General features: G+C 52.2%; 104 protein-coding genes, 3 tRNA genes, 1 other RNA gene, 4 pseudogenes and 1 other annotated feature (1 of these 113 running past the window's edge). Of the genes and pseudogenes, 57 read left to right on the top strand and 55 right to left on the bottom strand.

The window, feature by feature from the left end; genetic code table 11:
• Together betB and betI are read right to left on the bottom strand one after the other, a co-directional pair.
• Positions 1–1,297, bottom strand: partial view of a betaine-aldehyde dehydrogenase gene (betB, locus tag EPIR_RS08820; RefSeq protein ID WP_048697235.1) — the 5' portion only. It extends 161 nt beyond the left edge of the window; 1,297 of the gene's 1,458 nt are visible here — the first part of the coding sequence; the start codon lies at positions 1,295–1,297; the stop codon falls past the left edge of the window.
• Positions 1,298–1,314: 17 nt separating this feature from the next.
• Positions 1,315–1,914 carry a transcriptional regulator BetI gene (gene betI, locus EPIR_RS08815; RefSeq protein ID WP_023655010.1) on the bottom strand — a complete coding sequence of 200 codons (600 nt, stop codon included), beginning with the start codon at positions 1,912–1,914 and terminating at the stop codon, positions 1,315–1,317.
• Between the two features lie 550 nt (positions 1,915–2,464).
• Here betI and dtpA point away from each other — a divergent pair.
• Both dtpA and gstA read left to right on the top strand, forming a co-directional pair.
• Positions 2,465–3,943, top strand: coding sequence for a dipeptide/tripeptide permease DtpA (gene dtpA / locus EPIR_RS08810; RefSeq protein WP_023655009.1), 1,479 nt, complete (start codon positions 2,465–2,467; stop codon positions 3,941–3,943).
• Positions 3,944–4,141: 198 nt separating this feature from the next.
• A complete protein-coding gene (gene gstA, locus EPIR_RS08805; RefSeq protein ID WP_023655008.1) occupies positions 4,142–4,747 on the top strand; it encodes a glutathione transferase GstA in 606 nt (201 codons plus the stop codon).
• Positions 4,748–4,794: 47 nt separating this feature from the next.
• Here gstA and pdxY read toward each other — a convergent pair whose 3' ends face one another.
• The 4 genes from pdxY to anmK all read right to left on the bottom strand — a co-directional run bounded on the left by pdxY (position 4,795) and on the right by anmK (position 9,040).
• Entirely contained in the window at positions 4,795–5,655 is an 861-nt protein-coding gene (gene pdxY, locus EPIR_RS08800; RefSeq protein WP_023655007.1) for a pyridoxal kinase PdxY, read from the bottom strand.
• Positions 5,656–5,724: 69 nt separating this feature from the next.
• Positions 5,725–7,002 carry a tyrosine--tRNA ligase gene (gene tyrS / locus EPIR_RS08795; protein WP_023655005.1) on the bottom strand — a complete coding sequence of 426 codons (1,278 nt, stop codon included), beginning with the start codon at positions 7,000–7,002 and terminating at the stop codon, positions 5,725–5,727.
• Between the two features lie 132 nt (positions 7,003–7,134).
• Entirely contained in the window at positions 7,135–7,791 is a 657-nt protein-coding gene (gene pdxH, locus EPIR_RS08790; protein ID WP_023655004.1) for a pyridoxamine 5'-phosphate oxidase, read from the bottom strand.
• Between the two features lie 127 nt (positions 7,792–7,918).
• The gene (gene anmK, locus EPIR_RS08785) at positions 7,919–9,040 is read right to left on the bottom strand and encodes an anhydro-N-acetylmuramic acid kinase (protein ID WP_048697232.1); all 1,122 of its coding nucleotides are present in this window, start codon (positions 9,038–9,040) and stop codon (positions 7,919–7,921) included.
• Between the two features lie 280 nt (positions 9,041–9,320).
• Here anmK and EPIR_RS08780 point away from each other — a divergent pair, with 280 nt between their 5' ends.
• Positions 9,321–9,788, top strand: a complete 468-nt coding sequence (locus tag EPIR_RS08780; RefSeq protein WP_023655002.1) for an outer membrane lipoprotein — start codon at positions 9,321–9,323, stop codon at positions 9,786–9,788.
• Between the two features lie 40 nt (positions 9,789–9,828).
• Here EPIR_RS08780 and slyA read toward each other — a convergent pair whose 3' ends face one another.
• Positions 9,829–10,266 (bottom strand): transcriptional regulator SlyA, encoded by a 438-nt coding sequence (gene slyA, locus EPIR_RS08775; RefSeq protein WP_048697230.1) that lies wholly within the window; start codon positions 10,264–10,266, stop codon positions 9,829–9,831.
• A gap of 182 nt (positions 10,267–10,448) precedes the next feature.
• Here slyA and EPIR_RS08770 point away from each other — a divergent pair, with 182 nt between their 5' ends.
• From EPIR_RS08770 to EPIR_RS08755, 4 genes are all read left to right on the top strand, one after another.
• Positions 10,449–10,652: a DUF1656 domain-containing protein gene (locus EPIR_RS08770; protein ID WP_420834758.1), complete on the top strand. Its 204-nt coding sequence runs from the start codon at positions 10,449–10,451 to the stop codon at positions 10,650–10,652.
• A gap of 4 nt (positions 10,653–10,656) precedes the next feature.
• Positions 10,657–11,514 (top strand): efflux RND transporter periplasmic adaptor subunit, encoded by an 858-nt coding sequence (locus EPIR_RS08765; protein WP_023654999.1) that lies wholly within the window; start codon positions 10,657–10,659, stop codon positions 11,512–11,514.
• A 7-nt stretch (positions 11,515–11,521) separates the two neighbouring features.
• Positions 11,522–13,513 carry an FUSC family protein gene (locus EPIR_RS08760; RefSeq protein ID WP_023654998.1) on the top strand — a complete coding sequence of 664 codons (1,992 nt, stop codon included), beginning with the start codon at positions 11,522–11,524 and terminating at the stop codon, positions 13,511–13,513.
• A gap of 208 nt (positions 13,514–13,721) precedes the next feature.
• Positions 13,722–14,228 carry a hypothetical protein gene (locus EPIR_RS08755; protein WP_240987356.1) on the top strand — a complete coding sequence of 169 codons (507 nt, stop codon included), beginning with the start codon at positions 13,722–13,724 and terminating at the stop codon, positions 14,226–14,228.
• A gap of 187 nt (positions 14,229–14,415) precedes the next feature.
• Here EPIR_RS08755 and EPIR_RS08750 read toward each other — a convergent pair whose 3' ends face one another.
• Both EPIR_RS08750 and EPIR_RS08745 read right to left on the bottom strand, forming a co-directional pair.
• Complete coding sequence (locus tag EPIR_RS08750) at positions 14,416–14,658, bottom strand: DUF1289 domain-containing protein (protein ID WP_240987360.1); 243 nt, start codon at positions 14,656–14,658, stop codon at positions 14,416–14,418.
• A gap of 38 nt (positions 14,659–14,696) precedes the next feature.
• Positions 14,697–15,611 carry a LysR substrate-binding domain-containing protein gene (locus EPIR_RS08745; RefSeq protein WP_048697227.1) on the bottom strand — a complete coding sequence of 305 codons (915 nt, stop codon included), beginning with the start codon at positions 15,609–15,611 and terminating at the stop codon, positions 14,697–14,699.
• A gap of 101 nt (positions 15,612–15,712) precedes the next feature.
• On the opposite strand from EPIR_RS08745, the gene EPIR_RS08740 reads away from it, so the two are divergent.
• The 6 genes from EPIR_RS08740 (at position 15,713) to rnt (ending at position 21,138) form a co-directional block, all read left to right on the top strand.
• A complete protein-coding gene (locus EPIR_RS08740) occupies positions 15,713–16,357 on the top strand; it encodes an NAD(P)-dependent oxidoreductase (protein WP_023654994.1) in 645 nt (214 codons plus the stop codon).
• Between the two features lie 107 nt (positions 16,358–16,464).
• The gene (eptA, locus tag EPIR_RS08735; RefSeq protein ID WP_023654993.1) at positions 16,465–18,105 is read left to right on the top strand and encodes a phosphoethanolamine transferase EptA; all 1,641 of its coding nucleotides are present in this window, start codon (positions 16,465–16,467) and stop codon (positions 18,103–18,105) included.
• Positions 18,106–18,143: 38 nt separating this feature from the next.
• The gene (locus EPIR_RS08730; RefSeq protein WP_048697457.1) at positions 18,144–18,734 is read left to right on the top strand and encodes a TetR/AcrR family transcriptional regulator; all 591 of its coding nucleotides are present in this window, start codon (positions 18,144–18,146) and stop codon (positions 18,732–18,734) included.
• A 40-nt stretch (positions 18,735–18,774) separates the two neighbouring features.
• Positions 18,775–19,884: an alkene reductase gene (nemA, locus tag EPIR_RS08725; protein WP_023654991.1), complete on the top strand. Its 1,110-nt coding sequence runs from the start codon at positions 18,775–18,777 to the stop codon at positions 19,882–19,884.
• A 76-nt stretch (positions 19,885–19,960) separates the two neighbouring features.
• Complete coding sequence (gene gloA / locus EPIR_RS08720; protein WP_023654990.1) at positions 19,961–20,368, top strand: lactoylglutathione lyase; 408 nt, start codon at positions 19,961–19,963, stop codon at positions 20,366–20,368.
• A gap of 95 nt (positions 20,369–20,463) precedes the next feature.
• The gene (gene rnt / locus EPIR_RS08715; protein ID WP_023654989.1) at positions 20,464–21,138 is read left to right on the top strand and encodes a ribonuclease T; all 675 of its coding nucleotides are present in this window, start codon (positions 20,464–20,466) and stop codon (positions 21,136–21,138) included.
• 99 nt (positions 21,139–21,237) lie between these two features.
• Here rnt and EPIR_RS08710 read toward each other — a convergent pair whose 3' ends face one another.
• Positions 21,238–21,576, bottom strand: coding sequence for a Grx4 family monothiol glutaredoxin (locus tag EPIR_RS08710; protein ID WP_023654988.1), 339 nt, complete (start codon positions 21,574–21,576; stop codon positions 21,238–21,240).
• Positions 21,577–21,958: 382 nt separating this feature from the next.
• On the opposite strand from EPIR_RS08710, the gene EPIR_RS08705 reads away from it, so the two are divergent.
• Positions 21,959–22,810 carry a C40 family peptidase gene (locus tag EPIR_RS08705; protein ID WP_048697223.1) on the top strand — a complete coding sequence of 284 codons (852 nt, stop codon included), beginning with the start codon at positions 21,959–21,961 and terminating at the stop codon, positions 22,808–22,810.
• A 402-nt stretch (positions 22,811–23,212) separates the two neighbouring features.
• Positions 23,213–24,238, top strand: a complete 1,026-nt coding sequence (gene purR / locus EPIR_RS08700) for an HTH-type transcriptional repressor PurR (protein ID WP_023654986.1) — start codon at positions 23,213–23,215, stop codon at positions 24,236–24,238.
• Between the two features lie 23 nt (positions 24,239–24,261).
• Here purR and punR read toward each other — a convergent pair whose 3' ends face one another.
• Entirely contained in the window at positions 24,262–25,167 is a 906-nt protein-coding gene (gene punR, locus EPIR_RS08695) for a DNA-binding transcriptional activator PunR (RefSeq protein WP_023654985.1), read from the bottom strand.
• Between the two features lie 113 nt (positions 25,168–25,280).
• Here punR and punC point away from each other — a divergent pair, with 113 nt between their 5' ends.
• Both punC and cfa read left to right on the top strand, forming a co-directional pair.
• Complete coding sequence (gene punC, locus EPIR_RS08690) at positions 25,281–26,480, top strand: purine nucleoside transporter PunC (protein WP_023654984.1); 1,200 nt, start codon at positions 25,281–25,283, stop codon at positions 26,478–26,480.
• Positions 26,481–26,808: 328 nt separating this feature from the next.
• Positions 26,809–27,957, top strand: a complete 1,149-nt coding sequence (gene cfa / locus EPIR_RS08685; protein ID WP_023654983.1) for a cyclopropane fatty acyl phospholipid synthase — start codon at positions 26,809–26,811, stop codon at positions 27,955–27,957.
• Between the two features lie 56 nt (positions 27,958–28,013).
• Here cfa and EPIR_RS08680 read toward each other — a convergent pair whose 3' ends face one another.
• Positions 28,014–28,673: a riboflavin synthase gene (locus tag EPIR_RS08680; protein WP_023654982.1), complete on the bottom strand. Its 660-nt coding sequence runs from the start codon at positions 28,671–28,673 to the stop codon at positions 28,014–28,016.
• 252 nt (positions 28,674–28,925) lie between these two features.
• Here EPIR_RS08680 and EPIR_RS08675 point away from each other — a divergent pair, with 252 nt between their 5' ends.
• From EPIR_RS08675 to EPIR_RS08650, 6 genes are all read left to right on the top strand, one after another.
• Positions 28,926–30,299, top strand: coding sequence for an MATE family efflux transporter (locus EPIR_RS08675; RefSeq protein ID WP_023654981.1), 1,374 nt, complete (start codon positions 28,926–28,928; stop codon positions 30,297–30,299).
• A gap of 147 nt (positions 30,300–30,446) precedes the next feature.
• Positions 30,447–30,523: transfer RNA gene (locus EPIR_RS08670), tRNA-Val, on the top strand.
• Between the two features lie 50 nt (positions 30,524–30,573).
• Positions 30,574–30,650, top strand: a tRNA-Val gene (locus EPIR_RS08665).
• 123 nt (positions 30,651–30,773) lie between these two features.
• Positions 30,774–30,850 (top strand) — tRNA-Val (locus EPIR_RS08660).
• 352 nt (positions 30,851–31,202) lie between these two features.
• Positions 31,203–32,615 (top strand): pyruvate kinase PykF, encoded by a 1,413-nt coding sequence (gene pykF, locus EPIR_RS08655; protein WP_023654978.1) that lies wholly within the window; start codon positions 31,203–31,205, stop codon positions 32,613–32,615.
• 301 nt (positions 32,616–32,916) lie between these two features.
• Positions 32,917–33,153 (top strand): major outer membrane lipoprotein, encoded by a 237-nt coding sequence (locus tag EPIR_RS08650; protein ID WP_004157411.1) that lies wholly within the window; start codon positions 32,917–32,919, stop codon positions 33,151–33,153.
• 283 nt (positions 33,154–33,436) lie between these two features.
• Here the strand turns inward: EPIR_RS08650 and sufE are convergent, their stop codons facing one another.
• The 6 genes from sufE to sufA form a co-directional block, all read right to left on the bottom strand.
• Positions 33,437–33,859: a cysteine desulfuration protein SufE gene (sufE, locus tag EPIR_RS08645; RefSeq protein ID WP_023654977.1), complete on the bottom strand. Its 423-nt coding sequence runs from the start codon at positions 33,857–33,859 to the stop codon at positions 33,437–33,439.
• Between the two features lie 106 nt (positions 33,860–33,965).
• On the bottom strand, positions 33,966–35,186 hold the full coding sequence (gene sufS, locus EPIR_RS08640) for a cysteine desulfurase SufS (RefSeq protein WP_023654976.1): 1,221 nt from the start codon (positions 35,184–35,186) through the stop codon (positions 33,966–33,968).
• Positions 35,183–36,463 (bottom strand): Fe-S cluster assembly protein SufD, encoded by a 1,281-nt coding sequence (gene sufD / locus EPIR_RS08635; RefSeq protein WP_023654975.1) that lies wholly within the window; start codon positions 36,461–36,463, stop codon positions 35,183–35,185. Before sufD ends, sufS begins: the two co-directional genes overlap by 4 nt.
• Entirely contained in the window at positions 36,438–37,184 is a 747-nt protein-coding gene (gene sufC, locus EPIR_RS08630) for a Fe-S cluster assembly ATPase SufC (RefSeq protein WP_023654974.1), read from the bottom strand. Before sufC ends, sufD begins: the two co-directional genes overlap by 26 nt.
• 55 nt (positions 37,185–37,239) lie before the next feature.
• On the bottom strand, positions 37,240–38,733 hold the full coding sequence (gene sufB / locus EPIR_RS08625; protein WP_023654973.1) for a Fe-S cluster assembly protein SufB: 1,494 nt from the start codon (positions 38,731–38,733) through the stop codon (positions 37,240–37,242).
• 5 nt (positions 38,734–38,738) lie between these two features.
• Positions 38,739–39,113 (bottom strand): Fe-S cluster assembly scaffold SufA, encoded by a 375-nt coding sequence (gene sufA, locus EPIR_RS08620; RefSeq protein ID WP_023654972.1) that lies wholly within the window; start codon positions 39,111–39,113, stop codon positions 38,739–38,741.
• A gap of 391 nt (positions 39,114–39,504) precedes the next feature.
• On the opposite strand from sufA, the gene EPIR_RS08615 reads away from it, so the two are divergent.
• A complete protein-coding gene (locus EPIR_RS08615) occupies positions 39,505–39,909 on the top strand; it encodes a hypothetical protein (protein ID WP_023654970.1) in 405 nt (134 codons plus the stop codon).
• A gap of 121 nt (positions 39,910–40,030) precedes the next feature.
• Here the strand turns inward: EPIR_RS08615 and ydiJ are convergent, their stop codons facing one another.
• The gene (ydiJ, locus tag EPIR_RS08610) at positions 40,031–43,084 is read right to left on the bottom strand and encodes a D-2-hydroxyglutarate dehydrogenase YdiJ (protein WP_023654969.1); all 3,054 of its coding nucleotides are present in this window, start codon (positions 43,082–43,084) and stop codon (positions 40,031–40,033) included.
• A 238-nt stretch (positions 43,085–43,322) separates the two neighbouring features.
• Between ydiJ and ydiK the strand changes: the two genes are divergently transcribed.
• Positions 43,323–44,447, top strand: a complete 1,125-nt coding sequence (ydiK, locus tag EPIR_RS08605) for an AI-2E family transporter YdiK (RefSeq protein ID WP_023654968.1) — start codon at positions 43,323–43,325, stop codon at positions 44,445–44,447.
• A 264-nt stretch (positions 44,448–44,711) separates the two neighbouring features.
• An RNA gene (rprA, locus tag EPIR_RS18200) (antisense sRNA RprA) lies at positions 44,712–44,820 on the top strand.
• A gap of 80 nt (positions 44,821–44,900) precedes the next feature.
• Here rprA and ppsA read toward each other — a convergent pair.
• A complete protein-coding gene (gene ppsA, locus EPIR_RS08600) occupies positions 44,901–47,276 on the bottom strand; it encodes a phosphoenolpyruvate synthase (RefSeq protein ID WP_023654967.1) in 2,376 nt (791 codons plus the stop codon).
• Positions 47,277–47,745: 469 nt separating this feature from the next.
• Here ppsA and ppsR point away from each other — a divergent pair, with 469 nt between their 5' ends.
• The 6 genes from ppsR (at position 47,746) to EPIR_RS08570 (ending at position 53,558) form a co-directional block, all read left to right on the top strand.
• Positions 47,746–48,579 (top strand): posphoenolpyruvate synthetase regulatory kinase/phosphorylase PpsR, encoded by an 834-nt coding sequence (ppsR, locus tag EPIR_RS08595; RefSeq protein WP_023654965.1) that lies wholly within the window; start codon positions 47,746–47,748, stop codon positions 48,577–48,579.
• A gap of 149 nt (positions 48,580–48,728) precedes the next feature.
• Positions 48,729–49,775, top strand: coding sequence for a 3-deoxy-7-phosphoheptulonate synthase (locus tag EPIR_RS08590; protein ID WP_023654964.1), 1,047 nt, complete (start codon positions 48,729–48,731; stop codon positions 49,773–49,775).
• Between the two features lie 157 nt (positions 49,776–49,932).
• A complete protein-coding gene (locus tag EPIR_RS08585) occupies positions 49,933–50,970 on the top strand; it encodes a hemin-degrading factor (protein ID WP_023654963.1) in 1,038 nt (345 codons plus the stop codon).
• Complete coding sequence (locus EPIR_RS08580) at positions 50,967–51,788, top strand: heme/hemin ABC transporter substrate-binding protein (RefSeq protein ID WP_023654962.1); 822 nt, start codon at positions 50,967–50,969, stop codon at positions 51,786–51,788. Before EPIR_RS08585 ends, EPIR_RS08580 begins: the two co-directional genes overlap by 4 nt.
• The gene (locus tag EPIR_RS08575; protein WP_023654961.1) at positions 51,785–52,786 is read left to right on the top strand and encodes a FecCD family ABC transporter permease; all 1,002 of its coding nucleotides are present in this window, start codon (positions 51,785–51,787) and stop codon (positions 52,784–52,786) included. Before EPIR_RS08580 ends, EPIR_RS08575 begins: the two co-directional genes overlap by 4 nt.
• A complete protein-coding gene (locus tag EPIR_RS08570) occupies positions 52,779–53,558 on the top strand; it encodes a heme ABC transporter ATP-binding protein (RefSeq protein WP_023654960.1) in 780 nt (259 codons plus the stop codon). The genes EPIR_RS08575 and EPIR_RS08570 overlap by 8 nt, the downstream gene beginning before the upstream one ends.
• Here the strand turns inward: EPIR_RS08570 and EPIR_RS08565 are convergent.
• The 13 genes and pseudogenes from EPIR_RS08565 to EPIR_RS08510 form a co-directional block, all read right to left on the bottom strand.
• Positions 53,555–54,994, bottom strand: a complete 1,440-nt coding sequence (locus EPIR_RS08565; RefSeq protein ID WP_023654959.1) for a protein adenylyltransferase SelO — start codon at positions 54,992–54,994, stop codon at positions 53,555–53,557. The two genes, EPIR_RS08570 and EPIR_RS08565, sit on opposite strands and share 4 nt — an antisense overlap.
• A gap of 111 nt (positions 54,995–55,105) precedes the next feature.
• Positions 55,106–55,846 (bottom strand): EAL domain-containing protein, encoded by a 741-nt coding sequence (locus EPIR_RS08560; protein WP_048697454.1) that lies wholly within the window; start codon positions 55,844–55,846, stop codon positions 55,106–55,108.
• A gap of 352 nt (positions 55,847–56,198) precedes the next feature.
• Positions 56,199–56,657 (bottom strand): C40 family peptidase, encoded by a 459-nt coding sequence (locus tag EPIR_RS08555; RefSeq protein WP_023654957.1) that lies wholly within the window; start codon positions 56,655–56,657, stop codon positions 56,199–56,201.
• A 223-nt stretch (positions 56,658–56,880) separates the two neighbouring features.
• A pseudogene (locus tag EPIR_RS08550) lies at positions 56,881–57,425 on the bottom strand (glutathione peroxidase).
• A 147-nt stretch (positions 57,426–57,572) separates the two neighbouring features.
• On the bottom strand, positions 57,573–57,872 hold the full coding sequence (gene ihfA / locus EPIR_RS08545) for an integration host factor subunit alpha (RefSeq protein WP_017802142.1): 300 nt from the start codon (positions 57,870–57,872) through the stop codon (positions 57,573–57,575).
• Positions 57,873–57,876: 4 nt separating this feature from the next.
• The gene (pheT, locus tag EPIR_RS08540) at positions 57,877–60,264 is read right to left on the bottom strand and encodes a phenylalanine--tRNA ligase subunit beta (RefSeq protein WP_023654954.1); all 2,388 of its coding nucleotides are present in this window, start codon (positions 60,262–60,264) and stop codon (positions 57,877–57,879) included.
• Positions 60,265–60,279: 15 nt separating this feature from the next.
• Positions 60,280–61,263 carry a phenylalanine--tRNA ligase subunit alpha gene (pheS, locus tag EPIR_RS08535; protein ID WP_023654953.1) on the bottom strand — a complete coding sequence of 328 codons (984 nt, stop codon included), beginning with the start codon at positions 61,261–61,263 and terminating at the stop codon, positions 60,280–60,282.
• Between the two features lie 89 nt (positions 61,264–61,352).
• Positions 61,353–61,477 (bottom strand) — a sequence feature (Phe leader region).
• Positions 61,428–61,472 carry a pheST operon leader peptide PheM gene (gene pheM / locus EPIR_RS18695; RefSeq protein WP_157037525.1) on the bottom strand — a complete coding sequence of 15 codons (45 nt, stop codon included), beginning with the start codon at positions 61,470–61,472 and terminating at the stop codon, positions 61,428–61,430. It overlaps the preceding feature by 45 nt.
• A 139-nt stretch (positions 61,478–61,616) precedes the next feature.
• Positions 61,617–61,973, bottom strand: coding sequence for a 50S ribosomal protein L20 (gene rplT / locus EPIR_RS08530; RefSeq protein ID WP_004157375.1), 357 nt, complete (start codon positions 61,971–61,973; stop codon positions 61,617–61,619).
• A gap of 75 nt (positions 61,974–62,048) precedes the next feature.
• Positions 62,049–62,246, bottom strand: coding sequence for a 50S ribosomal protein L35 (rpmI, locus tag EPIR_RS08525; protein ID WP_004157374.1), 198 nt, complete (start codon positions 62,244–62,246; stop codon positions 62,049–62,051).
• Positions 62,247–62,338: 92 nt separating this feature from the next.
• Positions 62,339–62,890 carry a translation initiation factor IF-3 gene (gene infC / locus EPIR_RS08520; protein ID WP_072066024.1) on the bottom strand — a complete coding sequence of 184 codons (552 nt, stop codon included), beginning with the start codon at positions 62,888–62,890 and terminating at the stop codon, positions 62,339–62,341.
• Between the two features lie 3 nt (positions 62,891–62,893).
• Positions 62,894–64,822, bottom strand: coding sequence for a threonine--tRNA ligase (gene thrS / locus EPIR_RS08515; protein ID WP_023654951.1), 1,929 nt, complete (start codon positions 64,820–64,822; stop codon positions 62,894–62,896).
• Between the two features lie 471 nt (positions 64,823–65,293).
• Positions 65,294–66,049 (bottom strand): DUF481 domain-containing protein, encoded by a 756-nt coding sequence (locus EPIR_RS08510; protein ID WP_023654949.1) that lies wholly within the window; start codon positions 66,047–66,049, stop codon positions 65,294–65,296.
• A gap of 413 nt (positions 66,050–66,462) precedes the next feature.
• Between EPIR_RS08510 and ghoS the strand changes: the two genes are divergently transcribed.
• Together ghoS and EPIR_RS08500 are read left to right on the top strand one after the other, a co-directional pair.
• Positions 66,463–66,744: a type V toxin-antitoxin system endoribonuclease antitoxin GhoS gene (gene ghoS, locus EPIR_RS08505; protein WP_023654948.1), complete on the top strand. Its 282-nt coding sequence runs from the start codon at positions 66,463–66,465 to the stop codon at positions 66,742–66,744.
• 106 nt (positions 66,745–66,850) lie between these two features.
• Positions 66,851–67,744: a fructosamine kinase family protein gene (locus tag EPIR_RS08500; RefSeq protein ID WP_023654947.1), complete on the top strand. Its 894-nt coding sequence runs from the start codon at positions 66,851–66,853 to the stop codon at positions 67,742–67,744.
• Positions 67,745–67,761: 17 nt separating this feature from the next.
• Here the strand turns inward: EPIR_RS08500 and EPIR_RS08495 are convergent, their stop codons facing one another.
• Complete coding sequence (locus EPIR_RS08495; protein ID WP_023654946.1) at positions 67,762–68,301, bottom strand: YniB family protein; 540 nt, start codon at positions 68,299–68,301, stop codon at positions 67,762–67,764.
• A gap of 166 nt (positions 68,302–68,467) precedes the next feature.
• Between EPIR_RS08495 and hxpB the strand changes: the two genes are divergently transcribed.
• The 4 genes from hxpB to EPIR_RS08475 all read left to right on the top strand — a co-directional run bounded on the left by hxpB (position 68,468) and on the right by EPIR_RS08475 (position 72,188).
• Entirely contained in the window at positions 68,468–69,139 is a 672-nt protein-coding gene (hxpB, locus tag EPIR_RS08490) for a hexitol phosphatase HxpB (protein WP_023654945.1), read from the top strand.
• A 260-nt stretch (positions 69,140–69,399) separates the two neighbouring features.
• The gene (locus EPIR_RS08485) at positions 69,400–69,981 is read left to right on the top strand and encodes a metal-dependent hydrolase (protein WP_023654944.1); all 582 of its coding nucleotides are present in this window, start codon (positions 69,400–69,402) and stop codon (positions 69,979–69,981) included.
• A gap of 167 nt (positions 69,982–70,148) precedes the next feature.
• Entirely contained in the window at positions 70,149–71,543 is a 1,395-nt protein-coding gene (locus EPIR_RS08480; protein WP_023654943.1) for an L-cystine transporter, read from the top strand.
• Positions 71,544–71,768: 225 nt separating this feature from the next.
• On the top strand, positions 71,769–72,188 hold the full coding sequence (locus tag EPIR_RS08475) for a DUF6515 family protein (RefSeq protein ID WP_023654942.1): 420 nt from the start codon (positions 71,769–71,771) through the stop codon (positions 72,186–72,188).
• 62 nt (positions 72,189–72,250) lie between these two features.
• Here the strand turns inward: EPIR_RS08475 and osmE are convergent, their stop codons facing one another.
• Positions 72,251–72,586 (bottom strand): osmotically-inducible lipoprotein OsmE, encoded by a 336-nt coding sequence (osmE, locus tag EPIR_RS08470; protein WP_023654941.1) that lies wholly within the window; start codon positions 72,584–72,586, stop codon positions 72,251–72,253.
• A gap of 247 nt (positions 72,587–72,833) precedes the next feature.
• Here osmE and EPIR_RS08465 point away from each other — a divergent pair, with 247 nt between their 5' ends.
• From EPIR_RS08465 to cho, 3 genes are all read left to right on the top strand, one after another.
• Positions 72,834–74,012 (top strand): multidrug effflux MFS transporter, encoded by a 1,179-nt coding sequence (locus EPIR_RS08465; protein WP_023654940.1) that lies wholly within the window; start codon positions 72,834–72,836, stop codon positions 74,010–74,012.
• A 136-nt stretch (positions 74,013–74,148) separates the two neighbouring features.
• Positions 74,149–74,976 carry an ammonia-dependent NAD(+) synthetase gene (gene nadE, locus EPIR_RS08460; RefSeq protein WP_023654939.1) on the top strand — a complete coding sequence of 276 codons (828 nt, stop codon included), beginning with the start codon at positions 74,149–74,151 and terminating at the stop codon, positions 74,974–74,976.
• An 89-nt stretch (positions 74,977–75,065) separates the two neighbouring features.
• The gene (gene cho, locus EPIR_RS08455) at positions 75,066–75,935 is read left to right on the top strand and encodes an excinuclease Cho (protein WP_023654938.1); all 870 of its coding nucleotides are present in this window, start codon (positions 75,066–75,068) and stop codon (positions 75,933–75,935) included.
• Between the two features lie 108 nt (positions 75,936–76,043).
• Here the strand turns inward: cho and spy are convergent, their stop codons facing one another.
• The 6 genes from spy to EPIR_RS08425 all read right to left on the bottom strand — a co-directional run bounded on the left by spy (position 76,044) and on the right by EPIR_RS08425 (position 82,974).
• Positions 76,044–76,532 (bottom strand): ATP-independent periplasmic protein-refolding chaperone Spy, encoded by a 489-nt coding sequence (gene spy, locus EPIR_RS08450; protein ID WP_023654937.1) that lies wholly within the window; start codon positions 76,530–76,532, stop codon positions 76,044–76,046.
• Between the two features lie 361 nt (positions 76,533–76,893).
• Positions 76,894–77,883: a succinylglutamate desuccinylase gene (gene astE / locus EPIR_RS08445; protein WP_023654936.1), complete on the bottom strand. Its 990-nt coding sequence runs from the start codon at positions 77,881–77,883 to the stop codon at positions 76,894–76,896.
• 51 nt (positions 77,884–77,934) lie between these two features.
• Positions 77,935–79,260: an N-succinylarginine dihydrolase gene (astB, locus tag EPIR_RS08440; RefSeq protein ID WP_023654935.1), complete on the bottom strand. Its 1,326-nt coding sequence runs from the start codon at positions 79,258–79,260 to the stop codon at positions 77,935–77,937.
• A complete protein-coding gene (astD, locus tag EPIR_RS08435) occupies positions 79,257–80,726 on the bottom strand; it encodes a succinylglutamate-semialdehyde dehydrogenase (protein ID WP_023654934.1) in 1,470 nt (489 codons plus the stop codon). The genes astB and astD overlap by 4 nt, the downstream gene beginning before the upstream one ends.
• Positions 80,723–81,757 (bottom strand): arginine N-succinyltransferase, encoded by a 1,035-nt coding sequence (gene astA / locus EPIR_RS08430; protein WP_023654933.1) that lies wholly within the window; start codon positions 81,755–81,757, stop codon positions 80,723–80,725. Before astA ends, astD begins: the two co-directional genes overlap by 4 nt.
• Positions 81,754–82,974: a bifunctional succinylornithine transaminase/acetylornithine transaminase gene (locus tag EPIR_RS08425; RefSeq protein WP_023654932.1), complete on the bottom strand. Its 1,221-nt coding sequence runs from the start codon at positions 82,972–82,974 to the stop codon at positions 81,754–81,756. Before EPIR_RS08425 ends, astA begins: the two co-directional genes overlap by 4 nt.
• 843 nt (positions 82,975–83,817) lie before the next feature.
• Here EPIR_RS08425 and EPIR_RS08420 point away from each other — a divergent pair.
• Positions 83,818–84,885, top strand: a complete 1,068-nt coding sequence (locus EPIR_RS08420; RefSeq protein WP_023654929.1) for a porin — start codon at positions 83,818–83,820, stop codon at positions 84,883–84,885.
• 123 nt (positions 84,886–85,008) lie between these two features.
• Here EPIR_RS08420 and EPIR_RS18570 read toward each other — a convergent pair whose 3' ends face one another.
• Both EPIR_RS18570 and EPIR_RS08410 read right to left on the bottom strand, forming a co-directional pair.
• Positions 85,009–85,194: a bestrophin family ion channel gene (locus tag EPIR_RS18570; protein ID WP_420834759.1), complete on the bottom strand. Its 186-nt coding sequence runs from the start codon at positions 85,192–85,194 to the stop codon at positions 85,009–85,011.
• Positions 85,195–85,287: 93 nt separating this feature from the next.
• On the bottom strand, positions 85,288–86,730 hold the full coding sequence (locus EPIR_RS08410; RefSeq protein ID WP_023654925.1) for a YchO/YchP family invasin: 1,443 nt from the start codon (positions 86,728–86,730) through the stop codon (positions 85,288–85,290).
• 502 nt (positions 86,731–87,232) lie between these two features.
• On the opposite strand from EPIR_RS08410, the gene icmH reads away from it, so the two are divergent.
• Genes icmH through tagF form a run of 3 tightly spaced genes read left to right on the top strand, consistent with a single transcriptional unit; the run spans position 87,233 to position 91,281 of the window.
• The gene (gene icmH / locus EPIR_RS08405) at positions 87,233–88,456 is read left to right on the top strand and encodes a type IVB secretion system protein IcmH/DotU (RefSeq protein WP_023654924.1); all 1,224 of its coding nucleotides are present in this window, start codon (positions 87,233–87,235) and stop codon (positions 88,454–88,456) included.
• Positions 88,456–90,570 (top strand): type VI secretion system membrane subunit TssM, encoded by a 2,115-nt coding sequence (gene tssM, locus EPIR_RS08400; RefSeq protein WP_023654923.1) that lies wholly within the window; start codon positions 88,456–88,458, stop codon positions 90,568–90,570. The genes icmH and tssM overlap by 1 nt, the downstream gene beginning before the upstream one ends.
• Positions 90,571–90,582: 12 nt before the next feature.
• Positions 90,583–91,281, top strand: a complete 699-nt coding sequence (tagF, locus tag EPIR_RS08395; RefSeq protein ID WP_023654922.1) for a type VI secretion system-associated protein TagF — start codon at positions 90,583–90,585, stop codon at positions 91,279–91,281.
• 114 nt (positions 91,282–91,395) lie between these two features.
• Here the strand turns inward: tagF and EPIR_RS08390 are convergent, their stop codons facing one another.
• A complete protein-coding gene (locus EPIR_RS08390) occupies positions 91,396–92,073 on the bottom strand; it encodes a gamma-glutamylcyclotransferase (protein ID WP_023654920.1) in 678 nt (225 codons plus the stop codon).
• 287 nt (positions 92,074–92,360) lie between these two features.
• On the opposite strand from EPIR_RS08390, the gene EPIR_RS08385 reads away from it, so the two are divergent.
• The 6 genes from EPIR_RS08385 (at position 92,361) to chaA (ending at position 100,424) form a co-directional block, all read left to right on the top strand.
• Positions 92,361–93,287, top strand: a complete 927-nt coding sequence (locus EPIR_RS08385; RefSeq protein WP_023654919.1) for an aminoimidazole riboside kinase — start codon at positions 92,361–92,363, stop codon at positions 93,285–93,287.
• 194 nt (positions 93,288–93,481) lie between these two features.
• The gene (locus tag EPIR_RS08380; protein WP_023654918.1) at positions 93,482–95,026 is read left to right on the top strand and encodes a carbohydrate porin; all 1,545 of its coding nucleotides are present in this window, start codon (positions 93,482–93,484) and stop codon (positions 95,024–95,026) included.
• Positions 95,027–95,061: 35 nt separating this feature from the next.
• Entirely contained in the window at positions 95,062–96,435 is a 1,374-nt protein-coding gene (locus EPIR_RS08375) for a sucrose-specific PTS transporter subunit IIBC (RefSeq protein ID WP_023654917.1), read from the top strand.
• Entirely contained in the window at positions 96,432–97,841 is a 1,410-nt protein-coding gene (locus EPIR_RS08370; protein WP_023654916.1) for a sucrose-6-phosphate hydrolase, read from the top strand. The genes EPIR_RS08375 and EPIR_RS08370 overlap by 4 nt, the downstream gene beginning before the upstream one ends.
• 28 nt (positions 97,842–97,869) lie before the next feature.
• On the top strand, positions 97,870–98,898 hold the full coding sequence (locus EPIR_RS08365; RefSeq protein WP_023654915.1) for a LacI family DNA-binding transcriptional regulator: 1,029 nt from the start codon (positions 97,870–97,872) through the stop codon (positions 98,896–98,898).
• 434 nt (positions 98,899–99,332) lie between these two features.
• Positions 99,333–100,424: a sodium-potassium/proton antiporter ChaA gene (gene chaA / locus EPIR_RS08360; RefSeq protein ID WP_023654913.1), complete on the top strand. Its 1,092-nt coding sequence runs from the start codon at positions 99,333–99,335 to the stop codon at positions 100,422–100,424.
• 68 nt (positions 100,425–100,492) lie between these two features.
• On the opposite strand, the gene EPIR_RS08355 is transcribed toward chaA, so the two are convergent.
• From EPIR_RS08355 to hemA, 7 genes and pseudogenes are all read right to left on the bottom strand, one after another.
• Complete coding sequence (locus EPIR_RS08355) at positions 100,493–100,912, bottom strand: META domain-containing protein (RefSeq protein ID WP_023654912.1); 420 nt, start codon at positions 100,910–100,912, stop codon at positions 100,493–100,495.
• A gap of 118 nt (positions 100,913–101,030) precedes the next feature.
• On the bottom strand, positions 101,031–101,885 hold the full coding sequence (kdsA, locus tag EPIR_RS08350) for a 3-deoxy-8-phosphooctulonate synthase (RefSeq protein ID WP_023654911.1): 855 nt from the start codon (positions 101,883–101,885) through the stop codon (positions 101,031–101,033).
• A 31-nt stretch (positions 101,886–101,916) separates the two neighbouring features.
• Complete coding sequence (gene sirB1, locus EPIR_RS08345; RefSeq protein WP_023654910.1) at positions 101,917–102,726, bottom strand: invasion regulator SirB1; 810 nt, start codon at positions 102,724–102,726, stop codon at positions 101,917–101,919.
• Positions 102,723–103,047: pseudogene (locus tag EPIR_RS08340) on the bottom strand (SirB2 family protein). Before EPIR_RS08340 ends, sirB1 begins: the two are co-directional and overlap by 4 nt.
• Positions 103,048–103,893 carry a peptide chain release factor N(5)-glutamine methyltransferase gene (prmC, locus tag EPIR_RS08335; RefSeq protein WP_023654908.1) on the bottom strand — a complete coding sequence of 282 codons (846 nt, stop codon included), beginning with the start codon at positions 103,891–103,893 and terminating at the stop codon, positions 103,048–103,050.
• Positions 103,893–104,975: a peptide chain release factor 1 gene (gene prfA, locus EPIR_RS08330; RefSeq protein WP_023654907.1), complete on the bottom strand. Its 1,083-nt coding sequence runs from the start codon at positions 104,973–104,975 to the stop codon at positions 103,893–103,895. Before prfA ends, prmC begins: the two co-directional genes overlap by 1 nt.
• A 39-nt stretch (positions 104,976–105,014) precedes the next feature.
• On the bottom strand, positions 105,015–106,271 hold the full coding sequence (gene hemA / locus EPIR_RS08325; protein WP_023654906.1) for a glutamyl-tRNA reductase: 1,257 nt from the start codon (positions 106,269–106,271) through the stop codon (positions 105,015–105,017).
• A gap of 225 nt (positions 106,272–106,496) precedes the next feature.
• Here hemA and lolB point away from each other — a divergent pair, with 225 nt between their 5' ends.
• From lolB to prs, 3 genes are all read left to right on the top strand, one after another.
• Complete coding sequence (gene lolB, locus EPIR_RS08320) at positions 106,497–107,123, top strand: lipoprotein insertase outer membrane protein LolB (RefSeq protein ID WP_023654905.1); 627 nt, start codon at positions 106,497–106,499, stop codon at positions 107,121–107,123.
• On the top strand, positions 107,120–107,989 hold the full coding sequence (gene ispE / locus EPIR_RS08315; protein ID WP_023654904.1) for a 4-(cytidine 5'-diphospho)-2-C-methyl-D-erythritol kinase: 870 nt from the start codon (positions 107,120–107,122) through the stop codon (positions 107,987–107,989). The genes lolB and ispE overlap by 4 nt, the downstream gene beginning before the upstream one ends.
• A 175-nt stretch (positions 107,990–108,164) precedes the next feature.
• Positions 108,165–109,112 (top strand): ribose-phosphate diphosphokinase, encoded by a 948-nt coding sequence (prs, locus tag EPIR_RS08310; protein ID WP_023654903.1) that lies wholly within the window; start codon positions 108,165–108,167, stop codon positions 109,110–109,112.
• A 284-nt stretch (positions 109,113–109,396) separates the two neighbouring features.
• Here prs and ychH read toward each other — a convergent pair whose 3' ends face one another.
• Positions 109,397–109,696, bottom strand: coding sequence for a stress-induced protein YchH (ychH, locus tag EPIR_RS08305; RefSeq protein ID WP_023654901.1), 300 nt, complete (start codon positions 109,694–109,696; stop codon positions 109,397–109,399).
• 262 nt (positions 109,697–109,958) lie between these two features.
• Between ychH and pth the strand changes: the two genes are divergently transcribed.
• Complete coding sequence (gene pth, locus EPIR_RS08300; RefSeq protein WP_023654900.1) at positions 109,959–110,546, top strand: aminoacyl-tRNA hydrolase; 588 nt, start codon at positions 109,959–109,961, stop codon at positions 110,544–110,546.
• 40 nt (positions 110,547–110,586) lie between these two features.
• Here the strand turns inward: pth and EPIR_RS08295 are convergent, their stop codons facing one another.
• Positions 110,587–111,267 (bottom strand): EAL domain-containing protein, encoded by a 681-nt coding sequence (locus tag EPIR_RS08295; RefSeq protein ID WP_023654899.1) that lies wholly within the window; start codon positions 111,265–111,267, stop codon positions 110,587–110,589.
• Between the two features lie 134 nt (positions 111,268–111,401).
• Entirely contained in the window at positions 111,402–112,883 is a 1,482-nt protein-coding gene (locus EPIR_RS08290; RefSeq protein WP_048697194.1) for a SulP family inorganic anion transporter, read from the bottom strand.
• Between the two features lie 359 nt (positions 112,884–113,242).
• Between EPIR_RS08290 and ychF the strand changes: the two genes are divergently transcribed.
• Both ychF and EPIR_RS19050 read left to right on the top strand, forming a co-directional pair.
• A complete protein-coding gene (gene ychF / locus EPIR_RS08285) occupies positions 113,243–114,334 on the top strand; it encodes a redox-regulated ATPase YchF (RefSeq protein WP_023654895.1) in 1,092 nt (363 codons plus the stop codon).
• A gap of 231 nt (positions 114,335–114,565) precedes the next feature.
• Positions 114,566–114,885, top strand: a pseudogene (locus EPIR_RS19050) (phage integrase central domain-containing protein); the annotation flags it as partial.
• 109 nt (positions 114,886–114,994) lie between these two features.
• On the opposite strand, the pseudogene EPIR_RS08280 reads toward EPIR_RS19050, so the two are convergent.
• Positions 114,995–115,343: pseudogene (locus EPIR_RS08280) on the bottom strand (transposase); the annotation flags it as partial.

Raw genomic sequence — 115,343 nt, 5'->3', positions numbered from 1 at the left:
TTCCCGCTTCCAGCTGATGGATAACGCGGTGCGCTCGGTTCAGGGAGTTGGTAAACACCCCGGCCGCTAGCCCAAAGTGCGTATCATTAGCGCGCTTGATCACTTCTTCTTCGTCATCGAATACCAGGATGCTCATTACCGGACCGAAGATCTCTTCCTGCACGATACGCATATCATCACGGCAGTCGGTGAAGACCGTTGGCTCTACGTAGCAGCCTTTCGCCAGCGCCCCGTGGGTCATACGAGAACCACCGGTTAACAGACGAGCGCCTTCCTGCTGACCCAGTTCCAGGTAAGAGACCACTTTCTTACAGTGACCTTCACTCACCAGCGGACCAAAATTGACGGCCGGATCGGTAGGATCGCCACAGTGAATATTAGCCATCTTCTCCTGCAAACGCTTTTCAAACGCCGGAAGCAGTGAGCGTTGCACAAATACCCGGGTGCCATTAGTACACACCTGGCCGCTGCTAAAGAAGTTTGCTGCCATTGCGCCATCTACGGCGCGTTCGAGATCGGCATCGTCAAACACCACCAGCGGCGACTTACCGCCCAGTTCCATCGTCACTGACTTCAGATTAGCCAGCGCCGCATCGGCGGTCACGCGCTTACCGGTGTTCACTTCCCCGGTAAAGGAGACTTTAGCGATGTCGGGATGCTGACTCAGGCCCTGACCTACGCTGCCTGCGCCCTGAACAACGTTGAACACGCCATCCGGCAGTCCGGCTTCGCTAAAGATTTTTGCCAGTTCCAGCGCACTAAGCGGAGTGACTTCACTCGGCTTAAAGATCATCGCATTACCAGTGGCCAGCGCCGGAGCGCTTTTCCACAGTGCAATCTGAATGGGGTAGTTCCAGGCACCAATACCGGCACAGACGCCCAGCGGTTCACGACGGGTATAAACCAGCGCGCTGTCACGCAGTGGGATCGATTCGCCTTCTACCGCTACCGCCAGGCCAGCATAATACTCAAGCACATCGGCACCGGTAACGATATCCACCACCGAGGTTTCCGCAATGGGCTTCCCGGTATCGGCTGTTTCCAGCTCTGCCAGCGGCTGATTACGTTCACGCAGTAGCGCAACGGCTTTAAGCAATACGCGGCTACGCTCTACCGGCGTATAGCCGCGCCAGATACGCTGACCAGCATGTGCCGAAGCGACGGCGGCATCGATATCCTGCTGGCTGGCGGCGGTGATTTCAGCCAGTACTTCGCCATTGGCAGGATTGATAGTGGTGAATATGTCTCCATTCCCGGATACTTCGCGCCCGTTAATATATAGACCACGACGTTGCATAATACCTTCTCCTCCTGTCAGGGGGTGGGAGCGCTGTTTAACCACAGCGCCAAATTTTTATAACAAAGCATGCGGGCCTGCTCCAGCCCCTGCTCCATCGGTTGCGGTGCCAGCGTCAAACGCAGCCACAGCCCGTCAAGTAATGCTGCCATGCTGGAAGCGGCTTCACGCGCATGGCGAACCGGTAAAACACGGCGGAATTGTGCCGCCAGGTTTGAATACAACCGGCGATCGTTGATCCGCTGAAGGCGATTGAGATTGGGTTGATACAGGCTCTCGGCCCAGAACACCAACCATGTTTTCAGCACGGGTGCGGCAACCTGGCTGACATCAAAGTTACCGTCGATGATGGCTCTGACTTGGGCTTCAGCATCCTGTCCAGCCTTCAGACGCTGGTGCCGCAATGCGCTGTAGAGATCAGACAGGATCTGCATCATACATGCTTCGAGCAGCCTGTTTTTGTCGCCAAAATAATGACTGACAATGCCGGTTGATACCCCAGCCTCTTTCGCAATCAGTGCCAGACTGGCATTAGCCAGCCCCACACGGTCAATGACCGTTAGCGTAGCGTTGATAAGCTGCGCCTGTCGAATCACCTTCATTCCAATCTTTGGCATCACTTAATCGGTTTTGACTATTGAATGATAGTAATTGTAGTCTTTTTATATTGAACGTTCAATCAATATAAAAACATCGTCAACACGATTTGTTATTAACGCCCATCAGCAGCGAAGAGCGTTCTGGTCATCCCCCCCTCCATTCATTCCAGCGGAGATGACTTCAACACAAAAAAATATGATCAATACCCTGCACATAAAATAAACCCTGCAGCAGTAAATATCACAAATCACAAAATGATAAGAATAATTAATCGCAAACAGCATAAGCAGCGATTGATTCCACTAACGCAAGCATTAACACACTAAAAATGGAATATAATGCTTTATAATCGATAAAATTAGAATAAAATTTCAAATCAAGCGATTAACGCAATCACATCCCCCTGTTCAACGCTGTTTTTAACATTGAAAAAAATGCTTGCCTCATTGTAGACGATCGGCGAGATTGTTGGCGTTTTTCCTATCTTATAACGATACAGCGGGCGTATTCCCCACGTTACGCTGACTCAATTCCTGCCAAAATCAGGATCTTAACCGAGAGGTATGAGTGTCTACTGCAAACAAACACACCGAGGCAGCCAGCCTTAATGCTTTTAAGCAACCGCGATCGTTTTATCTAATCTTTTCTATCGAATTATGGGAGCGCTTCGGCTATTACGGCCTGCAGGGCATCATGGCGGTTTACCTGGTCAAAATGCTGGGTATGTCCGAAGCACAATCTATTACGCTGTTTGCTTCCTTCAGCGCACTGGTTTATGGTCTGATTGCCGTAGGTGGCTGGCTGGGGGATAAAGTTCTCGGCACTAAGCGCGTTATCGTGCTGGGTACACTGGTGCTGGCAGTCGGCTATGCGATAGTGGCATGGTCCGGACATGATGTTTCGATGGTATATATGGGTATGGCCACCATTGCCGTGGGTAATGGTCTGTTTAAAGCGAACCCGTCAGCACTCCTTTCTACCTGTTATGAGAAAGACGATCCGCGTCTCGACGGCGCGTTCACCATGTATTACATGTCGATCAATATCGGATCATTTTTCTCCATGCTTGCTACTCCGTGGCTGGCGGCTAAGTTCGGCTGGAGCATCGCTTTCGGTCTCTCTTTCGTCGGCATGCTGATCACCCTTGTCAACTTTATGTTCTTCCGCAAATGGGTGAAAAATCACGGATCTAAAGCCGATTTCGCGCCGTTGAATTTGCGCAAGCTGGCGGCAACCCTCGTGGGCGTGGTCGTGATGATTGCTGTGGCATCATGGCTGCTCCACAATCAAGGAATTGCGCGGATGGTGCTGGCGGTAGTTGCTGCCGCTATAGTGGTGATCTTCGCTAAAGAAACACTGATACTGAAAGGGGCAGCACGTCGTAAAATGGTTGTGGCTTTCCTGCTGATGGTTGAAGCCATTGTTTTCTTCGTACTCTATATGCAGATGCCTACCTCACTGAATTTCTTCGCTATTCGCAACGTCGAACACAGTATCTTAGGTATTGCTTTTGAGCCGGAGCAGTTCCAGGCGCTCAATCCCTTCTGGATCATGGTCTTCAGCCCACTGCTGGCTGCCCTGTATAACAAGCTCGGCGACCGGATGCCTATGCCACACAAGTTCGCACTGGGTATGTTGCTGTGCTCTGCCGCATTTCTGGTGTTGCCGCTGGGCGCGTCACTCGCTAACCAAATGGGGATCGTTTCTGTTGGCTGGCTGGTGCTTAGCTATGCGCTACAAAGCGTGGGAGAGCTAATGATTTCAGGCCTGGGCCTGGCGATGGTTGCTCAACTGGTGCCTCAGCGTCTGATGGGCTTTATTATGGGCTCGTGGTTCCTGACAACTGCCGGAGCCGCCATGGTGGCAGGCAAAGTCGCCAACCTGATGGCAGTACCGGAAAATATCACCAACCCGCTACAATCGCTGAATGTTTACGGTGACGTGTTCCTGAAGATTGGTATCACTACTGGCATCATCGCCATACTGATGGTACTGGCCGCCCCGATGCTGAACCGTATGACCCAGGATGAACAACCCGGTGCATAGCCTCTGACAATCATTTTGCCGGGGTATTTCTCCCCGGCTTCAGTCGAAGAACGTCCCCCTACAGCGCACCTCTCTGCATTGAAAAACGCCCCTCTCCCCACTTATCTGGCCAGCCCTCCTTAACACGTGATCATGACCACTGACAATTTTTGTCTGCCGCAGTAAGATTAACTTCCCGTTGCCCCTAAGGAGAATGCCATGAAGCTGTTCTATAAAGCCGGTGCCTGTTCGCTGTCACCTCATATCGTGCTGCGAGAAACCGGCCTTGATTTTACGCTCGTCACCGTTGATACACACACAAAGCTAACCGAACAGGGAGAAGATTACCTGAGCATCAACCCCAAAGGACAGGTGCCAGCATTGCAACTGAACGGCGGTACGGTACTTACCGAAGGTGTGGCAATAGTGCAGTACCTGGCCGATCTGAAGGCGGATCGCCAGTTACTGGCACCGACTGGCACCCTGGCCCGCTATCACACGCTGGAGTGGCTAAATTTTATTGCCACCGAGCTACATAAAGGGTTCAGCCCGCTTTTTCGCCCGAATACCCCGGAGGAGTACAAGCCCCTGGTTCGCCAGCAGCTGGAGCAAAAATTCAGCTATGTTGATAGCGAACTGAAGGAGAATCAGTGGCTGATGGGATCGCGCTTCACCGTTGCCGACGCCTACCTGTTTACCGTGACGCGCTGGGCACATGCGCTCAAGTTAAATCTGAACGGTCTTGACGCGCTGAACGGCTGGTTTGAACGCGTTGCTGCCCGGCCTGCGGTGATAGCAGCCCTGAAGGCAGAAGGGTTGAACTGACAAGAGTGACCGTGGGCAGGTCTCTTTAGACAGCCCACGGTATGTGATTAAAGTTTTACCGCAGCGAAGTCTTGACGGGGATGAGCGATTGCCTGCTGTGCGGCGACCAACTGCAGTTCATACTCCCCCATTTGATGGGTTTTGAGCATTACCTCATAGACCGCCGCCGTGATATGCTCCAGCGCCTGCTTGAGCGATAAGCCGTGTAGCAGATCGACCAGCAACAGCCCGCTGGTGAGGTCGCCCACACCTACCGGCTGGCGTACGCCAAAATCGATCAGCGGCCGGGCAATATGCCAGGCCTCGTCTGCGGTGACCAACAACATCTCAAAGCGGTCGCTACGGTATCCGGCGCGCGCCAGATGTTTAACCAGCACGATTTTCGGCCCCTTAACAATCAATGCTCGCGCCGCAGCCACCGCATCATCGATGCTGGTCACCGGCTGCCCGCTGAGCATTTCCAGCTCCAGCAAATTAGGAGCGATGAGGTCACTGGCCGGAAGCGAAGCATTAGCGTGAAACTCTGCGACGCCAGGCGCAACAATACAGCCCTTTTCAGGGTGGCCCATCACCGGATCACAAAAATACCAGGCGTCCGGGTTGGCTGCTTTAACCATAGTGACAATTTCAAGTATCGCTTCTCCCTGTTCAGCGGAGCCGAGATATCCGCTCAGCACCGCATCACAGGTTTTCAGACGATCGATACCACCAATACCACGGGCAATATCGGTCAAATGCGTCGCGGGCATCACCGTTCCGGTCCAGTGCCCATACTGGGTATGGTTCGAGAACTGGACGGTATTAAGTGGCCAAACGTTTGCGCCGAGGCGGCGCATGGGAAATTCTGCCGCACCATTGCCAGCATGGCCAAACACTGTATGGGACTGAATTGAGAGAATATTTTTCATGGTACTGACCTTTCTTGCCAATAAAAAAGCCGGCATAACCGGCTTCAGAGTGGGCTCAACCCAGGGCGCTTATGATTTCCAGCTGATTAAGCTATAGTTCTTTTTGCCCCGGCGTAGCAGAGTGTACTTCCCAAACAGGCGGTCGTCTTCGACAAAAGCATACTCGGCATCGGTTTGCAGGCTACCGTTTATACTGACGGATTTTGCATCGATCAGTTTACGTGCCTGGCCACGAGATGGCGCAAGTTCACTGCTCACCAAAGCCTGCTGAAGGTCCTGCCCGATTTCCAGTTCAATACCCGGCATACCATCCTGCGCCAGCTGCGACAGGTCATGGTCAGTCAGTTCAGTGACGCTGCCAGCAAAAAGGCTACGGGTAATTCGCTGAGCAGCAATAAGACCGTCTTCACCGTGTACCAGTCTGGTCACCAGCTCTGCCAGTATTCCCTGAGCGCGCGGCGCTTTGCCGCTGCTTTTGTCTTCCTCTTCCAGCTGGTTAATCTCTTCAAGACTCATAAAGGTGAAGAATTTCAGGAAGCGATAAACGTCCGCATCGGCGGTATTAATCCAGAACTGGTAAAACTTATACGGGCTGGTTTTGGTCGCATCCAGCCAGACTGCCCCACCTTCGGTTTTGCCGAATTTAGTGCCGTCAGATTTGGTAATAAGAGGAACCGTCAGGCCAAACACCTGGTTCTGATGCAGACGGCGGGTCAGATCGATACCCGAGGTAATGTTACCCCACTGATCCGAACCACCAATTTGCAACGCCACGCCGTGACGCTCGTTCAAACAGGCGAAGTCATAACCCTGTAGCAGGTTATAAGAGAATTCGGTAAAAGAGATGCCCTGATCGTCACGATTTAAACGCTGCTTAACCGCTTCTTTATTAATCATCTGGTTAACAGAGAAGTGTTTACCAATGTCACGCAGGAAGGTCAGCACGTTCATGCTGCCGAACCAGTCATAGTTATTGGCCGCGATGGCGCTGTTATCGCCACAGTTGAAGTTAAGGAATGGCGCAACCTGCTGGCGAATCTTTTCAACCCACTGGTTAACCGTGTCGCTGGTGTTCAGCTTACGTTCTGCCGCTTTAAAACTCGGGTCGCCGATCAGCCCCGTCGCACCACCCACTAGCGCGACTGGCTTATGGCCAGCGTCCTGAAAACGCTTCAGGCAGAGTAATGGCACCAGATGACCTAAATGCAAGCTGTCGGCAGTCGGATCGAAACCACAATAGAGAGCGATTGGTCCCTGCGCCAAACGTTCTGCTAACGCGTTTTCATCCGTTACTTGGGCGACAAGGCCCCGCTCTTGCAATTGTTTAATCAGGTTACTGCTGGCCATCTAAGACTCCATGTAAAAAAGTCTGCACCTACACTGGTACACAGCTTACCGCTGAAGCGCGGAAAAAATAAGGAATACAGGATAAGGCGCTGAACGGCTCCGATCCAGCGCTTAGCGGCATTATTTCATGTTTCAGGGTGCTAAACGGTCAATTTTCCACGCATCGCCTTCACGCTGGTAGAAAAAACGGTCGTGCAGACGGTGAGCACCGCCCTGCCAGAACTCCATTGATTCAATGTTGACACGATAGCCGCCCCAGAAGCTGGGCAGCGGGATCTCGCCCTGACTGAATTTTTGCTTCAGCTCAAGAAACTTGCTTTCCAGCACGCCACGCGCAGAAATACGACTCGACTGCTTTGATACCCAGGCACCCAGCTGGCTGTCACGTGGTCGGGAGTGGAAGTACTTGAGCACTTCCAGCGTCGACAAACGCTCAACGCTGCCCAGCACCATCACCTGACGGTCAAGCATATGCCAGGGAAACAGCAGGCTGATACGCGGATTTTTCTCCAGCTGCTGCGCCTTACGGCTGCCGAGATTGGTATAAAACACCATGCCGCGCCGATCGAAGTGCTTGAGCAATACGATACGCTGATAGGGCTGTCCGTGCTGATCAACCGTCGCGACACTCATTGCCGTAGGATCAGGCAACCGGGCCGCTACGGCCTGATCCAGCCACTGCTCAAACAGATTTAGCGGGTCTTCAGGAAGATCCTTGCGGCGCAAGCCACCACGGGTATATTCGCGCCGCAGATGGGCGATTTGTTGCAGGTGATCGCTGTCGGTCATCGTTCAGGCTCTGACTAAGGGAAAGTGAAGGTTATTGTGCTCCGCACCTCGGAATTTTTCAATGTGTTACAGGTCGTGCAGGATCTCCTTCAGTACGCCTTTATGCAGGCGTCTCGCCTTGCCAATCCTACAAGGATACCGGACGGTTGGCCGGATATATTGCCCCGATAACGCTGGCCTCGCGCGCTCCGGTAACGGAAGGTAAATTGCCCGACAGGCCACTTAGCGTACGCCAGGCTAGCCATGCGAAGGCCAACGCCTCCATGTCATCGCCACTGATACCGGCTTTATCGGTGCTCATGACTTCAGTTCCGGCTAACTGGGCGGCAAGACGCGCCATTAGCAGCTGATTATTCGCACCACCTCCGCAAACCAACAGACGATCGCACCCTCCGCTTAGCATGACCTGTTGCGCAATCGTGGTTGCTGTCAGTTCGGTTAAGGTCGCTTGTACATCCTGCGCCGGCAAGGCGGGAAAAGAGCAAAGTTGTTGTTCAAGCCAGCTCAGGTTGAAATATTCCCGACCGGTACTTTTTGGCGCGCTGAGGGCAAAGTAAGGATCAGCCAACATTTGTTTGAGCAGTGGCCAGACGATATTTCCCCCGGCTCCCCAAGCACCCTCTTTATCATAGGCTTTCCCCTGCTGACGCCAAATCCAGGCATCAAGCAACATGTTACCTGGGCCCGTATCGAATCCGCGCAGCCCTCGTCCTGGCAGCAGCAGCGAAAGATTAGCAATACCGCCTATATTTAGTACCATGCGACGTTCCGCCGGGTGCATTAACACCGCATGATGAAATGCAGGAACCAAGGGCGCGCCCTGCCCACCCAGCGCCATGTCGCGCCGCCGAAAATCACCCACGACGGTGATACCGGTCATGGCCGCTATCTGATTGTTATCGCCGATTTGTAAAGTGTTAGGTGCCTCACCCTGCGGCTCGTGCCACACGGTTTGACCGTGGCAACCGATAGCCGTTATCTCTTCGCCTGACAGTCCCTGCTGTCTGAGCAAAGCCAGAATCGCTTCGGCAAAAAGTTTGCCCAGACGAGTATCCAGCTGCCCCAACTGCGACAATGTAAGCGATTGCCCCTGACACACAGCAAGAATTTGCTGGCGTAGCGCCTGCGGCATCGGATGATGGTAGCTGGCCTGCTGCGCGACCATATTTTCATCAATCACCGCCAAGACAACGTCGACCCCGTCGAGGCTGGTTCCGGACATCACACCGATATATCGTCCTGATTTCATCCTATCTTCCGCCTTTGCCCGTAAGCCGGGTATGAGATTCATTGCGCCAGCTTGGCAAAATTAGCTGATGATTTCTATCGCTCGTTGGTTTTTTAATTTTTTTACTATCCCAATAGGAATTTTATAGTGATTGATTCGGCGTTCAGGTAGCGCGGGATAGCTTATTGCTGGAGTCGCGACACACTTAAGTGAGAAAAATCGCGATAATTGCCTTATAATAGAGCGATTATACGCTGCCCGCCAAATGCTCGCAGCACCTGCAACAAATAGGAGTTTTAACATGATGATGCGTTTGTTAATCGTGGCACTTACAGGGGTTACGCTGGCTGGGTGTGTTAATGATAATTCACTATCTGGTGATGTTTACTCGGCTTCCGAAGCGAAACAGATTCACAGCGTAACTTACGGTACGCTGGTATCAGTTCGTCCGGTGCAGATTCAGGGCGATGATAATACTAACGTTATTGGAGCGATTGGCGGTGCTGTATTAGGCGGCTTCCTTGGTAATACTATTGGCGGCGGTACAGGCCGTAGCCTGGCTACGGCAGCAGGTGCTGTGGCGGGTGGTGTAGCTGGTCAGGGCGTTCAAGGCTCTATGAATAAGAGCCAGGGCGTTGAACTTGAAATTCGTCGTGATGACGGCAGCACCATTGCCGTCGTTCAGAAACAGGCTGCAAGCCGTTACGCTGTGGGTCAACGCGTAGCAATGACCTCTAATGGCAGCGAAGTAACCGTTTCTCCGCGTTAAATTTAGCGCCTGAAAAAAACCGGCTCACATGCCGGTTTTTTTATTCATCCCTTCCCTGTAAATCGAGAATATTCCTTTCTAATTTCGCGATCAGCGTAACCATTTTATCGATCTCAGTCGGCGAAATACCGATTAAAATATCATCACGAGTGCCAGAGATAACCTGCTCGACCTGCGTGATAATCGGCTCCGCCTGGCAGGTCAGGCTGATCCGTTTTGCCCGGCGATCGTTCGCACAGGTACTTCGCGAAATCAAACCTTTTTCTTCCAGTTGGTCCAGAGTGCGCACCAGTGACGGCTGCTCAATGCCAATCGCCTTTGCCAGCTGAATCTGAGATTGCTCAGGAGGTAACTGATGGATGTTATGCAGTGTTACCCAGTGAGTTTGTGTCAACTCCAGCGGTTTTAGCCTCTGGTCAATGAGTGCTCGCCAGATGCGTACTAACCTGGCCATATCAGTTCCCAATGGTGTATCCAATTCTCACTCCTTATAATTAGCTTGCTAACTATCAAGCCACATTTTAGACTATTTTGCGATTTTACAGGACAAAATACAAATCCATCATTATTTGAATGGCGTATTCCGTGTTGAGATGCATGGCGCATACTGACGATAAGGATTTATCTGGTGATAACCTCTTTTTACCTATGGAAATCCCGATGGCAGAACTGGTTTTAGGCGCTTCGCTCTATTTTCCACCGTTTTTTAAAGCCTTGCTGCTGGGTTTTTTCTTCTGGCTTTTACTTCATGCCCTGGTACGTGACTGGATCTATTCTGGCGATATCTGGCATCCCACTCTGCTGGATCTTTCGCTGTTTATCCTTTGCGTAACGGCTTCACAGTGGCTTTTAATCATCGGATAACTTCATGAAACTGAGTTCATTTAAATATCTTTCCACCCTGTTCTTTTTTGCTGCTGCACTCTGTGCCGGTTGGTTGCTGTGGAACTTTTATATGCAGTCACCCTGGACGCGTGATGGAAAAGTACGCGCAGAACTGGTCAATATTACGCCGCAGGTCTCCGGTCGAATTGTTAAACTGGAAGCACGAGATAATCAGTTTGTTCATAGAGGCACCGCATTACTCACGATTGATAATGAACCTTTCCGCATCGCGGTGTTAAATAGTGAAGCTCAGCTTGCCAAAGCGCAGTCAGACTTAGTGAAAGCTCAACATGAGGCACATCGCCGTCAGAGCCTGTCGCGTAACATGATCTCTGCGGAAGATCTCGATTTTGCCACTCTGGCGGTTAAAGCCGCGGCTGCCGTTGTTCGGGCGGCGCAGGCAACTCTCGACCAGGCCAAATGGAATTTGTCACAAACGGTGCTCTACGCACCGACAGATGGATGGGTCAGTAATCTGGTCACCCGTGAGGGAAATTACGCCACCAGCGGCACCCCGCTGTTTGCGCTGGTGGATAGCCATTCTTTTTACGTGATGGGGTATTTTGAAGAAACCAAGCTACGCCATATTCACGCGGGTGCCCGGGCCGAAGTCAGACTCTACAGTGACAACCAGCCTTTGACTGGCGTGGTTGACAGTATTGGCCGCGCTATTTATGACCAAAGTGTGGAAAACAACAGTGGTCTGACCCCTGATATAAAACCTAATGTCCCTTGGGTGAGGTTGGCACAACGCATCCCCGTGCGTATACGTCTTAATGCGGTTCCTGCTGGTTTAACCCTCGTCGCTGGGACCACCTGCACGATCTCCATCCAGCACTGAGGAGATCATGAATCTGAGCGGGTTGGAATGGCAACAACTTCCGTGGATTAAAGCAACCGCCGGTCAGTGGCGCTATGCGCTGCGTAATGCGATAGCGATGTGTCTGGCGCTGAGTGTTGCTTATGGACTTCAGCTGGATGAGCCGTATTGGGCAATGACCTCGGCTGCCGTTGTCAGCTTTCCGACTGTCGGTGGCGTTATCAGCAAAAGCCTCGGGCGCATTGCCGGCAGTATGTTGGGCGCGGCAGCCGCCCTGATCATTGCCGGTCATACCCTCAATGACCCTTGGCTATTTGCTTTATCCATTTCCAGCTGGCTGGGGGTTTGCACATGGGTATCTAATCATTATCAAAACAATGTTGCCTACGCTTTCTCACTTGCCGGATATACGGCTGCCATTATTGCTTTCAACAGTGTAAATGTCGTTGAGATTGAGAGTATCTGGACCATTACCCAAGCTCGGGTTTGCGAGGTTATTTCCGGTATTCTCTGCAGTGCGCTGATGATGATGGTGCTACCCAGCACCTCTGATGGCGATGCGCTGATTAAATCGCTCAAAGAGATGCACGTAAAGTTGCTTGATCACACCCATCTGCTGTTACAGATAGGCAGTCATGACGATATGCGTCACGCCCATGAAAGCATGATTGATCAAATACTGACGATGAACCTACTACGGATTCAGGCTTTCTGGAGCCATTACCGTTTTCGCCGTCAAAACAACGTGTTGAACTATGTGCTACATCAACAGTTGCGCTTGACCAGCGTGATTTCCAGCTTACGCCGTATGTTGCTGAACTGGGATAATGCTCCCGACTCTTTGCTTACCGCCATTCACCTTCTGCTGGCAGAGTTGGCCAATCCTGATACGAACAAATATCGCCTCGCCCAAATCCTGCTGAGCGCAGCACCTCGGGAAAAGTCAGATTACCGTCACAAAGCATTTTGGGATCGTCTGCGCTATCTCTGCTGGCTTTATCTTGATACTTCACGCTGGCTACGGCAGTTTGAGCGCTCAGATGGAAAAACTCATCTCTCTCCTCCGCGTGTACCAGCGTTAGCCCGCAAAGCAGATGGCGTAGAAGCGGGCTGGAATGCGCTGCGAACGTTCAGTGTTATCTTACTGGGGTGCGGCTTCTGGATCACAACCCAGTGGAGCTCCGGTGCATCAGCCCTTACTCTGGCTGCCATAAGCTGCGTTCTTTATTCCTCGGCACCATCACCCACTGGCAGCGCCTCACTATTGCTTAAAACTCTTGGTCTGCTGGCAATATTTAGTTTTGTGATGAAATTTGGTTTCATGGTGCAGGTGACAGCGTTATGGCAATTTATTGTCATACTGTTCCCGCTCTTGCTAACACTACAATTGTTTAAATTGCAGCAGAGGAAACGCGCGTCGCTATGGGGTCAACTTATTGTATTTATGGGTTCATTCCTCGCCGTCACTAACCCGCCTACGTATGATTATCTGAGCTTTATTAATGACAATCTGGCAAAGATTTGTGGTGTCATTCTGGTATGGCTTGCCTTTCACCTGCTGCGTCCAAGCTCCGATCAACGCCGTAGCCAACGCCATACACGTGCGATAAAACGGGAATTTGCCGACAGGTTGCTAAGACGCCCCCACTTTAGCCAGGAAAGCTTTGAATCGCTGATTTATTACCGTATTAACCAGCTTAATTCCAGTGGTGACGATCGGGCGCGTCTGTGGCTTGCGCGCTGGGGAGTGGTATTACTCAACTGTTCGCATATCGCTTGGCAGCTACGAGCATGGCAGCACTGCTCATCTGAACTTACTCAAATACGCGATGCTGTTCTGTGCGACTTGCAGAGTATTGTTGGCGACCACGGAGTCAGACACGTTCCACTGGTTCAAACACTGGAACGGCTTCAACAGCGAATAGATCTGCTTACTGCCAGCAAGGAGGAAAACGCAGCTGAGTTGACAGGTATTATTTGGCGCCTGGCATGTTCGCTGACACCGTTGAAATCGGTATAAGTGTGATTGCGTTAACACTATTTGATGTTTCCCTAGACAACATACATCAAATAATGGAAGAGCGCCCCAGACCTGTAAAACTGACTATTTTCATTTTCACTGTGGTGATTTATCGTACAACCTCATAAATTGACATAAACGTAACGTCGGTAAGGACTTTAGGGAGGAAAATATGCAAGGAGTAAGGATTACACCCGCGTGTGACGATATGACAGCAATTAAATTATCACAACGGGAGATGCAACGGGATATTAGAGAACTCCGTCAGGAGGTTAAACATGACTCTTGTGCTCTACGCCAGGAGATTAAACTGGACATTGATACCTTGCGCCAAGAGGTGAAGCAGGACATTGACACTCTGCGTCAGGAAATCAAGCAGGACTCCGCTGCTTTACGTCAGGAAATCAAGCAGGAATCCGCTACTTTACGTCAGGAAATTAAGCAGGAATCCGCTACTTTACACCAGGAAATTAAGCAGGAATCCGCTACTTTACGCCAGGAAATTAAGCAGGAATCTAGTGCTATACGCCAGGAAGTTAAACAGGGCATCAGCACTCTGCATCAGTACATTACTAATGATATGAGTCATTTACGCCATGATTTGCACAGGCTTCAGCAGAATGCCAGAGCCGACTTCAGACTGCTATTCGGCGCGCTAATTTCTATCGCAATGGGTATGTCGGGCCTTGTGGCAAAAGCATTTCACTGGATTTGAATACGTTTTGCAGGCCTTCGAGGTACGGGAATACCTGCCGAATCCAGTGGTAAACTTCGTCAACGGCTTTGATATCTTCTGACTGCACTCAAACCGCCATCAAAAACGGGCGGTAAACCGTAGCGGTTGTGGTGGCTTCAACTCTGGAGACACACAAGGGGATTTTGCTACCCAACTTGGGCACTGGCTAAAATAAGGTTGGCTGTTGCGGTTCATCCGGCGCAGCATAAACTGACGTGCGCTGGTGGCGCAACAAACGCTGACGACAAAGACGCAGGATATCTCTTTTCTGTGAATCACTGAAGGTCACCCAGCTAAAACGCTCTTCACGGCTACGCCAACAACCGCGACAATAGCCGCGATCGTTTACCTGACAAACTCCCTTACAGGGGTTGGGTACCGGAAATAACTCAAGCTGTTCAGCCACGATGACTCCTGATCAATCCGCCAGCTTTAATTGAAGTCGGCTCAGCGTTTGTCTGCAAGCTTTGGCTGATGATTGTGACTGAAATATTCACGCAGCGCACGTATGGCCTGGCGGCTTTTCTCCGGCAGCACCCGTTCCAGCGTTAACGCCGTCAGCTTGAGCGGAGTAGCACGCCACTCGGGTAATAACAACATCAGTTGCCCGGAATTCAACTCTTCCTGCACCTCATGTAGCGGCTGCAAGGAAATCCCCATCCCCGCCACGGTAAATGCCCGTATGACATGCATACTGTCACTCACCACCTGACCTTCTGCCATACGCAGTGTGATCGCGCCTTCACGTGGATGATGGAGAGTAACGTGCTGATGAGAGCGATGTCCGTGAACCCAACGATGAGAAATAAGCGCCTGGGCAGTTTCCGGCACGCCGTATCGCGTGAGGTAAACCGGGGCTGCGCAGACTACCATCGGCCACTCTGCCAGCGGATGTGCGATGATATTAGCGTCACTCAACTGCCGACTGAATCGCAAAGCAATATCAATACGGTGTTCAATCATGTCCAGCACATTATCAGTGGCTAAAATGCGTAATTTGAGTCCAGGATGTTGTTGTAAAAGGGGTGATAAGGCGCTGCACAATGGCTGACCGCCAATGCCCGGAGTCGAACTGATGCGTAACTCACCGCTCAGCGTATCGCGCATTTCAGCCAGCTGCCTCTCGGCCTCGTGAGCCTGATCCAACATCGCCTTGCAACCCGGAAAAAATGCCGCCCCCGCTTCGGAAAGTGCCAGCTTACGCGTGGAACGGTGCAACAACGGCACACCCACCGACTGTTCAAGCGATCTCAGATGCTGGCTCACCGCCGAAGGTGACATTCCCAGCCGACGGGCCGCACCAGCTAACGATCCTTCAGTCACGACAATAGCAAAAATCGCCATACGGTTGAGTTTTTCCATGATTCGTAAGCTCTGCTTCATTATAAAAGTGAAATATGCCACTTATCGTGGCCGCTGTTAAGCAGTAAGCTTCAATACACACTTTAAAGAGGAACAAAATAATGAAAATTACCGTTATTGGTGCTACAGGCTTTGTCGGACCGGATGTGGTGAAAGAAGCACTGGCGCGCGGACATCAGGTCACTGCCGTTTCACGTTCAGCCAAGAATCTGCCTGTGGCAGACAATTTGAGCCTGGCTCAGGGTGATATTCACAATAGCAGCTGGCTAAGCGGCGTGCTGAAAGGCCAGGATGCGGTCATTAGCGCTTACAATCCGGGATGGTCTGAGACCGATCTGTTTGAGAAATATACCAAAGGCAGCGAGCAAATCCTCAAAGCTGTTCGTGAGAGCGAAGTCAAACGCCTGCTGGTGGTCGGCGGAGCTGGCAGCCTGGAAGTTGCACCCGGTGTTGAACTGGTGGATACCGAAGCCTTTCCCGCCGATATAAAACCCGCTTCGCTGGCCGTCCGTGCGCTAAGAAATCATCTCCAGGCCAATGAACAAGCTCTCGACTGGACCTATCTTTCTCCAGCAGCCTCTCTCGAACCCGGGCCACGTACCGCCCAATTCAGAATAGGGAAAACGACCTTACTGATGAATGGTGATAAACCTGCATCAATCAGCGTTGCCGACCTTGCAGTGGCCATACTCGACGAAATTGAAAATTCGCAACATATTCACCAGCAATTTACCGTTGGTTACTAATCTTTCGGCCCGCATCGGGTGGGCCGTTGCTTCCTTTTGAAATAATTAAGGTTTCCCTAAGATTTTATGGTTAATCTGAGCAGATATTTTCTTTTATCTGGACGACCATGAAAGCCTTGCTAAACAGGTTACGTTGTAACGAAATCATTTTTAATTGTAGTGCTGCGGCATTTTTCACATTTTTCCTGAATGGCCTTTTTTTGCTGCGCGCCTGGCAAACGATACCCGTTTATGGTCTGCGCGATTATCTGTTCGCTGCCACAATTCCGCTCGTGCTTTTCTGTGCGTTCCTTGTCATCTTCAACCTCATTGCTCTCCCGTGGTTAAGAAAGCCCCTACTCTCTGCTTTAGTGGTCGCCAGTGCTGCCGCTAATTATTTTATGTTCAACTTCGGCACGGTTATCGATACTAATATGATCCAGAATGTATTCGAGACCGATTTGCAGGAAGCCTCCGCGCTTTTCAGCCTGCGCTACCTGATATGGTTACTCCTGCTAGGTGCACTCCCGGCGGTCATTCTTTGCCTGTGCCGAATTGAAAATAGCCGTCCATGGTGGATGTCGATAGCATGGCGTGCGCTGACTTCCGTGGCTGCCCTGCTGTTGATCGTGCTTGTTGCGGCTCTTTTTTATAAAGATTACGCATCAATGGTCCGCAATAATAAAGGGCTGGTGAAAGTGATCACCCCAGTTAATGTGGTAAGCGGCATCGGTCATTATGCTCACGATCGATGGTTCTCCGGTAATAAGGCGTTAACCGCGATTGGTCAGGACGCAAAAAAAGGCGAACTGATTACAGGCAGCAAAAAGAAGACGCTAGTGGTGTTCGTTTTGGGCGAAACGGCACGAGCGGAGAATTTCTCTCTGGGTGGCTACACGAGGGATACTAATCCGAAATTACAGCGCGATAATGTCATTTACTATCAACATGCGACCTCTTGCGGTACGGAAACCGCCATTTCTGTTCCTTGCATGTTTTCCAATATGCCACGTAAGGGCTATGACGCCAGCCTGGCAGTCCATGAGGAAGGTTTACTTGATGTGATGGCTCACGCCGGTATCAATATCTTGTGGCGTGAAAATGACGGCGGCTGTAAAGGCGTCTGCAACCGGGTGCCGCATAGCGATATGACCCAATGGAAGGTGAGTGAGTTGTGCAGGAGCGATTATTGCCTGGATGATGTACTACTACACCGGTTGAACAATTACATCGACAGTATCAAAGATGATTCTGTGATCGTACTTCATCAAATGGGAAGTCATGGCCCGGCTTATTTTCTGCGCTATCCGCGGGAAGCGCGTCAGTTTACGCCAACCTGTGACAGCAACCAGATTCAGGACTGCGATCGCCAGGCACTGATGAATACGTATGACAACACGATTTTGTACACCGATACGATGCTGGACAACACCATTAACCTACTGAAATCTTATAACGACCGGTTTAATGTGGCGATGATCTACCTCTCCGATCATGGTGAATCATTGGGAGAACATGGAATGTATCTTCACGGCACACCTTATCTGTTTGCACCGACTCAACAGACACATATTCCTATGTTACTTTGGATGTCTCCTGATTACGCCACAACATTTGGTATCGACAGTCAGTGTCTGCAACAGCGGGCTAAATTTGAAGAGGTCTCTCAGGATAATGTGTTCCATACTCTGTTGGGAATGATGAATATACAAACCCAGCAGTATCAGCCAGCACTCGATATGATCCGAACGTGCCGTAAGGCAGGCTGAATGTTGAAAGACGCCGTCAGTGCAGTTAGGCTGTCATGATGAATAAAACGACCCTGTTTGATACTCGTGAGCATTTGCTGAATACCGGCGAGCAGCTTTGTCTGCAACGCGGTTTCAATGGCATGGGCCTGATTGAGCTACTTAAACAAGCAGAAGTGCCTAAAGGGTCTTTTTACCATTATTTTCCTTCAAAGGAAGCATTTGGCGTGGCAATGCTTAAGCGTTATTTTGCCGGTTACCACCTACGGCTGAGTGACTTTCTCAACCATCACCAAGGCAGCTATCGACAGCGGGTGCTTGAGTACTATCGTCAGTCTGTCCAGAACTCTCAGAAAAACAGCTTTGCGGGATGTCTCTCCGTGAAGCTTTCCGCTGAAGTTTGCGATCTTTCTGAAGCAATGCGCAGTGCGCTGGAAGCGGGTTCAACAGCATTGATCAACACACTGGCCGCCGCGCTGACAAAGGCGCAGCTGCAAGGCACACTTTCTGATGAGCTAAACTGTGCTTCGTGCGCACAAACACTTTATACATTTTGGCTGGGAGCCAGCCTGCAAAGCAAAATTTGCCGCGATAAGGCTCCCCTGCTTAATGCCTTACATGAGATGAATCTCATCCTGCGCGTTAAATAAAAAAAATCTTACTAGTCGACCGGTCTATCAGGAGCGAGTAATGAAGCTGAACAAACTCTTTACACCATTAACACTGGGTGCTATCACCGTACCAAATCGTATTTTTATGGCTCCTTTAACGCGCCTACGCAGCATTGAGCCAGGCGATATTCCGACACCTCTGATGGGTGAATATTATCGGCAGCGCGCCAGCGCCGGGCTGGTTATCACCGAGGCCACGCAAATCAGCGCTCAGGCTAAGGGCTATGCAGGCGCGCCTGGGCTGCACTCTTCCCAGCAGATTGCCGCCTGGAAAACCATCAACGAAGGCATCCATCAGGAAGGCGGCCATAGTTCGGTACAACTGTGGCATACCGGACGCATTTCACACACCAGCCTGCAACCGGGTGGCACTGCGCCGGTATCAGCCTCAGCAATTAACGCCGACACCCGAACCACGCTTCGTGATGCCGGGGGCCATGCGATACGTGAAGCGACCTCAACCCCACGCGCACTGAGCACTGATGAAGTGTCTGGTATTGTCGATGACTTCCGCCAGGCGGTGATCAACGCTCGTGAAGCCGATTTTGACCTGGCAGAGCTGCATGCGGCACACGGATATCTTATCCATCAGTTCCTGTCACCGGCTTCAAATCAGCGTGAGGACAAGTATGGCGGCACCATCGAGAATCGTACCCGTTTCGCTCTGGAAGTGGTGGATGCGGCAATAGACGGTTGGTGTGCCGACCGCATTGGCATTCGTATCTCTCCGCTTGGCCCATTTAATGGCCTGGATAATGGTGAGGATCAGGAAGCCGCCGCCCTGTATTTCATTGGCGAACTGGCCAAGCGTAACCTGGCCTATCTGCATATTTCTGAACCTGACTGGGCTGGGGGTAAACCGTTTACCTCCGAATTCCGGCAGGCAATTCGTGCCAAATACCCTGGGGTGATCGTTGCTGCCGGAGGTTACGATGCAGAGAAAGCTGAAACACTTATCACAGAGGGCCTGATTGATGCCGCTGCTTTCGGCCGGAGTTATATTGCCAATCCCGACCTGGTCGATCGTCTGAACAGTCATGCAGGTCTTAACAAACCCCAGCCAGAAACTTTCTACGGCGGTAACGCTAAGGGCTACACCGATTATCCAAGGCTCGGCGAACAGCTCTAAGGTTCGCGCCTGATGGTATTATCACTATAATGAGTTATACGTCATCGGAATGGTGACGCTAATAAAAGAGGATGTTATGCGTTTACTTCATACCATGCTGCGCGTTGGCGATCTGCAACGCTCCGTCGATTTTTACACGAAAGTATTGGGCATGCGCCTGCTGCGCACCAGTGAAAATAGCGAGTACAAATACACGCTCGCCTTTGTTGGCTATAGCGAAGAAAGCGAAGGTGCAGTTATCGAACTCACCTACAATTGGGGCGTGGATACCTATAACCTCGGTGACGCATATGGCCATGTTGCTCTGGGCGTGGACGATGTTGCTGCGACCTGCGATCGTATTCGGAATGATGGTGGCAATGTGACCCGCGAAGCCGGCCCGGTTAAAGGCGGCACCACGATTATTGCGTTCGTAGAAGATCCAGACGGCTATAAGATCGAACTTATTGAAAATAAACATGCCGGTCACGGTATCGGCAACTAAGTTTGGGGGTGCTTTTCAGGCACCCCAATCCCCCTCCCTGCTGCATCAATCAGCAAAATTTGCCATAATGCGCGCTGCCTTTTTTTGCCAATGAGATGCCGATGTCTGAATCTAATGAACTTAATACTTTAAGCAGCCGTTTTCGCGGGTTTTATCCAGTGGTGATCGACGTCGAAACCGCAGGTTTCGATGCTAAAACCAATGCCTTGCTGGAGATCGCGGCGGTAACGCTGAAAATGGATAACGATGGCTGGCTGGTAAAAGACGAAACGCTTCATTTCCACGTCGAGCCCTTCCCCGGTTCGGTTCTCCTTCCTGAAGCGCTGGCATTCAACGGAATTGATCCATCAAATCCCTTACGCGGTGCGGTCAGTGAATATGAATCTTTGCATGCCATTTTCAAACTGGTGCGTAAGGGGATTAAAGATAGTGGCTGCAATCGGGCGGTGATGGTGGCACACAATGCCACTTTCGATCTCAACTTTATGAACGCTGCCGCGGAACGTGCCACTCTAAAACGCAACCCATTCCATCCCTTCGTCACTTTTGACACCGCAGCCCTTAGCGGACTGGTACTAGGGCAGACCGTGCTGGCAAAAGCGTGTCATGCAGCCGGCATGCCTTTTGACAGTGCGCAGGCTCATTCAGCACTCTACGACACCCTGCAAACGGCCGATCTCTTCTGTGAACTGGTTAACCGCTGGAAGCGGCTGGGCGGGTGGCCCCTGCCTTTCGCCGCGAAAAGCGATGCAGGCCACTCACCAGATTAGCCCGGGCGTTGCGGAAATTTGATGTGGTCATGCCAGTCAGCTGATTCACTGACTGGCTTAAAAGCTACAATGCCGAATTTATCACGCCGGTCATCGCTGTTATTCTGCGGTGTTATCGGGGTATTTTTGGGCTGTCTCTTTAATCAACTGTTGCAGTTCACCACGCTGATACATTTCAATAATGATATCGCAACCCCCTACCAGTTCACCGTCTACCCACAGCTGCGGAAACGTTGGCCAGTTGGCAAATTTTGGCATTTCAGCACGAATGTCAGGGTTTTGCAGGATATCCACATAAGCGAAACGTTCGCCACAGGCAGAAAGTGCCTGTACCGCCTGAGCGGAAAAGCCGCAGCTTGGCAGCTTCGGTGAACCTTTCATGTACAGCAGAATTGGATTTTCTGCGATCTGGCGCTGAATTTTTTCAACAGTACTCATAAATGCCTTCCTCAATACGGTATTTCGTGTATAGGCTGTAGCCAGCCATGATTGTCGCTATTCTGGCCTGGCGATGAAATTGACACTTTCAGTTGTTGGCAGGCCATAATCCGTCAGGTGATCGGATGATGATAACAAAATAACATTTTCTTATGGCCTGTGCTGCATCAGTTGACATTTTAACGCCAGAACATGCCAGGTTAAACAACTGATTGTGTTTAATATTAAACCCTATAACCGCTCTGTATTATTGTAACAAAAAAGACCTTACCTTTTGCTATTCAGTTAGTTTAGAATCTTGACAACCTTCTGCCAGTGCGCAGAAATCACTTTTTATGATTGCGTTGCTCTTTTCGCAGCGCACTGACTGTTGATGGAAACGATGCGTTTATTCATTACGCTTTTCTTGTTGGCCTTTGCTCAGCTATTTTTTAATATGGCGCACGCATCGCCCCACACGCCTGTCAATGCAAATCAGCTCAAAGCCGATCGTAATAGCGCGCGAGAAGATGAACGGCGCAAGCGACGCGCGGTCAAATCTTCCTCGACCAAAAAAGTCAAAGCGTCGCCGATTAAAAAAACTAAGCAACCCGCAAAAGTAGCACACCTCGCCCCGGCGCATAAACAGAAGTTAGCCAAGACAGCGGCTACCAGACAGCCAGCGCAGAAAACCAGCAAACTTCGCCATCCGTTAAGCCGCACGGCTAGCGCTAAAAAGACAACGAGAAAACATTACGGCAGGCAGCGTGCGGATCGTAGTTTAGCAACGGTTGGCAGGAAAGAGGCGGCAGGCCCACTGACACTCAGTACGGCGCATCGCATCCGTTATCAGAAAGCCCGTGAGACCGCAGTCACTAAATTGATGGGGCAACTGGGTAAGCCCTATCTGTGGGGCGGCAGCTCGCCTAAAACCGGCTTCGACTGCAGCGGCCTTGTCTGGTATGCCTATAAAGACCTCGTCAAATTCAAAATTCCTCGCACCGCGAATGAAATGTATCACCTGCGCGACGCGGCTCCGATCAAACGCGACCGCCTTGAGAAAGGCGATTTGGTGTTTTTCCGTATCAACGGAAGAGGCACCGCCGATCATGTGGGTGTTTATCTCGGCGGAGATAAGTTTATCCAGTCGCCGAGGACAGGCAAAGATATCCAGGTCAGTGCGCTAAGTAACGATTACTGGCAAGAACATTATGTTGGCGCACGTCGAGTCATGACGCCGAAAACGGTTCGTTAATGGAATATTCCCCCGACGGGCCGCGAGAATAATCTCCTGGCCTGTGACTTGATTATCATCTCACTCTGCAACAGCTCAAATCCTCAATCTGCATACGGCTTTCAGTTTTCATCCTGATGAGCCGTTTGTTAAGGTTTATGCCCGCAAATTTTCCTATCCTTGATGGTAAAATTCTCGTTTTCTTTGCGCAGCCTTGTTAGAATTCCCCCCTTAATTTGCGCAACAGCCCCTAAACCAGACGTGATCGGTTCCGTGCGTCCTTCTGCGTACAGATTTATCCCTTCCCGACCGCTTTAAACTTCCCTTAATAATTCTGGCTCGTCGGGAAAAGCCTGGGCTAAGGCAAACGTTTAACAAACCAGTTATCAGTAGGTTACTGATAACACCAGGAGTACGATTTTCATGGCAACAATTAAGGATGTGGCAAAGCGCGCCGGTGTTTCCACCACCACCGTGTCTCACGTCATCAATAAAACACGCTTTGTCGCCGACCAGACACGCGAAGCGGTGTGGGTAGCAATCAAAGAATTGCATTACTCGCCCAGCGCCGTAGCTCGCAGCCTCAAGGTCAACCACACCAAGACGATTGGCCTGCTGGCAACCTCAAGCGAAGCACCCTACTTTGCTGAAATCATTGAGGCGGTAGAGAATAGCTGCTTTGCCAAAGGCTACACCCTGATTCTGGGTAATGCCCATAACAACATAGAAAAGCAGCAGGCTTATCTGTCAATGATGGCGCAAAAACGTGTAGATGGGCTGCTGGTAATGTGCTCTGAATACCCGGATGCGCTGATTTCGATGCTTGAGGATCACCGTAATATTCCAATGGTCGTCATGGACTGGGGCAAGTCGCGTGGTGATTTTACCGATACGGTACTGGATAACGCGTTTGAGGGTGGCTATCTTGCGGGACGTTATTTAATTGAACGCGGACACCGCGATATTGCCGCCATCCCAGGCCAGCTGGAGCGCAACACCGGGGGCGGACGCCATGCGGGATTTTTGAAGGCTTTGACCGAAGCGGGTATCGCACTTCGTGATGAATGGCTGGTGCAGGGAGATTTTGAACCAGAATCCGGTTACCGCGCTATGCAACAAATTTTGGCGCAAAAACAACGCCCAACCGCCGTTTTCTGCGGTGGGGATATTATGGCGATGGGTGCAATCTGCGCAGCAGATGAAATGGGCCTGCGAGTCCCACAGGATATCTCTGTGATTGGCTATGACAACGTGCGCAACGCCCGCTATTTCACTCCAGCATTGACTACTGTACACCAACCGAAAGAGCGTCTTGGCGAAACAGCGTTCAATATGTTACTTGATCGTATCACCAGTAAGCGTGAAGAATCGCAAACTATTGAAGTCTATCCCACTTTGATTGAACGACGCTCAGTGGCGGACGGCCCTTACCGCGACTACCGCCGTTAATCTTGTCTCACCGCCGCATCGGATTACTCACTCAGCCATTCGGCATTAAGCGTTTCTGTACTACCAAGATACTCCAGCAGCCAGCTCAGCGCCGGTGAGGCGCTTTGCTCTGACCAGCTCAGACAGCATGGGCTGTCAGGGAAGGGTGAGCTAAGAGTCAGTTCACATAATGTGTTTTGCTGTAATAACGGTTGCGCAAAATGCCCCGGAACCATGCCAACGCACAATCCCGCGTGCAGGCAGTCAAAGGCACTTTCCCAGTCAGGTACCACCAGGCGACGCTGATTATCAAGCGTCCAGGTTGTGCGCTTGGGTAGCGCGCGCGAGGTATCTTCCAGTACCAGCGAAGGCCACTCGCGCACTAACTCATCTGTCAGCAGTCCGGGCCGCCCGGCTAGCAGATGTTGTGCATTAACCACGCAGCGCCAGTTCAGACTGCCCATATCCCGAAATGCAAAACGCCCCCCTACGGGAATCGCCTGCGTGGCACCTATCGCGACATCCACCCGACCATCCGCCAGTGCATCCCAAACGCCGTTAAAGACTTCTGGCATGATATGCAGCTCCATGTCCGGGAAATGGCGGTAAAAATCCACTACCAGCTGTCGAGTCCGTGAAGGACGTACTATGCAATCAACGGCGATATTGAGCTGCCCTCGCCAGCCGTTTGCCACCTGTTGACAACGGCGGCGCGTGGTAAGCATTTTTTTGATAACAGAACGGGCTTCTTCGCTAAATACTCGACCGGCATCGGTCAGTACGACGTCACGATGACGCCTTTCGAACAGACTAACGGCCAGCCACTCTTCCAGCTGACGCACCGTATAGCTTACCGCAGAGGGCACGCGGTGCAACTCGGCGGCGGCGGCGGTGAAACTCCCGGTTCGAGCTACGGCATCAATGACTTCAAGTGAATGTTCGGACCACATATTCAGCCTTCAAAAATTTTCACATCACTTAACGAATATTAGCGTTTCACAGACTGTCCCGCACGCGATTACACTGCGCAAGCAAAAAAAACGCATAACAAGAGTAAATTTTTATGAATTCGAAAGGTTTTATGATTTACCTGGCGCTGCTGAGCATGCTGGGCTTCCTCGCCACGGATATGTACCTGCCAGCATTTGGCATGATGCAGCAGGATCTTAATACACAGGCCGGAGCTATCAGCGCCAGCCTAAGTATTTTCCTGGCTGGCTTTGCCTGTGCCCAGCTGGTCTGGGGCCCCCTTTCCGATCGCATCGGCCGCAAGCCAGTACTGTTAATGGGATTAAGTCTGTTTGCTATCGGCTGTGCCGCCATGCTTTGGGTGGATTCAGCGACGTCGCTGCTGGCATGGCGTTTTGTGCAGGCTGTCGGGGTATGCGCTGCAGCGGTAAGCTGGCAGGCACTGGTCGTTGACCGCTACAGTGGCGCGCAGGCTAACAGGGTCTTCGCCACCATCATGCCGCTGGTCGCACTTTCACCAGCGCTGGCCCCGCTGCTGGGTGCATGGCTGTTAGGTCATTTTTCATGGCAGGCGATATTCGTCGCACTTTTACTTATTACTCTGCTCCTGCTGGTTCCGACTTTTCTTCTGCCATCACAGCCGGGGTCGGATAAAAGCACATCGGCATCTGATATAGCTGCTCCGGGCTTTATCACCCTGCTTAAATCACCCGTTTACTGTGGCAATGTGGCTATCTATGCCGCCTGCTCAGCCAGCTTCTTTGCCTGGCTTACCGGCTCACCGTTTATCCTGGGAAATTTAGGATTGACGCCTGGTGATATTGGCCTGAGCTACGTACCACAAACTGCGGCTTTTCTTATCGGCGGCTTTAGCTGTCGTGCGTTGTTAAATCGATTTGCCGGACGCAAGATCCTCCCCTGGCTACTGGCGTTCTATAGTCTGAGTATTGTTTCGCTCTACTTAATTGCGCAACTCCCTCAACCCACGTTATGGACGCTATTACTCCCCTTCTGTGGTATGGCAATGGCGAATGGGGCTATCTATCCTGTTGTTGTGTCTAATGCCCTGCTGCCGTTCCCTCAGGCCACCGGTAAAGCGGCTGCCCTGCAAAACATGCTACAGCTCAGCCTGTGCTTTCTCGCCAGCATGGCAGTATCGACATGGATTGGCGCGGCGCTGCAAACCACGGTGTTCGTGATGCTGATAACCATTTTATTAGCAACATTAGGTTATTTCGTTCAGCGCAAGGGCGAGAAAAATCTCATGTTGCAAACAGAGGCGCAGCACCTATAAATCAACCTGGTCAACTGGTTAGCAAGCTAACGATAAGCCATTGAACAATACTGCCTGCAGGCATATACTTCCTAATGTCATGTAAAATAATAAGCTCATATTATTCTTCTGGCCGGAATAGATGCTGTGCAGGCTTTCTGCGATCGGCTTTAGGTCTGATTGCCTAGATTTTCTAACTGAACGCATCCATTTCAGCCTTTTTACGCATCAATCAGTCCTCTTTTACGTTGTCATCAGGCTGCGGTTTTTGCCGCATATTCTCTTACCGTTCTCTGAGAATTGACTACTCTTTTCTCAGGTATCAATCACACAGGGTGATGGAGAAGCTATGAGTTCATCGTGTTTAGAAGAAGAAAGCCTGACCGATAACCAGTGGTACCGAATCGTTCAGGAAATATTGAGTAAGGCTGATATTGAAATAAACGGAACTCGTCCCTGGGATATCCAGGTGACTAATACCAACTTTTTTAAGCGAGTACTCCAGGAAGGCTCTTTAGGTCTGGGTGAAAGTTATATGGACGGCTGGTGGGAATGTGAACGTTTGGATATTTTTTTTCAGCGTGTGCTCAACGCGCACCTTGAGCAACAGCTTCCCCATCATTTCAAAGATACCCTGCGTATCGCCGCTTCTCGTTTAACGAATTTGCAGTCTCGTAAACGGGCCTGGATAGTGGGTAAAGAACATTATGACTTGGGTAATGACCTCTTTACTGAAATGCTCGATCCCTACATGCAATATTCCTGTGGTTACTGGAAACAAGCAGCAACGCTAGAGCTGGCACAGGAAGCCAAACTGGAGCTGATCTGCGCAAAACTTCAGCTTAAACCAGGCATGACGCTGCTTGATATTGGCTGCGGCTGGGGAGGACTGGCTGAATATGCAGCCCGTCATTATGGAGTCAGTGTGGTTGGAGTGACGATATCCGCCGAACAGCAAAAGCTGGCCCAGCAACGCTGCAACGGACTCAGCGTGACAATCCTTCTGCAGGACTATCGTGATCTTCAGCAGCAGTTTGACCGCATCGTATCCGTTGGCATGTTTGAACACGTCGGCCCGAAAAATTACGCCACCTATTTTGACGTAGTGGATCGTAATTTAAAACCCGATGGCGTTTTCCTGCTGCACACGATTGGTGCCAGCAATACCAACGACCACGTTGATCCCTGGATAAACAAATACATCTTCCCCAATGGCTGCCTCCCTTCCGTGCGCCATATCGCTGAAGCCAGCGAGCCGCATTTTGTGATGGAGGATTGGCATAATTTTGGTGCTGATTATGACGTCACGCTGATGAACTGGTATCAGCGCTTTTTGGCAGCCTGGCCGCTGCTGTCAGAGAAATATGGCGTGCGTTTCAAACGTATGTTTTCTTACTATCTGAATGCCTGTGCGGGTGCTTTTCGCGCCAGGGATATTCAACTCTGGCAAGTGGTATTCACTCGTGGGACAGAAGGCGGGATCAGCGTGGCGCGTTAAGAATGCTTAAAAAAACGGGCGACGCTGAAGGGACGCCCGTTCTTTATTAATCCGATTTAAGAAGCATTATCCTGCTCTTCTGCCACGGCGGCAGCTAAAAGTTCCGCTTCACGGCGTGCCAGTACCCGCTCAACCGTTTCGACTATAGCCTGAGTATGCGGATCGATTTCAATGTTCACCCGCTGTCCAAGACGTTTGCTGCCCAGAGTGGTACGCGCCAGCGTTTCCGGGATCAGGTGTACACAGAATTTCGACCGGGTCACTTCTCCAACGGTCAGGCTAATACCGTCAATGCCAACAAAACCTTTATGCAATATGTATTTCATCTGGCTGACATCCTGTGGCTTAAACCAGATTTCACGGTTATTTTCCGCCGTCAGGATCCTGGTGATTTCGGCGGTGGTCATAATATGACCGGACATCAAATGCCCACCGATTTCATCGCTGAACTTCGCTGCACGCTCAACGTTAACCGTATCCCCAACGTTAAGCGAACCGAGGTTGGTGATACGCAGCGTCTCTTTGACCAGATCAAAGCTAACGCGATCGCCTTCCACGCTGGTTACCGTCAGACAGCAACCATTATGAGAAACCGATGCGCCCAACTCCAAACCATGCAGCAACTCCGGCGGCATCTTAACTATGTGAGTACGAAAATTAGCTTTCTCTTCAATCGCCAGCACCTCTGCGATGCCCTGCACAATACCTGTAAACATGTTTTGCCTCAAAATAACATTTTCCTGTTACGTAGTTTGCCCTGGCAACGAGGTAAAGCCAAATGGAGCACGGCAACATTCCGTGACACAACGTGCGATTCCCGCATCAGTTCATTGGCTATTTAACCCACGAGCATTAGAATGAAGTCCCCACGGAACTGGCATGAAAAATGCCTTTCTCTTACCAGCGTCATACTTGTCTATCATAACCCCAATATTTCTTAATAAGGGGTAAACAATTAAGGTGTTTGTGTGCAGAAGTACCTCTCAGAGGCGCGTCAGTTATTAGCCCTGGCTATCCCAGTTATCCTTGCGCAGGTTGCGCAAACATCGATGGGATTTGTTGATACTGTAATGGCCGGTGCCGTCAGCGCCACGGATATGGCCGCCGTTGCCGTAGGCACCTCAATCTGGTTGCCTGTTATTCTTTTTGGCCACGGTTTGCTGCTGGCCTTAACACCGGTGGTCGCACAGCTTAACGGCTCTGGTCGCCGCGCTCTTATTGCCCACCAGGTACGCCAGGCATACTGGCTGGCAGGGATTGTTGCCGTACTGGTTATGGTTGTGCTGTATAACGCTGGCCATTTGCTCTCTGCGATGCATAACGTCGATCCATTACTGTCGCAAAAAGCCATCGGCTATCTGCATGCCCTGCTCTGGGGAGCCCCGGGTTATCTGTTCTTCCAGGTAGCACGCGATCAGTGCGAAGGCTTGTCAAAAACCAAACCGGGTATGGTGATGGGTTTTATTGGGCTGCTGGTGAACATTCCGGTTAATTATGTCTTTATCCATGGTCATTTGGGTATGCCTGCTCTTGGTGGCGTTGGCTGTGGAGTCGCCACCGCTTCGGTATACTGGGTGATGTTTATTGCCATGAAGGTCTGGGTGAGCCGGGCAAAATCGATGCGTGATATTCGCCTGCCACAGCGATTTAGCGGTCCGGACTGGAAAGCAATACGCCGTCTAATCGGCCTTGGCCTCCCTGTCGCACTGGCTCTGTTTTTTGAAGTTACCCTGTTCGCCGTGGTGGCTTTATTGGTGTCTCCATTGGGGATCATCAAAGTAGCCGGGCACCAAATTGCCTTAAACTTCAGCTCGCTGATGTTTGTCGTGCCGTTATCGATCGGCGTTGCAACCACCATTCGTGTAGGCTTTCGTCTGGGTCAGGGTTCAGCAGAGCAGGCAAAAGTGGCGGCCTGGACGGCTCAGGGCGTAGGAATAGGTATGGCCTGCGTGACCGCGCTGTTTACCATCAGCTTTCGTGAGCAGATCGCCCAGCTGTACACTGACGATCCGGAAGTTGTCACCATGGCCGCTCAGCTGATGCTACTGGCGGCGATATATCAATTCTCAGACTCTATTCAGGTCATCGGTAGCGGCATTTTAAGGGGTTATAAAGACACTCGTTCAATCTTCTTTATCACCTTCATCGCCTACTGGCTACTCGGATTACCGTTCGGCTATCTGCTGGGGATGACCGACCTGGTGCTGCCCGCTATGGGGCCTGCAGGATTTTGGATCGGCTTTATTATCGGTCTGACATCTGCTGCGATTATGATGATTTGGCGAATACGCCGACTGCAACGTGAACCGGAAACAATGATCCTGGCGCGCTCTGCACGTTAATTTGGCGGATAATTTCGTCACGATATGGTTAAAAATGCTGCGCTTCGCACAGTTGCGCAGCAATCAGGCTGGAAAAGAATTTTTCTCCTTGCCAGGCGTGCCGGCTATCGTTAATATTCGTCCCCGCTGTCGCCATGACAGCTATGTGCGTCCGTAGCTCAGTTGGTTAGAGCACCACCTTGACATGGTGGGGGTCGGTGGTTCGAGTCCACTCGGACGCACCACTTTCAGATAGCAGCTGATAGGCTGTTAAGTGAAAGCTGAAACAGTTTATGCGTCCGTAGCTCAGTTGGTTAGAGCACCACCTTGACATGGTGGGGGTCGGTGGTTCGAGTCCACTCGGACGCACCAAATTGTTTTTAAATGCTTTAAAGCATCATATCCCCTTTAAATCGCAGTACTCTTGCCCCTTTCATGGCGCTTTAAAGCCTGTTATTGGACCTTCAGCAAGGTAATACGTCTGCGGTGCGATTTGCGTTCTTAGCTCAGTTGGTTAGAGCACCACCTTGACATGGTGGGGGTCGGAGGTTCGAGTCCTCTAGAACGCACCAGCTTCCTCTGGCATGACATCAACGTTCCGTTGCCCCATCAGCTGATTTTTTTATTCATTGGCCTGGTACCCCACGCTTTTAATTGGTTTTCGAACACTTAGCGACTATAATATTGAACGTTGTTTCACTTGAATGGTTTCAGCGTATGGTTGCCCCTCAATCTATAATAACTCCCAGTCGCGCAATGTCTTGCCACAACGACGATGAAATCGCGTTTCAAGTTACCCTACAGGCTTTAATTCAGTCACCTGTCTTTAAGTTCAACCTCCCTGGTGGCGCAAAATTCTCTTCCGGTGGTTTCACCGCCGGGATACAGCTTTCTCATCCATCACAACTTAGTAGATAAATCGTCATGAAAAAAACTAAGATCGTTTGTACTATCGGTCCAAAAACCGAATCTGAAGAGATGCTGACCAACCTGCTGGATGCCGGCATGAACGTTATGCGTTTGAACTTTTCCCACGGGGATTACCAGGAACACGGCCAGCGCATTACCAATCTGCGTAATGTTATGAGCAAAAGCGGCCATCAGGCTGCGATCCTTCTGGACACCAAAGGTCCGGAAATCCGCACCATGAAACTGGAAGGTGGACAGGATGCGGCGCTAAAAGCAGGCCAAACCTTTACCTTCACCACAGACCAGAGCGTCGTTGGAAATGCACAAACCGTTGCCGTGACCTATCCTGGCTTCGCGGCGGATCTGCAAATCGGTAATACCGTGCTGGTTGACGATGGCCTGATCGGCATGGAAGTGATCGAAGTGACGGCAAACACCGTTGTCTGTAAAGTACTGAACAATGGTGACCTGGGCGAGAACAAAGGCGTTAACTTGCCGGGTGTGTCGATCCAGCTTCCCGCCTTAGCAGAGAAAGACAAGCACGACCTTATCTTCGGCTGCGAACAGGGTGTTGATTTTGTAGCCGCTTCCTTCATTCGCAAGCGTTCTGACGTAATTGAGATCCGTGAGCATCTGAAAGCACACGGTGGTGAACGCATTCAGATTATCTCTAAGATCGAAAACCAGGAAGGCCTGAACAACTTCGATGAAATCCTTGATGCTTCTGACGGTATCATGGTCGCTCGTGGCGATCTCGGCGTTGAAATCCCGGTTGAAGAAGTGATCTTCGCGCAGAAGATGATGATCAAAAAGTGTAACCATGCACGTAAAGTGGTGATCACCGCCACCCAGATGCTTGATTCAATGATCAAGAACCCGCGCCCTACCCGTGCAGAAGCGGGAGACGTTGCCAATGCCATTCTCGACGGTACGGATGCAGTCATGCTGTCAGGTGAGAGTGCGAAAGGTAAATATCCGCTGGAATCCGTCACCATCATGGCGACCATTTGTGAACGTACCGACCGCGTGATGAAGAGCCGCATTGATGTGCAGCATGACAATCGTAAAATGCGTATTACTGAAGCCGTATGTCGTGGCGCCGTTGATACGGCCGAGAAGCTGGAAGCACCACTGATTGTCGTGGCGACAGAAGGCGGCAAGTCGGCGAAATCAATTCGTAAGTACTTCCCACATGCCACAATTCTTGCGCTAACGACCAATGAACAAACTTCCCGCCAGCTGCTGCTGAGCAAGGGGATCATCACCTCTGTCGTGGAAAAAATCGCTTCCACCGATGATTTTTACCGTCTTGGTAAAGCCGCCGCAGAAGCGAGCGGATATGCTCATAAAGGCGAGGTGGTTGTGATGGTTTCAGGTGCTTTAGTCCCTAGCGGCACCACCAATACTGCATCGGTACATGTGCTCTGATTGAAAGCCTGGTTTGATGTTAAAAGCGCCCTGAGTGGCGCTTTTTTTCTGTCGTGAAACGTATTCCCCCAACTCTCTGGCGATGTAACAGCCTCTAAATTCGTCGCCAAATATCAGAGCGCTCTGATTAAAATCGCCTGTTTTCTCTTCGCTTTAGGTAAAAAGCCGGAAAGAAGATGCTTCTTTGAGCGAACGAGCAAATTTAACACCTTCCCAGCAAAAATTTATTCTCTTTAGAAAAAACTTTGTGTAATACTTGTAACGCTACATGGAGATTAACTTAATCTAGAGGGTATTAATAATGAATCGTACTAAACTGGTGCTGGGCGCGGTAATCCTTGGTTCAACTCTGCTGGCTGGTTGCTCAAGCAACGCTAAAATCGACCAGCTGTCTACCGACGTTCAGACTCTGAACGCGAAAGTTGACCAGCTGAGCAACGACGTGACTGCAATCCGTTCTGACGTTCAGGCTGCTAAAGATGACGCAGCACGCGCTAACCAGCGTCTGGACAACCAGGCTCACTCTTACCGTAAGTAAGAGTTCTGGTTTTAAAAATGGCGCACATCGTGCGCCATTTTTTTTAGCCGAAATCCGCCGTTTCCCACTGGCCCCCCTTCAAAAACAACACTGACGCTTCCATAGGGCTTTAAGAACTTTAAGCTCCCGGAATGTAGCATAATGAAGTTTAAGCTCCCTGAAGAGCGCTGCTGGACGCTGTTAAGGTATTACCGTGTAATTCGGGCGCGCTCTACCACTTACTGAAGAGATAAATACCCAGCCAATCACTTTTTGGGTATTTACCGGGAAGTGCAGACGCGTGTTAGCGTTGACTTAAAAGCAGTGATTTCTGACGGATGGCGCGGATCATGGCCTCAAGCCCCTGTGAACGCGATGGGGTCAGCTGCTGGGTCAGAGAAAGGTCAGCAAACCACGGACGTACGTCAAACTCGACGATTTCTTGCGGTGTCATTGATTGATAGAGGGTAAAGACGACAGCAATCAGTCCTTTAACCAGCGCAGCGTCACTCTCTCCCTGGAGTACGACACGACCGTTTTGGTCAACATCCACTACAATCCAAACCTGGCTCTGGCAACCCGGAATAATATTTTCAGGCTGCTGCAGCGAATCGGGGCTTGCGGGCAGTCTCGCTCCCAACTCAATGATGTAAAGATACTTCTCTTCCTGGTTAGCGCAGCGTTTAAAATTGCGCACCAGCTTTTCTTTATCTGGCAAAGTTGCCATTGCTTCCTCACTTTGGATCTGATTCTGAAATTTTTTGGCTTAACTTGTCATAAGGGCGAGGCATGCCTCGCCCTCAAGGCTGAAATGGTGAGTACCCGGCAAGCACTTAGCCCAGCAAACGGTGAATACGGGTTAAACCAGCGACCAGCCGATCAACTTCTTCTTCACTGTTGTACAGCACAAAAGAGGCCCGGCACATTGCCGGAACCTGATAATACTGCATCAGCGGCATCGCGCAATGATGTCCGGTGCGGATAGCGATACCGTACTGGTCAAGGAAGCTGCCGACATCAAATGCATGATGCTTACCGAGGTTAAAAGCGATGACGCCGCTACGCTGCGCAGGGCCATAGATGATTATGTCAGGTACTGCCGCCAGCTTATCCAGCGCATAACGCATCAGCTGCTGTTCACGCTGACAAATAACATCCAGCCCCAGTTCACTAATCCATTTCAGCGCAGCGCCTAAACCCATAATGGCAGCGGTATTCGGCGAACCCGCCTCAAAACGCCACGGTGCGGCAGCATAAGTGGTTCCGTTGGTCAGGCTAACGGTGGCGATCATAGCCCCCCCACCTTCCCACGGCGGCATCTGGTCAAGAAGCGCCTTGCGGCCATACAGGATACCGATACCGGTCGGGCCATAAATTTTATGCCCGGAAAAAACATAAAAATCACAGTCCAGATCCTGGACGTCCACGGAGTAATGCATCACCGCCTGGGCGCCGTCAATAAGCGTCACCACTCCGGCGGCTTTCGCCTGAGCAATCAGCGTTTTGACAGGATTTTCCGTGCCTAATACATTAGAAACTTGGGTAACTGCCAGCAGGCGGGTGCGGCTATCCATTAATACGGGCAGCTGTGCGATATCTAGCTCACCTTCTGCGGTGAGAGGAATAAAACGCACCTCAGCGCCGGTACGCTGCGCGACCATTTGCCAGGGAACAATATTGGCGTGGTGCTCCATCTCCGTAATGATGATGTTGTCACCGGGCTGCAACTGACTGCCGCCCCAGCTGTTGGCGACCAGGTTGATCGCTTCCGTTGTCCCTTTGACAAACACGATCTCTTCAGCGCTGGCTGCATTCAGAAAAGCGGCAGCCTGAACACGAACGTTTTCCATCGCGCTGGTCGCTTCAGCGCTCAGGGTATGGATGCCGCGATGCACGGCCGCATAGCCGTGCTGGTAGAATTGGCTTTCGGCATCAATCACTACCTGCGGCTTTTGCGCACTGGCAGCGCTGTCAAGATAGGCCAGCGGTTGTCCGTTGACCTCGCGCGTCAGCAGCGGAAACTGCGCCCGAACGCGGGCCAAGTCAAAACTCATTGCAGGCCTCCGGGAAAACGCTGCGCAATGCGCTGCATCACGGCTTCTTTTAGCGTTTCATCGGTGATAGCTTCGGTGAGTTCAGCGGCAAACGCATAAATAATCATGCGTTGTGCAGCGACTTCGTTAATACCACGCGAACGCAAATAAAACATCTGCTCTTCGTCGATACGTCCGATAGTCGCACCGTGACCACACTTCACGTCATCCGCATAAATTTCAAGCTGAGGTTTGGTATCGACCTCGGCTAAACGCCCCAACAACAGGTTGTTATTGCTCATCTGTCCGTCGGTTTTGAGAGCGTGTTTGGCCACCTTGATGATGCCGTTAAACACCGCACGAGCTCGATCTCGCACGATAGTTTTATGCAGCTGGCGACTCTGGCAATAACCTTTGTTATGTTCCAGCCAGGTACGGCTGTCGCATACTTCTTTGTCGATTGGCAGCATCAGGCTGTTAATCGCCAGATTAGAACCTTCGCCGTTCAACTGAGTACTGGTATGGTGACGAGTCAAACCGGCACCCAGCAGGAAGCTGTGGCTCTGTACGCGTGTATCACGCCCCAGCGTCAGATCGTTATGAGAGAAGTGATAGCTGCTGCGATCTTCAAAAGCCAGATTGTAATGAGTCAGTGAAGCGTTATTGCCTACTTCGGCAGTAAAACGCGCGCCGGTGAAGTGGGGAGCCGCATTCAGGCTGATATAATGCTCAATCACCGTGGCTTCAGCCGCTTCATCCAGCTGCAAATGGTGGCGGTAATGAGAGGTGTTCAGCTCGCCGGTGCTGCTGCTGCTACTGATATGCAACAGATACAAAGGACGGGCTGCCGCTTTACCGCGAGCCAGCTGGATTAAGGTAACCTGTTCTGCCAGACTCTCGGTCAAATGCAGGAACACCTCCGGCTGCACGGGTGCGCTCAGTTCACGCCGCTCCGCAGCCTGGGCTACCTGAATGGTAAACAGGTCGTGCTCACTGTCGCTAAGTTCAGGCGAGAAACGTCCATCGACAAAGACCAGACGTACCGCATCGATGGGCAAAGCCAGTGAATGTATTGCGTCACCATCAAGTTTTGCTGGCTCTGGCTGAACGAACTGGTTATCCAGCAGCTGATCCAGCGGAGTATACTTCCAGTTTTCCTGTTTACGCGTCGGCAAGCCTAAGCGCAGCAGTTGCTGCCAGTGCTGTTGTGCCTGCATAGAGCGGCTTTCACCGTGTGTTTCAAACAGGTGATGCCACTGTTGCAGGGCATTATCACTCCTGGTCGGTAAGCCAGCCATAGCCTTGCTCCTCCAACTGTTTCACCAGTGAGAAATCACCCGATTTCACGATTTTCCCCTGATAAAGGACGTGGACAAAATCCGGTTTGATGTAGTCAAGAATACGCTGATAGTGAGTCACAATAATAAATGACCGTTTGCCGTCGCGCAGGCTGTTGACACCGTTAGATACAATCTTCAGCGCATCGATATCCAGCCCGGAGTCGGTCTCATCCAGAATGCACAGATCCGGCTCCAGGGCGGCCATCTGCAAAATATCATTGCGCTTTTTTTCACCGCCGGAGAAGCCGACATTGACTGAACGTGTCAGTAAATCTTCAGGCATCTTGAGCAGATGAATTTTCTCTTCAATGAAATCCTGGAAGTCAAAGCGATCCAGCGCTTCCAGCTCACGGTATTTACGCACGGCGTTCACCGACGTTTGCAGGAAAAACTGATTACTGACGCCGGGGATCTCTACCGGATACTGGAAAGCCATAAAGATGCCTTCCCCTGCGCGCTCTTCCGGGTCCAGTTCAAGCAGATTTTTGCCTTTGAATTCGACAGATCCGCCGGTGACTTCATAGTCCTCGCGCCCTGCCAGCGTGGCGGAAAGCGTACTTTTTCCCGAGCCGTTCGGGCCCATAATGGCGTGTACTTCACCCGGTTTGATTTCAAGATCCAAACCACGCAGGATAGCTTTATCTTCAACGCTGACCTGTAAATCCTTGATGCTTAACATAGATTATCCTTCGCAGTGCCTTACGGCACTGTAAACTGTTCTTGTGCGCGCGGGCTTAGCCCACGCTATGTTCCAGACTGATTGCCAGAAGTTTCTGCGCTTCAACGGCGAATTCCAGCGGCAGTTCCGAGAAAACATCCTTACAGAAACCGTTGACGATCATCGAAATAGCATCGTCTTCACTGATCCCGCGTTGCAGGCAGTAAAACAGCTGATCCTCACCGATACGCGATGTCGTCGCCTCGTGTTCCAGCTGGGCGGTGTTATTGCGCACTTCAACATAGGGGAAAGTGTGCGCGCCGCATTCAGTACCAATCAGCATCGAGTCACACTGGGTGAAGTTACGCGCATTAGTCGCGGTTGGCATCATCTTAACCAATCCACGATAGGTATTCTGGCTTTTACCCGCTGAAATGCCCTTCGAGATAATGGTTGATTTGGTATTTTTACCAATATGGATCATCTTGGTGCCGGTATCGGCCTGCTGGCGACCACTGGTCAACGCCACGGAGAAGAACTCGCCGATGGAGTTATCACCGCGCAGAATGACGCTTGGATACTTCCAGGTAATGGCTGAACCCGTTTCTGACTGCGTCCAGGACATTTTGCTGTTTTCACCTTCACACAGCGCACGTTTAGTCACGAAGTTGAGAATGCCGCCTTCAGAGTCACCGCCGGAGAACCAGTTTTGCACCGTAGAATATTTCACTTCGGCATCTTTGTGGATGATGACTTCGACTACCGCGGCATGGAGCTGGTAGGTATCACGCACCGGGGCGGAGCAGCCTTCAATGTAGCTGACGTAACTGCCTTCATCGGCAATCAGGATGGTGCGCTCGAACTGACCCGTTTTTGCCGCATTGATGCGGAAATAGGTGGACAGCTCCATCGGGCAACGGACGCCTTTCGGGATATAAACAAAAGTGCCGTCAGAGGCCACGGCCGAGTTTAGCGCAGCAAAGAAGTTGTCATTGGCGGGTACTACGCTGCCAAGATACTGTTGGACCAGCTCTGGGTGATCGTGAATGGCTTCGCCGAAGGAGCAGAAGATGATCCCCTCTTTTGCCAACTTATCGCGGTAGGTGGTCGACACGGATACAGAGTCAAAAATGGCGTCAACCGCCACCTCCTGCCCTTCGCGTACCGGCACGCCCAGCTGTTTGAACGCTTCTTCCACTTCCGAAGTCAGATAATCAGGCGCATTGCCGCCCGAGGTCTGCTTCGCGCCAGGCTCAGATGCGCAGCTGTCATCACAACTCCCGCAGGATGGCGCTGAGTAATAGCTGTAATCCTGATAATCCAACTTTTTATAGTTGGCTTTTAGCCAGTGTGGCTCTTCCATTTCCAACCAGGCGGCAAACGCTTTTAAGCGAAACTCCAGCATCCACTCAGGTTCATTACGTTTAGCCGAGATTGCGCGCACCACATCTTCGTTGATGCCGTGTTCGAATTCTTCGGTTTGCAGTTGGGTAAAGAAGCCCTCTTTGTACTTCTGATGGCCGCCTTCCCAAACCTGTACATCTTCAGATGCGTCAGTATTACGAGACATAGGTTTCACTCAACGCCAAAGCTCTCACCACAGCCACAGGCGTGTTGAGCTTTAGGATTATTAAATTTGAAAATCTGGTTCAGGCCTTCGCGCACGTAATCCACTTCCGTGCCGTCGATATAGGGCATCGCCTGCAGGGGCACGAATAAGTTCGCTCCGTTATGGCTGAACACCAAATCATCTGCCGCTGACTCTTTCACCATATCCATGGTGTAGCCGAAGCCGGCGCAGCCTGAAGTCTTCACGCCCAGCTTCAGGCCCTTGATGTCAAGATCTCCGGCGGCAAGGTTGATGATTTGTTTGGCTGCGCTGTCGGTTAGCGTCAGTCCTTTCCAGATATAATCGTCTGGAGAAAAAGTGGCAGGATTTGCTGATTGCATCGTTGACCTCACTATCGATAGCCCTTCGGGCTAGTGCCCCTATGTTAGTGATAACCTGTATCACTTCAACCTCTTGTTTTGCAGGGGTTAACAACAAAGCTGCTTTTGTCAGGCTTTTTTTTAAGCTCTGACCGGATAAAACAGATTGCGCTTTGCCTGCTGGGACAGCCTTCTTAAAAGATAAGCGGTTGAAAACAAGATGTTTCTATTTTGTTACTCTGAATTCTGTCGTGTTTAATAAATATTCTACTCTTTTCTGTCACCCTGATTATCATTCTCACCGATTTTTACAACAGGTGACATGAATCGATAAATATTATCGTGTCGGTGATTGAATAATGTCACATTTGTAATATGATAATGATTATCATTAACATACCCGAGACCCGCAATGAATGTGTCGATGAGCGCGTGGCTGCAACATAAGATTGACGAATACACCAGTTCCGTTCGGGATCTCACCGTCGATTTTTACATGGCGCAGGCGAAATTAAACCGCCCCGAGTGCACCATTGAACAACTACGCAAGTTCAATGATACCTGCCTGGATATGGCCGAACTTTGCCAGTTAAACGGTGACGATCGGAGCTATCTGCACGCGATGGCTAAACTTCATCAACGGCTGGTCAATGAGCTAAGCAACACATCACGAGAGCGCCTGTTCCGTGTGCAGGCATGGCAGCTGGCACGCCACTCATTAAGCCGTGTATGTCATCAGTTGATGCTGAGCGGCGAGTGGAATAAAGCCACCGAGCTGCAAAACGAATTTGTTAAGCACGCATCACGGATTATGTGATCATAATCCATTATACCTTGTGGCCTTGCCGGGAAAAACCCCGAAATAAACGGGGTTATGATTGGCTTTTGCGCAATGACTCTATCTGAAGCACGGTTGTCGCAATCTACCCGATAAAACGTCAGATTAATTCCAGTAATGCCTGGAGGGGATGACGTATAGCGCTGCCTTCAACGCGTTTGACCTGGCTGCGGCAGGAGTACCCCGTCGCCAGACAGCGCTCAAGCGGTAATTTTTGTAGAACCTGTTGCCAGGAAAGTGCGTAAATTCCCAGCGAGTTTTCCAGGTTGCTGGTTTCATGTCCGTAGGTCCCCGCCATTCCACAGCAGCCAACGCTGACATTCTCCAGCTTAGCCCCAAAGCAGGCAAAGATTGTTTCCCACTGCTGCACTGCGCCCGGCAGCGCGGTGGATTCCGTGCAGTGACCAAACAGATACCATGCTTCTCCACGCTGCGGCAAAGTCTCCTTTGCCTTCAGTGCATTTGGCAGCCATTCATGAACTAGCTGAACGTGGAAATCACCGCGCTTTTTGCCCAAAATTTGCTTATATTCATCGCGGTAACACAGTACCAGTGCAGGATCGACGCCCACCAGCGGCATCCCCAGTTGCGCCACACGATTCAGAAAATCGGCGGTTTTTTGCGCGGTACGCGCGAACTTCTGCAAAAACCCTTTGATATGTTCGGCTTTACCGTTAGGGGAAAACGGCAGCACGACGGCGGTATAGCCGAGTTTGTCTATCAGGCGCACAAAATCGCCCACCAACCGCGCTTCGTAATAGCTGGTAAACGGGTCCTGTACCACCAACACGCAGTTTACGCGCTGTTCGCTGCTCATTCGTTCAAGATCTTCGAGCGTGATATTCGCTGACCGATGACCGGCCAGCTGCTGCTTCAGCGTCGGCGATGAGAGCAGTGGCAAATCGACCATGCCGATATGACGCTGACTGAGCGATTTAACCCACGGCTGGCGCAGGAAAAAGTTAAATAGCTTAGGAGCCCTTGCCATCTGTGGCGCATAGCTTTCTACCGTAGCGACCAGATAATCGCTAACGGGCCGCAGATAGCGCGTGTGGTAAAGCTGTAAAAAGCGCGAACGAAAGCCCGGCACGTCAATTTTAATCGGGCACTGCGTGGAGCAGGCTTTACAGGCCAGGCAGCCGGACATCGCCTCTTTCACTTCATGCGAAAAATCATACTGCCCGCGCTTTGCCTGCCAGCTATTGCGGGTGCGCAAAATCATACCGCGCAGGCTGACGCCTTTGGCGGGCAGCTGTTTTTCCAGCATCAGTGGATCGACACCCTGCTCCGCCAGCAAACGTAGCCATTCACGCGTCAACGTGGCGCGTCCTTTAGGCGAATGAATACGGTTGCGGGTTATTTTCATCGAGGGACACATCGGGCTTTTCACATCAAAATTAAAACACAATCCGTTGCCGTTACACTCCATCGCACCGCGCCAGTCGCTACGCACATTAACCGGTATCTGGCGATCGAAAGTACCGCGTTTGATCGCGTCGACTTTTAGCATCGGATCGTCAACGCCGAGCGGCGCACAGATTTTTCCCGGATTCAGCCGATTTTGCGGATCGAAAGCCGTTTTAATGCGCCGCAGCTCGGTGTACAGCTCCTCGCCAAAAAAGGAGGGGCTGTATTCGGCGCGAAAACCTTTACCATGTTCTCCCCACAGCAGGCCACCGTAGCGCGAAGTCAGCGCGACCACCTCATCGGAGATCTGCTTCATCAGCATCTCCTGCTGTGGGTCGCACATATCCAGCGCCGGACGGACGTGCAGTACCCCGGCATCAACATGACCAAACATTCCGTAACTCAGATTGTGGCCATCAAGCAGGGCGCGAAACTCAACAATATAATCGGCAAGATGCTGTGGCGGGACGCAGGTATCTTCCACAAAGGGGATCGGCTTGGCGCTGCCTTTGGTGTTGCCCAGCAGCCCAACGGCCTTCTTGCGCATGCCGTAGATACGCTCGATTCCGGCGACATCATCACACAGCTGGTAGCCAATCACTCCACCCTGTCGTTGCGCCATCAGTGCGTCCAGACGCAGGCACAGTGCGTCCACCTGGCTGTCGATCAACGACCGATCGTTGCCGGCAAATTCAACCATATTCAGGCCCAGCATCTCTTTATCCGGCACGTCGGTAATCAGTTCACTCACTGAATGCCAGACGATATCCTCACGTGCCAGATTGAGCACCTTTGAATCAACGGTTTCTACTGACAGTGCCTGGGCCTCGACCATAAAGGGCGCGTTGCGCAGCGCCGAGTCAAACGAATCATACTTAATATTAACCAGCCGCCGCGCTTTCGGGATCGCGGTGATATCCAGCTTGGCTTCGGTAATAAATGCCAGCGTTCCTTCGGCACCGCAAAGGATGCGCGTCAGATCGACAGAGGAGAGATCGTCACTGAGCACATGACGCAGGTCATAGCCCGTCAGGAAGCGGTTCAGTTGTGGAAATTTTTCCAGGATCGGCTGGCGTTTCTGACGGCAACGCTCCAGCACCACACGATAGATCTCACCTTCCTTACCCGCTGTTTGCGCCTTTTCTTCAGCCTGGCTGACCGGCATCGCCTGGGTGTCCAGAATATCGCCTCCCAGCAGTACCGCCTTTAGCCCCAGCACATGGTCGGAGGTCTTACCGTAAACCAGCGATCCTTGCCCGGAAGCATCGGTATTGATCATGCCCCCCAGCGTTGCGCGATTACTGGTCGACAGTTCGGGAGAGAAGAAGTAGCCATACGGTTTAAGCCAGGCGTTAAGCTGATCTTTGATCACCCCCGCTTCAACTTTCACCCAGCCTTCAGCAACATTGATTTCCAGAATGCGCGTCATATAACGTGACATATCTACCACAATGCCCTGGTTAAGGGACTGGCCGTTGGTGCCCGTGCCGCCGCCACGCGGTGTAAACACCAGCGTAGAGAAACGGCTTTCAGCCGCCAAACGGGACAGGATCGCCACATCATCAGTTGAGCGTGGAAAAATAACCGCATCGGGCAACAACTGGTAAATACTGTTGTCCGTGGACATCAGCAGACGGTCGGCGTAATGGGTGGCTGTGTCGCCGCTGAAACCTTGCTGTTTTAACGCATCCAAAAAATTCAGTACCAGAGGTACGAGGCCCGGTGCCTGGGAAATCTGTGGGATCATTATTGAAAGACCAAAGTTGAGTGAATCGTTTGCGTTGCTCACATTGCGCAGTGATTCGTTTTATCACATTTTTTTATCACCTGTCGTTATTTCAAAAAATGAACTAAAAGCATAATCTGTCGCTTCTGACGCAAATTTGTATCTCGCATAAAGATTTAAAGGTCAGGTTCAGCGTATCCGATGCTCCGTCGCTGATTTTATAGATAAATCGCATCTTACTTGAGGTCATTGTTAATTGATGAAGAACGCGCAAAAGGGTTGGGACTTAGCACAAATCGTGTTTTCACTGCTGTTTATCAGCCTCACGATCGTCGCGTGTTTCTGGATAGTTCAGCCATTTATACTGGGATTTGCCTGGGCCAGCATGGTTGTTATTGCCACCTGGCCGCTGATGATCAAAATTCAGCGCCTGCTATGGGGAAAGCGTGCGCTGGCAGTGATAACCATGACGCTGCTGCTGATTTTAGTTTTCATCATTCCTGTTGCTCTGCTGGTCAACAGTCTGATCGAAAACAGTGGGCCGCTGATCGCCTGGCTTGGCTCCGGGCATCTGCAAATGCCCGAACTGCACTGGCTCAGAAGCATTCCACTGGTGGGCAGAAAACTCTACTCGGCTTACCATAATCTGGTCGCTGGCGGCGGTTCGGCCCTGCTCGCCCAGGTACAGCCCTATATAGGTCGTACCACCGGCTTCTTCTTTGCCCAAGCCGGGCACTTTGGTCGTTTTATGATGCATTTAGGCCTGATGCTGCTGTTCAGCGTGCTGCTATACTGGCGTGGTGAGCAGGTAGGCCTGGGGATTCGCCATTTCGCGTTCCGCCTGGCGTCCCGCCGTGGCGATGCTGCGGTATTGCTGGCGGCGCAAGCCATTCGGGCCGTTGCGCTCGGGGTTGTCGTCACCGCATTGGTGCAAGCGGTGCTCGGCGGCATTGGGCTGGCCATTTCCGGCATACCCTTTGCCACCATCCTCACCGTTCTGATGATCCTGTCATGCCTGGTTCAGCTAGGGCCGCTGGTTGTACTGGTTCCGGCAATTATCTGGCTTTACTGGAGCGGTGATACCACCTGGGGTACGGTTCTGCTGGTGTGGAGCTGCGTGGTCGGCACGTTGGATAACGTGCTGCGTCCAATGCTGATCCGCATGGGCGCAGACCTGCCAATGATTTTGATCCTTTCCGGGGTTATCGGTGGGCTGATCGCCTTTGGCATGATTGGCCTGTTTATCGGCCCGGTGGTGCTGGCCATATCTTATCGACTGGTTTCCGTGTGGGTGCATGAAGCCCCAGCTCCCCATGAAGACCCGCTGGATGTGGTTGAGGAGCTGGCAGAAGTCGATGCCGAATCGCACCAGTTGAAAGTATAAAATATCGCCTTTTCCGGCCAGCTTGCCTGGCCGGAATCATTAGAGTTCAGCATGTTTACTTAACTAAAATCGTGATGCCCGACAGCCTAAACGGCTCCATGCATTGCCTGATTTCATCTATTACCTCTCCCCGCCCGTATATTTGGTTCTTTTTTACTCATAAAAACCGATCGAAATAAGTTATCAGGCGATAAAACATTATCGTTAATAACTAATAAGATGATTCTTAAAGACGCCAGAAAACCTCTTCCCTACTATTACCACAAGATTTGAATTCACCTAACTGTTTTTGAATAAACGTATTTCTCCTGAGTGAACTAAAGAATTGCTGTGTGTAGTCTTTGCCCATCCCCTGTGATGGGCTTTTTTTTGCAATGAAAAAGGACAATGGGTTAATCCATTGCCCTCTGGATCTGGAGCTACCCATAACCGGGCAGCCGCCATGGCAGCAAATTATTTCAGTTCAGCGAGGCCAAGCCAGGTTTGTACCACGGTGTCCGGATTCAGCGACAGGCTATCAATCCCCTCTTCCATCAGCCACGCGGCGAAATCCTGATGATCCGATGGCCCTTGTCCGCAAATACCCACATATTTACCCTGCTTTTTAGCGGCGCGAATGGCCATTGACAGCAGCGCCTTAACCGCATCATTGCGCTCGTCAAACAGTTCCGAGACCACGCCGGAATCGCGGTCCAGCCCCAACGTCAGCTGCGTCATATCATTGGAGCCGATAGAGAATCCATCAAAGAATTGCAGGAACTCATCCGCCAGCAGCGCGTTTGAGGGGATCTCACACATCATAATAATTTTCAGCCCGTTTTCACCACGCTTCAGCCCCTGGCGTTCCAGTTCTTCGACCACTGCCTGAGCCTGGGCCACGGTACGTACAAACGGCACCATGATTTCGACGTTGGTCAGCCCCATCTCATTACGCACACGTTTCACCGCCGCGCATTCCAGAGCAAAGCACTCACGGAAGCTGTCGGCAACATAACGCCCTGCACCACGGAAGCCCAACATCGGGTTCTCTTCTTCCGGTTCATAGCGTTCGCCACCTACCAGGTTGGCATACTCGTTAGTTTTGAAGTCCGACAAACGAACAATGACCCGTTTGGGCGCAAATGCGGCGCCGAGTGTGGCGATCCCTTCGGTCAGGCGACCTATGTAAAATTCCAGCGGATCGTCAAAGCCTTTCATCATGCCGCGGATCTGCTGCTGTAACTCGGGAGTTTGCTTGTCAAACTCCAGCAGCGCTCTTGGGTGGACGCCGATCATGCGGTTAATAATGAACTCCAGACGTGCCAACCCGACACCTTCATTCGGCAGGCAGGCAAAATCAAAAGCACGGTCCGGGTTTCCCACATTCATCATGATTTTGAGTGGCAAAGCCGGCATTTCATCCACCTGCGAACTTTTAACCTCAAAATTGAGCAGATCGTGATAAACGTAGCCGGTGTCGCCCTCCGCACAGGAGACGGTGACGTTATGCCCGTCGCGCAGAATGTCCGTCGCATGACCACAGCCCACAACGGCGGGGATACCCAGCTCACGAGCAATGATCGCAGCATGACAGGTACGCCCTCCGCGATTAGTGACAATCGCCGAGGCCTTTTTCATGATCGGCTCCCAGTCGGGGTCGGTCATATCGGTGACCAGCACATCTCCTTTTTCAATGCGGTTCATTTCACTAATATCGTGGATGACCTTCACCTCACCGGCACCAATACGGTGTCCAATAGCACGTCCTTCCACCACTACCTGGCCTTTAGACTGTAGCGTATAGCGTTCCATCACCTGGCCATTGGAGCGAACCGTTTCCGGGCGCGCCTGAACAATAAACAGTTTGCCGGTATGGCCATCTTTTGCCCATTCAATATCCATCGGTCGCTGATAATGCTTTTCAATCAATACCGCTTGCAAAGCGAGCGCCTCAACCTCTTTATCACTCAGGCAAAAGCGGTCACGGTCGGCCTGCGGGACATCCTCAATTCTTACCTGCTCGCCATGCTCTTGCGAATCGGCGTAGACCATACGGATCTTTTTCGAGCCCATCGTACGGCGCACGATCGACGGTCGACCGGCAGCCAGCGTGGGTTTGTGCACATAGAATTCATCCGGGTTAACCGCCCCCTGCACCACCATTTCTCCAAGTCCGTGCGCGGCGGTGATAAACACCACCTGATCAAATCCCGATTCGGTATCAATGGTAAACATGACGCCAGAGGCAGCGAGGTCAGAACGAACCATGCGCTGGATGCCCGCAGAAAGCGCCACGCCCCGGTGATCGTAGCCCTGATGCACGCGGTAAGAAATTGCCCGATCGTTAAACAGCGAAGCAAAAACATGCTTTACTGCCACCAGCACCGCATCGTAGCCCTGCACATTAAGAAAGGTTTCCTGCTGGCCCGCAAATGACGCATCCGGCATATCTTCTGCGGTGGCCGATGAGCGCACGGCAAATGACGCTTCAGCATCATCGGCAGACAGCTGGCTGTAGGCAGAATGAATAGCCTGCTCCAGTTCGGGCTGAAACGGCGTTTCAATCACCCATTGACGTATCTTTTTACCCGCCTTTGCCAGTTCATCAACATCATCAATATTGGTTTTATCCAGCAGGTCATAAATGCGCTGATTGACGCCGCTTTGATCGAGAAACAGGTTGAACGCTGCTGATGTTGTCGCAAATCCATTGGGTACGGAAACGCCCAATGATGACAAGTTAGTAATCATTTCACCCAGAGAGGCATTTTTACCTCCCACCCGATCGACATCGTGCATGCCTAACTGGTTATACCAGAGCACGAGCGGCACTTCGCCTTTATTGGACATTGATTCAATCCTTGTAAGAAGTAATGATGAATGTAACGGTACGGTGTGACTTTATGAGACTGGCACAGATGAAAGGGAGAGATAAAGTGTTGAATCGTTCAAGCTGGGGAAATTAATCACTTTAAGAATCCTCCGCACCACAAGTATCAGGCGCGCCGGACAACCATTAATAAAAAAACCTTTATAAACAGTTAATTATGAATTTCCTGGTTTAATGAAAATACCATGCCTTTACGCTGGATAATGATTCCTTATCAGAATGGCTTTTAAAATAACCGCGATAAAAAGGCATAATCACCGGAAACTTCTTTGTGAAGCCAATTAATATTTATTGGCATAGACATTTTCAAAACATAAATTTCATAATTAATGACAATGAATTTTCCATTTTTCATAACAGGCTAATCTGGATTTGCCTCAGACAGCTCAATTCACTTAATCTGCACAGACAACGACAGTCGGAGATAAGATGGACATGAACGCCGAACGCAGTGTTTTTTATATTTCTGACGGCACGGCCATCACCGCCGAAGTGCTGGGCCATGCGGTGATGTCGCAATTTCCTGTCGCCACTCAAAGCGTTACCTTGCCATTTGTCGAAACGGTACAGCGCGCTCAGGCGGTAAAAGCACAAATTAATGCGCTTTATCAGCAAAGTGGCCTGCGCCCGCTGGTGTTTATCTCCATCGTGACGCCGGTGATACGCGATATTATTTTGCAAAGCGACGGCTTCTGTCAGGATATCGTGCAGTCTCTGGTGGGCCCTTTACAAGAAGAACTGGGTTTGCTTCCGGCACCGGTGGCTAACCGCACGCATGGCCTGACCGCAGGTAATCTCGGCAAATATGATGCGCGTATCGCTGCTATTGATTATACCCTCGCGCACGATGACGGTATTTCATTACGTGGTCTGGAGGATGCTCAGGTTATTCTGTTAGGCGTGTCACGCTGTGGCAAAACCCCTACCAGCCTTTATCTGGCGATGCAGTTTGGTATACGTGCGGCCAATTACCCGTTCATTGCCGATGATATGGATAACCTAAAACTGCCCGTGGCGCTAAAGCCGTTCCAGCATAAACTTTTTGGCCTGACGATTGAGCCGGAACGCCTGGCTGCCATTCGCCAGGAACGCGCGGAGAACACCCGCTACGCTTCTCTGCGTCAGTGTCGGCTGGAAGTCGGTGAAGTTGAAGCCCTGTTCCGCACCCATCAGATTCGCTATCTCAACAGTACCAACTACTCTGTGGAAGAAATTGCCACTAAAATTCTTGATATCATGAGTCTGACACGACGCATGTACTGAACGTCAATTCATGCCCTGTAACGTCACCAAAAATGCAGCGGCGCTGCGCCCGCTGATTTACGGTTGAAATCATCACGCTTTGCTTTAAGGTAAACATCATTACTTCCCGGCATTCCTGCCGTTGTGAAGACAAAATTTTAGAGAAAGCGATGAACAAAACCGATGAACTGCGGACTGCGCGCATTGAGAGTCTGGTAGCGCCAGCAGAATTGCAGAAGAGGTTTCCGATCAGCGAAGCCATTGCCAATAACGTGACAACGTCACGAAAATCGATTACCCGTATTCTTAATGGCGAAGATCCGCGCCTACTGGTCGTCATTGGCCCCTGCTCTTTGCACGACCCTGCGGCAGCCCTGGAATACGCTGAGCGGCTCTGCGCACTGCGCGAAAAGTACCATTCTCGCCTGGAAATCGTCATGCGTACCTATTTTGAAAAACCGCGCACGGTCATTGGCTGGAAGGGAATGATTTCAGACCCGGATCTTAACGGCAGCTTCCGCCTGAATCATGGTCTGGCCGTAGCGCGTAAACTCCTGCTGGACATCAATGCGCTCGGTATGCCAACGGCCACTGAGTTTCTCGATATGGTGACCGGGCAGTTCATCGCTGACCTGATCAGCTGGGGGGCAATTGGTGCCCGCACCACGGAAAGCCAGATCCATCGCGAAATGGCCTCGGCATTGTCCTGCCCGGTGGGCTTTAAAAATGGCACCGATGGGAATATTCGCATTGCGGTGGATGCTATTCGCGCCGCTCGTGTCAGTCATATATTTCTGTCACCGGATAAACGCGGCCAGATGACCATTTATCAAACCAGCGGTAATCCTGCTGGTCATATCATCATGCGCGGTGGCAAGACGCCAAATTATCACGCGGCAGATATTGCCGCAGCTGCAGCCAGCCTGTGTGAATTTCATTTGCCTCCCCAGCTGGTTATCGACTTCAGTCACGGCAACTGCCTGAAACAACATCGTCGACAGAAAGAGGTCGCAGCCGATGTGGCACAGCAAATCCGTGATGGCTCCCGGGCGATTGCTGGCGTGATGATCGAAAGCTTCCTACAGGAAGGTACACAGAAGGTTCAGCCCGGTGTCCCGCTGGTTTACGGTCAGTCAATCACCGATCCCTGCCTGGGTTGGCAAGACAGCGCCGAGGTCTTGCAGCTGCTCGCCGACGCTGTTGACAGCCGCTTTTAACCGATCTGGCTGGCTCCTGACGGGCCAGCCTGTTTTCTTTATCTCCGTATCCCTCTCCGCACCCGCTATTTCTACTTGCACGCCGCACTATTTTATTGATAATGATTATCATTATGAATACGGATAAGTCCGCCATCCCCCTGTAAGGATCACACAAATGACAACACGTTATCAGCGTTATAATGAACTCAAAACGCAAAACCCGAAGAAATACGCCCGTGATCTGGCGGCATTGATGGGCATCAGCGAGGCGGAGTTGACGGCGATCCGCGCAGGACACGAAGCACAGCCATTACGTCCTGATATGGGTGAACTGCTACACGCCCTGGAGGCCGTGGGTGAAACGAAATGTATTACCCGCAATGAGTATGCGGTGCATGAACATCTCGGCGTCTTCAGTCATGTTCATATCAATGCGCATGCCGGTCTCGTCCTTAACCCGCGCGCGCTCGATCTGCGTGTGTTTGTTAATCAGTGGGCCAGCGTATTCCATTTACAAGAAGTGACCGCTCACGGTGAGCGCCAGAGCATCCAGTTTTTTGACCAGCATGGCGATGCAGTGCTGAAAGTCTACGCCACAGAGAACACCAACACTGAGGCCTGGCAACAGCTGATTGCCCACTACCGTGCAGAAGCCCCGACGGCTTTCAGCGTTACCCCGGCGGCTGCGACCCGTTATGCTGAAGAATTTGATGCCGCCCTGCTGGAAAAAGAGTGGCGTGCGATGACTGACGTACATCAATTCTTCCGCCTGCTTAAAAAGCACGGCGTTTCACGTCAACAGGCATTTCATGTGGTCGGCAACGATCTGGCACAACGTGTCGATAATGGCTCCCTGTCTGCCCTGCTGACAACCGTGCAGCAGCAGGAAAATGAAATCATGATCTTTGTCGGTAATCGTGCCTGCACGCAGATCTTTACCGGAAAAATAGAAAAGCTGATGCCAATGGATAATTGGCTTAACATTTTCAATCCGGCCTTTACGCTGCACCTACAGGAGCAGCAAATCGCTGAAAGCTGGATAACGCGTAAACCTACCGTTGATGGCATCGTCACCAGCCTTGAGCTGTTTGCCGCCGACGGAACACAAATCGCCCAGCTATTTGGTCAGCGTAGTGAAGGCCAGCCGGAGCAATCCGCATGGCGTCAACAGCTTAGCAACCTGACTCTGACGACTGACGGTGCCACGGCATGAAATTGGGTTTAGCCGCGCTGTTCACTTTATTTCTGACATTCTGCGTTAGCGCAGCAGAACGTATCGTCAGTATTGGTGGCGATGTCACCCAAATTATCTACGCTCTCAACGCACAACAGGAGCTGGTGGCACGCGACAGCACCAGCCTGCATCCTGCGGTAGTGCAAAAGCTGCCTGACGTGGGCTATATGCGCCAGCTGAATGCAGAAGGTATCCTTGCCTTGAAGCCCACCCTGGTGATTGCCAGCGAACTGGCGAAGCCAACGCTGGCCCTTGAGCAGGTTGAGCGCAACGGAGTCAAGGTGATCACCATCACCGGACAACCCGGTATCGCCGTGATTGGAGAGAAAATCCACACTGTCGCCGCTGCCCTGCATCGAGAAGAGAACGGGCAGGCGTTACAGGAAAAAGTCAAAAAGCAGCTCAGCAGCATATCGACCCAGCCTTTGCCGGTAAAAGTGCTGTTTATTCTGGCACATCAGGGAATGGGCACGATGGGTGCCGGCAGTGGCACCGCTGCCGATGCGGCAATCCATGCAGCCGGATTGCAGAACGCCATGGCTGGGATAGCGCGCTATCAGCCATTATCTCAGGAAGGCGTAATAGCCAGCGCACCGCAGTTGATTGTCGCCACCACTGACGGCATACGCACTTTGGGCGGTTCAGAGAACCTGTGGAAACTGCCCGGCATTGCACTGACACCCGCAGGCAAAGCACAACGGCTGTTGATAGTCGATGATATGGCGTTGACCGGTTTTGGTATCGATACCCCGGCGGCTATCCGTGCATTACGCCGGGCTGCGGAAGCTGTGCTGTGAAATCAACACATCCCCGACGCTGGCTGTGCCTGTTATTCCTTTTGTTGCTTACGCTGGCCATCAGCGCCGCCAACATCGGGGCGATGAAGCTGTCACTGCCGATGTTATGGCAGGCGGGGAGCAACAGCACTCTTTGGCAAATCTGGTTTACCATCCGCCTGCCGCGCGTGCTATTGGCGATGTTGGTCGGCGGTGCACTGGCCTTATCCGGCTGCGTCATGCAGGGTTTGTTCCGTAACCCTCTGGCCGACCCTGGCCTGTTGGGCATCAGCAGCGGTGCCGCGCTGGCAGTAGCCATTTCGATTGTGCTCTCACTCGCTCTTCCAGGCGTATTGATGTTGTATCTGCCGCTACTGGCTGCGTTCTTCGGCAGTCTGGCCGTGACGCTGGTCATCTTCCTGCTCAGCCGTAAGGGGACCAGTGGACTTAGCCGATTACTGCTGGTAGGTATCGCGATAAATGCCCTTTGCGGGGCGGCAGTCGGCGTGCTGTCATGGTTAAGTAATGATCAGCAGCTTCGCCAGCTTTCGCTCTGGGGAATGGGCAGTCTCGGCCAGGCGCAATGGCCAACGGTGCTGCTATGTGCCTCAGTGGTGCTGCCCTGTATGGTGCTGGTACAACGCCTGGCAAAACGTCTGAATATCCTGCAACTGGGAGACGAGGAGGCTCATTACCTCGGCGTTGACGTCCCGCGCACACAGCGTTATCTGCTGGTGTTCAGCGCATTGCTGGTGGCGGCTGCCGTGGCGGTAAGCGGAGTGATTGGCTTTATTGGCCTGGTCGTACCACATCTGATGCGCTTCTGCCTCGGTGGCGACCATCGCTGGCTGTTGCCCTCTTCACTGCTCAGTGGCGCAATCCTGCTACTGCTGGCCGATACCCTTGCGCGCACGCTGGTCGCACCGGCAGAGATGCCGGTGGGATTGCTGACCAGCCTCATCGGTGGTCCCTGGTTCCTGTGGCTGATCATGCGTCGACAGGGAGGCCTGCGTGGATGATTTACTGACAGCAAATGGATTGAGTTATCGCCGGGGCCAGCGCTGGTTGATAGAGGATATTTCGCTGAACCTGCGTTTGGGAGAAATGGTATCGCTGATCGGCCCGAATGGAGCGGGTAAGTCGACGCTGCTACGCCTGTTAAGCGGATTTATCACCCCTCAGCACGGCCAATGTCTGCTGAATAACCAACCGATGGCACACTGGTCCGCCGGACAACTGGCACAGCAGCGTGCGGTGATGCGCCAGCAGAGCAGCATGGCTTTCCCCCTACGCGTTGCCGATGTGGTCGCGATGGGGCGTGCGCCCTGGCCGCAGCTGGCAATTAAACCGGTGGTGGAACAGGTGATGGCCCTGACGGGCTGTGACGAATTGGCCAACCGCGATTATTTGCAGCTTTCCGGTGGGGAACAACAGCGGGTACAGCTTGCCAGAGCGCTGGCGCAGCTGTGGCGGCACGATGGGCCACGCGGCTGGTTGTTCCTTGACGAACCGACTTCCGCACTGGATCTCTACCATCAGCAGCATCTACTGCGCTTACTCTTCCGGCTGACGCGCCAACACCCGCTCAGCGTCTGCTGCGTGCTGCACGACCTGAACCTTGCCGCCTTATGGTCAGATCGCGTCATGCTCTTGGCTGACGGGCGGCTGGTCGCGCAGGGAGTGCCAGAAGAAGTGGTAAACGAACCTATGCTGACCCGTTGGTATCACGCCGATGTGATGGTACACCCGCATCGCTGCGAAGGGGTGCCCCAGGTGACGTTACGGCGTTAGCTTGAGCAGCTGACTTCCAGTTTTTTTCCCCAGTCAGGTGGGCGACGCGCCAGGTCAGCAAACTCTGGCGCATCGTCAAACGGTCGCGACAGAGCCTGATGAAGACGCGCGAACACGCTGATATCATCCTGCTCAGCCCGCTCTATTGCCTGCTGTGCCAGATAATTACGCAATACCAACGCCGGATTGGCCTGTTTCATCGTTCGCTGGCGCTCCTCGTCGCTGCGTTCCTCCTGCAACACCCGTTGACGCCAGACGTTATACCAGCTGTCAAAGGCGTCACGGTCAATGAACTCATCACGCATTGGCGAACGCAACTGTCGCTGCTCACTCTGGCTGAGCTGACGGAATGTGCGCGTGTAATCACTGCCTTCTCTGGTCATTAGCGACAGCAATCCGGTAAGAATATTATTGTCGTCTTTACCTGGGGTAAGCAGCCCAAGTTTGGCACGCATCTTCTCTCCCCAGCAGCGCATCAGTTCGGGTTCATAGCCTGCCAGCGCCTGTTTAAGCTGCTGCGGGCTCATTAGCCCTGAAAGCGCATGCGCGAGGCGATTCAAATTCCACAGGCCGATCATAGGTTGATTTTCGAAACTATAGCGGCCCTGATGGTCAGAGTGATTACAGATGAAATCTGGCTGGTAGTCGTCGAGGAAACCGTAGGGGCCATAATCCAGCGTCAGTCCGAGAATCGACATATTGTCCGTATTCATCACGCCGTGCGCAAAACCGATGCTTTGCCAACCGGCGATCGTCCGCGCGGTGCGTTGCACCACATCACTAAACCACAGCAAATATCTGTCGCTCTCCTGCACTAGCTCCGGCCAGTGGTGACGGATCACATAGTCAGCAAGTTGAGTCACTTTCTCCGTCTGTCCCAGATAATAAAAGTGCTCAAAGTGACCAAAACGGACGTGGCTTTCCGCCACGCGCAGCAACATGGCGCCAGCCTCGGTGGTTTCCCGATAGACCGGTTCATCGCTGGTCACCACCGTCAACGCCCGCGAGGTTGCGATGCCAAGATGATGCATCGCTTCACCGGCAAGAAATTCGCGCAGGGTCGAACGCAATACCGCCCGACCATCGCCCATGCGGGAATACGGCGTAAGTCCGGCTCCTTTCAAATGCCAGTCAAATTTTCGCCCATCAGGCAACTGCTGCTCACCGAGCAGCAGTCCACGTCCGTCACCCAGCTGCCCTGCCCAGACGCCAAACTGGTGACCGCTGTAAACCTGTGCCAACGGCTGCATACCTTCGGCTAAATGCTCGCCACTCCACAGCCCTACGTTTTGCGCATCAAACAAGCGTTCATCCAGCCCCAGATCCTGCGCCAGCTCGGCACTGTGATACAGCAGACGCGCATTTTTCAGCGGTGTGGGTTGCAGCGCAGTGTAAAAACCATCCAGCTCATTATGCCAGGTATTATTAAATTGCATCACGCCTCTCCCTGCGCCACCGGGAACCGCCCCGGCGGCGATCTATTCGGGTTAGTGTAAAGCGCCCGGCGGCGGCTAAACACCGATTAATAACAGGGGTATTACGGGGTATTACATGGCAGAATCGGGTAAAAGATAGGGCGTTTCCAGCAGGCGCATCAACGTTTCTTCATACTCGGTGACAAACAGCGCCCCCTGAATACCGTCGAAATCAAACTGACGGACGGTTTGCAGGTCGGCAAAGTTATCGATCCCCTGTACCACCACTTCCTGACAATGCGGTTTAATGTGATCGAGAATAGCGCCAATAAATGGCTGGAAGGACAAGCGCTTGATGCTGCGATGAATAAATCCCTTATCCAGCTTAATACGATAAAAAAGATTGTCGAAAATGGCTTTCGACGTTGCCTGTCCCGCGCCGTAATTATTCAGGCTTAAACTAAAACTTTCACCCAAACTCATCAGATGATCATAATCATCGCCGTCTTTCAGACCCGGAAAACTTTCACTTATCTCCAATTCAACACAGTCAAGCAGGCGCATCTTCTTGAGTAACAGGTCGCTTTCGAGGATGGTCTTCGCCAGGGCCATATCAATATTAATGGCAACATTGACATTATGTTGAATAAAGAAGCCATGATGTCTTGAGATGATATTAATTTTATCCTGCATCAACCGGAGGCGCTGCTGGTCATTAAGCTGAGGGGTAAGAATTTCCTGCGGTATCGACACGTTGGCCGCCGCATGAGTAAAGTGAGTCAACATTTCAACAGCCGTTAACTGCCCGTCTGGGGCATAAATCGGACAGAAACCGTTATGAGTTTTATAATCCGCTTGCAGATGGATTTTCATTTCATTCGCCATTTTAAGCGGTGATCTCCGCCAACCTGTATTCAACAACAGGACAAGTGCGTCGTCATCCCGTCGTCATTCTACTATTTTTTTCTCATACTTGCATTCCGGGACGCTAAACTACCACAAAAATGACACAAACAGTCTTTACCTGTGTCATCTTAATGAAAAGGGAGAGTTCGTTACGCTTGTTTAGTTCATCACTTCTTAACTAAAAAAGAGACTGGTGTAGCAAAAAATAACACTTAAGGGGAATTAATCTCATATCGTAATGGTTAACTTCGCTAACGCTAACACTGTGGATATAAATCAAATGGTGTTAAAAGCGGCATTAAGATGTGTGGAGGAAAGATTAAATTCGCCGTGCCTGCCAAAAAACTTTACGCCAGTAAACATTATCCAATGACGAGCGCGTCACTCCCCGACTGGTTGAGGCATGAATAAAATAATTATCCGTGTCGTAAATGCCAACATGCAGTCCGTTTTCACCACTGCCCGTTTTAAAGAAAACCAGATCGCCCGGCAATAGCTGTGACTTATCAATACGTGTCCCGATACCGGTCTGCGCTGATGTGGTACGGGGTAATTGCAAATTAAATCGTTCGCGGAAAGTTAGATAAACAAATCCAGAACAGTCAACGCCGCCGCGATCCATGCCGCCATAGTGATACGGCGCACCACGCCATTGTCCAAGCTGGTCGTTGAGTTGCGCAATAACGCTAATTGAATCTGCAAGCCTTGAATTGGGTGCGGGTGCACGGCTGCTACAACCAGCCAGAATCATCACAGTCAACACCAGGAAAAAACGCATTATGTACGTCCCTTTATCACTCATGGATCTAATTTAGCGGTCAACCCGTGAACTGGCAACATCCGCCATTTGTTAAACCGGGAATTAACAGCGCGTGCTGCCCATCGTTGGCTGCGTCCCGCCCTGAACTTTACTTGGCTCAGTTGAGGGCAGGAGAAGAGATGAACAACCCGGTTTTAACTTGTGCTATAGGGATCGCATCGCACGTCATGTCCATCGAGGTCTATTTACCCAGCGCCTTGCCGATACACGCCAACAGACACGGATCGTTGGGCTCCATGTCAGGTGAGAAACGCCCCACAACCTGACCATCACGATCGATAATAAACTTCTCGAAGTTCCACAGGACATCACCATACTCTTTTGCAGCACGGCCTTTGCTGGCCATTCTTTCAGCAAAAACGCTGTTTTCAGGGGCGATGGTTTCCGGCCGAGCTGCAATAAGCTGTGCATAGAGCGGATGACGCTGCGGACCGTTAACCTCAATTTTGCTGAACATAGGGAAACTCACGCCGTAGGTGGTGCTGCAAAACGTTTTGATTTCGGCTTCACTACCTGGCTCCTGCTCCAGAAAGGCATTGCAAGGAAATCCCAGTACCGTCAGCCGCTGCTTATGCCACGTTTTCTGTAAATCTTCAGGGCTTCATATTGCGGCGTCAGGCCACATTTTGATGCCACATTGACCACCAGCAGAACATCTCCTTGCCACTGGGCCAGAGTTGTTTTTTCGCCGTCCAGTGTAACCAGCTCGGTATCAAATAAGCTCATCGTTTTTCCTGTTTAGCTGTGGAAAATAACAGCCGCCGGGCCCCATGTGGGACACCCTGACTGCTGGTTTTAAAGCACCTTTACGCTTCAGGCCATTATCGAACGCAATGAAAAAGGCCGCTTGCGCGGCCTTTTGAACAACGGTAATTAATCTTCTTTCGGCGAGGCGTTCTCAACCCGGCTTTTTAATTTCTGACCAGGTCGAAACGTGACAACCCGGCGAGCCGTAATGGGAATATCTTCACCCGTTTTAGGATTTCTTCCCGGACGTTGATTTTTGTCGCGAAGGTCGAAGTTGCCAAATCCTGACAGTTTGACCTGTTCACCGTTTTCCAAAGCACGACGCACCTCTTCAAAAAACAGTTCTACCAGCTCTTTGGCATCACGTTTGCTAAGCCCAAGCTTTTCAAACAGGTATTCAGACATTTCAGCTTTTGTAAGCGCCATAGGTTCAATCCCTCAAGGATGCTTGGAATCGCTCTTTCAGTGCCTCTACGCATCTTGCAACGGTAGCGGCAATCTCCTCTTCTTCGAGTGTCCGGCTGGTATCTTGTAAAGTCAGGCTGATAGCGAGGCTCTTAAAACCTTCATTTACGCCCTTACCACGGTACACGTCAAACAAGTTTACGCCAACTAACTGATTTGCGCCAACTTTCTTACACTCTGTGATGACATCGCCTGCGGGTACGTTTTCAGCCACAACTACAGCAATATCACGACGGTTTGCCGGGAAGCGAGAAACCGTGCTGGCATCAGGCAGGACGCGGTCTGCGAGCTTGTCCCACTGCAATTCGAAAACAACCGTACGCCCATTAAGATCAAGCTTGCGTTCCAGTTCGGGGTGAACAACTCCAATAAATCCAATGTGTTCATCACGCAAATATACGCCAGCGCTTTGGCCAGGATGAAGTGCAGGATTGGCTGCGGCGACAAACCGGATATCGTCCAGCTTATTGGTTAGCTCCAGAACAGATTCTACATCACCTTTCAGATCATAGAAATCTACCGCATCGCGTGCCAGATCCCAATGTTCCTCATTACGGTGACCAGAAATCACACCTGCCAACATCACTTCCTGGCGGATGCCGAGGTTTGCCTGCGTATCCGGTACAAAGCGCAGGCCGCTTTCGAACAGGCGTACGCGTGACTGTTGACGATTCTGATTATAAGCCACTGCGCCCAGCAGACCACTCCACAGCGATAATCGCATCGCTGACATCTCAACTGAGATGGGGCTTGGAAGAACCAGATTATCTTCTCCCGGATGCAGCAGCGCCTGAATTTTAGGATCAACGAAGCTGTAAGTAATCGCTTCCTGGTAACCTTTGTCCACCAGTAACGCTTTAACACGTTTCAGCGACAGATCGGCCTCGCGGTGTTTGGTCATCACCAGACCGGCCTGCACCGGCACGTCAGGAATATTGTCGTAACCATAGATGCGAGCGACCTCTTCCACCAAATCTTCCTCAATAGAAAGATCGAAGCGCCAGCTCGGGGCGATTGCATGCCATTTGCCCTGTTCTTCTGTGACTTCACAGCCCAGACGACGCAGAATATCACTCACCTCTGCATCAGCAATGACATGACCGATAAGACGATCCAGTTTTTCACGACGCAGAATGATGGTGCCGCGCTGAGGTAATGCGGCTTCATCCGTCACATCAATCACCGGGCCGGCTGCGCCACCGCAGATATCCAATAACAGGCGCGTTGCGCGTTCAATGGCTCTATATTGCAGTGCCGAATCAACACCACGTTCATAGCGATGAGAGGCATCAGTATGCAGGCCATAACGACGTGCACGTCCGGTAATCGATAGCGGACTGAAGAAAGCACATTCTAACAACACGTTCTGCGTCTGCGAGTTTACGCCGGAATGTTCGCCGCCAAAAATACCCGCCATTGCCAGCGCTTTCTTGTCATCGGCAATCACCAACATATCGCTGCTCATTTTGGCTTCGTTGCCATCGAGCAGTTTCAGCATCTCACCCTCTTCCGCCTGACGAACCACGATACCGCCATCAATGCGGTCGAGGTCAAATGCATGCATCGGCTGACCAAGTTCAAGTAAAACGTAGTTTGTCACGTCAACGACCGGATCGATGGAACGTATTCCGCAACGGCGCAATTTTTCCTGCATCCATAACGGCGTAGCGGCCTTCACGTTGACACCTTTCACCACCCGCCCCAGGTAACGCGGGCAGGCTTCAGGTGCATCAACACGGATCGGGAAAGTGTCCGGCAACGTTGCGGAAACTGGCTGGATATCCACCTCATTCAACGGCAACCTGTTTAGTACCGCGACATCACGAGCCACGCCGATAATGCCCAGGCAATCCGCACGGTTTGGTGTGACGCTGATTTCAATGGTGTGGTCATTCAGCTGAAGATAGTCACGAATATCTGTTCCTACTGAAGCATCCTGCGGCAGTTCAATAATCCCGTCCTGTTCGACGGAAATACCCAGCTCGGAGAATGAGCACAGCATGCCTTCTGACGGCTCACCGCGTAATTTAGCGGCTTTAATTTTGAAATCGCCTGGCAGAACTGCCCCGACTGTTGCCACGGCCACCTTCAGCCCCTGACGGCAGTTTGGCGCACCACAGACGATATCCAGCAGGCGATCGCCACCCACATTAATCTTAGTCACGCGAAGCTTGTCGGCATTAGGATGTTGAGTGCATTCGACCACTTCACCCACTACCACACCATGAAAAGCACCGGCAACGGCATCCACGCCATCCACTTCAAGACCGGCCATGGTGATCTGATTGGAAAGAGCGGTACTGTCAATGGACGGGTTGACCCATTCACGTAACCAGAGTTCACTGAATTTCATTGGTTTTACCCGCCCTTATTTAAACTGTTTGAGGAAACGTAAATCGTTTTCGAAGAAAGCACGCAGATCGGTGACGCCATAGCGCAGCATGGTCAGACGCTCCATTCCCATACCGAACGCAAAACCAGAGTAAACTTCCGGGTCAATGCCCGCGTTACGAAGTACGTTCGGATGAACCATTCCGCAGCCAAGTACTTCCAGCCATTTGCCATTTTTACCCATCACATCCACTTCGGCAGAGGGTTCGGTAAACGGGAAATAGGATGGACGGAAGCGCACCTGCAAATCTTCTTCAAAGAAGTTGTTCAGGAAATCATGCAGCGTTCCTTTAAGGTTGGTAAAGCTGATGTCTTTATCAACAATCAGGCCTTCCATCTGATGGAACATCGGCGTGTGAGTTTGATCGTAATCGTTACGGTAAACGCGGCCGGGTGCGATGACTCGAATCGGCGGTTGCTGATTTTTCATTGTGCGGATCTGTACGCCAGAGGTCTGAGTACGCAGCAGACGGGTGGCATCAAACCAGAAGGTATCGTGATCGGCTCGAGCCGGGTGATGCGCTGGAATATTGAGCGCATCGAAATTGTGATAATCATCTTCAATTTCGGGGCCGGTTTCTACCGAAAATCCAAGCTCGCCGAAAAAGGTTTCGATGCGATCGATGGTGCGGGTAACCGGATGCAGCCCACCATTTTCAATACGACGTCCCGGCAGCGAAACATCGATGGTCTCCTGCGCCAGACGCGCATTCATTACCGCAGACTCCAGCGCATTTTTCTGCGCATTGAGCGCTTCCTGTACCTGCTGCTTAGCTTCGTTGATCACCGCACCAGCTGCTGGACGTTCTTCCGCAGGCAGTTCACGCAAGGTGGTCATCTGGAGCGTAAGATGTCCTTTTTTGCCCAGATATTCGACGCGAACGTTATCTAACGCGGCGACATCCTGAGCATCGTTGATGGCGGCTAGCGCGCTCGCCACCAGGTCTGCGAGATGTGACATGCTTTCCTCTTCTTCCAGCCATACGGCCGATCTGTTTTATGTCAGGACGTATAGTCGCCCGGTAATCACTGTGTTTTATTGGCGCTAAAACGAAAAAAGCCTCCACGAGGGAGGCTTTCTGCGCGATTTTTCGTTTCTTTTCTATGCGCAAAGCCCCCGGAAAATCAGGTGCTAAAGTAAAAAAAGAAACGAAAAAGAACAGCGTTCATGCTTACATTACCTGGTAGGAGTTTCGTTATCGGCACGGCCTATTGGAAAGCCAGCGGATAAAAATGTCAATTATTTGCTCAAGTTGCATGAATAAAAGCAAAAAATATAAAAAAGAGGGAGCCAGGCCCCCTCTTCAATCTGACTTACGCCAGTGCTGATTTCGCTTTTTCTACCAGAGCAGCAAATACTGCTTTGTCGAATACCGCGATGTCAGCCAGAATCTTACGGTCGATTTCGATCGAAGCCTTTTTCAGACCATTGATGAAACGGCTGTAAGAGATACCATTAGTGCGGGCTGCAGCGTTAATACGCGCAATCCACAGCTGACGGAACTGACGCTTACGTTGACGACGGTCACGGTAAGCATACTGACCAGCTTTGATAACAGCCTGGAAGGCAACGCGGTAAACGCGTGAACGCGCACCGTAATAGCCTTTAGCTTGTTTTAAGATTTTCTTGTGACGTGCGCGAGCAACTACACCACGTTTTACACGAGCCATTTAGCTCTCCTGTTTAATATTCTGTTTGCCCTTCATCATTCATAACGAATTTTGTCGGGACTAAAAAAGGGTTACTTATGCGTACGGCAGGCAGGCAATGACCAGACCCAGATCGCCTTTAGACACCATACCTTTAGGACGCAGGTGGCGTTTACGCTTAGTAGATTTTTTAGTCAGAATATGACGCAGGTTAGCGTGCTTACGCTTGAAGCCGCCAGAAGCGGTCTTCTTGAAGCGCTTGGCCGCGCCACGTACAGTTTTAATCTTTGGCATTTAAAAAATATCCACTTCGCATTGTTAATAAAATGAACCAGAAAGGCGCATTGCACCGCGCACCGAAGTGCGCGGAGCGATGACTTTAGGGCCTACTGCCTCTTCTTGGGAGCGAGCACCATAATCATCTGACGGCCTTCGATCCTCGTAGGGAAGGATTCGACAACTGCCAGATCGATATCTTCACACAGATCTTTACGGACGCGGTTAAGCACTTCCATACCGATCTGCTGGTGCGCCATCTCACGACCACGGAAACGCAGCGTGATTTTGGCTTTATCGCCTTCTTCCAGAAAGCGAATCAGGTTGCGTAGTTTTACCTGATAGTCGCCATCATCGGTACCAGGGCGGAATTTAATTTCCTTAACCTGGATAACTTTTTGCTTTTTCTTCTGTTCTTTAGAAGATTTGCTTTTTTCGTAAAGGAACTTGCCGTAGTCCATAATACGACAAACGGGCGGTTCGGCGTTAGGGCTGATCTCCACAAGATCAACACCTGCTTCTTCAGCTTTTTCCAAAGCTTCATTCAGACTGACAATACCAATCTGTTCGCCATCGACGCCAGTCAGACGAACCTCAGTAGCGCGAATTTCTCTATTTATGCGATTAGGACGCGCCGGTTGAACTCGTTTTCCGCCTTTAATACTTTATTCCTCCAATTGGTGAAGATTGCGACTGCGGATTTCATCCTGCAGCTTCGCGATCACTTCATTTACGTCAATGCTGCCCAGGTCTTTACCGCGGCGGGTGCGAACGGCCACTTTGCCAGCTTCCACCTCTTTGTCACCACAGACCAACATATAAGGCACACGACGTAAGGTATGCTCACGGATTTTAAAGCCAATCTTCTCGTTTCTCAAGTCCGCTTTTGCGCGAATGCCCGCATTTTGCAGTTTTCGGGTCAATTCTGCAACATATTCGGACTGACCATCGGTGATATTCATCACCACAACTTGTACCGGAGCCAGCCAGGTTGGGAAGAAACCCGCATACTCTTCGGTTAATATTCCGATAAAGCGCTCCATGGACCCCAGAATGGCTCGGTGAATCATCACCGGCACCTGGCGCTCATTACTTTCACCTATGTAGGACGCGCTCAGGCGGCCCGGTAGTGAAAAGTCCAGCTGTACAGTACCACACTGCCACGCACGATCGAGACAGTCGTGTAAGGTAAACTCAATTTTCGGGCCGTAAAACGCGCCTTCACCAGGCTGATATTCGAATGGAATGTCATTCTCTTTTAGCGCAGCGGCCAAGTCGGCTTCTGAACGATCCCACAGGTCATCACTACCAATGCGCTTTTCAGGGCGTGTTGAAAGTTTCACCACGATCTTTTCAAAGCCAAAGGTGCTGTACATGTCGTACACCATCTTAATGCAGCTGTTGACCTCATCGCGCACCTGCTCTTCAGTACAGAAGATATGAGCATCATCTTGGGTGAAGCCACGTACACGCATCAGGCCATGTAGCGCACCTGATGGTTCGTTACGATGACAGCTACCAAATTCAGCCATACGTAACGGCAGGTCGCGGTATGATTTTAAACCCTGATTAAAAATCTGCACGTGTCCCGGGCAGTTCATCGGTTTGATGCAATATTCGCGGTTCTCAGAGGAGGTAGTAAACATCGCCTCTTTGTAGTTTTCCCAGTGGCCGGTTTTTTCCCACAGCACGCGGTCCATCATAAATGGCCCTTTCACTTCCTGGTACTCGTACTCTTTCAGCTTGGTGCGTACAAAGACTTCCAGTTCACGGAAAATGGTCCAACCATCATTGTGCCAGAACACCATGCCCGGCGCCTCTTCCTGCATATGATACAGGTCAAGCTGCTTGCCAATTTTACGGTGATCGCGCTTCGCCGCTTCTTCTAAACGCAACAGATACGCAGCCAGCTGCTTTTTGTCGGCCCATGCAGTGCCATAGATACGTTGCAGCATCTTGTTATTGCTGTCGCCACGCCAATATGCACCAGAAATTTTTTGCAGTTTGAAATGATGACAGAAGCGCATGTTCGGTACGTGCGGACCACGGCACATATCGACATATTCCTGATGATGATACAGGCCCGGACGATCGTCATGACTGATGTTTTCATCAAGAATCGTCATTTTGTAGTTTTCACCACGAGCGGCAAAAGCATCGCGTGCTTCCTGCCAGCTGACATTTTTCTTAATCACGTCATAATTTGTCTCTGCCAGCTGGTGCATCCGTTTTTCCAGCAGTTCGATATCTTCCTGGGTCAGCGTGCGATCGAGATCAACATCATAGTAGAAACCGTTGTCAATCACCGGGCCAATGGCCATTTTCGTATCTGGCCACAGCTGCTTGATCGCGTGCCCCAGCAGGTGGGCACAGGAGTGACGGATAATTTCCAGTCCGGCTTCATTTTTAGCGGTGATGATTTCCACACTGGCATCGGCCGTGATCGGATCAACCGCATCAACCAGTTCACCATTGACGCGCCCGGCGATACAGGCTTTTGCCAGTCCCGGACCGATGTCCATAGCGATATCCATCACACTGACGGCATGGTCAAATGAGCGCTGGCTTCCATCAGGAAGAGTAATTACAGGCATGAAACATCCTTAGTTGCAGTGGTAACCCACACGTAAGGCTACATACAAAAATTAGTTTTTGTTTATACATCAAACAGTTTTACTTGAAACTGGCCCACATTTGCCCGTTTGGTAATCTGTTTGGTACACATAGTCCGAAAGTGAGCGTGCGCTTAACACTTTCGCAGGACATTCATCTTACACTTCATAGACATCAATTGCACGGGCGGGTCTTTAAAGCGCAAATATGCAGCCATCATGCCTAAGCATTGGCACCACGCCAGATAAAGAGAAATCCCCCCTATTGAAAAAAAGGATATTCCCGGGGCTGCGGCGCACGGCAGCCGCATTCATTCTCACTTAGTGGGATTGCACATACGTAACGGAGATGTCGACAGCAAATGAAAGCGACTAAGCCAGCTTAAAAGTGACCGTAGCCGGATGAGATGAGATAGATAAAAAACGGGCCGGAGCAAACGGCCCGTGATTAAATTACAGCGCGTAAGAGAGCGTAATAGTGGTTTTTGTGTCGGTACGGTCGGGTGCTGACGCCGGAGGATTTTGGTTCCAGGTCACGTTGTAAGCCATTTTCAACGCAAAGTGGTCGTTAATGCCTACCTGTAGCCCGGTTTCAGAGTTCAGCGTAGTATCGTCACTTCCCAATACGGAGATGCCCTGAATGAACTTAGTATTGTCCGTCAGCTGCCACTGATAGCTCAATGCGCCATAGGCAAGAGCCTGTGTCTCATGACCGCCTTGATGGTATTCGTCATAACGGACGCCGGGACCAGCTTCCAGTCGCAGTGAATGCACCGGGCCATTCAATATCTGGCGACCGTAACCGGCAGCAAGGATAGAACGTCCATCATATCCATTAAAACGATCACTCAGCCAGCTCGCCTGACCGAACAGGTAATCAGCGCTGTTCATGTTATAACGAGTACGCCCACCCACCTGATACGTTTCTGATGAACGCTCATCGTTTGATGAAGTGTTGCTGGCGTTACCCCACAGGCTGTAGGCAAAGCTCGGAGTATACCAGGTCAGATTGGTATTTGCCGTGGCTGAAGAACTGGTGGTATTACCAGACTGAGCCATATAGCCCGCTGCTGCGTTGCCTTCGAAATCTTTTTTTGCTGTGGAGGGATCATCCATAACCGTGAAGACATTGGTATCTGCCAAAGCTTGTTGACACAATGCTCCACCGGAGAGCAGCAATACTACAGAGAGTTTATTAAGCGCTTTCATTTGAATGTGACCTGTACGACAAATTTAGAAGAAGTGAGTGTGAAGCGTTTTGAAGGACGATCAATGCCCTTTATGCTAAGAATCGCAACAAATTGTTATTTCGCTCTGATACCTTAGCATTTAACCTGACAGCCCGTTTTGTAAGGACTCTTTCATTAACGGCGCGCATTATAAGGGTTATAAAGCAAGAAAACACCAGGACAGGAGTAAGAATTATCCCTTTCGGGTTGATTAAATATTATCCACGCCCAACATCCAGTGACAAAATGTAACGGTGTCACGGGCTTAACCGCAGTATGAATGGCGTGAGCAGTACGACCTTACGAAATTTTTACGCCAGCCAGCAGCCTCTTTATCCCCTTGCCGTCCTTCTCAACTACGCTTATCACCATGTTCCTATGAGGAGTTTCGTTATGAGCAATGATGACATCAAAAAGTACATGGTCACATTTCATTATGTGGAAAAAGGGTTATCAGACCTGCTGGAACTCGCCAGCACCCTGACAAACGGTGGCTTCTCGACCACCCTGAATGACGCAGAGGGCCAGCCGCACGAGTTGGGAAGCAACCGTTTTGGTTTTGTCAGTGCGTTGCCTGCAGAACAAGTTCGCCAGCTGGCACAGGGATTAGGAGATAAGGCACTGGGAAGTTTGCCCGAAGTAGATGTGGAAATCTGGCAGCTATCTCACGATTAATACCGTTAAATGTTGACTGAAGTAACCCCCATATGTGCGCTGTCGCTGATTTTGATTATGCTTTAATCGATACCATAGTTAATCACAGCGCAAAAAGGAGTGTCCTATGTGGTCAGCCGTCGGTCGTCTGTTGAGTGAGCAGTTAGGTATGGGCGTCATCACCGAATGCCACAAGCTGGAGAACGGTGAGGTTCATCCTACGTGGTATGTGCGTTATGGCGAGCATGACGTGTTTGTGAAGTCCGATCGACGCGACATGCTGGATATGTTCGCCTGGGAGGCCGATCAGCTCAAGCTGCTCGCCCGTAGCCGTACGGTACGTGTGCCCACGGTATATGGCGTTGGCAGCACACGTCATAACAGCTTTTTACTGCTGGAGTATATTCCGTTACGGCCGCTGAATGAGCACGGTGCTTTCCAACTGGGGCAGCAGCTGGCAAGCCTACACCAGTGGAGCGAACAACCGCAATTCGGCCTCGATTTTGACAACAATATTACCACATCCCTACAGCCCAACAGCTGGCTGCGGCGTTGGTCAGCCTTTTTTGCTGAACAGCGCATCGGCTGGCAGTTGCAGCTTGCCGCTGAAAAAGGCATTCAGTACGGCGATATGGAGCTAATCGTCCATTGTTCCCAGACCGCATTGAGTTCGCACCATCCTCAGCCTTCTTTGCTGCACGGCGATTTGTGGCCCGCTAACTGCGGCGGGAGTGACAGCGGCCCGTGGGTTTTCGATCCAGCCTGTTACTGGGGAGATCGTGAATGCGATCTGGCGATGCTGTCCTGGTTACCGCACTTATCTGAACAGGTATACCATGGCTACCAGTCAGTATGGCCCTTGCCTGACGATTTCCACCAACGCCAGCCGGTTTATCAACTTTACTACTTGTTGAATCGAGCCAATGTCTTTGGCGGTACGTGGCTGGCTGAAGCACAGCGTGCGGTGGGTGTATTACTGGACAATGAGGATGAGATAACAGGCTCCACGCGCCCGGCATGAGGGCGCGTCGCCTTTTTTTAGCCGATAAATCCGGCCAGTTTAAGGATGAAGTATCCGGCTGCCGCCACTATCACCGGAAGGATGTATAACGGGAAGATTTGCAGAAACAGTGTGTGACGCGGCACAACAATCTTTTCTTCCAGCTGCGCACGGCTTTGGCCTTCCGCACCTCGTGCATTTTCCAGAATCATTTGGTTCTCAATCCCTTCGCGCAGATAACGCGCCTGACGCGACATCCTCGCACCTGAGGCTTGCATAGCGAGCCCGATAAATATCAGGATGTAGATCCCCCAGAACAGAAGATTACTTTCGTTGTTAAAGTCAGGTACTGGCGAATGATGCCAGAACCCGGAAAGAAAACCGGTATTGAAGCGGATCATGTCAATCATCACATGAGCAAAATCCTGCATGACGGCATTGATCCCGCTGCGCTGTTCACGACTTTTTTCCAGAAAACCCATCAGCGAAACCAGCGTAGATATCAGGGCCGGAATGAAAATAATCCATCCCATGATACGTTTCACTATTGCCATCCTGCCAGCCTGTTGATAAGTCATGCATTCTCCTGTCCATCAGATAGATGTTTCAGTTTACAGTGAGTTTCACAAATGCGCCCGAAAAATGGCATCAGCTGGCAGTATTAGTCGCAGACAGTGCCGAAACAATATTTTTTCATCGTAACTTCATGTTAAGGTGGCATAAACTGTCAAATGGAGTCGCTGAATGTCTTATCACCGTCCCGTAACCGCCGCCATATTTGATATGGATGGCCTGTTAATTGATTCCGAGCCCCTGTGGTGCCAGGCCGAACTTGAGGTGTTTACCACTCTTGATGTTGATCTCAGTCAGCGTGGAGCAATGCCCGACACATTAGGCTTACGCATCGATCAGGTCGTACGTATGTGGTTTGAAACTTTCCCCTGGGACGGCCCTTCGCAGGCCGAAGTCACGCAGCGTATCATCAATCGCGTTCTCCAACTGATTGAGGAAACCCGCCCGCTGTTGCCCGGCGTAGAGCACGCGTTGCAGACGTGTAAGGATGAAGGGTTGAAGATAGGTCTCGCTTCGGCTTCGCCACTTCATATGCTGGAGCGCGTGATGGAAATGTTCAACCTGCGCAATAATTTCGACGTGTTGGTTTCCGCTGAGTCTCTTCCTTACAGCAAGCCGCATCCGCAGGTTTACCATAATGCAGCAATGGGCCTGGGCGTTGATCCACTTAACTGCGTCACGCTTGAGGACTCATTTAATGGTATGATTGCCACTAAGTCCGCCAGAATGCGCTCTATTGTCGTGCCGGATAGCGCACACGCTAGCGATGCCCGCTGGTCGTTGGCTGACGTCAAACTGGCTACCCTTGAACACATCACGCCTCAACATCTGCTCAACCGCTAAGTGGATCAGTAGCAGCCCGTTCACTTGATACATCTTATCCAAAACATCAGCAGCGTGACGTTTGACGCAGAAAATAGTGAGTAAAACCCTGTCAACTGCGGGGGGAGGAAGCCGCCCGTAGATTTGACTTAACGACCATTTCCCCGAGTAACGCCACGCTTTTAACCGCTATTTATCTTTGGTTACAGCGTCACATATTTATTCTACTGTATATATTCCCTATACTGGATACATTGACAGTTATGTAACCAGGTATTCCCATGACGGCAGAAGGCCACCTCATTTTTGCCATAGCCAGCGCAATTTTTGCCAAACGTGCTGAACTGACCCCGATACTGGCCAGTGCTGACTGGTGGCATATTGTTCCAGCCACGCTCCTCACCTGCCTGCTGCCGGATATTGATCACCCAAGATCATTTCTCGGCCAGCGGCTCAAATGGCTTTCTTACCCTATTGCGCGGGTTTTCGGCCACAGGGGCTTTACCCACAGCCTGTTGGCCGTAGGTGGTGGTGTTGCCCTGCTACAGATGAAATTACCTTCTGACTGGCTTTTGCCCGCCGACGTCTTCCAGGGCATGGTGCTGGGCTATCTTAGCCATATTGCCGCAGATATGCTCACCCCTGCCGGGGTCCCTTTGTTGTGGCCCTGCCGCTGGCGATTTGGTCTGCCGCTGTTAAGAAGCCAAAAAGGCAACCAGCTTGAACGCGCCCTGTGTCTGGCGCTGGTCGGTTATGCCATCTGGTTTCCAACCGCTATGCCGCCGTTTGGTGCATCAGGATGGACCACCCAAGCTATTGGTCATATACAAAACGGCTTTACTGAGCTGATCCACCGTCAATAAGCCCGCTGAAAGCGTTAAGCACCAAAAGTTATAAGTCATTCTGTTTGGATATAATGTGGTAATAGCAGCAGCTGCTACCATTTCGCAACTGATCGACTTACCGTGAGACAGAAATTAACTGTCTTCTAAAGGCCCTGCGGGGCCTGTTTCATTGGGAGAAAATGGAAATGAATTTTCCGCTAATCATCAATCTTGTCGCATTTGTTGCGCTGCTGCTACTGGTGGCGAAGACAGGATCAGGCTGGAGCCTTTCTAAGAAAGTCCTCTTCGGTCTAACGATCGGCGTGCTGTTTGGTCTGGCCCTGCACACTATTTACGGCGAAAACAACCCGGTCATTAAACAGTCCGTCAGCTGGTTTAACCTGGTCGGTAACGGTTATGTTCAACTTTTGCAGATGATTGTGATGCCGCTGGTATTTGCCTCAATCCTCAGCGCCGTTGCTCGTCTGCATAATGCCTCTTCACTGGGAAAAATCAGTTTCCTGACGATTGGTGTGCTGCTCTTTACCACCGCCATTGCCGCCGTGGTGGGGGTTTTTGTCACCTGGCTGTTCGGTCTGAATGCCGGAGGCCTGATCCAGGGCGCACAGGAAAGCGCGCGCCTGGCAGCGATCCAGAGTTCCTACGCAGGCAAAGTCGCCGACCTCAGTGCGCCACAGCTACTGCTCTCATTTGTGCCTAAGAATCCGTTTGCCGACTTGACCGGCGCTAACCCAACGTCGATCATTAGCGTGGTTATTTTTGCCGCGTTCCTCGGCGTTGCCGCACTGCAACTGCTGAAAGATGATGCGGAAAAAGGCCAGCGCGTCCTGAAAGCGATCGATACGCTGCAATCCTGGGTGATGAAGCTGGTGCGTTTAATTATGAAGCTGACGCCGTATGGCGTGCTGGCACTAATGACTAAAGTGGTCGCCACCTCTAATGTTAGCGATATCATTAAGCTTGGCAGCTTTGTGTTGGCATCCTACCTGGGCATGGCCATCATGTTTGCCGTACATGCCCTGCTGCTTTCAGCCAATGGTGTAAACCCGCTGCGCTTCTTCCGTAAAGTTTGGCCGGTGATCACATTTGCCTTCACCAGTCGCTCCAGCGCCGCCACTATCCCACTGAGTGTCGAAGCGCAAACGCGTCGTCTGGGAATTCCCGAATCCATCGCCAGCTTTGCCGCCTCATTCGGAGCCACAATAGGACAGAACGGCTGTGCCGGTCTCTATCCGACCATGCTGGCAGTAATGGTCGCGCCCACAGTGGGGATCAACCCGTTTGACCCAATGTGGATCGCAACATTAGTGGCCATCGTCACGTTGAGTTCAGCAGGTGTTGCTGGCGTTGGCGGCGGCGCAACCTTTGCCGCACTGATTGTACTGCCGACGATGGGTCTGCCGGTGACGCTGGTGGCCTTACTGATCTCCATTGAGCCGCTGATTGATATGGGCCGTACCGCACTTAACGTAAACGGTTCCATCACTGCGGGAACCCTGACCAGCCAATGGTTAAAGCAGACTGATACACAAATTATGGATACCGACGCCGATAACGAGGCTACACTGGCCCAGCGTTAATCCTGCTATGCGGGTCAGCGCCCTGCTGACCCGCTTATTAAAACCGCCATGAACACGACTTCTCCCTACTCCGTTGTTGCCCATTGCTCTGATAAAAAAGCCACGTTATTGATAACGTACAGGAAACATTAAGTGCAGTAAGAGATAGCAAATAGCTGTTGGTTACCGCTTGTTTTTCCGCGAACTCAGGCAGATGCTGAAGAGGGAAATGAGAGGAGAAATCCTATGAAAAAGGTAATGATTAGCTTTCTTGCCTTAACGCTATTGGCCCCGGCCCTGTCATCGGCACGCCACGATGATTGGAAGCCGCCCCACGGCTGGCACCACGGTGATGACGAAAGGCCGCCGCCCGGCTGGCGCCACGGTGATGGCTGGAGACCCGACGGCCCGCGTCGCCTGTTTATTCTGCCTGCCGCCGCAGCCGCCGTAATCATAGGCGGGCTAACTTATTATATCCTTGACGGTAGCTATTATCAGCGGCAATACGACAACACTTACCTTGTGGTTGACCCACCGGTGGATCGCGTGGGTACTATGCGACGACTGGATTACAATGGTGAGCGGTTTTATGTCCAGGGCGGGCACTTCTATCGCCGAGATATTCACGGCCAGTATTATGAAGTACCACGACCTGCCGGATTGTGATAGTCAGAATCAAGACAAAAAAAATGGTCACCGTCGTGACCATTTTTCTTATTAACTCGTGATTACTGATTCACTTGCGGATCTGTATCGTACTCTTTGCAACTCTGGAAACCGTAATTCATCACGCGGCCTGTGTCAGAGTAGCTGACGAAATAGGTCTGCAGCTTGCCATCACGTTCACCCAATACGTAAGTCTGACAAGTACCACGCGCATGGACCATGGTGATTTCGGTAGAAGCTGGCCCGGCGATTTCACGAACCTGCTGACGAGTCATTCCTTTCTTCACGTCCTGTACCACCGGTTTCGTGGCATAGCTTTGCGCACGATCGTAAACTGTACAGCCAGACAACATGGCAAGCGTTACCGCAGCACCCATTAATCCCGTTAACTTACGCATTTGTTCAACCTCTGTCATGATCAGTGTGGTAGTAAGCCTGGAATATAAAGTCAGATTAATCAACTTTATGGCAGCAAAATATTATCAGTTTATTGGCGTCTTACCTATAATACAGCGGGTAAAATGCGCTGTCGTCGCCAGTCCAGAAATGGAATCGCTAATACGTATCGCCGCTGCATACATCAGCGGGATTTTTTACGCTGCCCGCTGACTGACCAGATCTGCCACCTTTTATCAATGAGGAACCATGACACCTGCACACAGCAAACGCCTGGGCTATGCCGTTACACTGGGTTTACTGGCGGCTTTAGGCCCGCTTTGCATCGACCTGTATCTTCCCGCGCTGCCAGAGCTGGCAAGCGACCTGAAAACGACGACGGCAACAGCACAACTTAGCCTCACCGCCGGGCTGCTCGGACTGGGGTTCGGCCAGCTGTTTTTCGGCCCACTTAGCGACAAATATGGCCGCATACGTCCCCTGCTACTGTCGCTGCTGTTGCTGCTATTGGCCTCTGTTGGCTGTGCGCTGGCACAGGATATCCATCAGCTGCTGCTGGCACGCCTGTTTGAGGGATTATCCGCTGCCGGTGGCGCGGTGTTATCGCGGGCTATCGCCCGGGATATGTACAGCGGCCATGAGCTAACCCGCTTCTTCGCCCTGCTGATGCTGGTCAATGGGCTGGCCCCGATCGCAGCGCCGGTGGTAGGCGGTGCGCTGATGGCATTTCTCAACTGGCGTGGGCTGTTTATGGTCATTGCCCTGTTCGCGCTGCTGCTGTTGATCCTCGCACGCGTTAAACTTCAGGAGTCCCTGCCCGAAGATCGACGCAGCAAGGGTAGCATTTTCTCCGCGTGGGCAACGCTGGGTCAGGTTATCACTCATCGTCCATTTATGGGCTTCTGCCTGACACAGGGATTTATGATGTCCGGTATGTTTGCTTATATCGGCGCTTCGCCGTTTGTTCTGCAACAAATTTATCAGCTTTCGCCGCAGGCCTTCAGCCTCTGCTTTGCCGCTAACGGCATTGGCCTGATTATTGCTTCTCAGGTTAGCGCACGCCTGTGCCCGCTATGGGGTGAATATCGCATTTTAAAAGGCGGGTTGATACTGGCCTTTATCTCTTCCGGCAGTCTGTTGCTGGCGGGGCTGACGGCGGCAGCGTTACCGCTGGTGCTGATCGCTCTGTTTTTCAGCGTGGCCAGTAACGGGGTCATATCAGTGACCGCCTCCTCACTGGCGATGCAGAGCCAGGGGCATCGTGCGGGCAGCGCCTCAGCAGTGATTGGCGTCACCATGTTTACCCTGGGCAGCATCAGCGTTCCGCTGACCGGGATTGGCGGAACATCTGTACTGACGATGAGCGCCACACTGTTCGGATGCTATATGATGGCGATTATGATGTTCACACTGCTGGCTAAAAAGTGAAAAACGGTTGAATGATCGGCATTCGTTTTCATGATTGATGGATTGATTGTTGTGGTTGCGCGCCATGCGCGTTAGCTTTGCATGAACAAAACGCAAACGGCTGCCGCCTGACGGCGCTGAATCGGAGGAGAGGAAAATGGCTCTGCAACAGGACATTATTGAGGCGCTGGGCGTCAAACCCACTATTAATGCCGATGAAGAAATTCGTCTCAGCGTGGATTTCCTGAAATCATACCTGAAGCGCTATCCGTTTTTGAAATCGTTAGTACTGGGGATCAGCGGCGGGCAGGACTCTACGCTGACAGGTAAACTCTGCCAGATGGCGATGAATGAACTGCGCGTTGAATCCGGGGACAACAGTTATCAGTTTATTGCCGTGCGTCTGCCGCACGGCATACAGGCCGATGAACAAGACTGCCAGGATGCGATCGGCTTTATCCAACCAGACAGGGTTCTGACGGTCAATATCAAAGCGGCAATACAGGCCAGCGAACAGGCATTGCGCGAGGCGGGCATTACGCTGTCTGATTTTATTCGCGGCAATGAGAAAGCGCGTGAGCGCATGAAAGTGCAATACAGCATTGCCGGAATGAATGCGGGTGTGGTGGTAGGAACCGACCATGCGGCCGAAGCGGTGACCGGATTTTTCACCAAGTACGGCGATGGCGGCAGCGATATCAATCCCATTTTCCGGCTGAATAAAGGCCAGGGCAAACAGCTGTTAAAAGCGCTGGGCTGCCCGGAACATCTCTGGCTAAAACACCCCACCGCTGACCTGGAAGACGACCGCCCCGGCCTACAGGATGAGGTGGCTCTTGGCGTAACCTATGAGATGATTGACCGCTATTTACAAGGTGAACGTATAGATCCAGCGGCAGCAAAAACCATTGAAGGCTGGTATCTGAAAACCGAGCACAAACGCCGCCCGCCGATCACCGTGTTCGACGACTTCTGGAAAAAATAACCTCCCCCACGGCGGAGCGAACAACAAAAGCTCCGCCTGTCAGCCGCCTGCTGCTATACTGTTTGGATAAACAGTAACCGGAGTCAGTAGTGGTCAGAAAACCTGTCAGTCCGCGCATCGAATTTGACGCCGCCGCCATTTATCAATATCCCGAGCAGCTGCGTCCCTGCCTTGAAGCTCTCCCTAAGTTGCCAGGGGTATACGTCTTTCACGGTGAGAGTGAAACGATGCCGCTGTATATCGGGAAAAGCGTCAACATCCGCAGCCGGGTATTGTCACATTTGCGTACCGCCGATGAGGCACGTATGCTGCGCCAGGCAACCCGTATCAGCTTTATTCCTACTGCGGGAGAACTGGGTGCGCTACTGCTGGAAGCGCAGATGATCAAGCTACAGCAGCCACTGTTTAATAAACGGCTGCGTAAAAATCGCCAGCTTTGCTCCCTGCAAATTACCGCCGGCACTCCCCAGGTGGTGTATGCCAAAGACGTCGATTTCTCCTCAACCGCTGGTCTTTATGGCTTATACGCCAATCGCCGTGCGGCGCTTGAAACCTTGCAAAAAATTGCCGATGAACAACGACTTTGTTACCACCTGCTGGGCTTAGAAAAGCTACGTTCGGGCAGCGCATGCTTTCGTTTTGCACTGAAGCGCTGTGCCGGAGCCTGCTGCGGAAAAGAAACAGAGGATGAGCACCAGCAGCGTCTGGTATCGGCGTTAGAAGCGGTGCGTTTACAATGCTGGCCGTGGCCTGATGCGGTGGCGGTTCTGGAGCAAAGAGCAGGACAAACCCAGTATCACATTATCAACAACTGGCTATATCTGGGATCGGTCAGTCAACTGGAAGAGGCCAAGTCGCTGTGCAGCACAACGCCGGGATTTGACAGCGATGGCTACAAAATACTCTGTAAGCCGATGCTGACAGGCAAACTGCCGGTTATGCTGGTGCCCAAGGCTTAGCAGAGGGGTTATCGCAGCCAAAGCAGAGAGATAAAAAAACGCCGAGGCTGCCCACCGCCAGTCAGGCAAGTGAACAACATCGGCGATTTCCGCTTAATGCAATACTCGTTAGTCGTCTGCTGGCGGCATTCCATCATGATGCTGCGGTTTTTCAGCCAGACGTTTCTCGAAGTTCTGGTTGAACTGTTTTTTCTGCTCAACGGTCAACACGTTATACATTTTATTTTGCGTTTCCATCATCGCTAGCGCGCGCTGCTTTCCATTGGCGGATATTTTCGTCGCCTCAGCTTCGGCTTTAGTCCGGTCGAACGTGTCGGAAGCAATGATACTTTGCAGGGTACGGCGCTCTTCCGGAGAAGGACGCTGCATATCCTTGTGCGCGGCTTTCATGATGCTGCGCATTTGCAGCTTCTGCGCATCGGTCAGATCCAGCCCTTTAAACATTTCATGGGGGCCTCCGTGACGTGGCGGCTTATGCATCATGGTCTTTTCAGCGCCCGATGGCGATGGCGTCAAATTATCCGCTGCGGCATGAACGATATTTGCAGCGCCGAGGGCCAGAGTAGCGGCAACAACGAAAGAAGTTAATTTACGCATTATATTGTCCTTATTTATTCAGTGCTATGGCGGTTGATTTATCGTGGATCCGAAAACAAGTTTACGACGCAGAATGTCAACTACGCAGAGCGTGGGTAAAGCCTTGAAAGCATAAAAGACAATGTGCAGCCAATGATGAAGAGAATGCGAAGATTTCGGTGAGGAATTGCAAAAAAGTATGTTCGGACAGGGAGTTAAGCCGATTTTGCGTAGAAATGTAATCGATTTGCAAGGATCGAGAAAGGAAAAAGTCGCCAGCTTTACACATCATCTGACTTCTTCACCGGCAGCGGCATCAGGGAGACATGTCGCCCGCCACGACCACATGCCATCCTCATGGCGTAACTACGCCGTGCACCGTTCACAGCGCTTTATTGTGCGCGTTATCTTCTACCAACATCAGCCCGGCGCGTAACCCGGTCGCGACATTCGGATTGGGGAATAACACATATTCCCGTGCCTGCTGAACATAGACGCGCTCTTCACCGTCCTCTGCCAGCAGCGTTCCCTGGGGAAAAGCGGTAAAATTCAGCACGTCTTCACTCATGTGCAGCACGAAACTGTCAGAACGCCGGGTAATTTGCTGCGACACCCGATAGCGGCGCGGTACGGTTGAAGCAGGGATGTTTTCCCCGCCGATGATCAACTGCTGCAACGCCAGCCGCACTGCTGCAAACTGGTTAAGATCGTTGTGACCGAAAGGCAGTGCTTTTCCTAACTCCAACGTACAGCTGGCGGCCTGGAAATGTCGACTGCTGTAATTGGTGAAGGTCCCTCCCGTGGCGCGGTGAAAAACCAGCGCTTCCAACCCTGCCGCCGCCAGCCAGTGCATAAAATCTTCTGGCCACGGCGTCGTGCGCTGGGGCAAGACGCCAAACTGCGTATGGTAAGAGCCACGGATAGCAGTATGCATATCGAGGTGCCAGCGTACTTCTTCATAGTCGCCAGCCTGCCAGAAGTTCTCCATCGCCTGTTCCAGTATCCAGGCACGCCGGGCTTCCGGGCAATCTTCATACTGCTGCCAACGCCCGCCAAACATGCGGTTCATATCTCCATGCACGTAGCGTTTATTCAGCCTGAGAGCGGCCGGATTACCGTAAATCACCAGCAGGCGGGTTTGCAGCTCCAGTTCACCGCACAGCAAGGCGTTAACCAGCTGTTCGACAATTTCTACCGGAGCGGTCTCATTGCCGTGAATGCCACTTGATACCACCAACGCCTTGGGTACGCTGTGGTGCGGCGTCAACTCAAGTATACCGACGTTAAGCCAGCGCCAGCGGAGCTTGTCGTTATGCCCTTCCTTTTGTTCTGGCTGAGCGCCGGACAGGGTAAGTTGTAGAAAGTCCTGCATATATTCCTCTTAGATTAAATCGCCGTTCAGCCCGGTGCGACAAACTACGCGCTATTGCTGAAAACGGTAAACATGACCTAAGTCTAGCAGCTTGGTGAGTTCGTCCAGTGCTTCTCGCCCTTCTGACAATAATTGTGGGTCAGCCAGGTCTGCCTGCGACAGGCGATCGCGGTAGTGGCGGTCGACCCAGCCGCACAAAGTGGCATACAGGGCATCATTCATCATTACCGCCGGGTTAACTGCCGCCTGCTGCGGCTCGTTAAGCACCACGCGCAGCCGCAAGCAGGCCGGCCCCCCCCCGTTGCACATGCTCTCGCGCAGATCTAACACCTTGAGTTCATCAATCATTGCATCACTGGCGACCATTTCCTTCAACCAGCTCCAGACACCAGCATGGCGGCGTGCCTCTTCCGGCAGCACCAGCAGCATCTTGCCGTTATCTTTGCTGAGCAGCTGGCTGTTAAACAGATAGGTAGCAACGGCATCCGCCACGCTGACGCGCTCGTCGGGCACTTCGATGAGGTTAAAGCCAGGCACTTTTTGCGTCAGCCGATCCATCAGCTGGGGCTGATTCAAAAACGCCCGCTGATGGCAGAAAAAAGTTTGCTGGTTACTGACCGCAATCACATCGTTATGGAATACCCCGCTATCGATAACGGCCGGATTCTGCTGTGCATACAGCGTTTGCGCGGCGTCAAGCTGGTGCAGCCTGGCGACCGCCTCGCTGGCCTCACGCGTTTGACGTGCCGGGTAATGCACCGGGCCGATGCCGCCAGCCCCGGCACAGCCATAGACAAACAGCTGTACGCCCGGCTGACCATATCCGTTGCTAAAACGATTATGGTTTGCCGCCCCCTCGTCCCCAAACAGAGCGACCTGCGGCAACGCATCATGCACGCTGAAATGGCTACCATCGCGGAAAATGGCGCGCAGCAGCGCTGCGGTGGTTGGCGCTTCTATTGACCGATGATATTTATTGTTCAGGTTGGCGACGGTCAAATGTACCCGACCATCCCTGCTGTCAGAAGAGGGTGAAACCGTTGCCGCGTTGGCTACCCACATCGGCGAAGCAGAACTGACGGCGCTGAGCAATTGGGGGGCGTGCTTCGCGGCCTGAGCCAGTACCTGCGCATCGCCACCGCTAAAGCCAAGCTGGCGCAGCGCCTCGATATTCGGGCGCTCGTGGGGCGGAATAACCCCTTGAGCGTAACCGAGATCGGCCAGGGTCTTCATCTTTTTCAACCCCTGCAATGCCGCCAGCTTAGGATTGGACACCTGGTGCTGGTGGCGCGCCGAGGCCTCATTGCCAAAAGACAGTCCGGCGTAATGGTGAGTCAGCCCGGGTAAACCATCGAAATTCACTTCGCGCGCGCTCATTCAGCCTCCTTCGTTGCGCTAAAATCCAATCCCGGAGACAGGCTGGCCGGCAGGCTTAGATCTGCCGAAGCCAGCGATGCCATCGGCCATGCACAATAGTCTGCGGCATACCAGGCGCTGGGCCGGTGGTTGCCGGAAGCACCAACGCCGCCGAACGGGGCAGTACTGGCCGCGCCGGTCAACGGCTTGTTCCAGTTCACGATCCCGGCACGAGCCTCGATCAGCAACCGATCGAACTTTTCCCGCTGAGGTGAAATAAGGCCGCAAGCCAGCCCGTAACGGGTATGATTGGCAAGCCGGATAGCGTGGGTAAAATCGTCATAACGGATCACCTGCAACAACGGACCAAAAATTTCTTCATCCGGTATGTCACGCACATCCGTCACGTCAATCATTCCCGGCGTCAAAATAGCGCTGCTGCGATCCGGCCAGCGCATCGGCAGGAGCACTTTGCCGCCCGCATCGATGCGGGCCTGCCACTCAGCGTAGATTTTTTCAGCAGCCTGCGGTGAAATCACGCTGCCCATAAATGGCTGCGGTTCATCGTTCCAACGACCTACGCGAATATTCGCCGCCACCGCCGCCAGGCGTGCAAGGAAAGCGTCACCTGCCGATCCGCGTTTTACCAGCAGACGGCGCGCACAGGTACAGCGTTGTCCGGCGCTGATAAAGGCAGACTGAATGGCAATATGCACCGCAGCATCAATATCGTCCGGGTCTTCAACGATCAGCGCATTATTCCCCCCCATTTCCAGCGCCAGCATTTTTTCCGGCTGCCCCGCCAGCTGACGATGCAGCTGGTAACCCGTGGCGGCGCTGCCGGTAAACAGTATGCCGTCTACCTGTGGTTCCTGAGCCAGAGCCTGCCCGGTCTCTCGCCCGCCCTGCAACAGATGAAGCACTCCGCGCGGCAGCCCGGCATTAATCCATAGCCGCATCGTGATCTCTGCGGTTAACGGCGTCAGTTCACTCGGTTTGAATACCACACAGTTACCCGCCAGCAGCGCAGGCACGATATGACCATTCGGCAGATGGCCGGGGAAGTTATAAGGCCCAAATACCGCCATGACCCCATGAGGCCGATGGCGTAATGAACTTTCCCCCTCTGCCTGTTCAGGGCAGCGCACATGCCATGCGCGCAGTGAAATCGCCACCTTATTGATCATCGCCTGAACCTCGGTTTGCGTTTCCCAGCGTGGTTTACCGGTCTCGCGGGCGATCGCCTCGCTCAATGCCACCTTGTTGTTTTCCAGCTGCACGGCAAACTTTTCCACAATGGTCTGACGCTCAGCAAAAGGTCGTCTGGCCCAAGCCGGGAAAGCGGCCCGTGCCGCGTCACAGGCCGCCGCAACCTGCACGGTGTCTGCACCTCGGCCTTGCCAAAGCACGTCACCGGTGACCGGATCGTTTTTAATCAATGTCTCGCCACCACCGGGTAACCACTGACCATTAATACAGTGCGTCATGATTTTTTCTCCTCTTGACATAGCGTCACCACCCGCAGGTTATCGCCCGGCTGGCAGCCTAAGATTTCCGCCTCTGCTGCCGTCACGATGATGCTGTCAGCGCCAGGGTCGGCGGGTAGGAGCATCACGCGGAAATGCTGATAGTTTTCATTTGCCACCAGACACAGCGGCAGCGACTCTTGCCGCGCACCGTCGATTTTCATCCTCAACAGACGACTTTTGCGAATGGCGCGAATGCGCGAAATATCGCATTCCAGAGTCGGACCGCCGTCGAAGATATCGATATAATTTTGGAACTGGAAACCTTCTGCTTCCAGAACAGCACGCGCTGGCGCGGTTTGCGGGTGCACCTGACCAATGACGGCCTGCGCGTCTGGCGCAAGGTAATCGATATAGAGCGGATGCTTTGGCATCAGCTCGGCAATAAAGGCTTTCTGCCCGGTGCCGCAAAGATGGTCCGCGTCGGTAAATGACATAGAAAAGAAGCGGTGACCTACGCTATCCCAAAAAGGGGAGCGCCCCTGCTCGTCACTCACTCCACGCATTTCTGCCACCACCTTCTGCGTAAAATGCTGAGGAAAACCCGCCATAAACAGGAAGCGTGATTTTGACAGCAGATACCCGTTTTTACCGTTCCGATAATCAGGATCGAGAAACAGCGTACACAGCTCACTGCTGCCGGTGTGATCGTTACTTAACGTCAGAGTAGGTAGCATGTTATAGACATTCAGTTCCCTGGAAGCATGCACCTGAGAACCCACGCGAAAATTGTACCAGGGGTCCTGTAATCCTACGGCCACCTCAATCGCGCAGATTCCTGAGGCCAGATTCGTTTCACTGTTTACCAGCACAAACACGTATCCCTGCTCTGCAAGCGGCAACTCACCCCGCCAGGTTAATAATGAACGCTCGATTCGCGCTGCCAACGTGTCGCGATCGGCAGGCAACGAGGTTAACCCTCCGCCGGTTTTCCCCGCAAGAAAAAGCAGTTGGGCCAGGTCTTCTCGTTCCACGGGGCGGATAAACATCATATGCTGGCTCCTCCGGCAACGGCGCGGCAGGCTCTTTCAAAGCGCAGCAGCCCTTCCTGCACCTCATGTTTTGTGATGATTAAAGATGGCGCAAAGCGAATAACGTTAGCTCCGGCAATCAATATCATTAGCCCTTCACGCGCGGCAATCTGATTAATCACTTTTGCCTTGCCGCTGTAATTCTCATTCAGTTCACAACCGATCAGTAATCCCAGCCCCCTGATTTCTTGAAACATTTGCAGGCGCTGATTTATCGCTTGCAGGGCCTCAACGAACCACTGATGGCGCTCCGTCACACCCGTCATTATTTCAGGGCGGTTGACCAGTTCCAGCACTTTACCACCCACCGCGCCAGCCAATGGGTTCCCGCCATAGGTTGTGCCGTGGCTGCCCACATTAAGATGCGCAGCCAGGGATTCAGTGGTTAGCATCGCGCCCATCGGGAAGCCGCCACCAAGCGCTTTTGCCGTGGTTAACACGTCAGGCGTGACGCCGTAGTGCATATAGGCGTACAGCGATCCGGTGCGGCCCACGCCGCTTTGAACTTCATCAAAGATCAGTAATGCACCCTGTCGATCGCAAAGTTCGCGTAGTCCTTGCAGAAAGGCCAGGCTGGCGGGATGCACGCCTCCCTCTCCCTGAACAGGTTCGACGATGACCGCACAGGTTTGCGCAGTGATCAGCGCCGCCGCCGCCGTAAGATCGTTATAGGGGGCATGAGCGATGCCCCCCGGTAGCGGGGCAAAATCTTTTGAATAGGCGGGCTGTCCCCCGGCCGAAACGGTAAACAGGGTGCGTCCGTGAAACGCATTATTAAATGCCACAATGCCATTCTTTTGCTCGAAACCTTTATCTACCGCCACTTTACGTGCCAGCTTCAGGGCTGCCTCATTGGCTTCGGCACCGGAATTACAGAAGAACACACGATCGGCAAAAGTGGCATCAATCAGCTGCTTAGCCAGACGCAGCACGGGTTCATTGGTGTAGCCATTGCCGGTGTGCCACAGCTTCGCCGCCTGCTGCTGTAGTGCCAGTTGCAGTTCCGGGTGGGCGTGTCCGAGCGCGTTCACGGCAATGCCACCAGCAAAATCGATGTAAGACCTTCCTTCCTGATCCCATAAGGTTGAGCCTTCAGCTTTTACCGGTACGAAATTCGCCGGGGCATAGGTAGGCACAATCCATTGGTCGAAGTCTTGACGGGTAACTGATAGTTGCATAGTGGCCTCGGTTTTCGCATCCCCGCCAACGGCGAAGTAAACGGAAGGTTTAATAAATGTTAATAGGATGATTCCTCATTGCTGTACTGTAGATTGCACACCGCATGCCATCCAGAGAAAAAAATGCATAAATCGACCATCAAGACTAAATATCAATGAGTTAGGTAATCTTTTTATTCAAATTTAATGCATATTAAGTGAATAATCATCCAATTCGCTGGGCTGATAAGCCCCGCAAGAAGCACAATTATGCATTTAGAAAATAAATCCTGAATCTGTGATCGCTGGTGGAAATGCGTGAAAAAAAGCGGTTACCTGATGCGCCATAATGCGTCACATGCACCAGAATGGCCCGCCATCGTGATGCAATCAGCCCGAAAATATTGTTTCACTGCTTATGATCCCGATGCTGATTATTGATCAGCAAAGTTATTTTTCTGGAATCGAATTCCACTTATTACATATGGACACTGTGTATTAACAAAAATTTAATTTAATTTGCTTTAAATCGATTATCAGGACTTTTGTACAAAAAAGACTAAAGATAAAAGATATATAAGCTCAGGTTATATTCAGATAAGAAGGAAATGGCACTAATTTTATCTATTTATCTGATTTTAATCATTAAATTAAATTCTACCCATGTTAGATATTGGATAAATCGCGCTAAACCCCTGGCTACCACCACCCTGTCACGGGCAAAAAAGGGACAATTTATTGGCAAAACAAATAACTGAAATAAATTGTTACAAGTAATGGGTTTTTAAGAAACACTTATTTATGTCATTTTCGATAGCGCACATTTAGCTAAAGACATAATAAGTTAAAAACAAGGGTTATTTAATGATGAAGCGCTGTTCCATAGCATTAGCCTTAACGGTTTTACTGGCGTCAACCCACGTAGTGGCGGCAGAAATTTACAACAAAGACGGTAACAAACTCGATTTAAACGGCAGGGTTAACGCTGGGCGTGTGCTCTCTGACGATGACAGCAACAATGTCGATGCCTCTTACGCGCGTCTGGGCTTCAAAGGTGAAACGGTGCTCGGCGAATCGTTCACCGGCTACGGTCAGTGGCAGTACCAGTTCCAGCTAAACAAATCCGAAGGCAGCGATGCGGTCAGTGGTGATAAAACCCGTCTCGGTTTTGCCGGTTTGAAGTATGGTAAATGGGGATCGATTGACTATGGCCGCAATTACGGCTTGGTCTATGACGTGCTGGCATGGACCGACATGCTGCCCAAGTTCGGCGGTGACTCGGGTAACTCTGACGTATTCCTTTCAGGACGCTCTACCGGGGTCGCCACCTGGCGCAACAGTGATTTCTTTGGGTTGGTGGAAGGGCTAAATATCGCTTTGCAGTATGAGGGTAAAAATGAGCGTACCGGTGATATTGCCGTACGCCGTTCCAATGGCGATGGCTATGCGACCTCCGTCAGCTGGACAGGCGACTCAGGATTCGGCGTGTCGGGTACCTATGCGAATCTCCGCCGCACTCAGGCACAAAACCTTGCCAGCTACGGTAAAGGCGAACGCGCTGAGCATTGGGCGACGGCCGTCAAATATGACGCCAACCAGATCTATCTGGCGGCTATGTATGGCAACACCCATAACGCCACGCCAATCTCCGGCGGTTTTGCCAATAAAGCGGTTAATTTTGAAGCAGTCGCACAATACCAGTTCCTGAATGGCTTACGCCCTTCTCTCGCCTATGTCAGCTCGCGCGGCAAAGATATTGAAAACAAAGGCGAAGCGGATATTTTCAAATATATTTCTGCGGGCACCTACTACTACTTCAACAAAAATTTCATGGTATACGCAGAATACAAATTCAATCTGCTGAAAGACACTAACCCCCTCGGGTTGGCAAATGATGATGTCACCGGCCTCGGCGTAAACTATCAGTTCTGATTGCCGGGCTGCGGTAAACAGGCTGGCTTCTGGCCAGCCTGTGCTGCTACTGGCCAGCCTGTGCTGCTACTGGCAGCAGGCAAGACGCGATCCTACCCAACTTATCTTGCCGCCGCTGTTCTGTCAGGTCAGCCGATAACATGAATCCGGCTGCGGCGTATCAGACAGATCCTGCTCCAGATTCATTTCGCGTAGATTAATTTCAATGGTGGTACATAACGCATCCAGCGGAAGATGATTTTTGGCAAAGCCAAATGGCATCTCCAGCTCTTCAGCCAGCGTATCAAGGGGTAATAGCGACCAAAACAGACGCTAAGTGGTTTTTTGCGAGTTTACTCACATATATTTGCGCTGGGAATATTGACAAAATTCATCGATTCAGCAGGGTCTGTTCCTGCCATTTTAGGGATCGGTAAAATTCAAATTCCCCGTGTCCGGGCCCTGTAAAGTCACCGGCGGTGACAGCTTCAGCGTAATCCAGTTGGAGGTCACCCGCTGTTGTTGACTGTCTTCAAGGGTGACCGACAGATGCCAGGTATTGCTGGCTCCTTGCTGACCGTCCCAAGCGGGAATAATGATACTCCAGCCCCGCGGATCGCTATTGTCAGGCGGCGGTGTCAGGCTCAGCGCCTGGGTATCACCTTGCCAGCTGACGGCCTTGATCTTATTTTTGTGAGCAATTTGTAATTTTAACTGCAACGTTTCTCCGGGCTGAAGCTGCCACGGCGGAGTGGCAAGGAATACCGATAAGGTCTTCAGCTGGCGAAATGCCATAACCGGTGAATTATCGCGATCCACGCTATCATAGCGGCTGCCACTCAGGGACTGTGCTTCAGCCACATTATCTGACGAAAGCTGCTGGCGCAGCGGTACGCCGATACGGTAATTCATCTTCAGCGCGAATTGGTTCTGCGACTCGCCACTCTCTCCTTCTTTACGGCTGGCGGCCAGAGTAAACAATGGCACCGGCGTATAATTTATGCCGAGTGAAACCGCTGAGGGATTCGTCATTGCATTGCCACTGTTAAACAGATCGATATGATCTCCCAGATACTGCTCATAGCTCAGCGTGACACCCAGCTGATGGTAAAATGGCAGATAGCCACGCGTGGTGATGTCATAACCTCGTGCCATGCGCATCTGCGAATTGTCGCTCCGGTTATGCCAGCCCGACAGCGGGTGATAGTAGTTGGCAGAGAAGCGCAGATATCTTCCCCACGCCTCCGCCCCCAGCGATCCGCGTTGCCTGTCCGATCCCAGCAGACTGTCTACAAAAGCGTTATAACCCATGCGCCAGCTTCCGGCGATCCAGCGTTGCCCAAGCCCCGCATTGCCCACGGTGCCATATTCGCTTTGCTCAACGCCCAGCTGGCTGAAGGTCAGATACTGATAGTTATCCTGCCAGGGAGTCAGTAACTGCGCAGACGTGCCGTTAAAGCTGCCGTCATCGGACAACGCCAGGGAGACGCTGGCTCGGCCATAGGGAGACAGCAACTGCTCGCCTTCACTGGCCGCCCGCTGTTTCGCCACATCGCGAAAATGATTGAAGGCCCAGATCCCGGCCTCTTCACGTAGAGATCTGTCGCTGTCGCTGTTCATGCTGGCTTCGCCAATACTTTTGGCGGCTTCAGCAATTTTTTTCTCCAGCTCACCGTCATCGTTCATCTTGCCCAGTGCGGGTAGTTGCTGCTGCATCTGTTCAAAACGCGCAGGATCGGCGAAGGGTGCATCGGGTACACGCATTTGTTGAGTGAAAGCCCGGGCGTCACCGGATGAAAAGCTGCTCAGCGCCAGTGTGGCCAACAGCGAGTAAGGAAAGAACGGATAACGGTCGAATGGGCTCATAACTTAGCTGGCAACACTTTTTAAACGGCGTAAGAGAGAGTTTCATCACAAAACAAGAGAGATAACAGTAACACAAACTACACAATTGTGAGCGAACGGACGCAAATTCAGAATAACGGAATCTGCATGCCAACTGATTGTCAGTTTATCGCCATAGGAGGCGCGGGCGGGATTTGCGTGCCGGCTAACAGGTCCATCATGCTACCGCAATGGTTTGCATTCCCAAAAGCGTCAGGTAGACTAACTTACGGATTTATCTTTATGTAAACTGAACAGTTTTAATCCATTTTTCGCCTGACCTTTTCACTCGGGTTATGCGCGGTGGAAGGTTGAAAGCGGCTGTATTACGCCAGTCATCAACTGGATAGGTGATTTTCACGAGGGATCTCAATAACGCCCCTCGTTATGCAGGTTGCCAGGGACGGCGGTGAGTGATGCAAGTCACATTCAATTATGAATGACTTTTTGCCAACAGGCACACCGTTGAGAAAATTAGACCCTGATGACGTTGGAATTTCACGCAAATCCGGTTTCGCCGGTCAGCCCAGGTAATCCCCTGCTCGCTGCCGCTTTACCGTTGTTGAATGCCATTGTGCAGATCCGCCTGGCGGCAACTCATGACGACCCGGCGGGTTTACGCCACCAGCTGATCGGTGAAATGGGTCAATTTGAAGCCCGTTGTAAGCGGATGACACTGCCTTTTGAAATGATAGTTGGCGCACGTTATTGTCTGTGCGCGGTGCTGGATGAAGCCGCCGCGCAAACCCCGTGGGGCAGCCGCAGCGTCTGGTCTGGCAATGGCCTGCTCGTCACCTTTCATAAAGAAAGCTGGGGTGGGGAGAAGGTCTTCCAGCTACTGGCGCGCATTTCGCAAACCCCCTCAAAGCACCTGTGTTTGCTGGAAGTGATTCACTATTGTTTGCTGCTGGGCTACGAAGGGCGCTATCGCACTATGGACAATGGGCGCTTACAACGTGATGCGGTACGTGGCCGCCTGGCCAGGCTTATCCAGAGTGTGCGTACCGAACCGGCTGCCGATTTACCGCAGGCTTGCGAGGTTGCTCTCCACTGCGCGCCGTCGCGCCCACCTGTCCCGCTTTGGGCCTGCATCTGCGTGACGGCTTTTATCGGCTGTGCCATCTTCACCACACTCAACTGGCAGCTGGGGCGCTCTGCCGAGCCATTGCTGCGTCAAATCTGGCAAACACCGCTGCCGCAGATGCCTGGCGGTCAGCGCACAGCCGCACCGCAGGATCTGTTCGATTTGCGGCAGCGTCTTAGCGACCTTATCGCCTCACACCGGCTTGATGTCACCGACGGCGACTACGGCAATAAAGTTATCCTGCCAGCCGATTCGCTGTTTACTTACCAGGGAGTGACGCTTACCCCGGAAGGACGCGCGCTGGTTGCCCGTGTCGCCAGCGCGATGGAATCCCTCAAAGGAACCCTGCTTATTGGGGTTTACACTGACAATCGGCTGCCTCCTTCCAGTCCTTTTGCATCAACCTATGAATATTCTGCCGCCCAGGCAGAGGCCATCAGTACCATGATGGTGCAGTTAGTGGCCCAACCCTGTATTACCGTGCGCGCAGAGGGGCGCGGCGATAGCCGGGGGCTGATGCCAAATAACAGTGCGGAGAATCGCGCACATAATCGTCGTGTCGAGATAACCCTGTTTACCACACCTGAAAAAGATAATTGCAGCCGCGCTGCGGGGAACAACTGATGCCGGTTACCCTTGTCACACTCTTCACCAGCCGAATGTTGTGGGCAGCGATGGGGTTGACGGCCCTGTCGGCGCTGATCTGGATGGTCGGGCCGCTGCTCTCATCCGCCGACTCTTATATCCTGAGCAGTGCCTCAAACCGCAGGCTGCTGATCGGCATAATTTGGGGGCTGTGGCTTCTGTTGCTGGTTATTCCGGGGCTCTGTCGCGCCTGGTTTAATAGCCGGCTGCTTACGCGGATGCAGTCCGAAAACCACCTTAACGCACAGCGACAGGCGACGGGCGAGATCCTCAACAATCGCTTTAATGAAGCGACGCAGGTTCTGAAGAAAACCCAGTTCGCCCGGCGGAAAGGCTTCTTACCGCGTTTCGGAACCCAATATCTTTACCAGCTTCCCTGGTATCTGATTGTAGGAGCCCCGGGTGCGGGAAAGACCACGGCGCTCATTAACTCCGGATTAGAGTTTCCACTCGGCGACCAGTTTGGCAAAACGGCGCTACGCGGCGTAGGTGGAACCCGCCACTGTGACTGGTGGTTCACCCGGCAGGGTGTTCTGCTGGATACCGCCGGGCGTTACACCCTGCAAGAAAGCCAGCGCGCACGCGACGCCAGCGAATGGCAGACATTTATCACGCTATTGAAGCGTTATCGTCCGCGTCAGCCGATCAATGGCGTCATTATGACCATTAGCGTTGCCGACCTGTTGAGCAATCCGGCCGAGGTGCGCCACGCACAGGCCAGCGCGCTGCGCAGCCGCATGGCTGAACTACACCAACTCACAGGGATCCATTTCCCGGTCTACGTGATGGTGACCAAAACAGATTTACTCAAAGGTTTTATGCGCTATTTCAGCGCACTGGAAAAAAGCCAGCGTCAGCGGTTGTGGGGCTTTGTCTTCCCCTGGCCCGCCGAAAGTCAGGGCGAGAACTGTCTTGATGCCGTATTCGAACGCGAATTTCGCCTGCTTTCAGCAGGGCTGATGCCCAATCTCGGCGAAAAGATGGCCCAGGAAGCGGACCTGACTTTGCGCGCCGAGTGTTTTCAGTTTCCGCAAGAGTTCAGCGCCCTGCGCCCTCTTCTGGCGGAATTTCTTGATATCGTATTCTCCACGCGACAGGGCGAGGTCTCATGGACGGCGCGCGGTTTGTTCTTTACCAGTGCCACCCAGGAAGGTTTACCTTTTGACCGGGTGATGGGCGAGCTGTCGCGTAAACTGCAACTCCCGCATGTGCAGCGACAGCCCATTTCCAGCTGGGACAGCGTCAACCGCAGCGCGCCTATCCCGGCAAATAAAGGCAAGAGTTTCTTTATCCACGGTATGCTCAACGATGTGGTCTTTCCGGAAAGTCGGCTGGCGGGAAGCGATCGCTTGTGGGAACATCGCAACCGCATCCTGCACTGGATTGGCTATAGTGTGCTGGGCCTGTCGTTGTTGGGGGCATCCGCGCTGTGGCTGGTCAGCTATGATAAAAATCAGCGCTATATGCACCAGGTCGCTGAACGTCTTCCCGCCGTTACCCAACAGGCAAGCAGACTGATGGATGAAAAAAGCGATGACATGATCGCCCTGCTGCCGTTCTTAAATGCTCTGGTCAGATTGCCGCAAAGCAACCAGTTTGCCTTCGATGCACCGCCACTGAGTCTGCGCGGCGGTCTCTATCGTGGCGATCAGATTAGCCGGGCAAGCTGGGGGTTGTACCAGGCTGCGCTGCAATCATTACTGCTGCCGCGCGTGGCGCAGACCATCACCAAGATCCTGCATGATGACCAGGGGGCCGATCCCCTGTTCAGTCGCAATGCGCTACGCGCCTATCAGATGCTGTATCAGCCTCGCAGCTATGATGGTGAATTTCTGCGCGGCTGGGTGATGCAGAACCTGCGGCACAATCCGCACTCCAACGTCAGTACCCGCCAGTTGCAACAGCTGAACTGGCATCTGATCCAGTTACTCGATCGCCAGATCCTCGGCTCACCTTACAGACCTGATAATGCCCTTATGATGAAAAAACTCGCTCAAAATCTGGATAATGCCGGGATGCCACCGGTTTCAGGCACATCCGCCGCCGCCGTTGTCACTCATTTAACGTTGCAGGCTGACGCCGCGCACCCCTAAAAGGTCATCATTATGGCAACGAAATATGACCTGGGGTGGTACGGCAAACTGCCAACTGCGGGTGATTTTTTACAGGAAGGGATACAGGAGGATGCAATCCAAAGCTGGTCAACCTGGTTTAAGACGGGGCTGCTGAGCTGGGATCTCGTGCACGACAATCACCATGACCCTTTTTGTCAGGCCCCGGTATGGAATTTCGTCCTGCCCGCCACGCTCGGCGTGCAGCGTGTGCAAATTGGCTGCCTGATGCCTTCGCGCGACCGCGTGGGACGCGCATGGCCGCTTCTGGCCGTTAAGGGCGTCCCGCTGAAAGAGTGGCATCCTGCCCAGCTGAACATTGCCGGTGACTGGTTTCAAGAGCTGGGCACTATTCTGTATCAGGCGGTACGTGAACGGCATAGCGTTGACTGGCTGGATCAGGCGATGCGTGGCATCGCAGCATTGCCCCTGCCAGATACCGAACGCTCTGATATTCTCGATGTGCTCGGCTATGACCATCGGCCCTGTACTCTGGCGTGGGCCGACGTCGCCAGTCGTTTTGACCCGGCGCAGTACACCAGCTACTGGTGGACAAACCAGAGTGATAACTATCCGCTGAGTACCCATATGCACAGTGGTATTTTGACTGCACGGCTGTTTGCACAATTATTCCACCCAACGGCAGGTTTACGGCCCGGTCATCACGGGTTTTATCCTCCCATGTTTGACTAGCTTTTTTGCACCAGGGAAACGATACGATCGGTCGCAGGAGCGAAGTGAGCGGGGATACGGATAACAGGGGCAAGCATCATCCGGTCAGTCACAAAGAAAGCAGCATCGTCGTGCTTACCCGACCAACCCATGATGGTCCTGCTGTAGCTCACGCACTCGCTGCACCAGGTCGGTCAGGCCGTCATCTAACATCCCGCGCTGCTTCAGCTCCTGCTCTAACGAAAACAGATATTGTGCATTAGTTCCCAGCGGCCCTTGAGCCTGGGCGATCAGCGGGGCGATGGTTTGCACACAGGAGTCCGCTTCATAGAGGACATGACGTGGATCCATAACAAATGCCAGTGCACACACCGTGCGGCCGTCATCCAAAGTGAGGTGGCACCAGGTCGGCAAATAGCATCCCATGATCATTTCGCGCTTCCACAGCAGCTGTAGCTCTTCATGCAGCTTGTCCTCCGGCAAACGAAATGCCAGTCCGCTGGTCTGCCCCCCTTCTTTCAGCGCCAGCATCCTCCCGGGAAGTGTGGCGGTGCCTCGGCCGACGGTCAACCGCAGACAGAATGCACGATGCCAGCCCTCCAGCGTTCCCGCAGCCACTTCATCCGCGACAAACACCGGGTTCCACATCAGGGAACCATAGCCAAATATCCATACAGAACGACTATCTGGACGAGCAGCCAGCGTTGCCGCAAGTGAAGCGGCACGCTGCTCCACGCTCCACAGCAGGGATTCTTCAACATCGCCAAAAGCGGTTTTGCAGTCTGCTTTTAATAAAAAATCTCTTGTTAGCATTGCCACCTCTTACGTCGCTGCATACATCCTTTGAATTCACTGTCCCTGCATTACGTTATCTTCGGCAAAAAATGCACGTTATTAAAGACCTTATGCATTTCCTGCCGTGCGATCAAGTTTGATTCCGATCACAAAAGCAGAAAAAAATTCACCCGATACGTTCTACTGTCATCACGGAATGCCTGTCTGTACCCGCCTGGGGCAGAATTTCCTGGCACAAAAGAGCTTTGATTTTTTTGCTAAACCAGTTTAGCGTGCTGGCAAAACCACATTTCAGGATAATGACGATGCAACAAAAAATTTGGGTACTGGGCGATGCGGTGGTCGATCTGTTACCGGAACAGGAAAGCCATCTGCTGAAATGCCCCGGCGGCGCTCCGGCTAACGTGGCGGTCGGTATCGCCCGGCTTGGTGGTAACAGTGCCTTTATCGGCTGCGTAGGTGACGATCCGTTCGGCGAATTTTTGCAGCAAACCCTGCTGCGTGAGGGCGTCGATATCGCGTCGATGTATCGTGCCGCAGGTCAACGTACCTCGACGGTTCTGGTGTCGCTGGATACAGAAGGCGAACGTCATTTTACCTTTATGGTGCGCCCCTCTGCCGATCTCTTTTTGAGCACGGACCGTCTGCCAGAGTTTGCCAGCGGTGAAGGTCTGCACCTGTGTTCGATTGCCTTGAGCGCAGAACCCTCCCGCAGCGCAGCGCTACATGCCATGCGTGCAATTAAGCAAGTCGGTGGCTGGGTCAGTTTCGACCCCAATCTGCGCAGCGACCTGTGGCAGGATGCGGATGAAATGGCACGAATTGTGGCTGAGGCATTCAGCCTGGCGGACATCATCAAACTGTCTGAAGATGAACTGCATTCCCTGACCGACCGCCCGACGCTGGAACAGGGAATCGATCATTTCACCCGTCGCTATCAGCCCGCGCTGCTGTTGGTGACACGCGGCAGCCAGGGCGTCAGCGTTTGGCAATCGGGCCACCTGCAGCACTTTGCTGCCCCGAAGGTGGAAGTGGTTGATACCACCGGTGCCGGTGATGCTTTTGTCGCCGGACTGCTGGCCGCGCTGGTGCAGGAGAACGATCCGTTGCAGCCACAACGCCTGGCGTTCGCCGTACAGCAGGCGCAGAGCAGTGGTGCTGCCGCCACCACGGCGAAAGGAGCAATGACCGCCCTGCCTTACGCCGCCGACCTCGCCCGCTTCCGCCCGTAGCGGCTAAAATCATCGGGCTGTTGGAAGGCGCCAGGCGCACCCGCAGCTCGATGTCACACGGGATAATTGCTAACCCGGTCACACTTCGTCACCGATGATCATAAATCTGATTGAATAGCTTGATCCATTTCGCTTAATCTCCTGCCGAACCGGTTTAGCAAAAAAATAAGATCATCACTCTGGGAAAGCGTTAAATGAATAAGCCTCATCTGATTACACTGGCCATTGCCCTTGCTCTTGGCACCCCGGCTATTGGCTATGCTGCACCCACTCTCGACAGCCTGGAAGCCCGCCTGGTGGCGATGGAGCAACGACTGCAACAGGCAGAAAAACGCGCCGCACAGGCTGAAACTCGCGCCAGTGAGGCCGAACAGCAGATAGCGCGTCTGGAAACGCAGACTCGGCAGCCAAAGACAGAGCCAGCGACCGCTGTCACGGCCCCCGTCAGCGCTGCTTCCGCTGCGCCCGTTGCGGCCGCTCCCGCGCCTGGCACGCAGGCCGGCGAAGGTTTTGAGTTTCATGCCTATGCGCGTTCCGGGCTGATTATGAATGATTCAGCGGCAGGCACACAGAGCGGCCCGTACCTGACGCCAGCCGGGGAAAGCGGCGGTTCCGTCGGGCGTCTGGGCAACGAGAATAATACCTACGTTGAGCTCAACCTTGAGCACAAGCAACGCCTTGCCAACGGAGCCACCACCCGTTTCAAAACGATGATTGCTGATGGACAGCGTGACTATAACGACTGGACCGGCAGTACCAGCGAACTGAACATTCGACAGGCGTTCGTCGAGTTGGGCAGCCTGCCGACTTTCAGCGGCGTGTTTGCAGACAGCACCCTGTGGGCCGGTAAACGTTTCGACCGTGACAATTTCGATATTCACTGGCTCGATTCAGACGTGGTGTTCCTTGCCGGTACGGGTGGCGGCATCTATGACGTGCAGTGGCAAGATGGGCTGAAAAGCAACTTCTCGCTTTACGGACGTAACTTCGGTGATATCGAAGCCATTGATAACACCATTCAGAACTATATCGTCACCAGTAACAACTTTGCCGGGCCGTTCCAGCTGATGGTCAGCGGCCTGCGCGCGAAAGATAACGACCAGCGCGTGAATACCAGCCGTGAAAACCATAACGCCGGTGACAGCGGTATTCATGCCATGCTGGCGTTACATAACGACAGTTTCTGGGGACTGCGTGAGGGCACGGCAAAAACGGCCCTGCTGTATGGTCACGGTCTTGGTGCCGAGGTCAAGGGCGTTGGCTCCGACGGTAATCTGACGCAGCAGGCAGAGACATGGCGTGTTGCAAGTTACGGTGTCACGCCGATCAACAAGACGTGGAGCTTTGCTCCGGCGGTTCTGGCTCAGAACAGCAGCGACCGCTACGCCGCCGGTGACCACTATCGCTGGGCGACCGTCAATGCGCGCTTTATTCAGGCAATCAATCAGAACTTCGCGCTGGCATACGAGGGAAGCTACCAGTATATGGACCTCGACCCGCAGGGTTACAAACAGCGTCAGGCGGTGTCCGGCAGTTTCTGGAAACTCACCTTCGCCCCGACCTTCAAAGTTGCAGATATCGGCGATTTATTTACCCGTCCGGAAATTCGTCTCTTTGCCAGCTGGATGGACTGGAACAGCTCTCTCGATCGCTATGCCAGCGATGATGCCTTCGGCAGCAGCGGCTTTGGTGCCGGTGGTCAATGGAACTTTGGCGTACAGATGGAAACCTGGTTTTGATACGCGCCTGACAACATAAAAACAAGGTACATAAAGTGAATATTGAAAGAACAGCCCAGGAACTGTTACCCCTGCTAGGAGGGCGGGAAAATATTGCCAGCGCCGCGCACTGTGCCACGCGTCTGCGTCTGGTGATGGTCGATGACGCAAAGGTTCAAAAAGAGGCGATAGAAGCGCTGGAAGGCGTCAAAGGCTGCTTCCGTAATGCCGGTCAGATGCAAATCATCTTCGGCAGTGGCATCGTCAATAAAGTGCATGCGGCATTTGTGCGCGAGGCCGGGATCGGCGAGTCGAGTAAAAGCGAAGCGGCAGATATTGCCGCGAAGAAACTTAACCCGCTACAGCGTATCGCGCGCGTGCTGTCCAATATTTTCGTGCCGATCATCCCGGCAATTGTGGCTTCTGGCCTACTGATGGGCCTGCTGGGGATGGTGAAAACATATGGCTGGGCCAGTGCCGACAGCGCGCTGTTTATCATGCTGGATATGTGCAGCTCTGCGGCGTTTATTATCCTGCCAGTTCTGATTGGTTTTACCGCCGCGCGTGAATTCGGCGGCAATCCTTTTCTTGGCGCGACGCTGGGCGGAATTCTTACTCACCCCGCGCTGACCAACGCCTGGGGCGTGGCCAGCGGTTTCCACACCATGAACTTCTTCGGTCTGGAGATTGCGATGATCGGCTATCAGGGCACGGTGTTCCCCGTCCTGCTGGCAGTGTGGTTTATGAGCCACTGCGAGAAGCGCCTGCGCCGAGTGATCCCCGACTCGCTGGATATCATCCTGACGCCGTTCCTGACGGTGATTATCTCCGGATTTGTCGCTCTGCTGATTATTGGCCCGGCAGGACGTGCATTTGGTGACGGTCTCTCAATGGTACTGAGTACGCTGATCGGCCATGCCGGCTGGCTGGCTGGACTGCTTTTCGGTGGCCTATATTCGGTTATTGTCATCACCGGAGTCCATCACAGTTTCCATGCGGTAGAGGCCGGGCTGCTGGGTAATCCGTCGATAGGCGTGAATTTCCTGTTGCCGATCTGGTCAATGGCTAACGTGGCACAGGGCGGAGCCTGCCTGGCGGTATGGTTTAAGACTCGTGATAGTAAAGTGCGCAGCATTGTCGTGCCTTCCGGCTTCTCTGCCCTGCTGGGGATTACTGAAGCCGCCATCTTTGGGGTGAACCTGCGCTATATCAAACCGTTTATTGCCGGATTGGTCGGCGGTGCGGTCGGCGGTGCCTGGGTCGTGACTATGCACGTTAATATGACCGCAGTCGGCCTGACAGCACTGCCGGGCATGGCGATTGTACAAGCCAGTTCACTGGTGAATTACCTTGTCGGTATGGTGCTCGCTTTCAGCATCGCCTTTGTACTGTCCCTTCTGCTGAAAATCAAGTTTGAGGTAAAAGCATGAGCGAAGCCCATCTGCTGAAGCAGGCTCTGCGCGCCGTGGTGAGCGGTCAGCAGCGTGCATCGCTTGATCATCACCGTCCGGCCTGGCATCTTGCCCCTCCTGTGGGGCTGCTGAACGATCCCAACGGTTTTATCCAGTTTAATCAGCGTTATGTGCTGTGCTACCAGTGGAACCCGCTGGCCTGCCAGCACGGAGCCAAGTTCTGGGGCCAGTGGAGCTCCTCCGATTTGGTTCACTGGCAGCATGAACCGCTGGCGCTGGCCCCGTCGGAAAGCTATGAGAGCCACGGCTGTTATTCAGGCAGCGCGGTGGATAACGCTGGCGTACTGACACTGATCTATACCGGTAATGTTAAATTCGACGATGGCAGCCGCACCGCGTGGCAGTGCCTCGCCACGCGAGATGAACAGGGTGAATACCGTAAGCTCGGGCCGGTGCTGGCGCTGCCCGAAGGGTATACCGGACATGTACGCGACCCTAAAGTTTGGCAGCACAACGACCAGTGGTATATGGTGCTCGGCGCACAGGATCTGACGCTACAAGGCAAGGTGCTGCTGCTGCGTTCACCCGATCTGCACCAGTGGACGCTGCTCGGCGAAATTGCCGGCAGCCAGCTTAACGGACTGGGCGACTTCGGCTATATGTGGGAATGCCCGGATCTGATCGAGTTGGATGGCAGCCAGGTATTGATAGTTTGCCCACAGGGCTTGCCAGCCGAGCAATGGCGTTATCGCAATACCTTCCAGAGTGGTTATTTTTGCGGCGAGCTGGACTATGACCGCGCTCACTTCCGCCACGGCGAGTTTCATGAACTGGATCACGGGTTTGAATTTTATGCGCCGCAAACCTGCCAGAGCGCTGACGGCAGGCGGCTACTGATTGGCTGGATGGGCATACCTGATGGCGACGAGTTCTTTCAGCCGACCAAAGCGCATGGCTGGATGCACACCATGACCTGTCCGCGTGAGCTGACGTTGGCCGCTGGCCGGGTTCTTCAGCATCCGGCGCGCGAACTGCAACAGCTGCGCCAGCAGGAGATTCGGCACAACGGCAGCGCTGACAGTTTACCGCAACTGGATATTGCCAGTGCCGAGCTGGAGCTGTCGATCGACGGCATCTGCCACGCCAGCTTTGCCGACACGCTAACGCTGGACGTTGAGCCAAAAGGCATCACGCTGCGCCGTAACAATCTGCGTAGCGGTGAGCCGGAGGAGCGTTACTGGCTGGGTGAGGTGCGCACCCTGCGTATTCTCTGCGATCGTTCAAGCATTGAGATCTTTATTAATGATGGCGAAGCGGTGATGTCATCGCGCTATTTCCCCGATCCACAGCCCCAACTTCGCTTCAGCGGCAGCGCGGGGATAGCGCTGCGTTACTGGAGGTTAAAACAATGCGTGATAGAATGAGGCTACGATCCCTCTCACCTGAACCGCTGTGACAAAAAACAAACGTATTACCATTAACGATATTGCCCGGCTGGCGGGGGTGTCCAAATCCACCGCCAGCCTGGTGCTGAATGGCCGGGGCAAAGAACTGCGCGTTGCACAGGGAACCCGCGATCGCGTGCTGGAGATCGCCCGCCAACAGCACTATCAGCCCAGTATTCACGCCCGCGCCCTTAACTCCGTCCGCAGTCATACTCTCGGGCTGATAGTGCCGGAAATGACTAACCACGGTTTTGCACGTTTTTCCCACGAACTTGAGATGCTGTGCCGCGATGCCGGTTTACAGCTACTGATCGCCTGTACTGCCGAAAATGCCAGTCAGGAAACGCTGGCGGTTAATAATCTTATTCAACGCCAGGTCGACGGGCTTATCGTCGCCTCCAGCATGTTGAACGATGCACAGTACCAAAAAATTAACCAACAGTTGCCGGTGGTACTGTTTGACCGCCACCTCGGCGAATCGACGCTGCCACTGGTGATCACTGACGCCATCGAGCCGACCGCCAGGCTGGTGCACGCCGTCATGAAAGAGGGCTACGACGAGATCTATTTTTTCGGTGGTCAGCCACGTATTTCCCCAACGCGCGATCGCCTCGCTGGATTCCATCTTGGGCTGGAGCGTTCTGGCGTAATAGCCAAACCAGAGTGGATCATGCACGGACATTATCACGCCAGTTCAGGCTATGAACTGTTCGCTGAACTTTATACGCGTCTTGGCCGCGTGCCGCAGGCGCTGTTCTGCGCTGCCTGTGGGCTACAGGAAGGCGTGCTGCGCTATCTCACCCAGCATCAGCTGCTGGATACGCCGATGCATCTGAGCAGCTTTGACGATCACTACCTGTATGATGCGTTATCGATACGTATTGATACGGTCGAACAGGATGAACGGTTACTGGCATGGAATTGCTTCGAGCTCATCACGCAGCTGATAGACGAGCAGATACCACAAACTTCTCAACGCTGGCTACCGGCACGGTTAAAATGGCGGCGTGCTACGCCATTTGGCGATGAGATTTAGCCCCGGCCGCCTGCTGGCATAAAGGGTAGTGATTGAACGATCGGATGTAAATACGCTAACGCCTTAAAGGCTGATAAGTCTGGTGCCGGACAACCCCGTTAATACCATGTTGATTAGTCTTACATAGCCTGTTTATTGGGCCAAACCTCTGTTTTCATCACATAGTTGCAACACATTCGCCTTAAAATTGACGAGTTAACTTTTCCATTCAGAATAAACCCCACTATTTTTCATCAAGATAGAAGGGTAATCTGCATAAATAGCGCCACTCAAATTGATACTTGCAAAAAAACCGTAAACCAGCGTAAACAAAACCAATAGATTAAGAAAAAAGGGTTATACTTTCACCACTTGTCTTTCAATTTGTCAGACTGTGTCTAACGAGCCTGCGCACGGGTGCAGGTCAACAGGCTTTAGATAAGGAGCGTTTGCCTATGAGTGCGCATGACAGCATTAAAACCCGTCATAAAGAGTCTTCCCTGCTTTTACCCATCGCCGCACTGATTATTTTATGGTTATGGGGCAACACCTCTTCAATTGCATTAGTGACAACCATCAACCTGATAGCGCTGGTGGCTATCCTGAGCAGTGCCTTTAGCGTGGTACGCCATGCTGACGTGCTGGCACATCGCCTGGGTGAACCCTACGGTTCGCTGATCCTCAGCCTGTCCGTGGTTATTTTGGAAGTCAGTCTGATTTCGGCCCTGATGGCCACCGGTGATGCCGCTCCGGCGCTTATGCGTGATACGCTCTACTCCATCATTATGATAGTCACCTGCGGGCTGGTGGGTTTTGCCTTGCTGCTTGGCGGCCGTAAGTTTGCCACCCAGTATGTTAATCTGGCCGGCGTTAAGCAGTACCTGATTGCCATCTTCCCATTAGGAATGATCGTACTGGTGTTGCCAAATGCACTGCCCGGCGGTAATTTTACCGTCGCTCAGGCTTTGCTGGTTTCGGCTATTTCGGCGGCTATGTACGGTGTTTTCCTGCTTATTCAGACCAAAACTCACCAGAGTCTTTTCGTCTATGAGCATGAAGATGACGGGGAAGATCCGCAGCACGGTAAGCCTTCTTCTCACTCCAGTACCTGGCACACCCTGTGGTTAATCGTGCATCTGATTGCGGTTATTGCGGTCACAAAAATGAATGCCAACACGCTGGGATCGCTGTTGACCGAGCTGAATGCACCGGAGCAATTTACCGGTTTCCTGGTGGCGCTGTTGATCCTTTCACCTGAAGGATTAGGGGCGATTAAAGCGGTGCTGGCAAACCAAGTTCAGCGTGCGATGAACCTGTTCTTTGGTTCAGTGCTGGCCACCATTTCACTGACTGTCCCAGCGGTAACCATTATCGCTACTCTGACCGGACAGCATCTGATTTTCGGCCTGGAAGCACCGCAGATGGTGGTCATGATATCCGCTCTGCTGCTGTGCCAGATTTCCTTCTCAACCGGGCGTACCAATGTGCTGAACGGCGCGGCACATCTGGCGTTGTTTATTGCCTATTTGATGACGGTTATGCTGTGATCTACTGCGGGGGACGGCTTATCGCGTCCCCCGCTGCAAGGCCACTTTAGCCTGTCAGATGACGGGGATTATTGTTGGGTCTGCGCCTGATACTCCAGCGAATGTCCGCTTCCCGTCAGTAGCAGGGTTTGTTCGGTCACTTTGACCGCCGCCCCATTCATCAGTACCGAGCTCAAAATCTGCTCCCACTGGTTGAGCTGCGGATCGCTGCACATCATCCGTGTTGATGCCATTTGCGGCACCTTCAGCAGGCCCTGCTCCAGTTTGCCCTGACCGAAGAAGCGGTTACACATCACGCCGCTCACCTTCAGCCCTGCATCAAAGTTGATCCCAGGCTTGATCCCCTCGCGCAACGTCACCGCTTTACCATCCACGGCGCTAAGCACAAACATCCGGTTTGCCAACTGTGGGCTATCGGACTGCGCGGCAATGCTGCTACAGCCGCTTACGGCGATAGCGCCCAGTAGTAATAGCAGGCTTTTCTTCATGATAACTCCTTTAGATACTTTCCATTTTGGTTTAAGAAGATGAGATCTCAGACGGGTCAACGCGCATTATGCGGTCAGAGAACGGGCCCCGGTAAGGCCCGTGAATTGAAGCGATCGATCAGTTGCTGGTATCCAGCTCTGGGAAACTTTTCACCAGATCGTCGATGGCTTTCATCTGCAACAGGAACGGTTCCAGCTTGTCAAGCGGCAGAGCCGACGGGCCGTCACACTTAGCATTCGCCGGGTCTGGATGCGCTTCAATAAACAGCCCGGCAATGCCGACCGCCATCCCTGCGCGCGCCAATTCCGTGACCTGGCCGCGACGACCGCTGGAAGCGGCGCCCATCGGGTCGCGACACTGTAGTGCATGCGTAACGTCAAAAATCACCGGGCTGTTGTTTGATACCTGCTTCATCACGTTGAAGCCCAGCATGTCGACCACCAGATTGTCATAGCCGAAGTTAGCACCACGATCGCAAAGGATAACGTTTTCATTACCCCCCTCGGCAAACTTGTCGACAATGTTGCCCATTTGGCCCGGGCTGACAAACTGTGGTTTTTTGACATTGATCACCGCGCCGGTTTTTGCCATCGCCTCGACCAGATCGGTTTGACGCGCGAGGAACGCTGGCAGTTGGATAACGTCCACCACGTCGGCAACCGCCTGGGCCTGACTCGCCTCATGGACATCGGTGATAATTTTCACGCCAAAAGCCTGTTTGATCTCCTGGAAGATTTTCATCCCCTCTTCCAGGCCCGGCCCACGGTAAGAGTGAATAGAAGACCGGTTGGCTTTATCAAATGAGGCTTTGAACACATAAGGAATGCCCAGTTTCTCGGTAACGGTGACGTAATGTTCACAGATACGCATGGCCAGATCGCGTGATTCCAGCACGTTCATGCCGCCAAACAGCACAAAAGGCAGATCGTTTGCCACCTTAATGTCGCCAATACTAACCACTTTTTGTTTCATCTCTTCGCCTTATATCTCAGGTTCACTTAATTTAGTGAAGGACAATCTGTTTCTGTTCAATGGAGTGGATCTGAACTTTAATCATCTCGCTGACCGGATCTTCAGGACATTGCTCAACAAAGTAGGTCAGATCGCTGAGTGCGATATGTTCGCACTCAAGCTGGGCAAAAATCAGTCCGCGATCGCGAATTTCATACGGATCTTCGGGGTCCATCTGCAACAGCACCTCGCTGGCGTGCAGCGCCAGCTCCATCTGTTTTTCGTCCATCAGCGCAGACTTCAGCGTATCGAGCATTTTACGCAGCACCATGGCCGGCTCTGCTTCCTGGAGATCGTCTTCATAGAGCTCCGCTCCCGGCCCGATATTGCCCTTCAGCCACACTTCCAGCGTGTGCTCATCCAGCGTTTCGCCATTGAATGGGTTGATTAACCATAAATTTTGGTCAATCCATTCGGCACGCAGAACCAGTTGCGTTGGGAAGATCACCGGAAGCAGAGGCAGATCAAGCTTCCCGGCAATATGCAGGAAAATAACCCCGAGTGACACGGCTGTCCCCTGGCGAGTGCCTAATACTTTATCCAGCCACAGGGTATCCGACAGGCGGTAAACCCCGCTGGCACCGCCAAATCCCCAGCGGCCCCAGAAAAGTTCAATCAGTTGCTGTAACTGCAAATCAGCGCCCAGCTCCGAGGGGATTTCAGCACGCGCTTCATCAACCAGCTGTGCCAGCTGCTTTCTGGCCTCATCGTCAGGAAAATCGCTGCGGATATACCGCGATGCAGTTATCATCGCTTCACTCAGCGACGTACTGCTAAAATCAAAATCAACTATCGACGTCATACAAACCCCAGCAGTGGCATTTTAGTGGTGGCTGACCTGATGATAGTCAGCCAGGCGATCAACGCCACAGCAAACGCCATCCAACGCGCTTTTTTGTGTGCGCGGGCGGCGTCCTAAAGCAATAAAACTCAGCGCAAGGCAGATGATAACGCCAAACGGCTTTTCCGTCAGCCAGTTACCCTGCGCGCTGAACAGGTAGAAATGAGTCATCGTCACCACGCCTGAAGTCAGCAGCATGGAGGAATGCGTCCGTAACATCAACGTTGTGATGGCAATGCTCGGCAAGTGAAGATTTTTTAGAGGCGTGTACCAGGCAACCATTTAGCGTCCCTTGCTAGTGTTTTTTTGCCCGAAGGTCACGCGATCGTTGCCGCCGTAATCCTGACAGGTTGCGATCTGACAGAATCGATTGTCCGCTAAAATTTGTCGTATCCTTTCGCCCTGCTGCCAACCGTGCTCTAAAAGGAGCCATCCCCCGTCAGCTAGATAGTGTCCTGCCTTAGCGGCAATAATTTTGATATCCGCTAAACCGTTATCGCCAGCCACCAGTGCGCTGGCGGGTTCAAAGCGCACGTCCCCCTGCGACAGGTGCTCATCAGCCGCGTCAATATACGGGGGGTTGCTGACAATCACGGCAAATCTCCGCCGATCGAGTGCGGAAAACCAGTTCCCCGGCATAAAGGTGGCGTTAGTCAGGCCAAGCCTGGCGGCATTATGCTGTGCCAACGCCACTGCGGCAGGAATGCGATCGATCCCCACCACCTGACAGTCTGGCCGTTCACTGGCCAGCGCCAGCGCGATTGCCCCGCTGCCGGTGCCCAGATCCAGTATGGAGCAGGGCTCGCCAGGCAGACGAGCCAGCGCCTGCTCAACTAACACTTCGCTGTCTGGACGCGGGATCAGCGTATCCGGTGTGACGCACAGCGACAGTGACCAGAACTCACGTTCTCCCGTCAGATAAGCTATCGGCTCACCGGCCGCGCGTCGCGCCAGTAACGCATCAAGTCGTTTCAGCGCTGCTGCGTCCAGCACGTTATCATCAAACCCGATCAGCCAGGCACGAGATTTGCCGGTCACCAACCCCAGCAGGATCTCCGCGTCACGCTTAGGACTGTCACTTTCGCTAAGTTGAGCGGTTGCGGCACGCAGCCAGTCACGTATCTGCATTAATCCTGTCCGGAGAGCGCCGCCAGCTGATCGGCCTGGTATTCCTGCACGATAGGCTCAATCAGCGTATCCAGCTTACCTTCCATTGCTTCATCCAGGCGGTAAATCGTCAGATTGATGCGGTGGTCGGTCACACGGCCCTGAGGGAAGTTATAAGTGCGGTTACGGTCGGAGCGATCGCCGCTGCCAAGCAGGTTGCGACGAGTAGAAGACTCTTCCTGTTGACGTCGTGCCATTTCAGCAGCACGAATGCGTGAACCCAGCACGCCGAGCGCTTTGGCTTTGTTTTTATGCTGGGAACGTTCGTCCTGACACTCCACCACGATCCCGGTTGGCAGGTGGGTAATACGAATGGCGGAGTCGGTGGTGTTAACATGCTGTCCACCCGCCCCGGAGGAACGGAAGGTGTCTATTTTCAGGTCGGATGGATTGATATCCGGCAGTTCGGCTTCCGGCAATTCGGGCATCACCGCTACGGTACAGGCCGAAGTATGAATGCGGCCCTGCGATTCCGTTTCCGGCACACGCTGAACACGATGTCCGCCGGATTCAAACTTGAGGCGTCCGTAGGCCCCTTCGCCGATGACCTTAGCGATAACCTCTTTGTATCCACCGTGCTCACCTTCGTTGGCGCTCATTACTTCCACTTTCCAGCGCCTGGATTCGGCGTAGCGGCTGTACATGCGGAACAGATCGCCGGCAAAAATGGCCGCTTCATCCCCGCCCGTTCCGGCGCGGACTTCCAGATAGCAGTTGCGTTCATCATCAGGATCTTTTGGCAGCAGCAGTACCTGTAGCTGCTGTTCAAGCTCTTCGCTGGTGGCGCGCGCTGCCTGTAGCTCTTCCTGTGCCATATCGCGCATTTCGACATCGCTGAGCATCATTTCAGCGGTTTCAATGTCTTCCTGGCTCTGCTGCCACTGACGGAAACACTGACTGACGTCGGTCAACTGGGCATATTCCCGCGACAAAGCGCGAAAACGCTCCTGATCGGCAATGACGCCAGCATCGCCCAGCATCGCCTCGACCTCTTCGTGACGCTCCTGCAAGGCTTCCAGTTTGGCAACAATAGAAGGCTTCATTCGTATTATTTTACCTTTTAAAAAGTGAGACCTGAAACGCTACTCCAGCCCGAGGCTGTCGCGTAAAATTTGCAGGCGTTCGCCATCGCCATCGCGGGCGGCCTGCTGAAGAGATTTGGTTGGGGCGTGGATCAAACGATTGGTTAATTTATGAGCCATATCACGCAGTACCTGTTCGGCATCAGCTCCCTGCTGCAAAGACTGGATGGCGCGCGCCTCGAGTTCAGCGCGCACCCGATCCGCCGAAGAGCGGTAGTCGCGAATGGTTTCAACCGCGTTCTGCGCACGCAGCCAGGACATAAACTCGCTGCTTTCTTGCACAACGATGGTTTCAGCCTCTACCGCTGCGGCCTGCCGCTGTGCCATGTTGCTTTCAATAATCGCCTGCAGGTCATCAACGCTGTAAAGATAGGCGTTCGCCAGTTTGCCCACTTCCGGTTCAACATCGCGCGGCACGGCAATATCCACCAACAGCATGGGTTGATTACGCCGTTTTTTTAACGCACGCTCCACCATTCCTTTACCAATAATTGGCAGCGGGCTGGCGGTAGAGCTGATAATAATATCGGCTTCGGCGAGACGCTCATCGATATCTGCAAGGCTGATAACTTCAGCGTCAACTTCCGCAGCCAGCACCTGCGCGCGTTCGCGCGTGCGGTTGGCAATCATCAATTTTTTCACCTTGTGCTGATGCAGATGGCGCGCGGCAAGCTCAATGGTTTCACCCGCCCCAACCAGAAGTACATTGACCGTGGTGAGCGATTCGAAAATTTGACGCGCCAAGGTACAGGCGGCAAAAGCCACCGAAACCGCACTGGCACCAATCTCCGTTTCGGTGCGCACACGTTTTGCCACGGAGAAAGATTTCTGGAACATGCGCTCCAGTTCACTGGACAGCGAATGCCCGCGCTGAGAGTCAGCAAAGGCTTTTTTCACCTGTCCAAGAATTTGCGGTTCCCCCAGCACCAGTGAATCAAGCCCGCTGGCCACGCGCATCAAATGGCTAACCGCCTCATTATCATGATGCCAATAAAGGCTTTTCAGCACCTCGTCGGGGCTCAGTTGATGATAATCGCATAGCCAGGCTATCAGCTGATCCTGCAGGTTCTCTTGCTGTTCAACACTAAGGTACAACTCGGTACGGTTACAGGTAGACAGCACCACGCCACCCTGTATTAGCGGCTGGGCCATCAGGCTGTTGAGCGCCTGTTCGAGGGTATCTGGCGTGAACGTTACACGCTCACGCAGGGCCACAGGTGCCGTTTTATGATTAATTCCGAGAGCCAGTAACGTCATGGTGACAGGTCGGGGAGATCCCACTGTTGATAGGGTTTTGTGAGGCGCATTCTACAAGATGCGCGGGATCAATAAAAGCCATGCTTCGTCTATCCCTGCAACAAGATATCCCTTACTTCGTTCGAATCAGATAATTTGTTCATTGACGGCATCAATTTAGCTGGTTAGCGTGAGCGGTTAATGCGGCAAGTATGCCCGAACCGAGTCTGAGGAGCTGACCTGATTATGTTATTGTCGAATCGCCGCCTGTGGCGGCTTCTTCCCCTTGCCAGCCTGCTGTTGACGGCCTGCGGCCTGCACACGCAGCCGCAAAAACCCGGTCAAAGCCCGACGTCTGCGCAGTGGCATCAGCACCAGCAGGCGGTTGAAAAAATAACCCAGTATCAAACCAGAGGGGCTTTTGCCTGGCTCTCCGATCGGCAAAAAGTCTATGCCCGTTTTAACTGGCAGCAAAGCGCGCCAGACCGCTACCGTCTGCTGCTGACCAACCCGCTGGGCAGTACCGAATTGCAGCTGGATCAGCAGGGCCAGGTAGCACAGATCGTCGACAACAAAGGCAAACGGTATGTCAGTAACGATGCTGCGCAGATGATTTCTCAATTGACCGGCATGACCATTCCATTGAGTAACCTGCGCCAATGGATGATGGGCCTGCCGGGCGAAGCTACGGATTATCAGCTGGACGATCGCTACCGCCTGCGTGAGGTCAATTTCAGTGAAGAGGGTAAACAGTGGCACGTTACCTACCTGAGCTACCACGACGAGCAAAACCCACAGCTGCCTGCGAATATTGAACTGCAACAGGGCGACCAGCGAATTAAGCTGAAGATGGATAGCTGGACGGTAAAATGACAACCACATGGCCCGCACCGGCAAAGCTCAATCTTTTTCTCTACATCACCGGCCGCCGTCCGGATGGCTATCACAATCTGCAAACGCTTTTTCAGTTCCTCGATTATGGCGATACTCTGACGATTGAAACCAATCAGAGTGGAGCTTTGCAACTGTTAAGTCCACTGGACGGCGTGGCCGACGATGAAAATCTGATTATTCGTGCGGCAAAACTGCTGCGCGAACAGGCGCAAAAGCATGGCACCCTGCCCGCTAATGCCGGTGCAAACTTCGCGGTAACCAAACGGCTGCCGATGGGCGGTGGCCTGGGCGGCGGCTCTTCCAACGCCGCCACGGTGCTGGTGGCGCTGAATCATCTTTGGCAAACTGGCTTCAGTTTTGAACAGCTGGCAGTCTTTGGGTTGCAGCTAGGTGCCGACGTGCCGGTGTTTGTGCATGGCTTCGCCGCTTTCGCCGAAGGGGTTGGTGAGCGGCTTACGCCGGTTTCACCCGCTGAGAAATGGTACCTTGTGATGCATCCTGGGGTCAGTATTGCCACACCTTTAGTCTTCAGTGACCCGGCATTGACCAGAAACACACCACATCGTGAAATCGCAGCCTTATTATCGAGCGAATTCCGCAATGATTGTGAGACAGTAGTAAGAAATCGTTTTTGCGAGGTTGAACAGCTCGTTTCCTGGCTGCTAGAATATGCGCCGTCACGCCTGACCGGAACGGGTGCTTGTGTGTTTGCTGAATTCGACACCGAGTCCGCCGCCCGTCAGGTGTTTGAGCTGGCTCCGGCTGGATTGCAGGGGTTTGTTGCGCGAGGCGTTAACATTTCTCCGCTACACCGCACCCTGTCGGAGCAACCGAGCCTAATGTGACAGTGTCACCCTGTTCCAGACACTGCACAACCGCTCTCAGATAACCCGACATCCCTGGCGCTGCTTCAGCGTTAAGGATGTCGGGTAAGACACCCGTATGAAAACGTAAACAGTATTCCGCCCAGTGCTGTTTTCGATATTTCATTCTCTGGACGCAAAGCCTGAGGTTCTTCTCGTGCCTGATATGAAGCTTTTTGCTGGTAACGCCACCCCGGAACTAGCACAACGTATTGCCAACCGCCTTTACACCAGCCTGGGCGACGCCGCCGTCGGTCGTTTCAGTGATGGTGAAGTGAGCGTACAAATCAACGAAAATGTACGCGGTGGTGATATTTTCATCATCCAGTCCACCTGTGCTCCTACCAATGACAACCTGATGGAACTGGTTGTGATGGTTGATGCCCTGCGTCGCGCTTCCGCTGGTCGTATTACTGCGGTCATCCCCTACTTTGGCTATGCACGACAGGATCGCCGCGTGCGCTCGGCCCGTGTTCCTATCACTGCCAAAGTGGTTGCCGACTTCCTTTCCAGCGTTGGTGTTGACCGCGTTCTGACAGTGGATCTGCACGCTGAACAGATTCAGGGCTTCTTTGACGTCCCGGTAGATAACGTGTTTGGTAGCCCCATCCTGCTCGAAGATATGCTGCAACTGGGTCTGGAAAACCCGATTGTGGTCTCCCCGGACATCGGCGGCGTGGTACGCGCCCGTGCCATTGCTAAGCTGCTGAACGACACGGATATGGCGATTATCGATAAGCGCCGTCCGCGTGCCAACGTGTCACAGGTGATGCATATCATCGGCGACGTGGCTGGCCGCGACTGTGTGCTGGTTGATGATATGATCGATACCGGTGGAACCCTTTGCAAAGCAGCCGAAGCGCTGAAAGAGCGCGGGGCTAAACGTGTATTTGCTTATGCCACTCACCCTATTTTCTCCGGTAATGCGGTCGAAAACCTGCGTAACTCGGTGATTGATGAAGTGGTGGTTTGCGATACTATTCCTCTGCCGGAAGAGATCAAAGCATTGCCTAACGTGCGTACCCTCACTCTGTCAGGCATGCTGGCTGAAGCGATTCGTCGTATCAGTAATGAAGAGTCCATTTCAGCGATGTTTGAGCATTAAGAGGCATTAAGCTGGCTGAATACCGTATTTGCTCCGGCATTATCTGATGCCAGGGCTTGATGCAGATTCAGCCTTTCAGTGCTGAGCACCTATTTTTTATGTCAGCACTTAGGGACAGGTAAGCGCCTGTCCCTTTTTATTTGAGCTGAGTTTTATTGATTAAGACAGGGTGTGGGCAAAGGGTAAATGCAGTTATCTGGCAGGAAATGAATGGGACAGTATCCACTCGGCAGCCCATAGTGAACAAAACTGTGCGCCCGTCTTAACAGGCGCAAACCTTACCATCACTGATGACGATGGTGATTGTGATGGTGCTGACCACCGCCATGACGGCAGCGCTGGTCGCCGCAATGGCGCACCCAGTAATATCGGTCGGCGATTTTTTCCCGACCACTGATTCTGGCCCCAGCTAACCACATCAGAGCACCGATAAAAATACTGAATATCGCACCATTTACCATAAATTGCGGCAGGCTGAGCTGTGGGAACTGATTCACCACGGAGTAACCAATGCCGGCAATCATTACCACCAATCCCAATATCATCAGTCCGTTACCTAAAAGATGTGTATGTTGACGTTTCATCGTGACCCCCAGACCTTTTCAATAGCAGACTCCGCTTCCACACAAAGCCAGTTTAGGAAACATTAAGAGATTTTGATGAGTCAGCGATCACATTTAGCGGTGATTATTTGACAAATTTTTACGTAAGGAGAACTTTGTACTTTACTGTCTTATACGCGCTTGCCTGCTGTTATAAATCGGGTTTTTACGCAGATCTTTGAGTTATCCGTTCTGCTTGAGTAAACTGGCCGCTTTCATCCGTATTTTGCAGGAAACATGATAAGTGAGCCGAATTAAACTGATCGTTGGACTGGCAAACCCCGGCGCCGAATATGCCGCCACGCGCCATAATGCTGGTGCCTGGTACGTTGACCTGCTGGCAGAGCGCCATAATCAGTCATTGAAAGAAGAGAGCAAATTTTTCGGCTACACCGCGCGCCTGAATATAGGGGGTGAAGATGTGCGCCTGCTGGTTCCCACCACGTTTATGAATCTTAGCGGCAAGGCAGTTGCCGCAATGGCGACCTTTTATCGTATTCCTGTTGAAGAAATTCTGGTGGCTCACGATGAACTGGACCTGCCGCCGGGCGTGGCGAAGTTTAAACAGGGGGGCGGCCACGGCGGTCACAATGGCCTTAAAGATATCATTAGCAGGCTAGGTAACAACCTGAATTTTCATCGTTTGCGCATCGGTATTGGCCATCCGGGGGATCGACAGAAAGTGGTTGGATTCGTACTGGGTAAACCTCAGGCAGTAGAACAACAGCTGATCGATGACGCGGTAGATGAAGCAGCACGCTGTACCGAACTCTGGCTGAAAGAAGATCGTTTGAAAGCGATGAACCGCCTGCATAGTTTTAAAGCGGGCTGATCGAACTCCCTGTTCCAGTAAAGCTCTCTCCGGGCGGTGGCTAATTCACTTTGCCCCGTGTGACAAGATGCCGTAGCAGATTGTCCAGGGTCAGCATCGGCATAAAATAGCCCTGAACCGCCCAAATATGGCTATCGCGCAGCACCTGTAGCTGCGCATTATCAATCATGCCTTCAATAATTATACGGCTGCTGTACTGGCGAATACGATCGATCAAGATGTTGAACCAAGGTTTACGCACGTTTATCTGGTAAAACTGACGATCCAACTTAATCGCTTCAAACATATTTGACTGTAGTGCATGCAGATTGGCATGTCCCGCGCCGAGATCGTTCAGCCATAACACATTAAGCCGTTCCACCAGCGTGCGCAGCAACGGGTTATTCATACCATCATGCAAATTAGGAAACTGTTCCGACAGCCTGAGCCGAACAAATGGCAGATGACTGAGCATTTGCTGTATCAGAGAGGACTCAATGACCGCCTGCGCCTGCTGAAAATCGATTGCCAGACTGCATAACAGCCCATGCTGAAGGAAAATATCCGCGTGATGTTCAACAATCAGCAACTGATTTAACAATCGAACCTGCGCCGGCATAAATGGCTGTGGAGCCAAAGGGTTGCCATGACCGGGTTTATTCTGTGGGCGGTAACATAAGTCGATGGCAATCAGCTCTCCGCAAAGCGTATGCAGAGGAATACAAAGAAATTCGTTTTTCATGCTGCCAACCGATTAACAGGCGTCCTGCCAATGAAATAACCTGTATTCTTATCAACTATAATGAATAAAACCGTCTGCACCGTGATGCATGACGGTTTTCAGATTATCGGCAGGATCGCCATCGGCTTTACGCTTCAAACATCGTTACTGGCAACTTTGTAATCCGGGTCGTCTAACTCATGAGTGCAAAAAGGTCCGGCCTGTTGCAGCAGACTGATACAGTCCTCACTGAGATGACGCAGACGCAGATTTTTTCCGGCCTCCAGATAGCGGGTTGTAAGTTTATCAATAGCCTCTACCCCACTGGAATCCATTACGCGGGTGCGAGCAAAGTCAATCACCACATTATCCGGGTCTTGCAGCGGATTAAATAACTCCTGAAAAGCCGTGGTGGAACCAAAAAATAACGGTCCTTCCAGTTGATAGGTCTTATGCTCCTGCGTCTCAGAGCGCTCAATAACACGGATACGCGCATGCTGCCAGGCAAAGACCAGTGCAGAAATAATCACACCACAGATCACCGCCAGTGCCAGGTCGGTGAAAATGGTGACCAGCGTCACCGCTACCATAATCACAGCATCCGCTTTCGGCATACGCTTCAGACGACGCAGAGAGCTCCACTCGAAGGTATTGATACAGACCACAAACATAATGCCCGCCAGCGCCGCCACAGGAAGCAGTGCGATATACTGCGACAGACTGACAACAAACAGGATCAGTAGTAGCGCGCCAACGAGGTTAGAGATACGCCCACGCCCACCGGAGGTGAAGTTGATAATCGATTGGCCAATCATCGCGCAACCCGCGAAGCTACCAAAAAAGCCACAAAGGGTATTTCCGATCCCTTGCGCGACGCACTCCTGATTACCAGCACCCTTTTTACTGCCCATTTCGTCGAGCACAGAGAGTGTTAATAACGACTCAATCAGCCCCACCAGCGCAATCACCACCGCATACGGCAGCACGATTTTCAACGTTTCCCAACTCAAGGGAGCAGTCGGCAGGTGGAACTGCGGCAACGTGCCGGAGATATCCGCCAGATCGCCGACACGCTTGGTATCAAGGCCAAAACCAACCGCAATGGCGCTGATGGCAATCAGCGCGGCCAGTGAACCGGGAATAGCTTTGGTCAGTTTAGGAAACAGCCAGACTATCAGCATAGCGAGTGCCACAAGGCCATACATCACCGGCCCCTGCCCTTTAATCATTGGGAACTGGGCCAGCATAATGACAATGGCCAGCCCGTTAACAAAACCGTAAATCGCGGGTTGCGGCACCAGGCGGATAAATTTACCCAGCCGCAGCACGCCAATCGACAGCTGGATTAGCCCCGCAAGGATCGTCGCCAACAGCACATACTCGTAGCCATGCTGGGTTATCAGGCCAATCAATACAACAATGATGGAACCTGCTGCGCCAGAAATCATTCCCGGTTTGCCGCCGAAAAAGGCGGTTATCAACCCCAGGATAAAGGCGGTGTGCAGCCCAATGGTCGGTGAAAGACCGGCCAGCAGCGAAAAGGCGGTGGCTTCAGGGATCAGTGCGACAGAGACCACTGCCCCGGCCAGGACGTCATTTTTCACGTCTCTCGCCCTGAAATTTTTCAGGTTAAACATACTCTTTCCAGTCTTCATTTAGCGTGATTGATAGTCAGTGCCGCATTTATCGGGCACAGCTGGCTCGTCAGAATGACGAGTGGCGGCAACAGGCGTTGCGCAGAGGGGAGGCATTTTAAGGTGGCGTAAGCCGCGAGCAATGCATCTGCAGGATCCCCCGGATCTTTGTAAAGTCGTGTCAGTATGGGAAAATGTGAGCAGGATCTCAAGAACTAAGTTAGCTGGGGCATGAGAAATCAACGCCATTAAGGCTAAAATTACGTGTATAATGCGCGTAAACTTATAAGACAACCGTCTGTGACAATATCCAGAGGTCTTTATTTACCTCTTGATTATCAAGCTATTAAGGTGATTCAAACATGGGATTCAAATGCGGTATTGTGGGCCTGCCAAACGTCGGGAAATCCACCCTGTTCAATGCGTTAACTAAAGCGGGTATCGAAGCTGCTAACTTCCCGTTTTGCACCATTGAGCCTAATACCGGCGTCGTGCCAATGCCTGATTCACGTCTGGACCAGTTGGCGGAGATCGTTAAGCCGCAGCGCATTCTGCCAACCACGATGGAATTCGTTGACATTGCCGGACTGGTCAAAGGGGCTTCTAAGGGCGAAGGCTTGGGTAATCAGTTCCTGACTAACATCAGGGAAACGGAAGCGATTGGTCACGTAGTACGCTGTTTTGAGAACGACAATATCATTCACGTGAACAATAAAGTCGATCCGGCTGATGATATCGAAACGATTAACACCGAACTCGCCCTGTCCGATTTGGATACCTGTGAGCGCGCCTTGCAGCGCGTGCAGAAAAAAGCGAAGGGTGGCGATAAAGATGCCAAAGCCGAGCAGATTGCGCTGGAGAAATGCCTGCCACATTTGGAAAAAGCCGGCATGCTGCGCGCGCTGGATCTGAGCGACGAAGATAAAGCAGCCATTCGCTATCTGAGCTTCCTGACCCTGAAGCCAACCATGTATATCGCTAACGTCAACGAAGACGGTTTCGAAAACAATCCTTATCTGGATAAGGTGCGTGAGATTGCAGCTAGCGAGGGCTCCGTAGTGGTGCCGGTTTGTGCCGCTGTGGAATCGGACATTGCTGAACTTGAAGATGGCGATCGCGAAGAGTTTATGGCCGAGCTGGGTATTGAAGAACCCGGTCTGAACCGCGTGATCCGCGCCGGTTACAGCCTGTTAAACCTGCAAACTTACTTTACCGCTGGCGTAAAAGAAGTGCGCGCCTGGACCATCCCGGTTGGTGCAACAGCACCGCAGGCTGCCGGTAAAATCCACACCGATTTCGAGAAAGGCTTTATCCGCGCACAGACTATCGCTTTTGATGACTTTATTGCCTTCAAGGGTGAGCAAGGGGCCAAGGAAGCCGGTAAGATGCGTTCAGAAGGTAAAGAGTATATTGTGAAAGATGGCGATGTAATGAACTTCTTGTTTAACGTCTAATTCGCTTTTGTTGTCTAATGAGGTTCATTGAATCTCATGGCGACCACAAAAACCCCATAAAATCCACGCGGTTGCGTGGATTTTTTTTCCTGTAACGCAGCCAAATATGAGTAGCAGATACTTCCATCTTAACTTCAGGTAAGCACAATAACGGTATAAGAAATACATCAGTCATCATTATGTTTACTGAGACGCAATGCTGCGCGGTAAACTCGCTTAGGCACGGGAGAAATACGGGCAAGACCGCAAATAAACCCGACACAGGCCAGAATTAGATAAGATCCACCAGCTTAACGAAGCATTCAACACTTTTGAGTTTATCGCTAAAGAGTGGGTGCGAATGAAAGACTGGTAGAAATCACCAAAACGCGTCGGCTGGATATGCTGGGGCGTGTGGTTTTCCCCTCCATTGGCAAACTCCCTATCAGGAAGCCACCCCGCACAACATTCTTAAAATTCTTCAGGAAACCGCTAAACGAGGCGCACCGACAGTTGCCACTGATGCCCGACGCACTATTTCATCAGTTTTCGAGCTGGCAGTGGCGACTCTGATCTCTTCCCTTTCAGTCTCCCAATCAGCAGCAACCATGTTTCCATACTGGTTTGAACATCACTGATCGTGGCCGCAGTTTAAACCCTAAATAGCTGATCCTAATATCGCTACACTTTGGCCAGACCATGCAGCCCGCCCGGGAAGGGGCTGATCGTTTCGATAAAGTGCCTCACCTTCTGAAGTCATTGCCACATTGAACGGTACTGATGATTGCGGGTGATTGTGTCGTGTAATGCCTGCCACAACCGTTCAACGTGATTGACCCACGGCGAGTAAACCGGCTGATAAATGACTCTGAACTTTGGATTCTATTTCAGCCAGCACAGCCTTTCCCGGCTCTTGTGGATGATGTAGCTATCCACGATGAGCGTGATGCTTCGTGCCCGGCGGTAGGTCGCTTTAAGGTGTTTAATCAGGCTGATAAACAGCCCCGAGCTTTTACTACTGCCACCCACG

Source organism: Erwinia piriflorinigrans CFBP 5888 (assembly GCF_001050515.1).
Taxonomy (GTDB): Bacteria; Pseudomonadota; Gammaproteobacteria; order Enterobacterales; family Enterobacteriaceae; genus Erwinia; species Erwinia piriflorinigrans.
This window is presented reverse-complemented; position numbering and strand designations above follow the sequence as displayed.

What these genes read in the sequence shown, in the direction of transcription:
- betI (WP_023655010.1), bottom strand. Translation starts at nt 1,914, where the DNA reads ATGCCAAAGATTGGAATGAAGGTGATTCGACAGGCGCAGCTTATCAAC.
- tagF (WP_023654922.1), top strand. Translation starts at nt 90,583, where the DNA reads ATGGCAACGAAATATGACCTGGGGTGGTACGGCAAACTGCCAACTGCG.
- tyrS (WP_023655005.1), bottom strand. Translation starts at nt 7,002, where the DNA reads ATGGCCAGCAGTAACCTGATTAAACAATTGCAAGAGCGGGGCCTTGTC.
- EPIR_RS08580 (WP_023654962.1), top strand. Translation starts at nt 50,967, where the DNA reads ATGAAATTGGGTTTAGCCGCGCTGTTCACTTTATTTCTGACATTCTGC.
- lolB (WP_023654905.1), top strand. Translation starts at nt 106,497, where the DNA reads ATGTTATTGTCGAATCGCCGCCTGTGGCGGCTTCTTCCCCTTGCCAGC.
- prfA (WP_023654907.1), bottom strand. Translation starts at nt 104,975, where the DNA reads ATGAAGCCTTCTATTGTTGCCAAACTGGAAGCCTTGCAGGAGCGTCAC.
- EPIR_RS08780 (WP_023655002.1), top strand. Translation starts at nt 9,321, where the DNA reads ATGATGATGCGTTTGTTAATCGTGGCACTTACAGGGGTTACGCTGGCT.
- astA (WP_023654933.1), bottom strand. Translation starts at nt 81,757, where the DNA reads ATGATGTTTATCCGCCCCGTGGAACGAGAAGACCTGGCCCAACTGCTT.
- EPIR_RS08770 (WP_420834758.1), top strand. Translation starts at nt 10,449, where the DNA reads ATGGCAGAACTGGTTTTAGGCGCTTCGCTCTATTTTCCACCGTTTTTT.
- EPIR_RS08465 (WP_023654940.1), top strand. Translation starts at nt 72,834, where the DNA reads ATGACACCTGCACACAGCAAACGCCTGGGCTATGCCGTTACACTGGGT.
- sufS (WP_023654976.1), bottom strand. Translation starts at nt 35,186, where the DNA reads ATGAGTTTTGACTTGGCCCGCGTTCGGGCGCAGTTTCCGCTGCTGACG.
- EPIR_RS08615 (WP_023654970.1), top strand. Translation starts at nt 39,505, where the DNA reads ATGAATGTGTCGATGAGCGCGTGGCTGCAACATAAGATTGACGAATAC.
- EPIR_RS08480 (WP_023654943.1), top strand. Translation starts at nt 70,149, where the DNA reads ATGAATTTTCCGCTAATCATCAATCTTGTCGCATTTGTTGCGCTGCTG.
- purR (WP_023654986.1), top strand. Translation starts at nt 23,213, where the DNA reads ATGGCAACAATTAAGGATGTGGCAAAGCGCGCCGGTGTTTCCACCACC.
- ppsA (WP_023654967.1), bottom strand. Translation starts at nt 47,276, where the DNA reads ATGTCCAATAAAGGCGAAGTGCCGCTCGTGCTCTGGTATAACCAGTTA.
- gstA (WP_023655008.1), top strand. Translation starts at nt 4,142, where the DNA reads ATGAAGCTGTTCTATAAAGCCGGTGCCTGTTCGCTGTCACCTCATATC.
- tssM (WP_023654923.1), top strand. Translation starts at nt 88,456, where the DNA reads ATGCCGGTTACCCTTGTCACACTCTTCACCAGCCGAATGTTGTGGGCA.
- EPIR_RS08290 (WP_048697194.1), bottom strand. Translation starts at nt 112,883, where the DNA reads ATGTTTAACCTGAAAAATTTCAGGGCGAGAGACGTGAAAAATGACGTC.
- EPIR_RS08585 (WP_023654963.1), top strand. Translation starts at nt 49,933, where the DNA reads ATGACAACACGTTATCAGCGTTATAATGAACTCAAAACGCAAAACCCG.
- ghoS (WP_023654948.1), top strand. Translation starts at nt 66,463, where the DNA reads ATGAGCAATGATGACATCAAAAAGTACATGGTCACATTTCATTATGTG.
- EPIR_RS08485 (WP_023654944.1), top strand. Translation starts at nt 69,400, where the DNA reads ATGACGGCAGAAGGCCACCTCATTTTTGCCATAGCCAGCGCAATTTTT.
- EPIR_RS08590 (WP_023654964.1), top strand. Translation starts at nt 48,729, where the DNA reads ATGAACAAAACCGATGAACTGCGGACTGCGCGCATTGAGAGTCTGGTA.
- kdsA (WP_023654911.1), bottom strand. Translation starts at nt 101,885, where the DNA reads ATGAAACAAAAAGTGGTTAGTATTGGCGACATTAAGGTGGCAAACGAT.
- astD (WP_023654934.1), bottom strand. Translation starts at nt 80,726, where the DNA reads ATGACGCACTGTATTAATGGTCAGTGGTTACCCGGTGGTGGCGAGACA.
- EPIR_RS08370 (WP_023654916.1), top strand. Translation starts at nt 96,432, where the DNA reads ATGAGCGAAGCCCATCTGCTGAAGCAGGCTCTGCGCGCCGTGGTGAGC.
- thrS (WP_023654951.1), bottom strand. Translation starts at nt 64,822, where the DNA reads ATGCCTGTAATTACTCTTCCTGATGGAAGCCAGCGCTCATTTGACCAT.
- punC (WP_023654984.1), top strand. Translation starts at nt 25,281, where the DNA reads ATGAATTCGAAAGGTTTTATGATTTACCTGGCGCTGCTGAGCATGCTG.
- chaA (WP_023654913.1), top strand. Translation starts at nt 99,333, where the DNA reads ATGAGTGCGCATGACAGCATTAAAACCCGTCATAAAGAGTCTTCCCTG.
- sufD (WP_023654975.1), bottom strand. Translation starts at nt 36,463, where the DNA reads ATGGCTGGCTTACCGACCAGGAGTGATAATGCCCTGCAACAGTGGCAT.
- EPIR_RS08410 (WP_023654925.1), bottom strand. Translation starts at nt 86,730, where the DNA reads ATGAGCCCATTCGACCGTTATCCGTTCTTTCCTTACTCGCTGTTGGCC.
- EPIR_RS08385 (WP_023654919.1), top strand. Translation starts at nt 92,361, where the DNA reads ATGCAACAAAAAATTTGGGTACTGGGCGATGCGGTGGTCGATCTGTTA.
- ydiK (WP_023654968.1), top strand. Translation starts at nt 43,323, where the DNA reads ATGAAGAACGCGCAAAAGGGTTGGGACTTAGCACAAATCGTGTTTTCA.
- EPIR_RS08765 (WP_023654999.1), top strand. Translation starts at nt 10,657, where the DNA reads ATGAAACTGAGTTCATTTAAATATCTTTCCACCCTGTTCTTTTTTGCT.
- ispE (WP_023654904.1), top strand. Translation starts at nt 107,120, where the DNA reads ATGACAACCACATGGCCCGCACCGGCAAAGCTCAATCTTTTTCTCTAC.
- ychH (WP_023654901.1), bottom strand. Translation starts at nt 109,696, where the DNA reads ATGAAACGTCAACATACACATCTTTTAGGTAACGGACTGATGATATTG.
- anmK (WP_048697232.1), bottom strand. Translation starts at nt 9,040, where the DNA reads ATGAAATCAGGACGATATATCGGTGTGATGTCCGGAACCAGCCTCGAC.
- nemA (WP_023654991.1), top strand. Translation starts at nt 18,775, where the DNA reads ATGAAGCTGAACAAACTCTTTACACCATTAACACTGGGTGCTATCACC.
- astE (WP_023654936.1), bottom strand. Translation starts at nt 77,883, where the DNA reads ATGCAGGACTTTCTACAACTTACCCTGTCCGGCGCTCAGCCAGAACAA.
- EPIR_RS08500 (WP_023654947.1), top strand. Translation starts at nt 66,851, where the DNA reads ATGTGGTCAGCCGTCGGTCGTCTGTTGAGTGAGCAGTTAGGTATGGGC.
- pdxH (WP_023655004.1), bottom strand. Translation starts at nt 7,791, where the DNA reads ATGACCGACAGCGATCACCTGCAACAAATCGCCCATCTGCGGCGCGAA.
- EPIR_RS08730 (WP_048697457.1), top strand. Translation starts at nt 18,144, where the DNA reads ATGAATAAAACGACCCTGTTTGATACTCGTGAGCATTTGCTGAATACC.
- EPIR_RS08680 (WP_023654982.1), bottom strand. Translation starts at nt 28,673, where the DNA reads ATGTTTACAGGTATTGTGCAGGGCATCGCAGAGGTGCTGGCGATTGAA.
- prmC (WP_023654908.1), bottom strand. Translation starts at nt 103,893, where the DNA reads ATGCAGATACGTGACTGGCTGCGTGCCGCAACCGCTCAACTTAGCGAA.
- EPIR_RS08650 (WP_004157411.1), top strand. Translation starts at nt 32,917, where the DNA reads ATGAATCGTACTAAACTGGTGCTGGGCGCGGTAATCCTTGGTTCAACT.
- sufA (WP_023654972.1), bottom strand. Translation starts at nt 39,113, where the DNA reads ATGCAATCAGCAAATCCTGCCACTTTTTCTCCAGACGATTATATCTGG.
- pheT (WP_023654954.1), bottom strand. Translation starts at nt 60,264, where the DNA reads ATGAAATTCAGTGAACTCTGGTTACGTGAATGGGTCAACCCGTCCATT.
- osmE (WP_023654941.1), bottom strand. Translation starts at nt 72,586, where the DNA reads ATGCGTAAGTTAACGGGATTAATGGGTGCTGCGGTAACGCTTGCCATG.
- sirB1 (WP_023654910.1), bottom strand. Translation starts at nt 102,726, where the DNA reads ATGACGTCGATAGTTGATTTTGATTTTAGCAGTACGTCGCTGAGTGAA.
- EPIR_RS08380 (WP_023654918.1), top strand. Translation starts at nt 93,482, where the DNA reads ATGAATAAGCCTCATCTGATTACACTGGCCATTGCCCTTGCTCTTGGC.
- EPIR_RS08425 (WP_023654932.1), bottom strand. Translation starts at nt 82,974, where the DNA reads ATGCAACTATCAGTTACCCGTCAAGACTTCGACCAATGGATTGTGCCT.
- hxpB (WP_023654945.1), top strand. Translation starts at nt 68,468, where the DNA reads ATGTCTTATCACCGTCCCGTAACCGCCGCCATATTTGATATGGATGGC.
- EPIR_RS08705 (WP_048697223.1), top strand. Translation starts at nt 21,959, where the DNA reads ATGCGTTTATTCATTACGCTTTTCTTGTTGGCCTTTGCTCAGCTATTT.
- EPIR_RS08560 (WP_048697454.1), bottom strand. Translation starts at nt 55,846, where the DNA reads ATGAAAATCCATCTGCAAGCGGATTATAAAACTCATAACGGTTTCTGT.
- cfa (WP_023654983.1), top strand. Translation starts at nt 26,809, where the DNA reads ATGAGTTCATCGTGTTTAGAAGAAGAAAGCCTGACCGATAACCAGTGG.
- EPIR_RS08510 (WP_023654949.1), bottom strand. Translation starts at nt 66,049, where the DNA reads ATGAAAGCGCTTAATAAACTCTCTGTAGTATTGCTGCTCTCCGGTGGA.
- EPIR_RS08420 (WP_023654929.1), top strand. Translation starts at nt 83,818, where the DNA reads ATGATGAAGCGCTGTTCCATAGCATTAGCCTTAACGGTTTTACTGGCG.
- pdxY (WP_023655007.1), bottom strand. Translation starts at nt 5,655, where the DNA reads ATGAAAAATATTCTCTCAATTCAGTCCCATACAGTGTTTGGCCATGCT.
- sufB (WP_023654973.1), bottom strand. Translation starts at nt 38,733, where the DNA reads ATGTCTCGTAATACTGACGCATCTGAAGATGTACAGGTTTGGGAAGGC.
- ppsR (WP_023654965.1), top strand. Translation starts at nt 47,746, where the DNA reads ATGGACATGAACGCCGAACGCAGTGTTTTTTATATTTCTGACGGCACG.
- EPIR_RS08760 (WP_023654998.1), top strand. Translation starts at nt 11,522, where the DNA reads ATGAATCTGAGCGGGTTGGAATGGCAACAACTTCCGTGGATTAAAGCA.
- nadE (WP_023654939.1), top strand. Translation starts at nt 74,149, where the DNA reads ATGGCTCTGCAACAGGACATTATTGAGGCGCTGGGCGTCAAACCCACT.
- punR (WP_023654985.1), bottom strand. Translation starts at nt 25,167, where the DNA reads ATGTGGTCCGAACATTCACTTGAAGTCATTGATGCCGTAGCTCGAACC.
- EPIR_RS08555 (WP_023654957.1), bottom strand. Translation starts at nt 56,657, where the DNA reads ATGCGTTTTTTCCTGGTGTTGACTGTGATGATTCTGGCTGGTTGTAGC.
- EPIR_RS08565 (WP_023654959.1), bottom strand. Translation starts at nt 54,994, where the DNA reads ATGCAATTTAATAATACCTGGCATAATGAGCTGGATGGTTTTTACACT.
- EPIR_RS08740 (WP_023654994.1), top strand. Translation starts at nt 15,713, where the DNA reads ATGAAAATTACCGTTATTGGTGCTACAGGCTTTGTCGGACCGGATGTG.
- EPIR_RS08475 (WP_023654942.1), top strand. Translation starts at nt 71,769, where the DNA reads ATGAAAAAGGTAATGATTAGCTTTCTTGCCTTAACGCTATTGGCCCCG.
- astB (WP_023654935.1), bottom strand. Translation starts at nt 79,260, where the DNA reads ATGAGCGCGCGCGAAGTGAATTTCGATGGTTTACCCGGGCTGACTCAC.
- ydiJ (WP_023654969.1), bottom strand. Translation starts at nt 43,084, where the DNA reads ATGATCCCACAGATTTCCCAGGCACCGGGCCTCGTACCTCTGGTACTG.
- EPIR_RS08755 (WP_240987356.1), top strand. Translation starts at nt 13,722, where the DNA reads ATGACAGCAATTAAATTATCACAACGGGAGATGCAACGGGATATTAGA.
- eptA (WP_023654993.1), top strand. Translation starts at nt 16,465, where the DNA reads ATGAAAGCCTTGCTAAACAGGTTACGTTGTAACGAAATCATTTTTAAT.
- EPIR_RS08355 (WP_023654912.1), bottom strand. Translation starts at nt 100,912, where the DNA reads ATGAAGAAAAGCCTGCTATTACTACTGGGCGCTATCGCCGTAAGCGGC.
- ihfA (WP_017802142.1), bottom strand. Translation starts at nt 57,872, where the DNA reads ATGGCGCTTACAAAAGCTGAAATGTCTGAATACCTGTTTGAAAAGCTT.
- pheS (WP_023654953.1), bottom strand. Translation starts at nt 61,263, where the DNA reads ATGTCACATCTCGCAGACCTGGTGGCGAGCGCGCTAGCCGCCATCAAC.
- ychF (WP_023654895.1), top strand. Translation starts at nt 113,243, where the DNA reads ATGGGATTCAAATGCGGTATTGTGGGCCTGCCAAACGTCGGGAAATCC.
- hemA (WP_023654906.1), bottom strand. Translation starts at nt 106,271, where the DNA reads ATGACGTTACTGGCTCTCGGAATTAATCATAAAACGGCACCTGTGGCC.
- rplT (WP_004157375.1), bottom strand. Translation starts at nt 61,973, where the DNA reads ATGGCTCGTGTAAAACGTGGTGTAGTTGCTCGCGCACGTCACAAGAAA.
- sufE (WP_023654977.1), bottom strand. Translation starts at nt 33,859, where the DNA reads ATGGCAACTTTGCCAGATAAAGAAAAGCTGGTGCGCAATTTTAAACGC.
- rnt (WP_023654989.1), top strand. Translation starts at nt 20,464, where the DNA reads ATGCCGATGTCTGAATCTAATGAACTTAATACTTTAAGCAGCCGTTTT.
- rpmI (WP_004157374.1), bottom strand. Translation starts at nt 62,246, where the DNA reads ATGCCAAAGATTAAAACTGTACGTGGCGCGGCCAAGCGCTTCAAGAAG.
- pykF (WP_023654978.1), top strand. Translation starts at nt 31,203, where the DNA reads ATGAAAAAAACTAAGATCGTTTGTACTATCGGTCCAAAAACCGAATCT.
- spy (WP_023654937.1), bottom strand. Translation starts at nt 76,532, where the DNA reads ATGCGTAAATTAACTTCTTTCGTTGTTGCCGCTACTCTGGCCCTCGGC.
- EPIR_RS08390 (WP_023654920.1), bottom strand. Translation starts at nt 92,073, where the DNA reads ATGCTAACAAGAGATTTTTTATTAAAAGCAGACTGCAAAACCGCTTTT.
- EPIR_RS08745 (WP_048697227.1), bottom strand. Translation starts at nt 15,611, where the DNA reads ATGGAAAAACTCAACCGTATGGCGATTTTTGCTATTGTCGTGACTGAA.
- EPIR_RS08710 (WP_023654988.1), bottom strand. Translation starts at nt 21,576, where the DNA reads ATGAGTACTGTTGAAAAAATTCAGCGCCAGATCGCAGAAAATCCAATT.
- EPIR_RS08295 (WP_023654899.1), bottom strand. Translation starts at nt 111,267, where the DNA reads ATGAAAAACGAATTTCTTTGTATTCCTCTGCATACGCTTTGCGGAGAG.
- sufC (WP_023654974.1), bottom strand. Translation starts at nt 37,184, where the DNA reads ATGTTAAGCATCAAGGATTTACAGGTCAGCGTTGAAGATAAAGCTATC.
- EPIR_RS08495 (WP_023654946.1), bottom strand. Translation starts at nt 68,301, where the DNA reads ATGACTTATCAACAGGCTGGCAGGATGGCAATAGTGAAACGTATCATG.
- icmH (WP_023654924.1), top strand. Translation starts at nt 87,233, where the DNA reads ATGACGTTGGAATTTCACGCAAATCCGGTTTCGCCGGTCAGCCCAGGT.
- gloA (WP_023654990.1), top strand. Translation starts at nt 19,961, where the DNA reads ATGCGTTTACTTCATACCATGCTGCGCGTTGGCGATCTGCAACGCTCC.